General features: G+C 70.2%; 116 protein-coding genes (2 of these 116 only partly in view). 70 read left to right on the top strand and 46 right to left on the bottom strand.

The window, feature by feature from the left end:
* Positions 1-48, bottom strand: the 5' portion of a protein-coding gene (locus tag Q1A98_RS19310; RefSeq protein WP_299576456.1) for an A/G-specific adenine glycosylase. It extends 906 nt beyond the left edge of the window; the window shows 48 of its 954 coding nt (coding positions 1-48); its start codon is at positions 46-48; its stop codon lies beyond the left edge, outside the window.
* Here Q1A98_RS19310 and Q1A98_RS19305 point away from each other — a divergent pair.
* Together Q1A98_RS19305 and Q1A98_RS19300 are read left to right on the top strand one after the other, a co-directional pair.
* Positions 47-700, top strand: a complete 654-nt coding sequence (locus Q1A98_RS19305) for a carbonic anhydrase (protein WP_299576454.1) — start codon at positions 47-49, stop codon at positions 698-700. The genes Q1A98_RS19310 and Q1A98_RS19305 overlap by 2 nt on opposite strands.
* A 96-nt stretch (positions 701-796) precedes the next feature.
* Complete coding sequence (locus tag Q1A98_RS19300) at positions 797-1552, top strand: hypothetical protein (protein WP_299576452.1); 756 nt, start codon at positions 797-799, stop codon at positions 1550-1552.
* A 19-nt stretch (positions 1553-1571) separates the two neighbouring features.
* On the opposite strand, the gene disA is transcribed toward Q1A98_RS19300, so the two are convergent.
* Entirely contained in the window at positions 1572-2654 is a 1083-nt protein-coding gene (gene disA, locus Q1A98_RS19295; RefSeq protein ID WP_299576450.1) for a DNA integrity scanning diadenylate cyclase DisA, read from the bottom strand.
* A 78-nt stretch (positions 2655-2732) separates the two neighbouring features.
* On the opposite strand from disA, the gene Q1A98_RS19290 reads away from it, so the two are divergent.
* A complete protein-coding gene (locus Q1A98_RS19290) occupies positions 2733-3245 on the top strand; it encodes a PaaI family thioesterase (RefSeq protein WP_299576448.1) in 513 nt (170 codons plus the stop codon).
* Positions 3246-3579: 334 nt separating this feature from the next.
* Here Q1A98_RS19290 and radA read toward each other — a convergent pair whose 3' ends face one another.
* Together radA and Q1A98_RS19280 are read right to left on the bottom strand one after the other, a co-directional pair.
* Positions 3580-4959, bottom strand: coding sequence for a DNA repair protein RadA (gene radA / locus Q1A98_RS19285; RefSeq protein ID WP_299576446.1), 1380 nt, complete (start codon positions 4957-4959; stop codon positions 3580-3582).
* A gap of 44 nt (positions 4960-5003) precedes the next feature.
* The gene (locus Q1A98_RS19280; protein ID WP_299576445.1) at positions 5004-5831 is read right to left on the bottom strand and encodes a hypothetical protein; all 828 of its coding nucleotides are present in this window, start codon (positions 5829-5831) and stop codon (positions 5004-5006) included.
* Between the two features lie 291 nt (positions 5832-6122).
* Here Q1A98_RS19280 and Q1A98_RS19275 point away from each other — a divergent pair, with 291 nt between their 5' ends.
* From Q1A98_RS19275 to Q1A98_RS19260, 4 genes are read left to right on the top strand one after another with little or no spacing between them, the layout of a single operon-like run.
* Positions 6123-6611 (top strand): CarD family transcriptional regulator, encoded by a 489-nt coding sequence (locus Q1A98_RS19275; RefSeq protein ID WP_299576443.1) that lies wholly within the window; start codon positions 6123-6125, stop codon positions 6609-6611.
* 15 nt (positions 6612-6626) lie between these two features.
* Positions 6627-7328: a 2-C-methyl-D-erythritol 4-phosphate cytidylyltransferase gene (gene ispD / locus Q1A98_RS19270; protein WP_299576441.1), complete on the top strand. Its 702-nt coding sequence runs from the start codon at positions 6627-6629 to the stop codon at positions 7326-7328.
* 5 nt (positions 7329-7333) lie between these two features.
* Complete coding sequence (gene ispF / locus Q1A98_RS19265; protein ID WP_299576439.1) at positions 7334-7804, top strand: 2-C-methyl-D-erythritol 2,4-cyclodiphosphate synthase; 471 nt, start codon at positions 7334-7336, stop codon at positions 7802-7804.
* Between the two features lie 17 nt (positions 7805-7821).
* On the top strand, positions 7822-9303 hold the full coding sequence (locus Q1A98_RS19260) for an FGGY-family carbohydrate kinase (RefSeq protein ID WP_299576437.1): 1482 nt from the start codon (positions 7822-7824) through the stop codon (positions 9301-9303).
* Positions 9304-9325: 22 nt separating this feature from the next.
* Here Q1A98_RS19260 and Q1A98_RS19255 read toward each other — a convergent pair whose 3' ends face one another.
* Together Q1A98_RS19255 and Q1A98_RS19250 are read right to left on the bottom strand one after the other, a co-directional pair.
* A complete protein-coding gene (locus Q1A98_RS19255; RefSeq protein WP_299576435.1) occupies positions 9326-10090 on the bottom strand; it encodes a glucose 1-dehydrogenase in 765 nt (254 codons plus the stop codon).
* Positions 10087-11070, bottom strand: a complete 984-nt coding sequence (locus Q1A98_RS19250; RefSeq protein ID WP_299576433.1) for a sugar-binding transcriptional regulator — start codon at positions 11068-11070, stop codon at positions 10087-10089. The genes Q1A98_RS19255 and Q1A98_RS19250 overlap by 4 nt, the downstream gene beginning before the upstream one ends.
* Positions 11071-11239: 169 nt before the next feature.
* Between Q1A98_RS19250 and eltD the strand changes: the two genes are divergently transcribed.
* From eltD to rlmB, 10 genes are read left to right on the top strand one after another with little or no spacing between them, the layout of a single operon-like run.
* Positions 11240-12334 (top strand): erythritol/L-threitol dehyrogenase, encoded by a 1095-nt coding sequence (eltD, locus tag Q1A98_RS19245; RefSeq protein ID WP_299576431.1) that lies wholly within the window; start codon positions 11240-11242, stop codon positions 12332-12334.
* Positions 12335-12387: 53 nt separating this feature from the next.
* Positions 12388-13764 (top strand): extracellular solute-binding protein, encoded by a 1377-nt coding sequence (locus Q1A98_RS19240; RefSeq protein WP_299576572.1) that lies wholly within the window; start codon positions 12388-12390, stop codon positions 13762-13764.
* A gap of 14 nt (positions 13765-13778) precedes the next feature.
* Positions 13779-14735, top strand: coding sequence for a carbohydrate ABC transporter permease (locus Q1A98_RS19235; RefSeq protein ID WP_299576429.1), 957 nt, complete (start codon positions 13779-13781; stop codon positions 14733-14735).
* Complete coding sequence (locus Q1A98_RS19230) at positions 14735-15637, top strand: carbohydrate ABC transporter permease (RefSeq protein ID WP_299576427.1); 903 nt, start codon at positions 14735-14737, stop codon at positions 15635-15637. The genes Q1A98_RS19235 and Q1A98_RS19230 overlap by 1 nt, the downstream gene beginning before the upstream one ends.
* Complete coding sequence (locus Q1A98_RS19225; RefSeq protein WP_299576425.1) at positions 15637-16785, top strand: ABC transporter ATP-binding protein; 1149 nt, start codon at positions 15637-15639, stop codon at positions 16783-16785. The genes Q1A98_RS19230 and Q1A98_RS19225 overlap by 1 nt, the downstream gene beginning before the upstream one ends.
* Positions 16782-17936, top strand: a complete 1155-nt coding sequence (locus Q1A98_RS19220; protein ID WP_299576423.1) for an ABC transporter ATP-binding protein — start codon at positions 16782-16784, stop codon at positions 17934-17936. The genes Q1A98_RS19225 and Q1A98_RS19220 overlap by 4 nt, the downstream gene beginning before the upstream one ends.
* Positions 17933-19672: a dihydroxyacetone kinase family protein gene (locus tag Q1A98_RS19215; RefSeq protein WP_299576422.1), complete on the top strand. Its 1740-nt coding sequence runs from the start codon at positions 17933-17935 to the stop codon at positions 19670-19672. The genes Q1A98_RS19220 and Q1A98_RS19215 overlap by 4 nt, the downstream gene beginning before the upstream one ends.
* Complete coding sequence (locus Q1A98_RS19210) at positions 19669-20142, top strand: ribose-5-phosphate isomerase (protein ID WP_299576420.1); 474 nt, start codon at positions 19669-19671, stop codon at positions 20140-20142. The genes Q1A98_RS19215 and Q1A98_RS19210 overlap by 4 nt, the downstream gene beginning before the upstream one ends.
* Before the next feature lie 28 nt (positions 20143-20170).
* Entirely contained in the window at positions 20171-21559 is a 1389-nt protein-coding gene (cysS, locus tag Q1A98_RS19205; protein ID WP_299576418.1) for a cysteine--tRNA ligase, read from the top strand.
* Positions 21559-22527, top strand: coding sequence for a 23S rRNA (guanosine(2251)-2'-O)-methyltransferase RlmB (gene rlmB, locus Q1A98_RS19200; RefSeq protein WP_299576416.1), 969 nt, complete (start codon positions 21559-21561; stop codon positions 22525-22527). Before cysS ends, rlmB begins: the two co-directional genes overlap by 1 nt.
* Before the next feature lie 31 nt (positions 22528-22558).
* Here rlmB and Q1A98_RS19195 read toward each other — a convergent pair whose 3' ends face one another.
* Positions 22559-23434: an oxidoreductase gene (locus Q1A98_RS19195; protein WP_299576414.1), complete on the bottom strand. Its 876-nt coding sequence runs from the start codon at positions 23432-23434 to the stop codon at positions 22559-22561.
* A 61-nt stretch (positions 23435-23495) separates the two neighbouring features.
* On the opposite strand from Q1A98_RS19195, the gene Q1A98_RS19190 reads away from it, so the two are divergent.
* Positions 23496-24089, top strand: coding sequence for a TetR/AcrR family transcriptional regulator (locus Q1A98_RS19190; protein WP_299576412.1), 594 nt, complete (start codon positions 23496-23498; stop codon positions 24087-24089).
* Between the two features lie 26 nt (positions 24090-24115).
* Here Q1A98_RS19190 and Q1A98_RS19185 read toward each other — a convergent pair whose 3' ends face one another.
* Entirely contained in the window at positions 24116-24883 is a 768-nt protein-coding gene (locus tag Q1A98_RS19185) for a 5-oxoprolinase subunit PxpA (protein ID WP_299576410.1), read from the bottom strand.
* 22 nt (positions 24884-24905) lie between these two features.
* On the opposite strand from Q1A98_RS19185, the gene Q1A98_RS19180 reads away from it, so the two are divergent.
* On the top strand, positions 24906-26471 hold the full coding sequence (locus tag Q1A98_RS19180; RefSeq protein ID WP_299576408.1) for a carboxylesterase/lipase family protein: 1566 nt from the start codon (positions 24906-24908) through the stop codon (positions 26469-26471).
* Here the strand turns inward: Q1A98_RS19180 and Q1A98_RS19175 are convergent.
* On the bottom strand, positions 26400-27251 hold the full coding sequence (locus Q1A98_RS19175; RefSeq protein WP_299576406.1) for an alpha/beta hydrolase: 852 nt from the start codon (positions 27249-27251) through the stop codon (positions 26400-26402). The genes Q1A98_RS19180 and Q1A98_RS19175 overlap by 72 nt on opposite strands.
* A gap of 174 nt (positions 27252-27425) precedes the next feature.
* Here Q1A98_RS19175 and Q1A98_RS19170 point away from each other — a divergent pair, with 174 nt between their 5' ends.
* Genes Q1A98_RS19170 through Q1A98_RS19160 form a run of 3 tightly spaced genes read left to right on the top strand, consistent with a single transcriptional unit; the run spans position 27426 to position 29213 of the window.
* Positions 27426-27761, top strand: a complete 336-nt coding sequence (locus Q1A98_RS19170; RefSeq protein ID WP_366943484.1) for a DUF2599 domain-containing protein — start codon at positions 27426-27428, stop codon at positions 27759-27761.
* Between the two features lie 34 nt (positions 27762-27795).
* A complete protein-coding gene (locus Q1A98_RS19165; RefSeq protein WP_299576404.1) occupies positions 27796-28200 on the top strand; it encodes a metalloregulator ArsR/SmtB family transcription factor in 405 nt (134 codons plus the stop codon).
* Positions 28197-29213 carry a cation diffusion facilitator family transporter gene (locus Q1A98_RS19160; RefSeq protein ID WP_299576402.1) on the top strand — a complete coding sequence of 339 codons (1017 nt, stop codon included), beginning with the start codon at positions 28197-28199 and terminating at the stop codon, positions 29211-29213. Before Q1A98_RS19165 ends, Q1A98_RS19160 begins: the two co-directional genes overlap by 4 nt.
* Positions 29214-29349: 136 nt before the next feature.
* On the opposite strand, the gene Q1A98_RS19155 is transcribed toward Q1A98_RS19160, so the two are convergent.
* From Q1A98_RS19155 to Q1A98_RS19135, 5 genes are all read right to left on the bottom strand, one after another.
* On the bottom strand, positions 29350-30243 hold the full coding sequence (locus Q1A98_RS19155) for a metal ABC transporter permease (protein ID WP_299576400.1): 894 nt from the start codon (positions 30241-30243) through the stop codon (positions 29350-29352).
* A complete protein-coding gene (locus Q1A98_RS19150) occupies positions 30240-31037 on the bottom strand; it encodes a metal ABC transporter ATP-binding protein (protein ID WP_299576398.1) in 798 nt (265 codons plus the stop codon). The genes Q1A98_RS19155 and Q1A98_RS19150 overlap by 4 nt, the downstream gene beginning before the upstream one ends.
* Before the next feature lie 17 nt (positions 31038-31054).
* Entirely contained in the window at positions 31055-31990 is a 936-nt protein-coding gene (locus tag Q1A98_RS19145) for a zinc ABC transporter substrate-binding protein (protein WP_299576396.1), read from the bottom strand.
* A 109-nt stretch (positions 31991-32099) separates the two neighbouring features.
* Positions 32100-34295 (bottom strand): bifunctional SulP family inorganic anion transporter/carbonic anhydrase, encoded by a 2196-nt coding sequence (locus Q1A98_RS19140; RefSeq protein WP_299576394.1) that lies wholly within the window; start codon positions 34293-34295, stop codon positions 32100-32102.
* 168 nt (positions 34296-34463) lie between these two features.
* Positions 34464-35438: a pirin family protein gene (locus Q1A98_RS19135; RefSeq protein WP_299576392.1), complete on the bottom strand. Its 975-nt coding sequence runs from the start codon at positions 35436-35438 to the stop codon at positions 34464-34466.
* 283 nt (positions 35439-35721) lie between these two features.
* Between Q1A98_RS19135 and Q1A98_RS19130 the strand changes: the two genes are divergently transcribed.
* Genes Q1A98_RS19130 through Q1A98_RS19115 form a run of 4 tightly spaced genes read left to right on the top strand, consistent with a single transcriptional unit; the run spans position 35722 to position 40311 of the window.
* Positions 35722-36567, top strand: a complete 846-nt coding sequence (locus Q1A98_RS19130; protein WP_299576568.1) for an alpha/beta hydrolase — start codon at positions 35722-35724, stop codon at positions 36565-36567.
* Positions 36564-37922 carry a D-inositol-3-phosphate glycosyltransferase gene (gene mshA, locus Q1A98_RS19125; RefSeq protein WP_299576390.1) on the top strand — a complete coding sequence of 453 codons (1359 nt, stop codon included), beginning with the start codon at positions 36564-36566 and terminating at the stop codon, positions 37920-37922. The genes Q1A98_RS19130 and mshA overlap by 4 nt, the downstream gene beginning before the upstream one ends.
* A 53-nt stretch (positions 37923-37975) precedes the next feature.
* Entirely contained in the window at positions 37976-38641 is a 666-nt protein-coding gene (locus tag Q1A98_RS19120; RefSeq protein WP_299576388.1) for a YbjN domain-containing protein, read from the top strand.
* 53 nt (positions 38642-38694) lie between these two features.
* The gene (locus Q1A98_RS19115) at positions 38695-40311 is read left to right on the top strand and encodes a 4-coumarate--CoA ligase family protein (RefSeq protein ID WP_299576386.1); all 1617 of its coding nucleotides are present in this window, start codon (positions 38695-38697) and stop codon (positions 40309-40311) included.
* 76 nt (positions 40312-40387) lie between these two features.
* Here the strand turns inward: Q1A98_RS19115 and Q1A98_RS19110 are convergent, their stop codons facing one another.
* The gene (locus Q1A98_RS19110; protein WP_299576384.1) at positions 40388-41947 is read right to left on the bottom strand and encodes an MFS transporter; all 1560 of its coding nucleotides are present in this window, start codon (positions 41945-41947) and stop codon (positions 40388-40390) included.
* Between the two features lie 72 nt (positions 41948-42019).
* Here Q1A98_RS19110 and Q1A98_RS19105 point away from each other — a divergent pair, with 72 nt between their 5' ends.
* The 4 genes from Q1A98_RS19105 to Q1A98_RS19090 all read left to right on the top strand — a co-directional run bounded on the left by Q1A98_RS19105 (position 42020) and on the right by Q1A98_RS19090 (position 45421).
* Positions 42020-42763, top strand: a complete 744-nt coding sequence (locus Q1A98_RS19105) for a phosphoglyceromutase (protein ID WP_299576382.1) — start codon at positions 42020-42022, stop codon at positions 42761-42763.
* A 47-nt stretch (positions 42764-42810) separates the two neighbouring features.
* On the top strand, positions 42811-43110 hold the full coding sequence (locus Q1A98_RS19100; protein ID WP_299576380.1) for a GNAT family N-acetyltransferase: 300 nt from the start codon (positions 42811-42813) through the stop codon (positions 43108-43110).
* 164 nt (positions 43111-43274) lie between these two features.
* Positions 43275-44735, top strand: coding sequence for an ATP-binding protein (locus Q1A98_RS19095; protein WP_299576378.1), 1461 nt, complete (start codon positions 43275-43277; stop codon positions 44733-44735).
* On the top strand, positions 44732-45421 hold the full coding sequence (locus tag Q1A98_RS19090; RefSeq protein WP_299576376.1) for a response regulator transcription factor: 690 nt from the start codon (positions 44732-44734) through the stop codon (positions 45419-45421). The genes Q1A98_RS19095 and Q1A98_RS19090 overlap by 4 nt, the downstream gene beginning before the upstream one ends.
* Before the next feature lie 77 nt (positions 45422-45498).
* On the opposite strand, the gene Q1A98_RS19085 is transcribed toward Q1A98_RS19090, so the two are convergent.
* The 3 genes from Q1A98_RS19085 to Q1A98_RS19075 form a co-directional block, all read right to left on the bottom strand.
* Positions 45499-45834 (bottom strand): DUF559 domain-containing protein, encoded by a 336-nt coding sequence (locus Q1A98_RS19085; protein ID WP_299576374.1) that lies wholly within the window; start codon positions 45832-45834, stop codon positions 45499-45501.
* A 96-nt stretch (positions 45835-45930) separates the two neighbouring features.
* Positions 45931-46308, bottom strand: a complete 378-nt coding sequence (locus tag Q1A98_RS19080) for a type IV toxin-antitoxin system AbiEi family antitoxin domain-containing protein (protein ID WP_366943485.1) — start codon at positions 46306-46308, stop codon at positions 45931-45933.
* 120 nt (positions 46309-46428) lie between these two features.
* Positions 46429-47283, bottom strand: coding sequence for a hypothetical protein (locus Q1A98_RS19075; RefSeq protein WP_299576370.1), 855 nt, complete (start codon positions 47281-47283; stop codon positions 46429-46431).
* A 79-nt stretch (positions 47284-47362) separates the two neighbouring features.
* On the opposite strand from Q1A98_RS19075, the gene Q1A98_RS19070 reads away from it, so the two are divergent.
* The 9 genes from Q1A98_RS19070 (at position 47363) to Q1A98_RS19030 (ending at position 55617) form a co-directional block, all read left to right on the top strand.
* On the top strand, positions 47363-48340 hold the full coding sequence (locus Q1A98_RS19070) for a Ppx/GppA phosphatase family protein (protein ID WP_299576368.1): 978 nt from the start codon (positions 47363-47365) through the stop codon (positions 48338-48340).
* Between the two features lie 41 nt (positions 48341-48381).
* The gene (locus Q1A98_RS19065; protein WP_299576366.1) at positions 48382-49869 is read left to right on the top strand and encodes a hypothetical protein; all 1488 of its coding nucleotides are present in this window, start codon (positions 48382-48384) and stop codon (positions 49867-49869) included.
* Between the two features lie 2 nt (positions 49870-49871).
* On the top strand, positions 49872-50768 hold the full coding sequence (locus Q1A98_RS19060; RefSeq protein WP_299576364.1) for a sugar phosphate isomerase/epimerase: 897 nt from the start codon (positions 49872-49874) through the stop codon (positions 50766-50768).
* On the top strand, positions 50765-51601 hold the full coding sequence (locus tag Q1A98_RS19055; RefSeq protein WP_299576362.1) for a thioesterase family protein: 837 nt from the start codon (positions 50765-50767) through the stop codon (positions 51599-51601). The genes Q1A98_RS19060 and Q1A98_RS19055 overlap by 4 nt, the downstream gene beginning before the upstream one ends.
* Positions 51598-52434: a pyrroline-5-carboxylate reductase gene (gene proC / locus Q1A98_RS19050; RefSeq protein WP_299576360.1), complete on the top strand. Its 837-nt coding sequence runs from the start codon at positions 51598-51600 to the stop codon at positions 52432-52434. The genes Q1A98_RS19055 and proC overlap by 4 nt, the downstream gene beginning before the upstream one ends.
* A gap of 196 nt (positions 52435-52630) precedes the next feature.
* A complete protein-coding gene (locus Q1A98_RS19045) occupies positions 52631-52879 on the top strand; it encodes a helix-turn-helix domain-containing protein (RefSeq protein ID WP_299576358.1) in 249 nt (82 codons plus the stop codon).
* 210 nt (positions 52880-53089) lie between these two features.
* Entirely contained in the window at positions 53090-53191 is a 102-nt protein-coding gene (locus tag Q1A98_RS19040; RefSeq protein WP_003402602.1) for an AURKAIP1/COX24 domain-containing protein, read from the top strand.
* A 103-nt stretch (positions 53192-53294) separates the two neighbouring features.
* On the top strand, positions 53295-54344 hold the full coding sequence (locus Q1A98_RS19035) for an NAD-dependent epimerase/dehydratase family protein (RefSeq protein WP_299576356.1): 1050 nt from the start codon (positions 53295-53297) through the stop codon (positions 54342-54344).
* A gap of 115 nt (positions 54345-54459) precedes the next feature.
* A complete protein-coding gene (locus Q1A98_RS19030) occupies positions 54460-55617 on the top strand; it encodes a lysophospholipid acyltransferase family protein (protein WP_299576354.1) in 1158 nt (385 codons plus the stop codon).
* Here the strand turns inward: Q1A98_RS19030 and Q1A98_RS19025 are convergent.
* Together Q1A98_RS19025 and Q1A98_RS19020 are read right to left on the bottom strand one after the other, a co-directional pair.
* Entirely contained in the window at positions 55605-56282 is a 678-nt protein-coding gene (locus Q1A98_RS19025) for a type IV toxin-antitoxin system AbiEi family antitoxin domain-containing protein (protein WP_299576352.1), read from the bottom strand. The genes Q1A98_RS19030 and Q1A98_RS19025 overlap by 13 nt on opposite strands.
* 147 nt (positions 56283-56429) lie before the next feature.
* Positions 56430-57488, bottom strand: coding sequence for an HAD-IB family hydrolase (locus tag Q1A98_RS19020; RefSeq protein WP_366943483.1), 1059 nt, complete (start codon positions 57486-57488; stop codon positions 56430-56432).
* Positions 57489-57581: 93 nt separating this feature from the next.
* Here Q1A98_RS19020 and Q1A98_RS19015 point away from each other — a divergent pair, with 93 nt between their 5' ends.
* From Q1A98_RS19015 to Q1A98_RS18970, 10 genes are all read left to right on the top strand, one after another.
* Positions 57582-57830 (top strand): glutaredoxin family protein, encoded by a 249-nt coding sequence (locus tag Q1A98_RS19015; RefSeq protein ID WP_299576348.1) that lies wholly within the window; start codon positions 57582-57584, stop codon positions 57828-57830.
* Between the two features lie 100 nt (positions 57831-57930).
* On the top strand, positions 57931-58665 hold the full coding sequence (locus Q1A98_RS19010; RefSeq protein ID WP_299576346.1) for a redox-sensing transcriptional repressor Rex: 735 nt from the start codon (positions 57931-57933) through the stop codon (positions 58663-58665).
* Complete coding sequence (locus tag Q1A98_RS19005) at positions 58662-60035, top strand: glutamyl-tRNA reductase (RefSeq protein ID WP_299576344.1); 1374 nt, start codon at positions 58662-58664, stop codon at positions 60033-60035. The genes Q1A98_RS19010 and Q1A98_RS19005 overlap by 4 nt, the downstream gene beginning before the upstream one ends.
* Complete coding sequence (gene hemC, locus Q1A98_RS19000) at positions 60032-60967, top strand: hydroxymethylbilane synthase (protein WP_299576342.1); 936 nt, start codon at positions 60032-60034, stop codon at positions 60965-60967. Before Q1A98_RS19005 ends, hemC begins: the two co-directional genes overlap by 4 nt.
* 45 nt (positions 60968-61012) lie before the next feature.
* The gene (locus tag Q1A98_RS18995; protein WP_299576340.1) at positions 61013-62596 is read left to right on the top strand and encodes a bifunctional uroporphyrinogen-III C-methyltransferase/uroporphyrinogen-III synthase; all 1584 of its coding nucleotides are present in this window, start codon (positions 61013-61015) and stop codon (positions 62594-62596) included.
* A gap of 20 nt (positions 62597-62616) precedes the next feature.
* The gene (hemB, locus tag Q1A98_RS18990) at positions 62617-63600 is read left to right on the top strand and encodes a porphobilinogen synthase (protein WP_299576567.1); all 984 of its coding nucleotides are present in this window, start codon (positions 62617-62619) and stop codon (positions 63598-63600) included.
* Between the two features lie 22 nt (positions 63601-63622).
* Positions 63623-64567 carry a hypothetical protein gene (locus Q1A98_RS18985; RefSeq protein ID WP_299576338.1) on the top strand — a complete coding sequence of 315 codons (945 nt, stop codon included), beginning with the start codon at positions 63623-63625 and terminating at the stop codon, positions 64565-64567.
* Positions 64564-64956 carry a hypothetical protein gene (locus Q1A98_RS18980; RefSeq protein ID WP_299576336.1) on the top strand — a complete coding sequence of 131 codons (393 nt, stop codon included), beginning with the start codon at positions 64564-64566 and terminating at the stop codon, positions 64954-64956. The genes Q1A98_RS18985 and Q1A98_RS18980 overlap by 4 nt, the downstream gene beginning before the upstream one ends.
* Before the next feature lie 58 nt (positions 64957-65014).
* Positions 65015-65545: a DUF3093 domain-containing protein gene (locus Q1A98_RS18975; protein WP_299576565.1), complete on the top strand. Its 531-nt coding sequence runs from the start codon at positions 65015-65017 to the stop codon at positions 65543-65545.
* Entirely contained in the window at positions 65542-65802 is a 261-nt protein-coding gene (locus tag Q1A98_RS18970; RefSeq protein WP_299576334.1) for a hypothetical protein, read from the top strand. The genes Q1A98_RS18975 and Q1A98_RS18970 overlap by 4 nt, the downstream gene beginning before the upstream one ends.
* Here Q1A98_RS18970 and Q1A98_RS18965 read toward each other — a convergent pair.
* Positions 65780-67798, bottom strand: coding sequence for an acyl-CoA dehydrogenase (locus Q1A98_RS18965; RefSeq protein WP_299576333.1), 2019 nt, complete (start codon positions 67796-67798; stop codon positions 65780-65782). The two genes, Q1A98_RS18970 and Q1A98_RS18965, sit on opposite strands and share 23 nt — an antisense overlap.
* Before the next feature lie 290 nt (positions 67799-68088).
* Here Q1A98_RS18965 and Q1A98_RS18960 point away from each other — a divergent pair, with 290 nt between their 5' ends.
* Positions 68089-68535, top strand: coding sequence for an Hsp20/alpha crystallin family protein (locus Q1A98_RS18960; RefSeq protein ID WP_299576331.1), 447 nt, complete (start codon positions 68089-68091; stop codon positions 68533-68535).
* A gap of 85 nt (positions 68536-68620) precedes the next feature.
* On the opposite strand, the gene Q1A98_RS18955 is transcribed toward Q1A98_RS18960, so the two are convergent.
* The 4 genes from Q1A98_RS18955 to Q1A98_RS18940 are packed head-to-tail and all read right to left on the bottom strand — an operon-like array spanning position 68621 to position 74385.
* Entirely contained in the window at positions 68621-70294 is a 1674-nt protein-coding gene (locus Q1A98_RS18955; RefSeq protein ID WP_299576329.1) for an ABC transporter family substrate-binding protein, read from the bottom strand.
* Between the two features lie 20 nt (positions 70295-70314).
* Positions 70315-72384, bottom strand: a complete 2070-nt coding sequence (locus Q1A98_RS18950; RefSeq protein ID WP_299576327.1) for an ABC transporter ATP-binding protein — start codon at positions 72382-72384, stop codon at positions 70315-70317.
* The gene (locus tag Q1A98_RS18945; protein ID WP_299576325.1) at positions 72381-73376 is read right to left on the bottom strand and encodes an ABC transporter permease; all 996 of its coding nucleotides are present in this window, start codon (positions 73374-73376) and stop codon (positions 72381-72383) included. Before Q1A98_RS18945 ends, Q1A98_RS18950 begins: the two co-directional genes overlap by 4 nt.
* A 25-nt stretch (positions 73377-73401) precedes the next feature.
* Positions 73402-74385 (bottom strand): ABC transporter permease, encoded by a 984-nt coding sequence (locus Q1A98_RS18940; protein ID WP_299576323.1) that lies wholly within the window; start codon positions 74383-74385, stop codon positions 73402-73404.
* 224 nt (positions 74386-74609) lie between these two features.
* Between Q1A98_RS18940 and Q1A98_RS18935 the strand changes: the two genes are divergently transcribed.
* Positions 74610-75407, top strand: a complete 798-nt coding sequence (locus Q1A98_RS18935; RefSeq protein WP_299576321.1) for an SDR family oxidoreductase — start codon at positions 74610-74612, stop codon at positions 75405-75407.
* Positions 75408-75411: 4 nt separating this feature from the next.
* Here the strand turns inward: Q1A98_RS18935 and Q1A98_RS18930 are convergent, their stop codons facing one another.
* Positions 75412-76662, bottom strand: coding sequence for an EAL domain-containing protein (locus tag Q1A98_RS18930; protein ID WP_299576319.1), 1251 nt, complete (start codon positions 76660-76662; stop codon positions 75412-75414).
* A 185-nt stretch (positions 76663-76847) separates the two neighbouring features.
* On the opposite strand from Q1A98_RS18930, the gene hemL reads away from it, so the two are divergent.
* The 7 genes from hemL (at position 76848) to Q1A98_RS18895 (ending at position 84180) form a co-directional block, all read left to right on the top strand.
* The gene (gene hemL, locus Q1A98_RS18925) at positions 76848-78167 is read left to right on the top strand and encodes a glutamate-1-semialdehyde 2,1-aminomutase (protein WP_299576317.1); all 1320 of its coding nucleotides are present in this window, start codon (positions 76848-76850) and stop codon (positions 78165-78167) included.
* A gap of 52 nt (positions 78168-78219) precedes the next feature.
* The gene (locus Q1A98_RS18920; protein ID WP_299576315.1) at positions 78220-78849 is read left to right on the top strand and encodes a histidine phosphatase family protein; all 630 of its coding nucleotides are present in this window, start codon (positions 78220-78222) and stop codon (positions 78847-78849) included.
* Positions 78850-78858: 9 nt separating this feature from the next.
* Complete coding sequence (locus Q1A98_RS18915) at positions 78859-79515, top strand: TlpA disulfide reductase family protein (protein ID WP_299576313.1); 657 nt, start codon at positions 78859-78861, stop codon at positions 79513-79515.
* A 2-nt stretch (positions 79516-79517) separates the two neighbouring features.
* Positions 79518-80306: a cytochrome c biogenesis CcdA family protein gene (locus Q1A98_RS18910; protein ID WP_299576563.1), complete on the top strand. Its 789-nt coding sequence runs from the start codon at positions 79518-79520 to the stop codon at positions 80304-80306.
* Positions 80303-82021 carry a cytochrome c biogenesis protein ResB gene (locus Q1A98_RS18905; protein WP_299576311.1) on the top strand — a complete coding sequence of 573 codons (1719 nt, stop codon included), beginning with the start codon at positions 80303-80305 and terminating at the stop codon, positions 82019-82021. The genes Q1A98_RS18910 and Q1A98_RS18905 overlap by 4 nt, the downstream gene beginning before the upstream one ends.
* Complete coding sequence (ccsB, locus tag Q1A98_RS18900; protein ID WP_299576309.1) at positions 82018-83010, top strand: c-type cytochrome biogenesis protein CcsB; 993 nt, start codon at positions 82018-82020, stop codon at positions 83008-83010. The genes Q1A98_RS18905 and ccsB overlap by 4 nt, the downstream gene beginning before the upstream one ends.
* A 147-nt stretch (positions 83011-83157) precedes the next feature.
* Entirely contained in the window at positions 83158-84180 is a 1023-nt protein-coding gene (locus Q1A98_RS18895) for a hypothetical protein (RefSeq protein WP_299576307.1), read from the top strand.
* A gap of 66 nt (positions 84181-84246) precedes the next feature.
* Here the strand turns inward: Q1A98_RS18895 and Q1A98_RS18890 are convergent, their stop codons facing one another.
* The 3 genes from Q1A98_RS18890 to Q1A98_RS18880 all read right to left on the bottom strand — a co-directional run bounded on the left by Q1A98_RS18890 (position 84247) and on the right by Q1A98_RS18880 (position 85526).
* On the bottom strand, positions 84247-84672 hold the full coding sequence (locus Q1A98_RS18890; protein WP_299576305.1) for an XRE family transcriptional regulator: 426 nt from the start codon (positions 84670-84672) through the stop codon (positions 84247-84249).
* Between the two features lie 298 nt (positions 84673-84970).
* Complete coding sequence (locus Q1A98_RS18885) at positions 84971-85186, bottom strand: hypothetical protein (RefSeq protein WP_299576303.1); 216 nt, start codon at positions 85184-85186, stop codon at positions 84971-84973.
* 112 nt (positions 85187-85298) lie between these two features.
* On the bottom strand, positions 85299-85526 hold the full coding sequence (locus Q1A98_RS18880; protein WP_299576301.1) for a BldC family transcriptional regulator: 228 nt from the start codon (positions 85524-85526) through the stop codon (positions 85299-85301).
* 156 nt (positions 85527-85682) lie between these two features.
* Here Q1A98_RS18880 and Q1A98_RS18875 point away from each other — a divergent pair, with 156 nt between their 5' ends.
* The 6 genes from Q1A98_RS18875 (at position 85683) to Q1A98_RS18850 (ending at position 91678) form a co-directional block, all read left to right on the top strand.
* The gene (locus Q1A98_RS18875) at positions 85683-86036 is read left to right on the top strand and encodes a DUF4229 domain-containing protein (protein WP_299576298.1); all 354 of its coding nucleotides are present in this window, start codon (positions 85683-85685) and stop codon (positions 86034-86036) included.
* Entirely contained in the window at positions 86033-87151 is a 1119-nt protein-coding gene (locus Q1A98_RS18870; RefSeq protein WP_299576296.1) for a PLP-dependent cysteine synthase family protein, read from the top strand. The genes Q1A98_RS18875 and Q1A98_RS18870 overlap by 4 nt, the downstream gene beginning before the upstream one ends.
* Positions 87152-87204: 53 nt before the next feature.
* Positions 87205-87837 carry an ABC transporter ATP-binding protein gene (locus tag Q1A98_RS18865; protein WP_299576561.1) on the top strand — a complete coding sequence of 211 codons (633 nt, stop codon included), beginning with the start codon at positions 87205-87207 and terminating at the stop codon, positions 87835-87837.
* The gene (locus Q1A98_RS18860) at positions 87834-90428 is read left to right on the top strand and encodes an FtsX-like permease family protein (protein ID WP_299576294.1); all 2595 of its coding nucleotides are present in this window, start codon (positions 87834-87836) and stop codon (positions 90426-90428) included. The genes Q1A98_RS18865 and Q1A98_RS18860 overlap by 4 nt, the downstream gene beginning before the upstream one ends.
* A gap of 211 nt (positions 90429-90639) precedes the next feature.
* The gene (locus Q1A98_RS18855) at positions 90640-90861 is read left to right on the top strand and encodes a helix-turn-helix domain-containing protein (RefSeq protein ID WP_299576292.1); all 222 of its coding nucleotides are present in this window, start codon (positions 90640-90642) and stop codon (positions 90859-90861) included.
* Between the two features lies 1 nt (position 90862).
* Complete coding sequence (locus Q1A98_RS18850; RefSeq protein ID WP_299576290.1) at positions 90863-91678, top strand: Clp protease N-terminal domain-containing protein; 816 nt, start codon at positions 90863-90865, stop codon at positions 91676-91678.
* 61 nt (positions 91679-91739) lie between these two features.
* On the opposite strand, the gene Q1A98_RS18845 is transcribed toward Q1A98_RS18850, so the two are convergent.
* On the bottom strand, positions 91740-92615 hold the full coding sequence (locus Q1A98_RS18845) for a 1,4-dihydroxy-2-naphthoate polyprenyltransferase (RefSeq protein ID WP_299576288.1): 876 nt from the start codon (positions 92613-92615) through the stop codon (positions 91740-91742).
* A 98-nt stretch (positions 92616-92713) separates the two neighbouring features.
* Between Q1A98_RS18845 and Q1A98_RS18840 the strand changes: the two genes are divergently transcribed.
* A complete protein-coding gene (locus tag Q1A98_RS18840; protein WP_299576286.1) occupies positions 92714-95956 on the top strand; it encodes a BTAD domain-containing putative transcriptional regulator in 3243 nt (1080 codons plus the stop codon).
* Here the strand turns inward: Q1A98_RS18840 and Q1A98_RS18835 are convergent, their stop codons facing one another.
* Complete coding sequence (locus Q1A98_RS18835) at positions 95957-96793, bottom strand: ABC transporter permease (protein WP_299576284.1); 837 nt, start codon at positions 96791-96793, stop codon at positions 95957-95959.
* A complete protein-coding gene (locus Q1A98_RS18830; protein WP_299576281.1) occupies positions 96790-97773 on the bottom strand; it encodes an ATP-binding cassette domain-containing protein in 984 nt (327 codons plus the stop codon). Before Q1A98_RS18830 ends, Q1A98_RS18835 begins: the two co-directional genes overlap by 4 nt.
* Before the next feature lie 549 nt (positions 97774-98322).
* On the opposite strand from Q1A98_RS18830, the gene Q1A98_RS18825 reads away from it, so the two are divergent.
* Positions 98323-99534: an LCP family protein gene (locus Q1A98_RS18825; protein WP_366943482.1), complete on the top strand. Its 1212-nt coding sequence runs from the start codon at positions 98323-98325 to the stop codon at positions 99532-99534.
* A 15-nt stretch (positions 99535-99549) separates the two neighbouring features.
* On the opposite strand, the gene Q1A98_RS18820 is transcribed toward Q1A98_RS18825, so the two are convergent.
* From Q1A98_RS18820 to Q1A98_RS18805, 4 genes are all read right to left on the bottom strand, one after another.
* A complete protein-coding gene (locus Q1A98_RS18820) occupies positions 99550-99813 on the bottom strand; it encodes a LuxR C-terminal-related transcriptional regulator (protein ID WP_299576279.1) in 264 nt (87 codons plus the stop codon).
* A 133-nt stretch (positions 99814-99946) separates the two neighbouring features.
* A complete protein-coding gene (locus Q1A98_RS18815; protein WP_299576277.1) occupies positions 99947-101005 on the bottom strand; it encodes a hypothetical protein in 1059 nt (352 codons plus the stop codon).
* A 4-nt stretch (positions 101006-101009) separates the two neighbouring features.
* On the bottom strand, positions 101010-102245 hold the full coding sequence (locus Q1A98_RS18810; protein WP_299576275.1) for an ATP-binding protein: 1236 nt from the start codon (positions 102243-102245) through the stop codon (positions 101010-101012).
* A 1-nt stretch (position 102246) separates the two neighbouring features.
* Positions 102247-102834 (bottom strand): LuxR C-terminal-related transcriptional regulator, encoded by a 588-nt coding sequence (locus tag Q1A98_RS18805; RefSeq protein ID WP_366943481.1) that lies wholly within the window; start codon positions 102832-102834, stop codon positions 102247-102249.
* A gap of 242 nt (positions 102835-103076) precedes the next feature.
* On the opposite strand from Q1A98_RS18805, the gene Q1A98_RS18800 reads away from it, so the two are divergent.
* Positions 103077-103727 carry a nitroreductase family protein gene (locus Q1A98_RS18800; protein WP_299576271.1) on the top strand — a complete coding sequence of 217 codons (651 nt, stop codon included), beginning with the start codon at positions 103077-103079 and terminating at the stop codon, positions 103725-103727.
* 10 nt (positions 103728-103737) lie between these two features.
* Here the strand turns inward: Q1A98_RS18800 and Q1A98_RS18795 are convergent, their stop codons facing one another.
* The 8 genes from Q1A98_RS18795 to Q1A98_RS18760 form a co-directional block, all read right to left on the bottom strand.
* Complete coding sequence (locus Q1A98_RS18795) at positions 103738-103884, bottom strand: hypothetical protein (RefSeq protein ID WP_299576269.1); 147 nt, start codon at positions 103882-103884, stop codon at positions 103738-103740.
* Positions 103885-103954: 70 nt separating this feature from the next.
* Positions 103955-105085 carry an o-succinylbenzoate--CoA ligase gene (gene menE / locus Q1A98_RS18790; protein WP_299576557.1) on the bottom strand — a complete coding sequence of 377 codons (1131 nt, stop codon included), beginning with the start codon at positions 105083-105085 and terminating at the stop codon, positions 103955-103957.
* Positions 105086-105114: 29 nt separating this feature from the next.
* On the bottom strand, positions 105115-105444 hold the full coding sequence (locus Q1A98_RS18785; protein ID WP_299576268.1) for a DUF3349 domain-containing protein: 330 nt from the start codon (positions 105442-105444) through the stop codon (positions 105115-105117).
* Positions 105445-105559: 115 nt separating this feature from the next.
* A complete protein-coding gene (locus Q1A98_RS18780; RefSeq protein WP_299576266.1) occupies positions 105560-105865 on the bottom strand; it encodes a DUF3349 domain-containing protein in 306 nt (101 codons plus the stop codon).
* Positions 105865-106149 (bottom strand): hypothetical protein, encoded by a 285-nt coding sequence (locus Q1A98_RS18775; protein ID WP_299576264.1) that lies wholly within the window; start codon positions 106147-106149, stop codon positions 105865-105867. Before Q1A98_RS18775 ends, Q1A98_RS18780 begins: the two co-directional genes overlap by 1 nt.
* A gap of 27 nt (positions 106150-106176) precedes the next feature.
* Complete coding sequence (locus Q1A98_RS18770; protein WP_299576262.1) at positions 106177-107412, bottom strand: inorganic phosphate transporter; 1236 nt, start codon at positions 107410-107412, stop codon at positions 106177-106179.
* Between the two features lie 136 nt (positions 107413-107548).
* Complete coding sequence (locus Q1A98_RS18765; protein ID WP_299576260.1) at positions 107549-107941, bottom strand: VOC family protein; 393 nt, start codon at positions 107939-107941, stop codon at positions 107549-107551.
* Positions 107942-107958: 17 nt separating this feature from the next.
* The gene (locus tag Q1A98_RS18760; RefSeq protein ID WP_299576258.1) at positions 107959-108750 is read right to left on the bottom strand and encodes an RsiV family protein; all 792 of its coding nucleotides are present in this window, start codon (positions 108748-108750) and stop codon (positions 107959-107961) included.
* Positions 108751-108901: 151 nt separating this feature from the next.
* Here Q1A98_RS18760 and Q1A98_RS18755 point away from each other — a divergent pair, with 151 nt between their 5' ends.
* Positions 108902-109954 carry an LLM class F420-dependent oxidoreductase gene (locus Q1A98_RS18755; protein ID WP_299576256.1) on the top strand — a complete coding sequence of 351 codons (1053 nt, stop codon included), beginning with the start codon at positions 108902-108904 and terminating at the stop codon, positions 109952-109954.
* A gap of 42 nt (positions 109955-109996) precedes the next feature.
* Here the strand turns inward: Q1A98_RS18755 and Q1A98_RS18750 are convergent, their stop codons facing one another.
* Positions 109997-110314 (bottom strand): Lsr2 family protein, encoded by a 318-nt coding sequence (locus Q1A98_RS18750; RefSeq protein ID WP_299576254.1) that lies wholly within the window; start codon positions 110312-110314, stop codon positions 109997-109999.
* Positions 110315-110553: 239 nt separating this feature from the next.
* Here Q1A98_RS18750 and Q1A98_RS18745 point away from each other — a divergent pair, with 239 nt between their 5' ends.
* A complete protein-coding gene (locus Q1A98_RS18745; protein WP_299576252.1) occupies positions 110554-111648 on the top strand; it encodes a diguanylate cyclase in 1095 nt (364 codons plus the stop codon).
* A 4-nt stretch (positions 111649-111652) separates the two neighbouring features.
* On the opposite strand, the gene opgC is transcribed toward Q1A98_RS18745, so the two are convergent.
* Positions 111653-112744 (bottom strand): OpgC domain-containing protein, encoded by a 1092-nt coding sequence (gene opgC / locus Q1A98_RS18740; RefSeq protein ID WP_299576250.1) that lies wholly within the window; start codon positions 112742-112744, stop codon positions 111653-111655.
* 140 nt (positions 112745-112884) lie between these two features.
* Here opgC and Q1A98_RS18735 point away from each other — a divergent pair, with 140 nt between their 5' ends.
* Positions 112885-113374 carry the 5' portion of a sialate O-acetylesterase gene (locus Q1A98_RS18735; protein WP_299576248.1) on the top strand. 419 nt of this gene lie beyond the right edge of the window, so 490 of the gene's 909 nt are visible here — the first part of the coding sequence; its start codon is at positions 112885-112887; its stop codon lies beyond the right edge, outside the window.

Genomic DNA, 113374 nt, shown 5'->3' with positions numbered 1-113374 from the left:
CAAAGTCACAGGGGCGTCCTGTCCGGTTTTCGGCACAATGTCATGCATGGCAGACATCACCCCCGCACAGGCATGGCGCGATCTGCGCGACGGAAACGACCGGTTCGTCTCGGGCGCACCCGCTCATCCGAGCCAGGGTATCGAGGACCGGACCCGGCTGACGCAGGGCCAGCACCCGAAGGCGATCCTCTTCGGCTGCTCGGACTCCCGCGTCGCCGCGGAGATCATCTTCGACCAGGGCCTCGGTGACCTGTTCGTCGTCCGCACCGCGGGCCAGGCGATCGACTCCGCGGTGCTCGGGTCGATCGACTTCGCCGTCGCGGTGCTCGGCGTGCCCCTCATCGTGGTGCTCGGCCACGACAGCTGCGGCGCGGTCGCCGCGACCATCAAGGCCCTCGACACCAACGAGCTGCCCGGCGGACACATCCGCGACGTCGTCGAGAAGGTCACCCCCAGCATCCTGCTCGGCAAGAGCCAAGGCCTCACCGAGGCAGCGGATTTCGAGGCCAAGCACGTGTCGGAGACCGCCGCTCGCCTGCTCGAGCGGAGCTCGATCGTGTCCGACGGCGTCGAGTCGGGGAAGGTCGGCATCGTCGGCCTCACCTACAGCCTCGCCGAGGGCAAGACGTATCTGCGGCAGGCGATCGGTGCCGTCGACGACGCGCCCGACGACGCCCACGCGATGACCGCGTCGTCCTGATCCAGGCACCGGATCGCCCGTAGTGCTCGTCACTGTGTGACGACACGCCGCCAGAGGTCGGACCGCGGATGCGGTCCGACCTCTAGCGTTCGTGCTGTGTTGGAACCGTCAGGCCCGTTGCCACCGGAGATCTACTGGCGCCGTCGTGCGCTGGCGATCGCCGTCGTGGTGGTCGTGGTCGCGGTGATCATCGGGTTGATCGTGTGGGCGTCCGGCGGTTCGGACTCGCCGCGGAACACCAGCGCGTCGGTCGCCCCGTCGTCACAGGCGTATCCCTCGTTGTCGCCGTACGCCTCCGACAGCGCAGTCCCCGGCAGCGGGACCGCGGGATCCGGCGGTTCGGGCGGTGCGCCCGGTCAGGTCCCGGCGTCGACGAACGCCTCCGGTGTCGTCGTGCCGGGGTCGACCACCCCGTCGGCGAACCCGACCGCGGTCCCCGCGTCGGGCCTGTGCCCCGACCAGAACATCTCGGTGGTGCTCTACACCGACAAGCCGACCTACACCGTCGGTGACAAGCCGGTCTTCACGATCGTCGTCACCAACGCCGGTCTCGCCGACTGCACCCGCGACGTCGGCAAGGACATGCAGAACGTGACCGTGCGGAGTCTCGACGGGACGCGCTACATCTGGTCGGCCACCGACTGCTCGCCGATCGCGACGGTCAACAACCAGACGCTCAAGCCGGCTCAGCAGTTCCGCGACACCATCGTGTGGTCGGGGACCACCAGCACGCCGGGCTGCAAGACGCCACGCGTCGTCGCGCCCGCCGGGTCCTACCAGGCGGTCGGCAACCTGGGCACGAAGGTGAGCGCACCCATCACCTTCAACATGACGGACCCGGCGAGTCGCTAGACCCATCCGACGGTCGGGGTCAGTCGAACCGTTCGATCGTCGTCTCGGCGAGCCGCGACAGGCCCTCGCGGATGTGACGGGCCCAGATCTCGCCGATGCCGTCAACAGCCTGCAGGTCGGCCGCACTGGTCGCCAGCAGCGCCTGCAGGGTGCCGTAGTTGCGCACCAGACGGTCGACGTGAGCCAACTGCAGTCCCGGGATCCGTGACAGCAGTCGATAGCCGCGGGGATTCATCGTCGTGTCCTGCGCGTCGAGCGTCGTCGGGTAACCGAAGGCCCCGGCGAGCAGCGTCGAGTCGAGCAGGTCGGTGTCGTTGAGCGCCTCGATCGCCTCGAGGGCCTGTCGGACCTCCTCTACGGACGCCGGCTCCGGACTCGAGTAGTAGTCGCGCACGACGAGCTCGCGGATGGTGTCGTTGTCGCCCTCGAGTTCCTCGAGTTGAAGGCTCAGCTGACGACCATTGCTGCCGAGTTCGAGGACGTACTGCCGGATCTCGACCGACACCCGTCGCACCATCTCCATGCGCTGCACCGCGGTCATCGCCTCGCGCAGCGAGACGTAGTCCTCGATCTCCGCGCGCGACAGACCGGCACTGACCTCGTCGAGTCGGGTCTTGTACCGCTGCAGCGTGGCGACGGCGAGGTTCGCGCGCGACAGGATCGGGTCCGAACCCTCGACGACGTGGCGGACGCCGTCGACGTACGCCGAGACGATCGACATCGACGCGCTCACCGAGATGACCGGGTGGCCGGTCTGCACCGCTGTCCGTTCGGCGGCGCGGTGGCGGGTGCCGGACTCCTCGGTGGGGATCGACGGGTCGGGGACGAGCTGCACGTTGGCCCGCACGATCTTGCTGCCGTCGGTGGACAGGACGACGGCACCGTCCATCTTCGACAGCTCGCGCAGGCGGGTCGGGGCGAACTCGACGTCGAGGTGGAAGCCGCCGTCGCAGATGCGCTCGACGGCCTCGTCGTACCCGAGGACGATCAGCGCACCGGTCCGGCCGCGCAGGATGCGCTCCAGCCCGTCGCGCAGGCCGGTGCCGGGCGCCACGCGGGCGATCGTCGCCCGCAGCAGGTCGCCGTGCGCCGCGTCCGTCATCGAGATCCCTCTCCCGTCTGCGGCCGTGGCAGGGGCCGCGACCGGGGACAAGCGTAACGACGACTAGATTCGCGCTGCGTGAAGACCACCTTCGTCGTGCCCGACGACCTCGAGCAGGCGCGACGCGCTCCTGCCGCCCCGGCGATCGGGGAGGTCGTGCCGCCCCACAACTGTCGGTGCCACGGCTGCGGCCCGGAGGCCGAGAACGGACTGCATCTGCGCGCTGTTTTCGGTGAGGATCTCACGGCCACAGCCACATTCGTGGTCGAGCCCCGATTCGAGGGCGGTCCCGGGGTGATCCACGGGGGCGTCGTCGCGACGCTGTTCGACGAGATGATGGGCCTGGCGAACGTGCACCTCGGGGTCGTCGCGGTGACCGCCGTCCTCGATGTCGACTACGCGCTGCCCATCCCGGTCGGGACGACACTCCGCCTGGTCGCCCGGGTACTCGGCCGGCAGCGCCGGAAGGTCTACAGCGCCGTCGAGGCGTTCGACGACGCCGCCGGCCCGGACACCGAACCGCTCGCCGCCGGGCACGGCATCTTCGTGGTCGTCGATCCGCGCGCGCACTTCGCCGCCTCGCGTCCCTGACCCGATCGGCCGTGCGGATTGGCGCGGAACTGAGGAAGGCGGGCGCGGTCTGCACGCCCGGGGTGCGTTCGCACGGCCGGGCGCCGTTCGCATGGCCCCTGAGACGTGCGAACGACTCCGGGCCGTGCGAACTCGCCCGTGACGTCACTGATTCGCCACCGCGGGCGCGATTCGCCCGTCGGATCGGCCGGGCGATCCTGTCGTGCGGTGGCGAGGCTGGGATCGCGCGGGCGAGACAGAGGACGGGGCGTCGCAACTGCCCGATGAACGGTTCCGGGTGCCCGGCAGACGGTTCCGGGTGCCCGACAGACGGCGTGGGCCGGATGGGAGCGGGTCAGAACGAGTAGGCGTCGACGGAGGTGACCAGGGCGGCGCGGACGGCTTCGTGGAGGTCGGCGACCTGTGTGATGCGGATGCCCGACGGCAGGTCGTCGGATCCGGCGGGGACGATCGCGTGGCGGAAACCGAGGCGCTTCGCCTCCGCGACCCGACGGCCGATCGCACTGACCCGACGCACCTCACCGGCGAGTCCGACCTCGCCGATCGCGACCGTCGAACGGGGGAGGGCCTTCATCCGGCGGATCGACCCGATGGCGAGTGCGACGGCGAGGTCCGCAGCGGGCTCGGTGATCTTCATGCCGCCGACGGTCGCGACATAGACCTCCACGTCGGACACCTTGACCGCGATGCGTCCCTCGAGCACGGCGAGGATCATCGCCACCCGTGGGGAGTCGAGGCCGCTCACCGCGCGACGGGGCGACGCCATCTGGGTGGGGGTCACCAGCGCCTGCACCTCGGCGACCATCGGTCGTCGACCGTCCATCGTCACGGTGATCGCGGTGCCGGGCACGTCGTCGTCGCGGTGGTGCAGGAAGAGGCCGGTCGGGTCGGGGACCTCGTGGATCCCGTCGCCGCGCTGCTCGAAGCACCCGACCTCGTCGGAGGCGCCGAAGCGGTTCTTGATGCCGCGCACCATGCGCAGCGCCGAATGCTTGTCGCCCTCGAAGGCCAGCACCACGTCGACCATGTGCTCGAGGGTGCGGGGCCCGGCGACAGCCCCCTCCTTGGTGACGTGCCCGACGAGCACGACGGAGATGCCGGTGTTCTTCGCCAGCGAGGTGAGAGCGGTGGTGACGGTGCGGATCTGGGTGACGCCGCCGTTCACGCCGTCGGCACCGCCGGCGATCATCGTCTGCACGGAGTCGACGATCATCAGCGTGGGGGCGACCTGTTCGGCGTGGGCGAGGACAGTGTCGAGATCGGTCTCGGCCGCCAGGAACACCTCGCTGTGCACCGCGCCCGTGCGCTCGGCCCGCAGGCGCACCTGGGCGGCCGACTCCTCGCCCGTCACGTAGAGCGCGCGCCGACCCATCTCGGCCCACCGTTTGACCGTCTCCAGCAGCAGCGTCGACTTGCCGACGCCGGGTTCACCGGCGAGCAGGACCACCGACCCCGGGACGATCCCGGAACCCAGGACGCGGTCGAGTTCGCCGATGCCGGTGGGCATGGCGTCGGCCGCGGTCGCGTCGATCTCGGTGATGCGCTTGGCCGGTGACGCCGGGACCACGGACGTCGCGCCGGGACGACCCGACGACGCCACGGCAGGGGCCTCGTCGACGGTGCCCCACTCGCCGCAGTCGGGGCAGCGACCCACCCACTTGGGTGCGAGGTGCCCGCAGGCGGTGCAGCGATAACTCGGACGGGGCTTGGCCACGGCGTGACCCTATCGGCGGACGCCGACAGTCCCGGGGAGGCCGATCAGCCCGCGGAGCCGCCGGAGCCGGTGTTGGGCAGGTTCGAGCCGAACTGGTTCTCGCCGGAGCCGTTCTCGCTGCCCTCGTTGGCGCGCTCGTTCTGCTCGGCCGCCTCGGCGTTCTCACGGTTCAGGAACTGTGAGTCACGACGAGGGTTCACCGAGCCCGCGTCGACGGGGACGTTGACGGTGACCTTGCCGGCGCGCTGGAACGTGAACTGGAGCGGCACCGTCAGACCGGGACGGACCTTGGTGCCCATGCCCGTGAGGGTGACGGTGATCCGGGTCTCGGTGGGGTCGGCGGAGTTGCCCACCGATCCCGCCTGCGATTCCTCCGACGCGACCTGTGACGAGGGGATCTCGGCCGATGCGGGCGTCGACGCGTCCGCGCCGGAGGTCAGCAGCTGCGACGGCTGTCCGGCGCGCAGCGACTTGGTCGCCGGGAGTGCGGTGCTGCCCGAGATGGTGGCCGAGCCACCGCCGGGGACGGTGATCGACTGCAGCGTGTCGTCCTGGTAGGCGCTGTTGTTGGAGATGAGGAACGCGAGCTCGAACGGACCGCCGTTGACGAAGGCGTCGTCGGCGTTCACCGGCGGGTAGACGACGTGGACGTCACGCAGGGCGAGCTGGCCGACCGTCGCGTTGCCGCCGTTGACCGCGGCTTCCTGGTTCGCGGTCTGCGAGATCTGGCCGCTGCTACAGGCGCCGACACCGAACACCACGGCCGAGCCGATGGCTGCGGCGGCCACCGCGCGCGCGACGCCGCGGGACGAGGTCAGACGGGCCACGACCCGCTGCGGGCGGGCGACCTGGGCGGGGGACTGCTCTGCCACCGGGATTCCTCTTCAGCCTGAAGGACCCGTGCGGGTCACACCGACGATGCACTACGGAGAGTAGTTGCTCCGGGGTGTCACCGGTGCCGCGGGTGCGCAAACACCGCGCGGCCCGGACGCGGTGGGGTGTGCGGGCGGAGCCCTGCGGGCCCGTCGCGGGCGCCCAGATCGCCTCCTCCACAGGGCTCCCCGGCTGTGGATAGCCGCTGGTAGGCCCCTGACCTGCACCGTTGTGTGATGCACGGAACACCCCCGTGCTAGACTGGCCCTATCGAAAGGGGCTAGTGAACTGTGAATTTCAAAGTCGGTGACACCGTCGTATACCCCCACCACGGAGCTGCGAAGGTCGAAGACATCGTGGTCCGCACCATCAAGGGTGAGCAGGTGGAGTACCTCGTCCTCAAGATCGCCGATGGTGACATGACCGTCCAGATCCCGTCCACCAAGCTCGAGTACGTCGGTGTCCGCGACGTCGTGGGCGAGGAGGGGCTCGGGCAGGTCTTCGACGTCCTGCGCGCCCCGCACACCGAGGAGCCCACCAACTGGGCACGCCGCTTCAAGGCCAACCAGGAGAAGCTCATCTCCGGCGACATCATCAAGGTGTCGGAGATCGTGCGTGACCTGTGGCGTCGCGAGCAGGATCGCGGCCTGTCCGCCGGTGAGAAGCGCATGCTGACCCGCGCCCGTCGCGTCCTCGTCGACGAGCTGTCGCTGGCGCAGGGAACCGACGAGGCCAAGGCCTCGGTCATGCTCGACGAGGTCCTCGCCACCGCCTCCTGAGGCGACGGCGACACCATGACGTCCGCCGCCTCGACGGTGGCGTTGATCCCTGCCGCCGGGTCGGGCACCCGACTCGGCGCAGGGATCCCCAAAGCATTCGTCGACCTCGCCGGACGCACGATCCTGCAGCGATCCGTCGACGGCGTCCTCGCCGCCGGCATCGGCCACGTCGTCGTCGCGGTACCGGCCGACCTGGTCGACGCGACACGGTCCGACGTGCCTGACGCTCAGGTCGTCGTCGGAGGATCAGCACGCAGTGACTCCGTCCGGGCCTGCCTCGCCACGGTCATCGGCGGACGCTCTCCCGACCCCGAGGTGGTCCTGGTTCACGACGCCGCTCGTGCCCTCACCCCACCCGCGGTCTTCGCCCGCGTCATCGACGCCATCCGGTCCGGCCACGACGCGGTCATCCCCGCCGTCCCGGTCACGGACACGCTCAAACGTGTCGACGTCGACGGCACAGTCGTCGCCACGGTGGACCGCACGCCGTTGCGGTCGGTGCAGACACCCCAGGGATTCCGGCCCGAGGCGCTGGTGCGGGCCCACGCGTCCTCGGCCGACGCGACCGACGACGCCGGTCTCGTCGAGGCGCTCGGGATGCACGTCCACGTCGTCGCGGGCGACATGATGGCCTTCAAGATCACCACCGACTGGGACCTGCGGTTGGCACGGTTGCTGTGTGAGCAGGGTGCGGCCGCCGCACCGGCGGCACCGTGACCGGGATGCGTGTCGGCATCGGGACCGACGTCCACCCCTTCCAGCCGGGCAAGCCGTGCTGGATGGTGGGCTTGCATTTCCCCGACACCGAGGGCTGCGAGGGCCACTCCGACGGTGACGTGGGCATCCACGCCCTGTGCGACGCGCTGCTCTCGGCGGCCGGACTCGGTGATCTCGGTGCGGTGTTCGGGACCGGTCGGCCCGAGTGGGACGGCGTCGACGGGGCGACCATGCTCACCCACGTCCGCGGTCTCGTCACCGACGCCGGATGGACCGTCGGCAACGCGGCGGTCCAGGTCATCGCGAACCGACCCAAGATCGGGCCCCGCCGTGACGAGGCGCAGAAGCTCCTCTCCGACCTGGTCGGCGGACCGGTGTCGGTCTCGGCGACCACCACCGACGGACTCGGGCTGACCGGCCGCGGTGAGGGTGTCGCCGCGGTCGCGACGGCGTTGCTCCTCGCCCGCGACGGCTGACGCCTACTGTGGACGGCGTGGATCTGTTGCTCGGCATCGACATGGGCACCGGGAGCACGAAAGGCGTCCTCGTCGACCCAGACGGTGTCGTCCTCGCCTCCCGGACGGTGTCCCACCAGATCTCCCTTCCTCGTCCCGGCTGGGCCGAGGTGGATGCGGACGAGCTGTGGTGGTCCGAGATCCGTTCCGTTGCACAGGAACTGACTGCCGAGATTCCCGAGGGGTCCCGCCTCGCGGGAGTGTGCGTGAGCGGCGTCGGACCCTGTCTGGTGCTGTGCGACGCGAACGGCACGCCGCTGCGCCCGGCGATCCTCTATGGCATCGACTCGCGCGCGCACCGCGAGATCGATGCACTGACCGACGAACTCGGCGCCGAGGCGATCGTGGAGCAGGCGGGGACCGCGCTCTCGAGCCAGGCCGTCGGCCCGAAGATCGAATGGGTACGCCGCGAGGAACCGGACGTCTTCGCCGCCGCCCACCGCTGGTACGGGTCGAACAGCTACATCACCGCCCGGCTCACCGGCGAGTACGTGATGGACCACCACACCGCGAGCCAGTGCGATCCGCTCTACCTGACTCGGGAGTTCCGCTGGAACGACGAGTGGGCACAACGGATCTGCGGTCATCTCGAGATGCCACGGCTGGTGTGGCCGCGCGACGTAGTCGGGACGGTCACGGCCGACGCGGCGGACGCGACGGGCATCCCGGCGGGCACGCCGGTGGTCGCCGGGACCGTCGACGCCTACGCCGAGGCCTTCTCCGTCGGGGCGCGCTCGCCCGGCGACCTCATGCTGATGTACGGGTCCACCATGTTCTGCGTCCAGGTCCTGGACGGGTACCACACCGACCCCGCGCTGTGGACCACCGCCGGCGTGGAACCGGGGAGCCTGGCGTTCGCGGCGGGAACGTCCACCGCAGGAAGTCTCACCACCTGGTTGCAGACCGTCACCGGAGGTGCGTCGTTCGACGAGTTGATGACCGAGGCGCTCGAGGTACCACCCGGCAGCGACGGTCTCCTGTTCCTGCCCTACCTGGCGGGTGAGCGCACGCCTGTGTTCGACCCGGATGCGCGCGGCGTCCTCGCGGGCCTGACGCTGCGCCATGGTCGCGGTCATCTCTTCCGCGCTGCCTACGAGGGCATCTCGTTCGGTATCCGCCACATCCTCGAGCGCTTCGACGCGGCCAGTCCCACGGTGCGGACGATCGCCGTCGGCGGGGGGCTGCGCAGCCCGATCTGGGCCCAGACACTGTCCGACATCACCGGCCGCACCCAACTGGTCCCCGCGGAGGGGATCGGCGCGAGCTACGGCGGCGCTCTGCTGGCCGCGATCGGGACCGGGCTGGTGCCGCCGGAGACGGACTGGACGACACTGGAGCGTGAGATCGTGCCGAACCCGGACGTGCGCGAGCTGTACGACGAGCTCTACGCCCAGTGGCGAGACCTGTACCCCGCGACGCGATCCCACGTGCACGCCCTGGGTGACATCGCTGGACGCTGACCTCGGGCGGTGAGCCGGGGTGTCAGCCGGCCGTGTAGCCCCCGTCGATCGGGAGGTCGACGCCGGAGATCATCGACGCCGCGTCGGAGGCGAGCCACACGATGGCGTCCGACACCTCCCGTGGTTCGGCGAAGCGCGCCAACGGGATCCGACCTTTCAGTGGTGCGGCCTTCTGCTCGTCACCCCACACACGCCGGCCCATGTCGGTGAGGACGACTGTGGGACACACCGAGTTCGCGCGGATGCCGTGCGGACCGAGCTCCAGGGCCAGCACCTTGGTCGCCATGACGAGGCCGGCCTTGGTCGCTGAGTAGGCGTAGTGCTCGGCCAGCGGCGTCAGTGCCGCCGCGGACGCGACGGTGACGATCGACCCGCGGATGCCCCGCGCAACCATGTCCCGCCCGACGCCTGCGGCGAGCAGTGCCGGTGCACGCAGGTTCACCGCGACGGTGGCGTCGAAGCCAGCGGCGTCGAGATCGAGCACCGAGGCGGGGTGCGAGACGCCGGCGTTGTTCACCAGGACGTCGAGACCGTCGAACGCGGCGACGGCGTCGGCGACGAGCCGATCGGGACCGTCGGAGGCGGCCAGGTCGGCGGCGCAGCAGGTGATCTCGACGTCGAACTCGTCCCGCAGCGGCGACGCCTGCGCCTCGAGGTCGTCGACGGACCGACCGGAGAGGACCAGTCGCGCACCGGCCTCGGCGAAGGCGCGCGCGATGTCCGCTCCGAGCCCGCGGGTCGCTCCCGTGACGAGCGTGCGTGCGCCGTCGAGACGGATCTCGCTCACGTGGTGACCTCCTGGTGGGGGAGTGCGGCGACGATGGCCCCGGCGGTCGCCGGGTCCGTGACGAGCCGGCGGTAGTACCCGCCGCGCGCGCCGGCGATGATGGACTCGATCTTGTCCGACCCGACCGCGACCGCGATCGTGACCGGGATCTGCTGCAGCACATCGAGATCGATTGCGATGAGGCGGTCGATCCCCTCGAAGTCGACGGGTGCGCCGTCGCGGTCGTAGAAGCGTGAGCAGACGTCACCGACGGCGCGACGCAGCGACGTGGAGTCGGTGGGCACGAACCGGGGGATGTCGGAGCGGCTCAGCGGCGGCGCGCCTACACCCATCAGCGCGCACCGCGCCTGCGGCCACAGATCGAGCACCCGCTGGATGCTCGGGTCCTGCAGCAGCGACGGGTGCAGGTTGGGGCCGGGCAGCGCGGGCGCGAACAGGTAGGTGGCGCGTCCGCCGACGCGGTTGGCGACCCGGCGGGTGATCTCGTTCGTCTGGTACCACTCCTCGGGCTGGTCGTTGCCGCCGACGGTGGGCGCGACCAACACGCCCGGCAGTGGCGTCAGGTCGAACCGCGAGACCTCGTAGACCGTCCGCCCGGACGACACCAGCAACACGTCGCCCGGCGCGAGGCCCGCGGAGGCGAGGGCGCGCGCGACCGCGGGTGCCAGCGTCCCGCCCATCACGTCGACGGTGGACCGGCCCGACGCCGGCGGGAGTGCGGGGGACAGGAAGACCGATTCGAGTCCCAGCACGTCGGCGACACGATGTGCCAGCTCGTCGGCGGGCAGTTCGGACCCCGGGGGGACCACCTCGATGCGGACGATCCCCTGTCGACGAGCCTCCGACAGCAGACGACTCACGGTGGCCCGGCTGGTCCCGAGACGCGCCGCGACCTCGGCCTGCGTCGCGTCCTCCTCGTAGTAGAGGCGCGCGGCGGCGTAGAGCAGCGCCGGGTCGTAGACGCCGTCGGGCAGGGACATGGCGAGCAGTATGACAGCCGCACGACCGCCGTGAGCATGTGTTCACGACACTCGGCGGGATGAACAAATGTTCTGAGCATTTGCTTGCGCGTGGGATGCGTCGTCGTTAATGTGACTGCCACCACAGATCCGGTGACGCATGACGCGGCTCACCGTGCGAGGAGAAGACATGAGCGAGATCCCCGAGAAGATGCAGGCCGTGGTCTGCCACGGGCCGGAGGACTACCGGCTCGAGGAGGTCGTGGTGCCCACGCCCGGCCGCGGCGAGGCGCTCGTCGCCGTCGAGGCTGTCGGGATCTGTGCGAGCGATCTGAAGTGCTACCACGGTGCGGCGAAGTTCTGGGGCGACGAGAGCCGTCCGGCCTGGGCCGAGACCATGGTCATCCCCGGCCACGAGTTCGCCGGTCGCGTCGTCGCGCTCGACGACGAGGCGGCGCGCCGGTGGGGTGTCGCGGTCGGCGACCGCGTGGTTTCCGAGCAGATCGTGCCGTGCTGGGAGTGCCGGTTCTGCCGACGCGGCGAGTACCACATGTGCGCACCGCACGACCTGTACGGCTTCAAGCGCCGCACGCCGGGCGCGATGGCGTCGTACATGGTGTTCCCGGCTGAGGCTCTGGTGCACAAGGTCTCGTCGGACATCGCGCCGCAGCACGCCGCGTTCGCCGAGCCTCTGTCGTGCTCGCTGCACGCCGTCGAGCGCGCGCGGATCCAGTTCGAGGACACCGTCGTGGTGGCCGGGTGCGGGCCGATCGGTCTCGGCATGATCGCCGGCGCGGCGGCGAAGAACCCGATGCGGGTGATCGCGCTCGACATGGCGCCGGAGAAGCTCGATCTCGCGACCCGATGCGGCGCGGACCTGACGATCAACATCGCCGAGGAGGATGCGATCTCGATCGTCCGTGACCTCACCGACGGGTACGGCGCGGACGTCTACCTCGAGGGCACCGGTCACCCGTCGGCCGTCGGTCAGGGTCTGAACATCCTGCGCAAGCTCGGTCGCTACGTGGAGTACGGCGTCTTCGGCAGTGAGGCCTCCGTCGACTGGAGCATCATCAGCGACGACAAGGAGCTCGACGTCCTCGGCGCGCACCTCGGGCCGCACTGCTGGCCCGCCGCCATCGCGATGATCGAGTCCGGTCGCCTCCCGATGGACGAGATCTGCACCCACCAGTTCCCGCTCGCCGAGTTCCAGAAGGGTCTGGACATGGTGGGTTCGGGCTCGGAGTCGGTCAAGGTCTCACTCATCCCCGAGGCGGTCGCCTGATGGCCCCGATCGGACAGGGATCGCCGATGGACCGCCGGTTCTCCCGTCGGGACATGTTGCGCGCCATGGGTATCGCGGGTGCGGCGGCCGCGACGGTCCCGATCCTGGGGGCATGCGGCATCGGCGGACGTGTCGACGAGCCGAACGGCGCGTCCGCGGTGACCGGTGCGTTCGACTGGAAGAGCCAGAAGGGCACGACCCTGTCGATCCTGCAGACGCCGCACCCCTACCAGCTGTCCTACCAGCCACTGCTGGCCGAGTTCACGGAGCTGACCGGCATCGAGGTGAAGGTCGACCTCGTGCCCGAGGCCGACTACTTCACCAAGCTGAACACCGAACTCGCCGGCGGGACCGGCAAGCACGACTGCTTCATGCTCGGCGCCTATTTCATCTGGCAGTACGGTCCGCCCGGATGGCTCGAGGACCTGGGCCCGTGGATCGCCAACAGCTCGGCGACCAACGCCGAGTACGACTTCGACGACATCTTCGAGGGTCTCCGGCAGTCCACCCGCTGGGACTTCGAGCTCGGCAACCCGATCGGATCCGGCGGTCAGTGGGCCATCCCGTGGGGCTTCGAGAACAACGTCGTGGCCTACAACAAGGCCTACTTCGACCGCCGGGGCATCAAGCTCCCCACCACGTTCGACGACTTCATCCAGCTGGCCACCGATCTCACCGACCGGTCGGAGAACCGGTACGGCATCGCCACCCGCGGGTCGAAGTCGTGGGCGACGATCCACCCCGGCTTCATGACCCAGTACACCCGCGAGGGCGCCGTCGACTACCGCGTCGACGGGTCCGACCTCGTCGCCGAGATGAACAGCCCCAAGGCGGTCGACTTCACGAAGAAGTGGATCGAGATGCAGAAGGCGGCCGGTCCGACGTCGTGGACGACCTACGACTACCCGCAGGCCACAGGCGATCTCGGTGACGGGACCGCGATGATGGTCTACGACGCCGACTCCGCGACCTACCCGAAGAACAAGCCGGGTGCGAGCAAGGAGGCCGGGAACCTGGGGTGGTACCCCGGTCCCGCCGGTCCGGACGGCAACTACCGCACCAACCTGTGGACGTGGAGCTGGGCCATGAACGCCCGGTCGACGCGCAAGCCCGCGGCCTGGCTGTTCATGCAGTGGGCCACCGGCAAGGAGTCGATGAACAAGGCAGTCGAGGGTGGCATCTACGCCGATCCCGTGCGGAAGTCCGTGTTCGACACCACCTTCACCCGCATCGCGGCCGACCAGCCCGGTTACCTCGAGACGTTCGAGACGGTGATCGGCTCGTCGAAGATCCAGTTCACGCCGCAGAAGAAGTTCTTCGACACGACCAAGGACTGGGCGGTGGCGCTGCAGGACATCTACGGCGGCGACAACGCGCAGTCGCGGCTGAACAGCCTCGCCAAGACCAACACCTCCAAAGTCAACCTGTAGAGGGCGGCCCACCCATGTCAACGCAGACGTCCACGCCCGCCGAGGCGTCCTCCGCCGCACCGGATCCGGTGCCCGGGCGGAAGCTGCCGGAGGTGCCGTCCTGGCGCCGACGGCTCCGGCCCTATCTGTTGTCGCTGCCGGCGGTCGCGATCGTCATCGGCATCCTGTACCCGTTCGTGGTCGGCGCGTACTACGCGTTCCTCAACTACGCGGCGGTCAACCCGGACCCGGTGTTCGTGTGGTTCGACAACTTCAAGTCCGTCCTCGGCGACGAGATCTTCTGGTCGAGCGTGCGGACGACGGCGATCTTCGCGGTCGGCGCCACGCTGCTCGAGACGCTCCTCGGCGTCGGCCTCGCGCTGCTGCTCAACCGCTCGAGCATCGTCGGCAAGATCTTCGAGAAGGTGCTGATCCTCCCGCTGATGATCGCGCCGGTGATCGCGGGCGTCATCTGGAAACTGATGTTCAACCCGCAGTTCGGCATCCTCAACCACGTGTTCGGCCTGGGTAGCACGTTCGACTGGCTGTCACGGTCGAACGCGCTGTTCTCGGTGATCCTCGTCGACATCTGGATCTTCACGCCGTTCGTCGCGATCCTCGTCCTCGCCGGCATCCGGTCGCTGCCGAAGGAACCGTTCGAGGCGTCCGAGATCGACGGCGCCGGATGGTTCTACATGTTCCGCAAGCTGATGCTGCCGATGATCTGGCCCTACATCCTGGTCGCCGTCATCTTCCGGTTCATGGACAACCTCAAGGTGTTCGACCACATCTACGTCCTCACCGCCGGCGGCCCCGGTGTCGCGACCCGCACCCTGCAGATCGGTGCGTTCGAGGACTCGATCATCAACCTCGACTACTCCCGGGGCAGCACCTACATGCTGCTGCTCTGGATCCTCGTGTTCATCACCGCACGCATCCTCGTCGGCGTGCTGGGCAAGGCGCAGCGTCGTGCTGCGGGAGCGGAGTCCTGATGGCAGGCGTACGCATTCCCCGACCGCATCTCCCGCGCCGGGAGGAGCTGCTCCCCGGGCGCAAGCGGTTCACCGGCGGCTCGGTCGCCGCCGACCTCACCCTGCTGGTGTGGTTCGTGTTCTCCCTCTTCCCGATCGCCTGGATGGTGATCCTGGCGCTGAAGAACTCGGCCGAGCAGACCACCACCTACTTCCAGTTCAGCCCGACGTGGTCGAACTTCGCCACCGTGCTCTCCAGCAAGGGCGAGCGGATGACCAGCGTCGACTTCACCGCCTCGCTGTGGACCAGCGTCCTCAACTGCGGTGGCGCGGTGATCGTCTCGCTGGTCATCGGCATCCCGGCGGCGTACGCCGCAGGGCGGTGGAAGTACCGCGGCAGCGACGACCTGATGTTCCAGATGCTGTCGTTCCGGTTCGCCCCGGAGCTGATGGTGATCGTCCCGCTGTTCGTCATCTACAACCAGGTCGGTCTGTTCGACACCAAGGTCGGCATGATCTGGGTGCTGCAGCTGGTGACGATGCCGCTGGTGGTGTGGATCCTGCGGTCCTACTTCCAGGACCTGCCCGAAGACCTCGAACAGGCCGCCCTGCTCGACGGGTACACCCGCAGCCGCGCGTTCGTGATGGTCGCGCTGCCGATGGTGCGTCCCGGCATCGCCGCGGCGGCCCTGCTGGCGTTCATCTTCGCCTGGAACAACTACGTCTTCCCGCTGATCCTCGCCGACAGCAACGCCGGCACGGTGACCGTCGCGATCACCAAGTTCCTCGGCGGCGGCGGCCAGGCGTACTACAACCTCACCGCCGCGGCGGCGGTGATCGCAGCCCTGCCCCCGCTGGTCCTCGCCCTGACCATCCAGCGGTACCTCGTGCGGGGCCTGTCCTTCGGAGCGGTGAAATCCTGATGGCCACACTGGAACTGAACGGTCTGACGAAGACCTACGGGAAGACCGCCGCGGTGTCCGACATCTCCGTCGACATCGCCGACGGCGAGTTCTTCGTCATCCTGGGGCCCAGCGGTGCCGGGAAGACGACGACGCTCAAGTCGATCGCCGGTCTCGTCGACATCGACGCAGGGTCGGTGCGGATCGGCGGCGTCGACATGACGCAGGTCGAGCCGTACCACCGCAACGTCGCGATGGCCTTCGAGAGCTACGCGCTGTACCCGCAGAAGACGGTCAGCGAGAACCTCGCGTCGCCGTTGAAGTCGGGGCGCACCGGCAAGTACTCCGCCGCCCAACGCACCGAGCGGATCGAGCAGGTCACCAGCACACTCGGCATCAACCATCTGCTGCAACGGTTCCCGCGGGAACTGTCGAACGGACAGCGTCAGCGCGTCGCCCTCGGGCGGGTGCTGGTGCGTCCCGCCGACGTCTACCTGCTCGACGAGCCGCTGAGTCACCTCGACGCCAAACTGCGGGCGGCGATGCGTGCTGAGCTCAAGCAGCTCGGCCAGATGTCGAACACCACCACCGTCTACGTCACGCACGACTACCAGGAGGCGCTGGCCCTCGGCGACCGCATCGCGGTGATGCGCGAGGGAGAACTGGTGCAGATCGGGACGCCGCAGGAGATCTGGCGTCGACCGGCCGACACGTTTGTCGGGCGGGCGCTCGGCCAGCCGGAGATGAACCTCCTCGACGGTGTCGTCGACGCCGGTGACGGCGGGGCAACGTTCCGCCTCGGAGACGGCACTGTCGAGCTGCCGGTGCCCGCCGGGGTCGACGTGTCGCGCGGCGACCGCGTCCGCGTCGGTCTGCGTCCGTGCGACCTGTCCGTCGCGGCCGACGGCACCGCCCCGGGGATCCGGGGTCGGGTGCTCCTCGCCGAACGTCTCGGCCGCAACGTCGAACTCACCGTGTCCGCGGGCGGCGAGCAGATCGTCGTCCTGGTCACCAGCCGGGCCGGCGTCACCGAGGGCTCCGAGGTGACGGTCACCGTCGCCCCCGACGACATCCACCTGTTCGCCGCGACGTCCACCGGATCCGCCGGCGGCGGCGACACCGCGCGTCTCGGCGGCGCGACGGCCCCCAGCCTGGAGGCACACGCATGAGCATCCTGTCTGACTCCCGTCGCAAGCGCGACGACGACGCGTCGACGACCGACGGGGCGCAGAGCCTCACCCTCTCGAACCTGGTGAAGACCTACTCCGCCCGCGGTCGCGAGGAGTTCCGCGCCGTCAAGGGCCTCGACCTCGCCATCGAGCCGGGGGAGCTGATCGCCCTGCTCGGACCGTCCGGATGCGGCAAGACCACCACCCTGCGGATGATCGCCGGGCTCGAGACGGTCACCAGCGGGTCCATCCGCATCGGCGACACCGAGATCTCGGAGATGCCCGCCTCCCGGCGTGGCGTCGGCGTGGGATTCGAGAGTTACGCGCTGTACCCCCCGATGTCGGTGCGCGAGAACCTCCTCTACGGACTGAAGGCACGCAAGGTCCCCGACGCCGCCGCGAAGGTCGACGCCATCGCCGAGCGTCTCGAGATGACCGACATGATGGCCCTGCGTCCCGCAGGCCTGTCGAGCGGACAGAAGCAGCGGGTCGCTCTCGCGCGGGCGCTCGTCCGGAACCCGCCCGTGCTGCTGCTCGACGAGCCGCTCAGTCACCTCGACGCCTCGGCACGCCAACGGGTTCGGCGAGAACTCAAGGTGTTGCAGCGGGAATTCGGCTACACGACGATCGTCGTCACCCACGACCAGGTGGAGGCGCTGTCACTGGCGGACCGCCTCGCCGTGATGGACGGCGGTGTGGTGCAGCAGTTCGGCACTCCCGACGAGGTGTTCGACGACCCCGCCAACCTGTTCGTCGCGCAGTTCGTCGGCGAGCCCGCCATCACCGTCCTGCCCGGTGTCGTCCGGCATCGCGACGGCAGGGTCGTCGTCGAGATCGGCAGCGGCGGCGGGGCACTCGCCACCGCCGCGCAGTCGGTCGCCGACGGCACCGAGGTCACCGTGGGCGTGCGACCGCAGGACGCGACCGTCCGCGCAGCGGACGACGGTCCGGGCATCCCCGCGACCGTCGCCTACTTCGAGCACCTGCTCGAGTTCGGCCTCGCGACCGCGACGGTGCCGGGGCGGGAGGAGGGGATCGTCGTCGCGACCCCACCGGAGCAGACGTGGGCGTCCGAGGACCGTGTCGTCGTCGACGCACCCGCCGAGCGGGTCTACCTGTTCGACAGGAGCTCCGGGGAGCGCCTCCGATGACCCGCCTGCACGACGACCCCGCACGCTTCACCGAGGACATGCTCACCGGTTTCCTCGACGTCCACGCCGATCGGGTGACCGGCGTCCGCGGTGGCGTCGTCCGGGCCACGACCACCCCGCCCGGCAAGGTCGCCGTGGTGGTCGGTGGCGGCTCAGGTCACTACCCGGCGTTCTGCGGGGTCGTCGGCCCCGGCTTCGCCGACGGTGCCGTGGTGGGCAACATCTTCACCTCGCCGTCCGCCGACGACGCGACCTCGGTCGCCCGCGCGGCCCACTCCGACGCGGGCGTCCTGCTGACCACCGGCAATTATGCCGGCGACGTCATGAACTTCGGCCTGGCCGTCACCCAGCTGCGGTCGGAGGGCATCGAGGCGGAGTACGTCGGCGTCACCGACGACGTCGCCAGCGCACCGGTCGGCGAGGAGTCCCGGCGCCGCGGGATCGCAGGCGACTTCACCGTCTTCAAGTGCGCGTCGGCCGCAGCCGAGGAGGGCGCCGACCTCGCCGAGGTCGTCCGCATCGCCCACGCCGCCAACGACGCCACCCGGACCCTCGGTGTCGCCTTCGACGGCTGCACCATGCCCGGCGCGAAAGATCCCCTGTTCACCGTGCCGGCCGGCCAGATGGGCGTCGGTCTGGGGATCCACGGAGAGCCCGGCGTCGCCGACGAGCCGCTGCCCTCCGCGGCCGACCTCGCCCGCACCCTCGTCGAGGGCGTCCTGGCCGAGGAACCCGCCGACCACACCGGTCACATCGCGGTCATCCTCAACGGGCTCGGACGCACCAAATACGAGGAGCTGTTCGTCGTCTGGGGCACCGTCTCGAGCCTGCTGCGCGAGCGCGGCTACACCGTCGTCGACCCCGAGGTCGGTGAACTGGTGACCAGCCTCGACATGGCCGGGTGCTCGCTGACGGTGATGTGGCTCGACGACGACCTCGAGCGACTCTGGACTGCTCCTGCCGACACCCCCGCCTACCGCAAGGGAGCCGCGGTGGCCGCGCGCGGCGAGCGTCGTACCGACGACGACACCGACGCCGCCCAGACCGTCGATCCGTCGCTGCTGTCCGACGACGACGGTCGGGACTCCGCGGCGCGGATCGCCGCGCTGCTGTCGGCGATGGCCGCGATGCTGGCCGACGCGGAGGACGAGCTCGGTCGCATCGACGCGGTCGCCGGCGACGGCGATCACGGTCGCGGGATGGTGAAGGGGTCGTCGGCTGGATCACAGGCGGCCGACGCCGCCGTCGAGGCGGGTGCCGGCCCGGCGTCGACGCTCGCCGCCGCGGGCTCGGCGTGGGCCTCCCGGGCCGGCGGCACCTCCGGGGTCCTCTGGGGCGCGATGCTCACCGCGATCGGTGCCGCCCTCGGTGACACCGGCCGCCCCGACGGGTCCGCGATCGCCGCCGGCGTCCGAGACGGCTACGACGCGCTCGTCGCGCTCGGCGGTGCCGCCCCCGGCGACAAGACGATGCTCGACGCCCTCGCACCCTTCGTCGAGGCGCTCGAGGAGGACGTCGCCGCGGGCACCGCATGGCAGGGGGCCTGGGCGCGTGCCGCCGAGGTCGCGACCACGGCGGCGTCGGACACCGCCGAGATGCGTCCGCGCGTCGGTCGAGCCCGCCCGCTCGCCGCGCGCAGCGTGGGCACCCCCGACGCCGGCGCCACGTCACTGGCCATGTGCGCGCGCACCGTCGCCACCGAGCTGGCCACACACAGCACAGGAGGAACGCGATGAGCGACAAGCTCCGGATAGTCGTCGGCGCCGACGAGGCCGGCCTGGACTACAAGGAGATCCTCAAGCGGGACCTCGAGGCCGACGGACGTGTCGAGGTGGTCACCGACGTCGGGGTGTCCGGCGACAGCGACCACACCGCGTATCCGCACGTCGCGGTGGCCGCGGCGCGGATGGTGGCCGACGGCGAGGCCGACCGGGCGCTGCTCGTCTGCGGCACCGGGCTGGGGATGGCGATCAGCGCCAACAAGGTCGCCGGGATCCGTGCCGTCAGCGCCCACGACAGCTTCTCCGTGGAGCGGTCGGTGCTCTCGAACGACGCGCAGGTGCTGTGCTTCGGTCAGCGCGTCGTCGGCGTCGAACTCGCCCGGCGGCTGGCCAAGGAGTGGCTGGGCTACACGTTCGACCGGTCGAGCCCGTCGGCGGCGAAGGTGGATGCGCTCCGGGGATACGAGTCCGGAGGCGACTGCTGAGGGCGGACCTGCCGTAGGATCGCCGGACGTGACCCTGCGCCTGTACGACTCCGCCGCGCGTGAGCTGCGCGACTTCACCCCGCTCCGCGCGGGTGAGGCGTCGGTGTACCTGTGCGGTGCCACGGTGCAGGGTGTCCCGCACATCGGTCACGTCCGCAGCGGCATCGCCTTCGACATCCTCCGGCGCTGGCTGGCCCACTCCGGTCTCGACGTGCGGTTCGTCCGCAACGTCACCGACATCGACGACAAGATCCTCACCAAGGCCGCCGACGCCGGCCGACCGTGGTGGGAGTGGGCCGCGACGCACGAGCGGGAGTTCGCGTCGGCCTACGACGCGCTCGGTGTGCTGCCGCCGTCGGCCGAGCCGAGGGCGACGGGGTTCATAACCCAGATGGTCACCTACATCGAGCGGTTGATCGACCGCGGGCACGCCTATGCCGCCGACGGCAACGTCTACTTCGACGTCCGCAGCCTCCCGGGCTACGGGGCGCTCTCGGGACATCGCCTCGACGACGTCCACCAGGGCGAGAGCGCGGGCACCGGCAAGCGCGACGACCGTGACTTCACACTGTGGAAGGCCGCGAAACCCGGTGAGCCGTCGTGGCCGACGCCGTGGGGGCCGGGACGTCCCGGATGGCACCTGGAGTGCTCGGCGATGGCGACGTCGCTGCTGGGGGCCGAGTTCGACATCCACTGCGGTGGGATGGACCTGATCTTCCCGCACCACGAGAACGAGATCGCCCAATCACACGGTGCCGGTGACGGTTTCGCACAGTACTGGCTGCACAACGGCTGGGTCACGATGGGCGGCGAGAAGATGAGCAAGTCGCTGGGCAACGTCGTGTCGATCCCCGCGATGATCCAGCGGGTGCGTCCGGTGGAGCTGCGCTACTACCTCGGCAGCGCGCACTACCGGTCGATGCTGGAGTACTCCGACGGTGCGCTCACCGAGGCCGCCGCCGGGTACCGCCGGATCGAGTCGTTCGTCCACCGGGTGCGCTCGCGGTTCGGGGACGTGCAGATCGGTTCGGTGACAGACGGATTCGCGGCCGCCCTCGACGACGACCTCGGGGTGCCCGCCGCTCTCGCGGAGGTCCATGCCGCTGTGCGCCAGGGGAACTCCGCCGCCGAGGCGGGTGACGCGCAGGGTGCCCTCGACGCGGCGTCGGCGGTCCGGGCTATGACCGCGGTGCTCGGCGTCGACCCGCTGGATCCCCGCTGGGAGAGCGCGGGCGACGACTCGCAGGCGATGTCGGCGCTCGACGTCCTCGTCCGCGCGGAACTCGAGCGTCGCACCACGGCGCGCGCCGAGAAGGACTACGCCACCGCTGATGCCGTGCGCGACCGACTCGCTGCGGCAGGTGTCGAGGTGACGGACACCGCCGACGGCCCGCAGTGGAACCTGAAGGGGCAGTGATGGCCGGCAACTCGCAGCGCAAGGGCGCGGTCCGCAAGACCGGGTCGAAGAAGGGGCAGGTCGCGGGGTCCGGCGGCAACCGCCGTCGCGGACTCGAGGGTCGCGGCGCCACCCCCAAGGCCGAGGACCGGCCGTACCACGTCGCGCACAAGCGGGCGAAGGCCGCGGCCAAGTCCGCACCCGCCGGCCGGGGCGGCCGCTCGTCGCCGCGTCGCCGCGACGAGGACGGTCCCGAGTACGTCGTCGGCCGCAACCCCGTCGTCGAGTGCCTGCGTGCGGGCGTCCCCGCCACCGCGCTGTACGTCCAGGTCGGTGGCAACCCCGACGAGCGGGTGTCCGAGGCCGTCGCGATCGCCGGCGACAAGGGCATCGCGATCCTCGAGGCCAGCCGGGCCGAGCTGGATCGGTTCAGCGCCAACGGATTGCACCAGGGTGTCGGGCTGCAGGTGCCGGCCTATGAGTACGCCCACCCCGACGACGTCATGCGTGCCGCCGTCGACAGCGGGACACCGCCGCTGCTCGTCGCGCTCGACAACATCACCGACCCCCGCAACCTGGGTGCCGTGATCCGTTCCGTCGCCGCGTTCGGTGGTCACGGTGTCGTCATCCCGCAGCGGCGCAGCGCGAGCGTGACCGCGGTCGCCTGGCGCACCAGTGCCGGTGCCGCGGCCCGCCTCCCGGTCGCGCAGGCCCCGAACCTCACCCGCACGCTGAAGGACTGGGCTGCCGGCGGTGCGCAGCTCGTCGGCCTCGACGCGGACGGCGACACCACGCTCGACGACTACGACGGCACCGGTCCGACCGTCGTCGTGGTCGGTTCCGAGGGCAAGGGACTCTCGCGGCTGGTGCGCGAGTCGTGCGACTCGATCCTGTCGATCCCGATGGCCGGTGACGTGGAGAGCCTCAACGCCTCCGTCGCGGCCGGCGTCGTCCTCGCCGAGTTCGCACGGCAGCGTCGCACCCGGTAGTCGGCGACGGGTCGCGTGGCCCGGCCGGGAGTCAGAGAGAGAAACGGACGCCGGTGAGCCGCTCGCTCGCCTCCCAGAGCCCGCGAGCGAGCTCGGGGTCCGCGGCTGTCGCCGAGCGTGTGATGACCTGCGCTCCGCCGCGCATGTGGAAAAGGTGTCTCGGCCCGGTGAAGGTGTCGCCGGGGAGATCGGCGAATGCGGCGTGGAGGGTCGGTAGCGCGCCCGCCTCCGGTGGCTGCGCGACCAGACGGACCGCGAGTCGCGCGACCGGGTTGGTGGTCCCGTCGTAGATGCCCGTGGCGACGAAACCCGGATGCGCCGCGAGAGCCCGCACCGACGACCCCGCGTCGTCGAGGCGACGTTGGAGGTCTGCGGTGAACAGCAGGTTCGCCTGCTTCGAGTTGGCGTAGGCCTGGAACCCGTTGTAGGACCGTCGTTCCCAATCGAGGTCGTCGAGGTCGAGGCGGGCCCGACGCTCCGCCATCGAGGACACCGTCACGATGCGCGTCGTGATCCTGGGCAGCAACAGGGTGGTCAGTGCGAACGGCCCGAGATGATTGGTCGCGAACTGCAGCTCGCGACCGTCGGCGGTCCGGTGAAGGTCGGTGGTGCTGATGCCGGCGTTGTTGATCAGCCAGTCGATCGGGCGCGTTCCCCACTCCTGCGTGAAGCGGGTGACGGACGCCGGGGCGGCGAGGTCGAGTGAGACCACTTCCGTGGATCCGTCGAGACGGGATGCGGCCTCCCGGCCTTTGTCGGTGTCGCGCACCGCGAGCACGGTGTGCGCTCCGCGCTGAACGAAGGCCTGCGCGGTGGACCATCCGATACCGGAGTTGGCGCCGGTGATGACCGCGGTCCTCCCGGTCAGGTCGCGAGGCGGCGTCGATGAGGGCTCGGGTGTGGTCATCCCGTCAAAGTAGCCGGTGTCAACATTGTAGTCAACGACTACATCGGGGTAGGTTCGCCACATGGGCTCCGCAGCCGACAAGCCGTTCCACCACGGGAATCTGCGCGCGGTGTTGCTCGACCGGGCGCATGAGGTCATCCGCTCCGGTGGGGTGGACGCGCTGTCACTGCGAGAGCTGGCGCGCGACGCCGGCGTCAGCCACGCGGCGCCCCGTCGACACTTCCGTGATCGCCACGCGCTCGTGAACGCCCTCGCGGAGAGGGGTTTCGAGCTCATGACGCGGAGGATGTCCGACGCCGCGACCGCGCATCCTGATCACCGGGACCGATTCCGCGCTCTGGCCGAGGTGTTCGTCGACTTCGCGGCGACCGAGCCGGCGCTGCTGGATCTCATGTTCACGAAGACGGTCGACCCGCCCCCGTCGTTGACGGAGGCCGTGCGCCGCTTCTACGAGGTGTCGCGACGAGTGGTCCTGGACGGGCACGAGGCCGGGGTCCGGCCGCTCGCCGACCCGGAGCGCACCCAGATGCTGCTCATCGCCACCCTCCAGGGCATCGCGACGCTGGTCGGGACGGGCCGCATCACATCCGAGGAGGCAGGCGTCCTGATCGACGACACGACCACGCTGTTCGTCGGTCCCGCCGACGACCGTTGACGGACAACCGTTGTCGTCTGAGGACCTCAGGTCAGGAACGACCTGAGCGTGACCCCGGCGTCGGTGAGGGCGGCGGCGACGGCGCGGGCGTGATCCACCGCGCCGGGCGTGTCACCGTGCAGGCAGATCGAGTCGACCTCGACCGGGACGATGCTGCCGTCGACCGCGACGACCTCGTTCGCGGTCACCATGCGGACCGTGCGCGCACAGATCTCGGCGGTGTCGGAGAGCAGTGCACCGTCGGTGCCGCGCGGTGCGAGTGACCCGTCGGACCGGTAGCCGCGGTCGGCGAAACCCTCGGCCACGACGCGGATCCCGGCGTCGCGTGCCAGCCGCGCGGCCGCCGACCCGGGGAGGGTGACGAGGGGGAGGGTGACGTCGACCGCGAGCAGGGCGTCGACCACCGCCCGGGCCTGAACCTCGTGGTGGACGATCGTGTTGTACAGCGCACCATGGGGTTTCACGTACTCCACGCGGCCACCCACCGACCGCGCGATGCCGTCGAGCGCGCCGATCTGGTAGATCACGTCGGCGGTGAGGTCATCCGGGGCGGCGTCGACGAAGCGGCGGCCGAATCCGACGCGGTCGGGATAGGACACCTGGGCGCCGATCCGCACGCCGGCGTCGACCGCCGCCGCACAGGTGGTCCGGAGCCCCGCGGGATCGCCGGCGTGGAAGCCGCAGGCGATGTTGGCCGAGGTCACCACCGACAGCAGCGCCTCGTCGTCGCCGAGACGCCACACCCCGTATCCCTCGCCGAGATCGGCGTTCAGATCGGTCCGCGGACTGGCCATCACCACAGGCTAGTGTCGGATCATGGGACACGCTGACACGCTGGTGACCACGGAGAACGGTGTCGTCGACGGCGTCGTGCACGAGGGACTGCACTCCTGGCGGGGGATCCCGTACGCCGCGCCCCCGATGGGCGAACGTCGCTTCCGCGCGCCCGAGCCGCCGGTCGGGTGGCGGGGTGTCCGGCGGTGTGTGAGCTTTCGCAACGCCGCACCGCAGGCCCGTCGGTACACGACGACGGGCATCAACAAGCACCAGCCGGTCAGCGAGGACTGCCTGACCCTGAACGTGATCGCACCGGCGGACCGCAGCGGTCCGCTCCCGGTGATGGTGTTCATCCACGGCGGTGCGTACATCCTGGGCTCGTCGCAGATGTACCGCGGCGACGCGATCGTCCGCGCGACCGGCGTCGTGTACGTCTCGATCAACTACCGCCTCGGTCCGCTGGGCTACCTGGACCTGACGGGGTACTCGTCGGATCGACGGACCTTCGACGGCAATCTGGGCCTGCGCGATCAGGTGGCCGCCCTGCAGTGGGTCCAGCGCAACATCGCCGGATTCGGCGGGGACCCGGACAACGTCACCGTGTTCGGTGAGAGCGCCGGTGGCAACGCCGTGACGACGCTCCTGGCGACGCCCTCGGCGGAGGGGCTCTTCGCCCGCGCTATCGCCCAGAGCTCCGCGCCCGCGCTGACGCTCCCGCAGGAGTGGGCGACGACGTTCGCCGAGACGTTCGTCGACATCCTCGGCGAGACCCACGACGACCCCGTCGCGGCGCTGCACACCGCGACCCCGGGCGAACTCGGCCGCGCGGGGGATCGTCTCGCGCGCAAGGCCGGGAAACTGGTGCCGGGCGCGCAGCCGTTCGGTCCCACGATCGACGGGTCGATCCTGCCGCAGGACCCCATCGACGCCGCCGCGGACGGCCGCACCCATCCGGTGCCGCTCATCATCGGGAGCAACCGCGTCGAGGCGAACCTGTTCGCCAAGATCTTCCCCGTGTTGCCGACGACGCCGGAGGCGGTGGAGCGCTCCCTGGAGGGTGCGCGACCCGAGATCCGCGACGCCATCATCGCGGCCTATCCCGGTTTCCCGGAGCCCGCAGCGTGTCGGAAGATCATGGGCGACATGATCTTCTGGGCGCCATCGGTCGCGATCGCCGACGGCCACAGCCGGACCGCGCCCACGTACGTGTACCGGTACGACTACTCGACTCGCATCCTCGACTGGGCCGGTTTCGGTCCGACACACGCGATGGAGCTCTTCGCCGTGTTCGGTCTGTTCACGTCGCGGTGGGGATCCGTGGTGACCGCGGTCGGCGACAAGAACGCCGCGCGGCGCGTCACCGAGGCCGTCCAGGCCGACTGGGGATCGTTCGCCGCGACGGGTGCCCCGCGCTCGGGGTGGCCGCGCTACGACACCGAGACGCGTGCGGTGCGCATCATCGACGACCCGATGCGCGTCGAGTTCGACCCGAAGGCCGAGCGTCGCGCCGCCTGGGCCGGGTACCGCTCCTACTCAGAGGTCCCACTCGGCGGGGGGATCGCCGGCGAGGAAGGACAGCATCAGGGGGTTGAAGACGTCGGGTGACTCCAGCGGGAGCAGGTGCGTCCCCGGCAGCACCGCCGCCCGTGCGTTGTCGAGCGCGTCGACCACCGCGAGTGTGTGGGCGACGGTGACCTCGTCGCGGTCCCCCTGGACGACCAGGGTCGGGGTGGTCACCTCACCCAGCGTCGCCAGCTCGATCTCCGGTTCGGAGCCGATCATCGCGAGCGTCTTGCGGTGGATCTCGGCGAAGTGCTCGGGACCGTCGGGGCTCACCGCGTCGTACTCGGCGGAGAGGAACCGGATGGTCTCCGACCCCGCGAGCAGGGACTCGGTGATCCCGTCGGCCACCTTGCCGTCGCTGTTGAAGTACTGACCGATCAGCACCATCCGGTCGACGAGATCCGGCCGACGCTGCGCCACCAGCAGGGCGACGACGGCGCCGTCGCTCCACCCGACGAGCCGCGACGCCGAGCCGAGGACGACGTCGAGATAGGCGATCGTGTCGTCGGCCATGCGCGAGTAGTGGAAGGGGCGGCCGTCGTCGGGGGAGTGCGCGTGTCCGGCGCGCTCGGGCGCCAGCACCCGCCACCCCGACTTGAGGAGTTCGGGGATCTGCGCCCCGAACGACGACGCCCCCGCGAACGCCCCGTGCAGCAGCACGACCGGGCTGCCGTCGCCGGAGTCGAAGTGCCAGATCGGGTGCCCCGCGACGTCGACGTAGCAGCCGCCGTCGACGCGGTCACCCGGCCGGACAGCGTGGCGATCGTCCGCGGTGGACGGTGCGCCGGGCTGCGTATGGTCGACGGCAGGCCGAGTGGGCATGGCGAACATGCTGGCAGACGCGAGGGGGGAGGGGCCGAGATCGACATCCGATCGACACCTTCGCCCCGACGGGCATCGGCGCTGGGCGTCGGGGCCGTCCTGCTGCTGGTCGCCGCCTGCGGCTCGCCGACTCCCGACGCGCCCGCATCGTCGTCGCCGTCTGCGCCGCCCGCGGTGATCACCTCGTCGACGGCGCCCGCGGTGCCACCGTTCATCGACCGCGTCGTCTGGGTGACCACGCCGTCGGGCCGCAGCCTGCAGGTCTATCCGACGTCGTCGGGGCGGCGAGCCCAGGGCGACGGTGACGCGGCGGAGGCCTGGCGCGAGGTGCTCGCCGACGACCCGACCGCGGGGACGCCGGGGATGCAGGCGCAGTTCGACTGTCACTGGACCTTCGCCCGTCTCGTCGAGCCGGACAAACCGAGTTGGAACCTGGAGCCGTGGCGGCCCGTCGTCGACTCCCAGCAGATGATCGCTGCCCGCTGCAATCCCGGGGGACCCGAGATCTGAGCGCCGCGGCATCAGACTTCGCTACTATCTGCGTATGCATGCAGATAAGAAGGTCTGCCGCCGCACGCTCGCCGACGACCAGGTCGCGCTCATCGTCGAGGTGTTCCGGATGCTCTCCGACCCGACCCGAGTCCAGGTGCTGTGGGCGCTCGTCGACCGCGAGTGCTCGGTCACCGAGCTCGCGGAGAAGGTCGGGAAGCCGCCCGCGTCCGTGAGCCAACACCTCGCGAAGCTGCGGATGGCGCGGCTGGTGTACACCCGCAAGGAGGGCACCACCGTGCACTACCGCATCGAGAACGACCACGTCCGGCAGATGGTCGTCGACGCGGTGTTCAACGCCGAGCACGCCGGCCCCGGTGTCCCCGGACACCACCGCGCCGACGCGCACGCCGAGGTGCCCGGGGTCGTCGAGCCGATCCGGGACGTGTCGGGCGGATGAACGACCACACGCACGCGCATCCCCATGACCACCACGACCACGACCACCATCACGGTCACGGAGTGTGGCGATTCGTGCCGCATGCGGTGACCCCGCACAGCCACGACGCCGCCGATCGCATCGACGACACGATCGAGGGGAGCGCGCGAGGGATCCGAGCCGTCGGGATCAGCTTCGCGGTGCTGCTCGTCACCGCGCTGGTGCAGCTCGTCGTGACGCTGCTGTCGGGGTCGGTCGCGCTCTTGGCCGACACCATCCACAACTTCTCGGACGCGTTCACCGCGATCCCGCTGGCCCTCGCGTTCCTCGTCGGACGTCGATCGCCGACGCGCCGCTACACCTACGGGTTCGGGCGGGCCGAGGACCTGGCCGGGCTCGTGGTGATCGTGATGATCGCGGCCAGCGCCGTGCTCGCCGGATACGAGGCCATCCGCCGCCTCGTCGATCCGCAGCCACCGACCCACCTGGCGTGGGTCGCGGCGGCCGGCGCGATCGGCTTCGTGGGCAACGAGATCGTCGCGCAGTACCGCATCCGGGTGGGGCGGTCGATCGGCTCGGTCGCCCTCGTCGCCGACGGGCAGCACGCCCGCACCGACGGGTTCACCTCACTCGCGGTGCTCGTCGGAGCCGGCGGTGCCGCGCTGGGCGTGCCGATCGTCGACCCGATCGTGGGGCTCCTGATCACCGTCGCGATCGCGGGGGTGCTGTGGACGACTGGGCGAGATGTGCTGCGTCGGTTGATGGATGCCGTCGACCCCGCGGTCGTCGGGGAGGCGGAACGAGTGGTCGGCGACGTGCCCGGGGTGCTCGGTGTCACCGGTGTCCGGATGCGCTGGATCGGTCACCGCATGCACGCCGAGATCGAGGTCGACGTCGACGAGGCCGCGCCGCTGCGGGACGCGCACGCCACCGCCCACCGCGCCGAACGTGAACTCGTCGACCACATCCCGGGTGTCGCCTCGGCGCTGGTCCACGCCTACCCGGGACACCGCGAGCACGTCGTACGCCGCTGACCGGGCGCTCCACATTCAGGGCGCCACCCCGCGAGACGCTCCACATATTCGAGGACGCTCCGGATGTATCCGGAGCGTCCTCGAATGTGTGGAGCGGGAACCCTGGAACTGGAGCGCGAACCCTGTATGTAGAGCGTCAGGCGACGGGGGCGGCCTGCTCGACGCGCTGTCGGGAGGCGACAGCGGTGCGGGAGAGGCGACGTCGGCCGACGATCCGGCAGACGACGTAGATCGCGAACGAGATCGACGTGACGAGCACCGACGCGGGCAGGTTCGGCGCCAGCGACAGCACCATCCCGCCGAGAGCGGCGACCTCCGCGAACAGCACGGACAGGCCGACGACCACCAGCGGCCGCGACGTGACGCGTGCCGCTGCGGCGGCCGGGGTGATGAGCAGGGACATCACCAGCAGGGCGCCGATGATCTGCACCGCCTGGGCCACGGCCGCACCGAGGATCACCGCGAACACCACCGACAGCAGTCGGGTCGGGACACCGAGGGCCTCGGCGACGTCGGGGTCGGTGCTGGCGAACTGCAAGGGCCGGTAGATCACCGCGAGCACCGCGATCACGACGACCGTCGTGATGAGCACGTCTCGCAGCCCGTCGGACCCGACGGCGACGACCTGCCCGGCCAACAGGGAGAAACCCGTCCCGACCCGCCCGTGCAGGAAAACGAAGAGCAACCCGAGGCCGAGTCCGAACGCGAGGACGACGCCGATCACCGAATCACGTTCGCGAGCACGGTTTCCCAGCAAGCCGAACACGAGGGCCGCGACGACCGCCCCGGCGAGGGCGCCCATGTTCACGCTCACCCCGGCGAGCAGCGCGGCCGCGGCGCCGGTGAACGTGAGCTCGGAGGTGCCGTGCACCGCGAACGACATCTGGCGGCTCACGACGGTCGGCCCGAGCAGGCCGCCGAGCAGCGCGATGAGGCCGAGCGCGCCGAGCCCGTACAGGACGAATTCCTGCTGCAGCAGGAACCAGGTCTCGCCGGTGTCGAAGAACGAGGACCATGTCGCGCCGTTCACGGTTCGACCTCCGCCGGGGGTTCGGTGTGGACGCCGTGGCACGCGGCCTCGTCGGCGCCGACGACCACGATCCGGTCGCGCAGACGGATCACGTCGACCCGGCTGCGGTAGAGCTCGCTGAGTGTCTCCGAGGTCATGACCTCGTCGACCGTCCCGATGCGGAACCGCCCGTCGACGAGGTGCACCACGCGGTCGACGAACGGCAGGATCGGCGTGATCTCGTGCGTCACGAACACCACCGAGGTGGCGGCGGACCGACGGCGGCGGTCGATCAGTTGCGCGACCCGCGCCTGGTTGGCCGGGTCGAGCGAGAGCAGCGGCTCGTCGCAGAGGAGCACCGACGGGTCCGACGCCAGCGCCTGGGCCACGCGCAGTCGCTGCTGCTCGCCGCCGGACAGCATCCCGAGCGACCCGTCGGCGAACGCCCGAGCGTCGACCTGGTCGATCGCCGCGTCCACGGCGGCCTCACGGGAGCGACGGCCACGGATCCCGAGACCCCAGCGTCTGCCGTCCACGCCGAGCCCGACGAGATCGCGTCCCCGGAGCGGCACCCCCTCCGGGATTGGCCGTTGCTGCGGGATGTACCCGACCCGTCCCTCGATGTGAGCGGCTCCCGCGTCGAGGCGGTACTGACCGAGGAGCACCCGCAACAGCGACGTCTTGCCGGATCCGTTGGGCCCCAACACCGCGACGAACTCACCGGGTGCGATGTCGAGATCGAACTCACTCCACAGCGTGCGCGCGCCGAACGCCAGGCGCGCACCACGGATCGAGACGACCGGACGGGACTCCACGGATGCCAGTGTCGCGGTCAGCGGGACACCGCGGAGCTGATCGCGTCGATCTGCTTCGTCTGCCAGGCGACGTAGTCGGTGACGCCCTCGGGGAGTGTCTCGGTCAGCTCGACGACGGGCAGTCCCACGGACTTCGAGCGCTCGAGCAGGCGCTGGGTGGTCGGGTCGGTCGCCTGGGTGTTGTAGAGCAGCGCCCGGACCTCACGCTTGTCGATGAGGCCCTCGGTCGTCGCGACAGCCGACGCGGGCGGATCGTTGCCGGCCTCGACGGCGTCGGTGAACGACGTCGGGGTGGCGTCGACGAGCCCCGCCTCGGAGAGGAGATACGCCGCGAGCGGCTCGGTCTGCGCGACCTTCTGCCCGTTGTGCGCGGCCTTGATCCGGGCCAGCTCGGTCTCGAGCGCCTCGATCTTCGTCGCGAACGCATCGGCGTTGTCGCGGTAGGTCTGCCGATTCGGCGGGTCCTTCTCGGCCATGGCGTCGGCCAGGTCCGACGCGACGTCGCGCACGACGCGGAGGTTGTAGAAGAAGTGCTCGTTCACCTCGCCCTCGCCCGTGGGCGCGCCGGGATCGTCCTTCTTGTAGACGTCGAAGGCGTCGATCACCGGGGAGTCGGGGTTCTTCTGCGCCTTCTCCATGTAGGCGTCGTAGTCGGCACCGTTCTCGACGATCACGTCGGCGCCACTGATGGTCGCGCTGTCTCGCGCGGTCGCCTCGAACTCGTGGGGGTCGCCGTCGGGGGAGGAGTAGATGGACCGGACACCCGCTGCGTCGCCGGCGACGGCCTTCGCCACCGCACCCCAGACGTCGGTCGACGCGACCACGTTCAGCTTGCCCGGCTCCGCCGGCCCCGTGTTCTGGCCGCACGCCGCCCCCGTGAGCACGACGCCGGTGGCCGCAGCCGTCGCCGCGATCACGCGCACCTGTGGTCCTCTGCCGCGCACCCTGATCATCCTGATCTCCTTCTCTCGGTCGGAAATGGTAACCGTTGTCAAGAAGCGGTGCCGAGCGGGGCCCGCGACACCCGACGCACGCGCACCGGCGTCGGGTCCCGCAGGCGTCTCACACCCCGGCGGTCACCCCGGTCGCGGTGACGTCGATGACCCGCGCGGTGGGGATGTCGAAGAACATCCCGACGACGCGGACTCGGCCGTCGGCGATCGCACGACCGACCAGCGGATGGCGTTGCAGTGTCTGCATCTGCACGGCGACGTTGACGATCGCGAGCTGGTCGACCTCGCCGAACCCGGCGTCGGCGGCGCTGCGCGCGGCCGGGTGTCCGCTGCGGAACGCGGCCAGACTCGCCCGGGCGTTCCGCAACCATGCGCCGACCGCACCGGCGGGTTCGTCGTCGGCGAGCAACCCGGTCATCGCGCCGCACGAGGAGTGGCCGCACACGACGATCGAGCTCACACCGAGGTGCTCGACGGCGAACTCCAGTGCCGCCTCCACCGAGGGGTCGGTGTGGGGTTCGGCGGGCACGAGGTTGCCGACGTTGCGGACGGTGAACAGGTCACCGGGACCGCTCGAGGTGATGACGTTCGGCACGAGTCGCGAGTCGGCACACGTCAGGAACAGCGTGTCCGGATCCTGACGGTCGACGAGTCCGGCCATCAGCTCGCGCATGTCGTCGACGTCGTCGCGGTGGTAGCGGTCGACGCCGGTGCGGATGGGACGCAGCGCCGGGCTCTGCCCGTCCGGGGTGAACACCCGGGATCGCCACGGCGTCATGCCGAGCACGCGACGGCGGACCTGATGTCGCCGCGGCGGCGCGGTCGAGGCGTCGGCGATCAGGGCCAGGCCGGTCTCCTCGACGACGACGGTGCCGCCGCCGGCCTCGTGCGCCCACGACCAGTCGCCGATCAGCTCCGACGCGGCGTGGTCGAGGAAGTCCGCGTCGATGGCGATGGTGACGTGCGCACCGGCGGGGACCGCGGTGAGCGCCTTGTTCAGCCGGGGCAGCGACAGGAAGCTGACCGACCCGCGGATGGCGACCTCCCACTGACGGGAACCCGGGGTGCCGAACGGCTGCGAGGTGATGGACGCCCGGACCACACGCCACACGACGATCCCGACGGCCAGCGCCAGCCCGATCCCGACGCCCTCGAGCAGGTTGAGGAACACGACGCTGAGGATGGTCACCAGGTAGACGACGAGGTCGCCGGTACGCAGGGCGGTGCGCATGTGCGCGAGTTTCACCAGCTGCACACCGATCACCACCAGCAGGCCGGCCAGGGCGGCCATCGGGATCTGCTCGACGACGGCCGTGAGCACGACGGCGAACACCAGCACCCACACGCCGTGCAGGATCGCCGATGCGCGGGTGCGTGCACCGGCGTTCACGTTGGCCGTGCTGCGGACGATGACACCGGTGATGGGCAGTCCGCCCGCCATGCCCGCGACGATGTTGCCGGTGCCCTGACCGAGCATCTCCCGGTTGAAGTTCGTCCGCGGACCGGTGTGCATCTTGTCGACCGCGACCGCCGACAGCAGCGACTCGACGCTCGCGATGAGCGCGACGGTGACGATGCCGAGCACCACCGCACCCCAGTTGCCCGACGGCAGCTCGGGGAGGGCGAGTGCGTCGAAGAAGTTGCCGTTCAGCGAGATCCGGTCGACCGAGAGGCCGGCGACGAGGGAGACCGCGGTGGCGGCCACGATCGCCACGAGCGGACCGGGGACCTTGCGGACCGATGCCGGCAGCGACGGCCACGCCAGCATGACGACCACGACGATGCCGCCGACGAGGAGCTCGGGCCATGACACGTCTGCGACGGCGCCCGGGAGGGCGGCGACGTTCTCCCACGCCGAACTCTGGGTGGTCCCGCCGAGCAGCACGTGGATCTGCTGCAGCGCGATGGTGACGCCGATGCCGGCGAGCATCGCGTGGACCACGACCGGTGCGATCGCCAGAGCCGCCGAGGCGACGCGGCTGAGCCCGAACAGGATCTGCAGGACCCCGGCGCCGACGGTGATGAAGGTGGTGACCTTCCAGCCGAAGGTCGCGACGAGTTCGGCGACGACGACGGTGAGGCCCGCGGCCGGACCGCTCACCTGCAGGGGTGCGCCGCCGAGGGCGCCCGCGACGATCCCGCCGACGACGGCGGCGATGAGTCCGGCCATCACGGGGGCGTCGGAGGCGATCGCGATGCCGAGCGAAAGGGGAAGAGCGACAAGGAAGACGACGAGCGAGGACGGCACGTCGTAGCGGAGGACATCGCGGATGGACGCCGGCGAGAGGGCGGCTGGTCGGTGCATGTCCGCAACGTACGGGCGGAATGTTAAAGCGATCTTAAATAAGTTACCAAGAGACAGAAATGACCGACAAGTCTGGAGCGGGCCCGATGCGGACCCCGTCCGGGCTGTGGGACGTCACAGGGCCGGGGTGTGACCCCGGCCCTGTGATGGGCGTTCAGATGGCGTCGGTCACCGCACCGAGCGATGCGGCATGAGGGCGTCGGCGGGGATCACGCCGAAGCGGCCCGCGTTGAAGTCCTCGATCGCGTCGATGACCTCCTGCTTGGTCGTCATGACGAACGGTCCGTAGGCGAACACCGGCTCGCGGATGGGTCGGCCGCCGAGGAGCAGCACCTCCATGGCGGGACGGTTCGAGTCCTGGGTCCCCGCCGCGGAGACGGTGATGCGGTCACCGGGCCCGAGCACCGCGAGCTGACCGCCGGTGATGGGGTGGCCCACGGGTCCGACCGTGCCCTCGCCCGAGAGCACGTAGACCAGCGCGTTGTGGTCGCGCTGCCACGGCACGTTCAACTGCGCGCCCGGCTCGATGGTGGCGTGCGCGAGCGTGATCGGCGTGCGCGTCGACCCGGGGCCCCGGTGGGCACCGACGGACCCCGCGATGATGCGCACCAGCGACCCGCCGTCGGCGGAGGAGATCAGGCGCGCCTGCTCGCCCTCGATCGACTGGTAGGCGGGGGTCGAGAACTTCTCCGAGCGCGGCAGGTTCACCCACAGCTGGATGCCGTGGAAGACGCCACCGCTCTCGACGAGCTCGGCCGGCGGGGTCTCGATGTGCAGGATGCCCGAGCCCGCGGTCATCCACTGCGTCGCGCCGTCGGCGATCAACCCGCCGCCGCCGTGGGAGTCCTGGTGCGCGAACTTGCCGTCGATGATGTACGTGACGGTCTCGAAGCCACGGTGCGGATGCCAGCTGGTGCCCTTGGGCTCGCCCGGCTCGTAGTCGACCTCACCCATCTGGTCCATGTGGATGAAGGGGTCGAGGTCGGCCTTGCTGACGCCGGCGAAGGCGCGGACGACGGGGAAGCCCTCGCCCTCGTGTCCGCGCGGGCCGGTGGTGACGGAGCGGACCGGGCGCTCGGTGTCGGCGGGGCCGGGGGCCTCGACGCGGTCGAGCGTCAACGTGTCTGCGGTGACTGCGGGCATGGTGGTCCTCCTCGCGGCGCGATGTGGCGCGTCGGTGGCGATCGTCTCCGATCGCGTCCCGGTGGGCGGGACATCCCGTGTAACCGGACCGCGGTCCGTATTGTTCCCGCGTGACGTCGGTCGCCACCGTCTGATCCCGCACGCGTCGGGTGCCTACTGTGGAGACATGTCCAGGGTGCAGCCCACGACCGCGGGCGGTCCGGTGTCGACGGCCGACGGGGGTCCGGTGGCGACGAGTGTCAGGTCGGTGACCGGCCTCGACGGCGTCACCGTCGCCTACCGCGTGTGGGGCGACCGCGACACCGCGGCGCCCGCGCTCCTGCTGATCCACGGGTGGGCGCAGAACGGCGGCAGTTGGGGCGCTCATCTGCTGGCCGACCTCGCCACACGTCACCGGGTGATCGCCGTCGACCTGCGCGGTCACGGCGCCTCCGGCATGCCCGCGGTCTTGGACGATCCCGGGCAGGGTTTCTCGGCCGATCTGCTCGTCGGCGACATCGAGGCCGTGCTCGCGACCGAGTGCGGCGACGAGGGTGTCGTGGCGGTCGGGTGGAGCTACGGCGGGCTCGTGATCTGCGACCTCCTCGCCTCCCGCGCCGAGGGCAGATCCGACGGGCCGCCCGTGGTCGGCGTCGGTCTGGTCGGGGCCATCACCTCGCTGGGACGCGGCGAGCGCGGCGGTCGGGTCGGGACCGCGATGCGGACTGCCCTGCCCGATGCGTACTCCGACGATCCGCGCACGGCGATCCGCGCGCTGTCGTCCTTCGGGGACGCGCTGGTGCCGGCCCATCGCGCCGATCTCGGCGCGCAGTCGCAGTTCCTCTTCGGTGCCTCGCTCTCGACCCGTCCCGCCGCCCGCGCGGGTCTGTTCGCCCGTACCGCCTCGCACGACGACCTCCTGCCGACCCTGCGGATGCCGGTCCTGGTGCTGCACGGCACCGACGACGCCGTCGTCGACGTGAGTGCCGCCCGCCACGCGGCGACCCTCCTGCCGGGCGACGTCGACGTCGACCTGTGGGAGGGCGCAGGACACGCACCGTTCGTCGAGAACCCGGCCCGGTTCGCCGGTGCGGTCGACCGACTCGTCGCGCGATCGGTGTCGGTCGCCACCGCGGGAGGTGCGCGATGACGCTGCGCCGCGTCGCCGTCCTGTCGGTGCACACCTCGCCCCTCGCCCAGCCGGGGACAGGAGACGCCGGCGGGATGAACGTCTATGTCTGGCAGACCGCCCGCGAGCTCGCCCGCCGCGGGGTCGAGGTCGAGATCTTCACCCGGGCCACGTCGTCGTCGGACGAACCGGTGGTCCACGCCGCCGACGGGATCACCGTGCGGAATGTCGTGGCCGGACCGTTCGAAGGGCTCGACAAGCGCGATCTCCCGACGCAGCTCTGCGCCTTCGCCGCGGGTGTGCTTCGCGCCGAGGCGCTGCACCCGCCGGGCCATTACGACCTGGTGCACTCGCACTACTGGCTCTCGGGACAGGTGGGATGGCTGGCGCGCGACCGGTGGCGCGTCCCTCTCGTCCACACGGCGCACACCCTGGCCGCGGTGAAGAACGCCTCGCTCGCCGCCGGTGACGAACCCGAGCCGATGCTGCGGCAGGTCGGCGAGCAGCAGGTCGTCGACGAGGCCGACCGTCTCGTCGCGAACACCGACGCCGAAGCGCGCCAACTGATCTCGATCCACCACGCCGACCCCGGTCGGGTCGATGTCGCGACACCCGGTGTCGACCTCGACGTCTACCGCCCCGGGTCGCGTGCTCAGGCCAGAGCCGAGCTGCGTTCGCTCGGTGTCGATCTCGCCGACGACGAGACGATCGTGACCTTCGTCGGCCGCATCCAGCCGCTCAAGGCGCCCGACGTGCTGCTGCGTGCGGTGGCCCCGCTCATCCGCGACGGACGACGGCGCCTGCGACTGCTCGTGGTCGGCGGGCCGTCGGGATCCGGACTGGCGCGGCCGACTGCACTCATCGATCTCGCGCGCGAACTCGGTGTCGCACAGTCGGTCACGTTCCTCCCGCCGCAACCGCCGGGTCGGCTCGCGCAGGTCTACCGTGCGTCGGATCTCGTCGGTGTCCCGAGCTACTCGGAGAGCTTCGGGCTCGTCGCCGTCGAGGCGCAGGCGAGCGGCGTGCCGGTCGTCGCCGCCGACGTCGGTGGGTTGGGCGTCGCCGTCGACGACGGTGTCACCGGGACCCTTGTCGCCGGCCACGACGTCGAGCGCTGGACCGCGGCCGTCGAGGCCACGCTCGCGTCGCCGGATACGTTGACCCGGATGGGGGAGGCCGCCGCCGCGCACGCCCGCCGGTTCTCGTGGTCGGCGACCGCCGATCACCTGCTCGACAGCTACCACCGCGCCGTCACCGACTACGCAGCTGCACAGCGCGGCCTGGACGCTGCCCGCAGTGCCCGATCCGCGGCGCCGGTGGGTGCACCGGCACGTCCGCGCCGGTGGACTCGGCGCCGCGCGGGAATCCGCGCCTGACTCTCGTCGCTGCACATCACGACGTCACTCGACGACCACCAGAGGAGCACGGCATGACCCAGTCGGTCGATCCGCACCTGCACGGCACGCGGCGCCCCCCGCGCATCGTCGAACAGTCCGATGCGATCCAGAAAGCGCTCGACGAGCGCGGGATCGAGTTCGCGCTCAAGCAGACCGGTGGCTCGGACACGGAGCACATCGTCATCGAGCTGCCCGGTGAGCGGAAGCTCAAGACGACCGTGCTGCTCACCGTCGGCAAGCCCGGCGTGCGCCTCGAGGCGTTCGTCTGCCGCCGCCCCGACGAGAACCACGAGGGCGTCTACAAGTTCCTGCTCAAGCGCAACCGCCGTCTCTATGGCGTCGCGTACACGATCGACAACATCGGCGACATCTACCTCGTCGGCCGGATGTCGGCGGAGTCGGTGAGTCCCGGCGAGCTCGACCGCGTGCTCGGGCAGGTGCTCGAGGCCGCCGACGGTGACTTCAACACGCTGTTGGAGATCGGCTTCTACACCTCGATCCGACGCGAGTGGGCGTGGCGGGTGTCGCGCGGGGAGTCGCTGCGGAACCTGCTCGCGTTCGAGCACCTGATCGACAAGGAGAACCTCCCGACCATCGGGCCCGCCGACAGCGCGCCAGAGCAGTCGGTGACCGCTCTGGCACAGGGTGATCCGCCGCCCTCGGGCCGTGCCGTCGACCCGGACGAATCGGACAGCTGAGAGTCGTCGAAGAACGCCCTCGTCACGCCACCGGGCGTTGTTAGGGTTTCGCCATGACCTTCGCGAGTCCGCACCCCGACGTCACGATCCCCGATTCGAGCGTCTACGACTATCTCTTCGGCGGCATCGACGAGGCCGACCTCGACCGGCCGGCCCTCGTCGACACCAAGCCGGAGAAGGCGACGACCACCTACCGCGACCTGATCGCGCGGGTCGACGCGTTCGCCGGGGCGTTGGCCGCCCGCGGCATCGCGGTCGGCGACGTCGTCGGGTTGCTGTCGCCGAACTCGTCGGCGTTCGCGATCGCATTCCACGGGATCCTGCGCTCGGGTGCCACGGCGACGACCATCAACGCGCTGTTCACCCCGAACGACATCGCCAAGCAGCTGACCGACGCCAAGGCGTCGATGCTTGTGACGGTGAACGTGCTCGCCGAGGGGGCCAAGGCCGCCGTCGAACAGCTCGGGTTGTCGAAGGATCGGCTGATCATCCTCGACGGGGAGGGCGAGGCCGCCTCCGGTCATCCGAACGCCGCCGACCTGCTCGGTGCGAACGCGCCGGCGCCGGACGTGTCGTTCGACCCGTCGACCCACATCGCGGTTCTGCCCTACAGCTCGGGGACGACGGCGAACCCCAAGGGCGTCATGCTGACCCACCGCAACCTCGTCGCCAACGTGTGTCAGATCCGGCCGCTGCAGGGCATGCAGCCCGAGGACGTGATCCTCGCGGTGTTGCCGTTCTTCCACATCTACGGCATGACGGTGCTGCTGAACGCGGCGCTTCACGCCCGGGCGAGCCTGGTGATCATGCCGAAGTTCGACCTGCCGGAGTTCCTCGACAACATCGCCACCGAGAAGTGCACCTACGGCTTCATCGCCCCGCCCGTCGCGGTCGCGCTCGCCAAGCACCCCCTCGTCGACGAGTACGACCTGTCGTCGCTGCACACGGTGATGTCGGGTGCGGCGCCGCTCGACGCCGAGCTGGGTCACGCCGTCGAGAAGCGGATCGGCTGCCACATGGTGCAGGGCTACGGCATGAGTGAGCTCAGCCCGGTCAGCCACGTCATCCCGTTCGACGGCGGCAAGGCCATCGCCGGCGGTGAGGCCGAGTTGAGTTCGTCGGGATGGACCGTGCCGAACGCGGAGAGCAAGCTCGTCGACCCGGCGACGGGGGAGGAGATCGGGCTGCCCAGCGAGGGTCTGAGCGAGACCGGCGAGCTGTGGTTCAAGGGCCCCAACGTGATGGCGGGCTACCTGAACAACGACGCCGCCACCGCGGAGACCATCGACGCGGACGGGTTCCTGCACACCGGTGACCTCGCCCAGGTCGACCCGACCGGCTGCGTGTTCATCGTCGACCGGCTCAAGGAACTCATCAAGTACAAGGGCTACCAGGTGCCGCCGGCGGAGCTGGAGGCGTTGCTGCTGAGCCACCCGCAGATCGCCGACGCCGCGGTGATCGGTGTGACCGACGCCGAGTCGGGCGAGGAGGTGCCGAAGGCGTTCGTCGTGAAGCAGCCCGACGCGCAGATCACCGAGGACGAGGTGATGGCCTTCGTCGCCGACAAGGTGGCGCCCTACAAGAAGGTCCGCCAGGTCGAGTTCATCGAGGCCGTGCCCAAGTCGGCCGCGGGCAAGATCCTCCGCAAGGACCTCCGCGCCAAGGCCTGACGCCCCGCACGACGACGAACGCCCGCTCCCGGGAATCCGGGAGCGGGCGTTTCGGCACAGTGGGCGGAAACCGCCGTCAGGCGCGGCCGGCGGGGGCCCGGTGACGACCGGGCTCCGGGGTGCCGTCGGTGCGGAGTTCCCCGTCGAGGATCTCCTCGGCGATCGACTCGTCCGGGCGGTCCTTGTTCTCGGGCAGGTCGACGGGCTGCTCACCCGGCAGGTTCTTCTTCGCGTCGCCGGGGATGAGCAGGATCAGCGCCGCGGCGACCAGCGACGCGATCGCGCCGATGATGAAGACCATCTGGAAGGCCGACCGGTCGGGGACTGCAGTGGTGCCGACGCTCACCGTCGAGCTGGCCAGGATCGTCGCGAGCAACGCCGACGCGATCGAGGTGCCGACCGACCGCATCAACGAGTTCAGGCCGTTCGCCGACGCGGTCTCGCTCAGCGGCACCGCCGACATGATCAGCGACGGCATGGCCGAGTAGGCGATGCCGACGCCCGAGCTCGTCACGATGACCGCCAGCGCGACCTCCCACGGCGACGCGGCGAAGGCGATCGCCAGCGCGTAGCCGGCGCCGATGACCAGGGTGCCGATCATCAGGGTGAACTTCGGCCCGATGGTCACGTTCAGTCGCGCGGAGACCGGCGACAGGAACATCATCATCAGTCCGCCGGGAGCCATCCACAGGCCGGCCTCGATGATGCTCTGGCCCATGCCGTAGTCGAGAACGCGCGGGATGTGCGGCAGCTGCAGCAGCTGCGGCGCCGCGAGGCTGATGCCCATCAGCGCGAAGCCGATCACGATCGACACGGCGTTCGTGATGGCGACGCGCGGGATGATCGAGGTGCGGATGTTGACCATCGGGGAGCTGGTGCGCAGCTCGTAGACGACCCAGACGGCGAACACCACGAGGCCGGCGGCGGTCAGCCCGAGGGTGAGCGCGCTGGTCCATCCCCACGAGCGGCCCTTGCTCAGCGCCAACAGCAGGCAGACGAGCGCGACGGTCAGGCCGAGCGCGCCGATCCCGTCGAACGTGCCTCCCGAGCGGGCGGGGGACTCGCGGATCAGGGTCAGCACCAGAAGGAAGACGACAGCTCCCAGCGCGGCCGACGTCCAGAACAGCACGTGCCAGCTGTAGTTCTGCGAGATCCACGCGGCGATCGGCAGGCCGATCGCGCCGCCCACGCCCAGCGTCGCGCTCATCGTGGCGATCGCGCCCGGGATCCGGGCCGGGGGCAGCTCGTCGCGCAGCAGGCTGATGCCGACGGGGATGACGCCCATCGCCAGCCCCTGCAGGCCGCGTCCGACGATCACCGGGATGAGCGAGTCGAACAGCGCGCTGACGGCCGATCCGGCAACCATCAGGGCGATGCTCGCGAGGATCACCGACCGCTTGCCGAACATGTCGGCGATACGGCCGGCGATCGGCATGACGACCGCGGCGGCCAGCAGCGTCGAGGTGATCACCCAGGACGCGTTGTCGGCGGAGGTGTGCAGGTACGTCGGCAGCAGTCCGACGATCGGGACCACCAGCGTCTGCATGTAGGAGGCGAGGAGCCCGCCGAAGCACAGCACCGCGATGAGGATCGTCGGTGAGGGCGTGCGAGAGGGCTGAAGCCGCAAGGTACTCATTACTTGCATGATGCACGTAATGGCGTAGTGCAAGCAATTCCTGGGAGGGTGACGTATGAAACACTGTCGCGCATGGCAACCGGCACGTTGATCCTGATGCGCCACGGCGAGAGCACGTGGAACGAGTCGAACCAGTTCACCGGCTGGGTCGACGTCGCCCTCACCGACAAGGGTCGCGCCGAGGCGAAGCGCGCCGGCGAGCTCCTCGTCGAGCACGATCTCCTGCCCGACGTGCTGTACACATCGCTGCTGCGCCGCGCGATCCAGACCGCGCAGATCGCGCTCGACGTCGCCGACCGCCACTGGATTCCGGTGACCCGTGACTGGCGCATCAACGAGCGCCACTACGGCGCCCTGCAGGGTCTCGACAAGGCCGCGACCAAGGAGAAGTTCGGCGACGAGCAATTCATGCTGTGGCGTCGCAGCTACGACGTCCCGCCCCCGGCCATCGAGAAAGACGCCGAGTACAGCCAGAGCGACGACCCGCGCTACGCCGACCTCGACGAGGTCCCGCTGACCGAGTGCCTCAAGGACGTCGTCGCGCGGATGATCCCGTATTTCACCGACGTCATCGCAGAGGACCTGCGCGCAGGCAAGACGGTACTGATCGCTGCTCACGGCAACTCGCTGCGGGCGCTGGTGAAGTACCTCGAGGGCATCTCCGACGACGACATCGCGGGCCTCAACATCCCCACGGGCAACCCGCTGCGCTACGACCTCGACGAGAACCTCAAGCCGGTCCGCAAGGGTGAGTACCTGGACCCCGAGGCCGCTGCGAAGGGCGCTGCCGCCGTCGCCGCGCAGGGCTCGAAGTAGCGGGTCAACTCCCTGTCGCGGGTACGCCGGTGGCGCTATCCTCGAGTATGGCCGACGTCACAGTTATTGCACGCGTTGTTCATTCGCTGTCACAGGAGCGATATGAAGCATTCGTCGACGATGAGCTCGTCGGTTTCGTGGATTATCAACCGCGCGACGGTCAGGTCGTGATCACCCACACCGTCGTCTTCGACCGCCACGCGCACCACGGCATCGGCGGCCAACTGGTCCGACACGTGCTCGACGACATCGCGCAGAGCGGTCGCAAGGTGGTGCCCGTCTGCTCCTTCGTGCAGCAGTTCATCGCCGACAACCCGGCGTACGCCGCCATGGTCGCGACAGCCTGACCTGCTCGGCGGGCTGGACCCACCGCAAGGGTGCGGTGGACGAAATCCCGGTGAACAGCGTCCCAACTGGGCACACCCGGCTTGTTACGGATGACCGGCCTCGTCCATCCTGTCGGTGTGTCCGCCCGCCCCACCCGCTCCACCGGTGACCCCGGGGCGACTCCGTGAGCATCGCACTCGCGGTCGTCGTCGTGGTCGCGGTGCTGCTGATCGTGGTGGCCGCCGCCGTCGGGTGGACCCTCGGACGTCGCCGGTCGTCGGCCGAGGCGCGTCGGGCGGCGACGCTGCGCGCGGCGTCGAACCTGGGTCCGGCCGTGACCACCGACGAGGACGCGGAGGAGCAGCGTGTCGACGCGCGTCCCGACGTGCTCCTCGAACACGGCATGGAGACCGTCGACGGTCGGATGTCGAAGGCGGCGCTGCTCGCGATGATCGTGCAGAGCGCGGACACCGGCGTCGCCGTCGTCGACGAGCACCGCGACGTCGTCCTGTTCAACGGACGGGCGACCGCGCTGGGTCTGGTGTCGTCCGGTCTCCTGGACGACGAGGTGTGGCGGACGGCGTCGACCGTGCTGCAGACCGGTGAGGACGCCGACGTCGAACTCGTCCCCACCCCGCCGGTCAACGGGTTCGTCTCCACCGCTCGCGCGATCGTCCCGCCCGTCGCGGTGCGGTGCCTTGTCCGCCTCGTCACGGACGGCACCGAGCGCTACGCCGTCGTCTACGGCACCGACGACTCCGACAACATGCGACTGGAGGCCACCCGCCGCGACTTCGTCGCGAACGTCTCCCACGAGTTGAAGACACCCGTCGGCGCGATCGGGCTGCTCACCGAGGCGCTGCTGGAGTCGGACGACGACCCCGAGGCGGTCCGCCACTTCGGTGAGCGCGTGATCACCGAGTCGGTCCGCATGGGCAACATGGTCAACGAGCTGATCGCGCTGTCGCGGCTGCAGGGCGCGGAGAAGCTGCACGACGTCGACGACGTGTCCGTCGACGAGCTCATCGACGAGGCCGTCCACCGCGCGCAGGTCGGCGCGGAGGCGGCGGGGATCACCCTCGACACCGACCCGCCCAGCGGGCTGGTCGTCCGCGGCGACCACACCCTGCTGCTCACCGCCCTGAACAACCTCATCGCCAACGCGATCGCCTACTCGCCCGCCAACACGCGCGTGTCGGTGAGCCGCCGCGTCATCACCGACCGTCTGCCCGTCCCGACGGTCCCCGGTGCGACCGCCACCCCCACCGACCGGCCGATGGTGGCGATCGCCGTGACCGACCGCGGCATCGGCATCGCGCCGCGTGACCAGCAGCGTGTGTTCGAGCGGTTCTTCCGCGTCGACAAGGCGCGGTCGCGGGCGACCGGCGGCACGGGGCTCGGGCTGGCGATCGTGAAGCACGTCGCGGCCAACCACGACGGCGCCATCACCCTGTGGAGCCGGCCGGGCACCGGGTCCACCTTCACCCTGGCCATCCCGCAGGCCCGGGTCCCCGCCGACGCCGACACCTCGGTGTCGGCGCCCTCGGGTCGCGCAGCCGCGCGTCCCGCCCCCGCACGCACCACCCATCCGCCCCGGACGAACCCGGACCACCGGGTTCTCGAGACGAAGGAAATCAACCGGTGACGCACGTCCTGATCGTCGAAGACGAGGAATCCCTCGCCGACCCACTGGCGTTCCTGCTGCGCAAGGAGGGTTTCGAGACCACCGTCGTCAACGACGGCACCCGCGCGCTCAGCGAGTTCGACCGCGTCGCCCCCGACATCGTCCTGCTCGACCTCATGCTGCCCGGCGCGTCGGGCACAGAGGTGTGCAAGGCCCTGCGGACCAAGTCGAGCGTGCCGGTGATCATGGTGACCGCCCGCGACAGCGAGATCGACAAGGTCGTCGGGCTCGAGCTCGGCGCCGACGACTACGTCACCAAGCCGTACTCGGCGCGCGAGCTGATCGCCCGCATCCGCGCCGTGTTGCGCCGCGGCTCGGACACCGCCGACGAGATCGACGACGACGGCGGGCTCCTCGAGGCCGGCCCGGTGTCGATGGACGTCGACCGGCACACCGTCGCGGTGCGTGGGTCGTCGATCACGTTGCCGCTCAAGGAATTCGACCTCCTCGAGTACCTTCTGCGCAACGCCGGCCGGGTGCTCACCCGCGGCCAGTTGATCGACCGGGTGTGGGGTGCGGACTACGTCGGTGACACCAAGACCCTCGACGTCCATGTCAAGCGCCTGCGGTCGAAGATCGAGGAGGACCCGGGCAACCCCAAGCACCTCGTCACCGTCCGCGGCCTGGGTTACAAGCTCGAGTTCTGACCGAGTTCTGCTGAGATCGGCCCCGAGAGGCGTCGTCGGCGCCATATCGCCGTCGGGAGGCGTTGTCGGGACAGATCTCAGCGGCGAATCCTGTGACGATCTGCCCGAGTCACGGCTCGGATGTCGGCGAGGACCTCATCCCAGTGGTGGATCACGTCGTCGTAGGTGAGGCGGAGCTTCAGCCACCCCGCGACGAGTGCGCGACGATCGCGCTTCCGATCTCGGCGGTAGTTCTCGACTCCCGTGTGGTGTTCGACGCTGTCGCACTCGATGAGCAGTTTCCCGACGCGCAGGTCGACGCGGCCCACACCGGCGATCTTCGGCTGCACCTCGACGTCGTAGCCGAGTGCGCGGAGCCGCAGCCGGACGAGCGTCTCGGTTCCGGACTGGGAACGCCCGTCGCAATGGGTCATCCACTCCCGGGTGCGTGCGATGCACACAGGCATCTCCGATTGGAGCCGTTGGACCGACCACTTGCTCTTCTCCAAGGCCGAGTCGCACACGACGATCTACTCGTCGCGAGAGAGGCACCGTGTCGCGCAGTCCAGGGCGACGGGAACGCAGTCGACCGCCGTCGTGAGTGGCAGGGCGCGTCCCTGTCCCCGGCATCGTCGGCCTCGCGCCACCGATGTCCCGTGCCGCGAGTAACGGACATGGACCTCGGAATGCCCGGGTGGGATCCACAGACCGTGATGCCTCAGGGCGGAGACGCAGGACAGCACGCCGCCTCTGCGAACCGCCTCCATCGTCGCCGCGTCGGCGTCGGGACGCGCATACCAGCCGGAACGCAGACGGATCAGCGTGCCGTCGGCGACCGCTCGTCGGATGGCGGAGTCGTCGCGCCCCATCGCGAGTAGTTGCGTCCGAGACATCACCGGGGAGTGCATGTCCATGAGACGCGGTCGGCGCCGGGACGGTTCCGTCTGCGCGGAGATCTGCACCGAGAGCCCGATCCGACGGTGATGTGCCGTCGGACCAGCTGCTGAGGGCAGATCTCCGCAGGAATCCTAGGAAGGGTTGAGGTCCTCGTACTTGATGTCCGTCTCACGGCGGGTGGTCGCGGCGGCGGTGGCCGGGTGGACGGCGACGATGCCGAGACCCGCACGGCGGCGGCAGATGCGGGCGAGTTCGGAGTAGGCCGCCTCGCCGATGAGTTCGGTGAGCTCGGGCGCGTAGGACTTCCACACCGGGTCGGCCCCGACGTGCGCGTCGGGTGATCCCGAGCAGTACCAGGCGAGGTCGTGGCCGCCCTCGCCCCAGCCGCGACGGTCGTACTCGGTGATCGTCGTCTTGAGGATCTGCGTGCCGTCGGGGCGTTCGACCCAGTCCTGCTCGCGGCGCACCGGCAGCTGCCAGCACACGTCGGGCTTGACGGTGAGCGGCTCGAGGCCCTTCTTCAACGCCATCCCGTGCAGGGCGCAGCCGACGCCTCCGGCGAACCCGGGGCGGTTGAGGAAGATGCAGGCGCCCTTGTACACCCGCGTCTTCAGGGCCGGCTCGTCGTCGAGGTCGCCCTCCTCGAGGTAGCCCCGCTTGCCCAGGGGGTCCTTCCCGGATCCCTTGTCGTGGAACTGCCAGTCCTCCGCGGTGAGCATCGACATGCCGTGCGCGAGGCGCTTGCGGTCGTCGGAGTCGGCGAGATAGGCGCCGTGGTTGCAGCACCCGTCGTCGGGACGGCCCTCGATGATCCCCTGACACGCGGGCGTGCCGAACACGCACGTCCAGTGCGACAACAACCACGTCAGGTCGGCGCTGACGAGGTGTTCGGGGTCGGCGGGATCAAAGAACTCGATCCACTCCCGCGGGAAGTCGAGCGGGACCTCGGGCGTCGGGGTGGCCGACGCGCCGTCACTTGCAGCCACGATTCACAACGCTAGTCGCCGCGGTGGGGTCGGCGTCGGCCTCCCCGACGCCGTCGACGCGAGGCAGTAGGTTGTCCCCGTGCGCTTGGGAGTCCTCGACGTGGGCAGCAACACCGTCCACCTGCTGGTGGTCGATGCGCATCGCGGTGGGCACCCGACGCCGATGAGCTCGACCAAGTCGACGCTGCGCCTGGCCGAACAGATCGGCTCGTCGGGCGAGTTGTCCGCGTCCGGCGCCACCGCCCTCACCGAGGCGGTCGACGAGTTCACCGCCATCGCCCGCACCTCCGGGTGCGAGCAGGTCATGGCGTTCGCCACCTCGGCGGTCCGCGACGCCACCAACTGCGACGCCGTGCTCGACGCCGTCGCCGACACGACCGGCGTACGCGTCCAGGTGCTGTCGGGGACCGACGAGGCGCGTCTGACGTCGCTGGCGGTACGTCGCTGGTATGGCTGGAGCGCCGGCCGGATCCTGGCCCTCGACATCGGTGGCGGCTCGCTGGAGCTGAGCAACGGCGTCGACGAGGACCCCGACGTCGCGGTCTCGCTCCCACTCGGTGCGGGCCGGCTGACCCGTGAGTGGCTGTCGGAGGACCCACCCGGCAAGCGGCGCGTGGCCGTGCTGCGTGACTGGCTCGACGCCGAACTCGCCGAGACCGCCAAGGCCATGTCCGAGGCCGGCAGCCCCGACCTCGCCGTCGGGACGTCGAAGACCTTCCGGTCGCTGGCCCGTCTCACCGGCGCGGCCCCCTCGAGCGCGGGTCCGCGGGTGAAGCGCACTCTGACGAGCAGCGGTCTGCGCCAACTGATCGCGTTCATCTCGCGGATGTCCACCCCCGACCGCGCCGAGCTCGAGGGCGTCAGCGAGGACCGCGCCGGACAGCTCGTCGCCGGCGCCCTGGTGGCGGAGGCGTCGATGCGTGCGATGGGGGTCGATACCCTGGAGATCTGTCCGTGGGCGTTGCGGGAGGGTGTCATCCTGCGTCGGCTGGATGCCGAACCCACCGCGACCGACGCATTGCTCGCGCCCCGCCCGTCGGTGCCGAGCCCGGGCTGACCGCGGCGCCCGCGACCACCCGACGAGAGCAGAGGACACCGATGGCGAGAGACACCGACCCGGACTCGCGGCCGATCTCGGTCGCCGAGCTCCTCGCGCGCCGTGCCGCCGAGACCGACGGCACCGCATCCGAGACGCCCGCCGACGAGTCGCGCCCCGCGGGGCGTCGACGTCGTGGCGGCGAGGGCACCGTGTCGGTGGCGGAGCTGACCGGTGAGATCCCGCGGATCCGCGGCGGGGCGCACTCCGGGTCATTCCCGGCCGTCACCCCCGAGCAGGCCGCCGCGCCGACACCGACCCCGGCGCCGACCACCGGTCGACGCCGCGCCCCCGACGCGCAGGCCCCCTCGCCGACCGTCGACGACGAGCTCACCGAGATCGCCCCGTCGACCGACGATCTCGCCGCGGAGTCGTCGTTCGTCCCCGATGACCCGCATGTCGCCGATGCCGGGGACGCGCCGGCGTTCCCCCGCTCCGACCGCCCCGCCGCACCCGGCCACGACGACCGGTTCCCGCGGTCGGATCCGCCGCGGCCGTCGTGGGGCGGCGCGCAGGCGTGGTCGTCGCCGACACCGTCGCGTCCCGACCAGCCGCCGGCAACCCGCGATCTCAACAGCGCCGACGTACACGCCCGGTTCGCGCGGCCGGAGCCCGAGCAGGCCGACGAGGTCACCGGGATCATCCCGCGGTTCGGCGCCGGTCAGGCGGCCGGACCCGCCGCCGACGACGACTTCGCCCGGCTGTCGCCCGAGGAACGCGACCGCGCGTTCGAGAGCTACCGAAACTTCGACGACGTCGACGTCGAGGAGGCGGCGCCGCGCAAGCGCCGCGGACTGTTCGGCGCGCTGCGTCGCTCCCGCGCCGACGACGACACCCCGCCTCCCGCCGACGAGACCACCGACGACACCGCGCCCGAGTCGTCGATCGCCCACACCGACCTCCTGTCGGGATCGGTCGACGACGGTCGGCTGGAGGTGTCCGACGACACCCCGACCGAGCTGACCGACGTCTCGCGGTCGAGCTGGAGTGCGCAGGCGTGGTCCGACCGCCCCGACGTCGACGACGCACCTCGCGAGGAACCCGCACAGGACGACGACCTGCCCTCGACGACGCGCTTCGCCGCGGACTCCGGCGACGACGCCACCGGTGTCGTCGACCTCGACAAGGCCCAGCGCCACGACAGCGTCCGACCCGCCTGGCGCGGTGCCGACCCCGAGCCGGAGACGGAACCGGCCCCGCAGACCGGCGACGACGCCACAGGTCCGTCGCCGGCGCGCCAGTGGGCGATGCTCGGTTTGCAGGTGGTCGCGGGGCTCGCCGTCGGTGTCGGCCTGTTCCTCGGGTTCACCGAGCTGTGGCGGTGGAACGTCTACTTCGCGCTGGTCCTCGCCGTCGTCGTCATCTTCGGTCTGGTGACGTTCGTGCACGTCGCCCGGCGCAGCTCCGACCTCGTGTCGACGCTCATCGCGCTCGCGGTGGGACTCGTCGTGACCATCGGCCCCCTGGCGCTGCTCGCGTCGGGGAGCTGACGATGGGTGCTCCGGGCACGGGTCGGGTGAGGGGCGACATCCCGATCGGTCTGTCGACGGCGTCGGTCTACCCGCAGAACACCGAGGCAGCGTTCCAGTACGCGAACGAGCTCGGCTTCGACGGCGTCGAGCTGATGGTCTGGGGTGAGGCGGTCAGCCAGGACATCGACCACGTCGCCTACCTGTCGGACCGATACGCCATGCCGGTGCTCAGCGTGCACGCGCCGTGTCTGCTCATCTCGCAGCGCGTGTGGGGCCGTGACCCGATCGCCAAACTCGGCCGGTCGGTCGACGCGGCCGCGCAGCTCGGCGCGGCCACCGTCGTCGTGCACCCGCCGTTCCGGTGGCAGCGCCGCTACGTCAAGGGGTTCGCCGAGACGGTCGCCGAACTCGAGGAGCGCAGCGACGTCGCCGTCGCGGTGGAGAACATGTTCCCCGTCCGCGCCGACCGCGTGTTCGGCAAGTACACCGAGGCCGCCGAGCGGATGGCCCGGCGCGGTGGGCCGGGCGCGGCGGTGTCGGCGTTCGGCACGTCCATCGACCCCACCGACGACGGCTTCGACCACTACACGCTCGACCTGTCGCACACGGCGACCGCCGGCCACGACGCGATCGCCATGTTCGAGCGGATGGGCTCGTCGCTGAACCACCTGCACCTCACCGACGGCATCGGCGCGGCGGTCGACGAACACCTCGTACCCGGCGACGGCAACCAGCCGTGCGCGGAGATCTGCCGACGTCTCGCCGAGAGCGACTTCGACGGCGCCGTGGTGCTGGAGGTGTCGACGGGGTCGGCACGGACCAAGCCCGAGCGCTCGGAGATCCTCGCCCGGTCGCTCGCGTTCGCCCGCGAACACCTCGCGCGCGACACGACGCCGGTGAGGAAGGACCGCTCGTGACCGTCTCGGTCGCCGATCTCGGCGCACTGACACGCATCGACGGCGGCGGACCCGCGGACCCGGTGTGTTTCACCACAGTCGTCGACCCCGTGTTCACGATCGGCCCCAAGGTGCACGGCGGCGCCCTGCAGGTCGTGTCCGCGCACGCCGCCGTCGACGCCGTGGGACGGTCGGAGATGGTGCCCGTCGCGATCTCCAGCGACTACCTCCGTGCGCCCGAGCCCCGCGATGTCGACGTCGTCGCGACGGTGGTGAAACGGGGCCGTCGGGTCTGCGTCGTCGACGTGGTCGTCGCGCAGGACGGCCGTGACGCCGTGCGGTCGGTGGTGACCCTCGCCGCCCCCGACCACGGGACACCGCGCCACTCCGGGGTCCCCGACGAGCTGGCTGCGATGCCGACCGAGCCCGCGGCCGACGCGGTGCCGGTCCGCGGGTCGATCGTCGCCGACATCGTGCATCTCGCCGCGGCGGTCGACATGCACTACGACCGGTCGTCGGTGCCGGTGATGGCGGGGGAGCGCGGCGCCCCGGAGACGCGGTTCTGGGCCCGTCCGGCCGACGGTGAGACCGACGGGTTCTTCGCGATCCTCGCCGGCGACCTGTCGATGCCCGTGGTGATGAACCTCGGCGTCTTCGGCTGGGCGCCCACCCTGCAGATGACCACCTACCTGCGTCGACGGCCCGCGCCGGGCTGGCTCCGGGCGCGGGTGACCACCACCGAGATCGGGCAGGGCTGGTTCGAGGAGGACCATCTCCTCGTCGACGCCACCGGCGCCGTCGTGGCGCAGTCGCGGCAGCTCGCACTCGTCCCCTCCCAGGAAGGACAGGCATGACCACACGGGTCGCCATCATCGGCGGCGGCAAGATCGGCGAGGCGCTGCTCTCCGGACTCGTCCGGTCCGGGCGTCCGACGCGGGACCTCGTCGTCGCGGAGAAGGACCCCGCCCGCGGCACGGAGCTCACCGACGACTACGGCGTGCGGGTCACCGACATCGCCGACGCCGTCGAGGGCGCGGCGATCGTCGTCCTCGCCGTGAAACCCGCCGACGTGGACGGTGTCCTCGAGATCATCTCCGGCGTCGAGGACACCGGCGAGGTCGAACGGCTCACCGTCAGCCTCGTCGCGGGTCTCACCACCCGGCACTACGAGGACGCGCTGCCCGCCGGGGCGCCCGTCGTCCGGGTCATGCCGAACACCCCGATGCTCGTCGGTGAGGCGATGTCCGCGGTCACCGGTGGCAGATACGCGACCGACGACCACGTGTCGACCGTGGCGTCGCTGCTGGAGTCCGTCGGCAAGGTCATCGTGGTCGCCGAGAAGCAGATGGACGCCGTCACCGCGGTGTCCGGCTCGGGTCCCGCGTACGCCTTCCTCATGGCCGAGGCCATGATCGACGCCGGCGTGGGTCTGGGGCTCACCCGCGCGACCGCCACGCTGCTGGCCGCGCAGACCATCCGCGGCGCGGGCGTGTTGCTCACCGACTCGGGACTGTCGCCCGTCGACCTCCGGGCCGCCGTCACCTCGCCGGCGGGCACCACCGCGGAGGCCATCCGCGAACTCGAGGCGCACGGATTCCGTCACGCGTTCTACGAGGCGCTTCGGGCCAACGCGGGCGCCAGCGCGGCCCTGCGGGCGACCGCGCCGAGCGCCGAGAACGACGGCTGATCGCCCTCCGGGCGGGCCGCGACGGCCCCGGCGGCCCAGATATCGGCCAGATGACCGAGAAATCTCGAAAAGGTCACCCACTCACGTCGCAACTTTCCCATGCGCCACGCTAAGGTGCACTGAGCACGTGCGTGTCTGGTGTCCGCGGGAGGGGAAGCCCGCGGCCGCGACGCGTGCCTCGGAGGTCGAAAATTCAATGGCGCCTGCAAACACGCCTGGCGACCGACCCAGCGCCCCTGGCGCGGGGCCGGCCAACAGTGCCGGTTCGGGTACGCAGTTCCTCACCGTGGCGGAGGTCGCGGCCCTCATGCGCGTGTCCAAGATGACGGTCTACCGCCTGGTGCACAACGGTGAGCTGCCCGCCGTGCGCGTCGGCCGGTCCTTCCGGGTCCACGAGAAGGCGGTCCACGATTACCTCGAGAACTCCTACTTCGACGTCGGCTGACAGGCGTCTCCGACGCGGGCGCAGGCGCGCCTCGGGTCGTCCTGGTCGGTACACGGATTTCGTCGTGCCCCGGCCCCCGGAGTAGCCTGGACCATTGTTGCGCTCGCCGGTCCGTGTGCGCCCGTCCTCACCGGGACGGGCCCCGCGTCTGCGCCGTGAGTCCGACGAGCCCGAGTACGTGTCCACCCGTGCGAGAACGTGAGGTGCCCCATGGGGTCAGTCATCAAGAAGCGCCGCAAGCGCATGTCGAAGAAGAAGCACCGCAAGCTTCTCCGCCGCACCCGGGTGCAGCGTCGCAAGCTCGGCAAATGATGTGACCGCCGACCGGGGTGCACCCGGGCGGCACATCGATCGACCATCCTCCGACCCGTCGCACACGCGGCGGGTCGGAGTGCGTTGCGGTTAGTCTGGCGCCATGACCGACGCCCCCGCTCCGCCCTCGGTGGTGCTGGTCACCGGGGCCTCGACGTTCCTCGGCGGATACCTGACCACCCGCCTGGCGCAGAACCCCGCCATCGAGCGGATCATCACCGTCGACTCCCGCGTGCCGAGCAAGGACATGATGCGACGGATGGGTCGCGCCGAGTTCGTCCGCGCCGACATCCGCCGACCCACCATCGGCCGCATCATCGACTCCGCCGGCGTCGACACCGTCGTCCACGCGGCGACATCGGTGATGGACACCGTCGGTCACACGCCGGCGATCAAGGAACTGACCGTCATCGGCGCGATGCAGGTCTGCGCCGCCTGTCAGCGGGCCCCGTCGGTGAAACGGGTGATCGTGCGGTCGTCGGGCATGGTCTACGGCGCGAGCGCCTCCGACCCCGCGCACTTCTCCGAGGAGATCCGCGCCCGCCACGAGCCGACGACGGGCTTCGGGCGCGACCTGCTGGACGTGGAGTCCTACGCCCGCGGGTTGTCGCGGCGCCGACAGGACATCGCGGTGACCATCCTGCGGCCGACGGCCATCCTGGGCCCGCAGATCTCGACGCGGATGAGCAACTACTTCTCGTCGCCGATCATCCCCGTCGTCATCGGCTACCAGCCGCGCCTGCAGTTCCTGCACGAGGAGGACGCGCTCGCCGCGATCGAGCACGCGACGCTGCTCGGCCGACCGGGCACGTTCAACCTCGCCGCCGACGGCGTCGTGACGCTGGCCCAGGCGATCCGTCGGGCCGGTCGGATCGAGCTGCCGGTGCCTGCGAACCTGATGGGCACCGTCGCGGGCGTCTTCCGCAACATGGGCATCAACACCCTGCACGGTGACCAGGCGGACTACCTGACCTACGGCCGCGTCCTGGACACCACGCGCATGCGCGCGGAGCTGGGATTCGCCCCGCGACGCACGAGTCTCGAGACCCTCGACGACTTCATCGCGCGCAAACCGTTGGAGCCGGTGATATCCGCCGGGGCGTGGCACCGCCTCGAGCAGCGCATCGTCGACACCGCGCGGGCACTCGCCTGAACGTCGCATTCCGTGCCGTGTACGGCGGGAGTGGGGGACACCTCCTACACTGGACGCGCACGTGTCGGGGGACAAGGAACAACTGGGGGACGATGGTGTCGGCAGGGGTGTGACGGTGGCAAAGAGCAACAACGCACCGAACTCTCGCACCGCGAAGGTGATCCAGCTGTACGCGTCGCCGCCGACGTCCCCGTCGGACGCCGGGCGCCGTCGGCACCCGTCCCAGCAGCGATCCGGACCGGACCCCACGCGCCGCATGGCGCCGCGACCGGTGCCCGCTCCCGACGACTCCCTCGGCCATCCCAACACCGACGGTTTCGACGACGCGGACGTGCACCCGATCAGCGCGGACGTCGTGCCGCGCATCGACGAGTCGGGTCTGCCCGTTCAGCGCACCGGCAGCCCGCTGTTCAACCTCGGGGGAATCCGTTCAGCCGTCGCGGACACGGTCGTGTCGAGCGCCGGGTACCTGCGCGAGCGACTCACCGGTGACTACGAGATCGACGACTTCGGCTTCGATCGCCACTTCACCGAGAACGTCTTCCTGCCCGCGATGCGGGTCTTCTTCGACAAGTGGTTCCGCGTCGAGGTCACCGGCATCGAGAACCTGCCCACCGAGGGTGGGGCGCTGCTCGTCGCGAACCACGCGGGCACCATTCCCGTCGACGCGCTGATGCTGTCGGTCGCCGTGCACGACCACCACCCGCGCAAGCGCTTCCTCCGGATGCTCGCCGCCGACCTCGCCCTGGAGTCGCCGTTCATCGGCGCCCTGTCGCGGCGCACCGGCTCGACGTTGGCGTGCACCGCCGACGCCGAGCGGCTCCTGCGGTCGGGGGAGCTGACCGCCGTGTGGCCGGAGGGCTTCAAGGGCGTCGGCAAGCTCTACCGCGACCGCTACAAGCTGCAGCGGTTCGGTCGCGGTGGGTTCGTGACGACCGCCCTGCGCACCGCCGTGCCGATCGTGCCGGTCTCGATCGTCGGGTCCGAGGAGATCTACCCGATGCTCAGCGACCTGAAGCCGATCGCCCGGATGATCGGGCTGCCGTACCTGCCGATCACCCCGACGTTCCCGTTGCTCGGCCCCCTCGGCCTGGTCCCGCTGCCCGCCAAGTGGCACATCCACTTCGGCAAGCCCATCGAGACCAACCGCTACGACGAGCAGGCCGCCGACGACCCCATGGTCGTCTTCGACCTCACCGACCACGTCCGCGAAGAGATCCAACAGACCCTCTTCCGCATGCTCAGCCGTCGCGGCTCGGTCTACTTCGGCTGATCGTCCACAACCCGCACACCGGAGTGGTAGCGCTCGCCGTCGGTCTCGATGATCAACCGGTCGCCCACGACCATGTCGACGATCCCGACCCGAGGTATCACCACCTGGGTCCGCACGGGGATGTTCCTGGCGCGCAGACGGAGTCGGACCATCGATTCCGTCCCCGACTGCGCCGAGCCGTCGCACCGGCCGAGCAGTGCGCGGACGGCCACCGGTGTGTCGCGCAGGATCGAGGCGAGGTCGTCGGGCGTGACGTGTTCGCCGTTCACGATCGAGTCGCACACCACGATGAGTCCCTCCGCGTCGAGACAGCGGGCCGCGTGGCGCAGGGCGATCGGGATCTCGTCGACGGGTCCAGTCACCGACTCGGGTCTGCCGTGTCGGGAACAGAAGCGCCCGGTGCGGTCACGGCTCGTTCCCGCCCGAGCGTGGACGTCGTCGGAGCGTCCGGGCACCCAGACCCCGCGGTACCGAAGCGCGGACACACAGCTGAGGACGCCGCCGCGTCTCACCGCCTCGACGACGCGAGCGTCCGCGTCGGACCGGGCGTACCAGCCACGACGGAGCCGGACCAGTATCCCGTCCGCCACCGCCCGTCGCACGTCGGCCTGCGTCTGACCCTGCGCGATCAGCTCATCCCACGTCACGACCCCGGCGTCTCGCATGACGACAGCATCGGGCGAGGGAGGGACGCATTCGAGGGCCAGGGCGGCTCTGTCCACAACCGACACCGATGAGTGCCGACCTGTGCACGACGCACGCGCCCATCCTCGTCGGTGCGGGTGGTGGACGGTGCGCGGGTGTACCGGGATTCAGTCGCGGAAACGACGGGCCGCGGCGACTGCGCCACCGCCGGCGGCGCCGAGGAGGACCGCGGTGGGCAGGCCGATCTTCGCGGCCTTGCGGGCGGTGCGGTAGTCGCGGATCTCCCAGCCGCGGACGCGGGCGACGTCGCGGAGGTCGGCGTCGGGGTTGATCGCGACGGCGGTGCCGCACAGCGAGAGCATCGGGACGTCGTTGTGGGAGTCGGAGTAGGCGGTGCAGCGCTTGAGGTTCAGGCCCTCCCGGATGGCGAGGCTGCGCACGGCGTGCGCCTTGCCCAGGCCGTGGAGGATGTCGCCGACGAGCCGCCCGGTGAACTTCCCGTCGACGCTCTCGGCGACGGTGCCGAGCGCGCCGGTGAGCCCGAGGCGGTCGGCGATGGTCTGCGCCAGTTCGACGGGGGTGGCGGTCACGAGCCACACCTGCTGCCCGGCATCGAGGTGCATCTGCGCGAGAGTCCGTGTGCCGGGCCAGATCTTGTCGGCGATCACCTCGTCGAAGATCTCCTCGCCGAGCCGGACCAGTTCCTCGGTGGACCGACCGGCGATGAAACTGAGTGCCTTCTCCCGACCGGACGCGACGTCGTCGGCGTTCTCCCGACCGCTGATCCGGAACTTCGCCTGGGCCCAGGCGAACTCGGCCATGTCGCGGTAGGAGAAGTAGTCGCGGGCCGCGAGGCCCCGGGCGAAGTGCACGATCGACGCGCCCTGCACGAGCGTGTTGTCGACGTCGAAGAAGGCGGCCGCGGTGAGGTCCGGCGGGACGTCGGTGGGGGTGCCCGGCTCGTCGTCGAGGTGGTCGGCGTCGACGCGACCACGCTCCTGCAGCGTGGCGTAGGCGGCCTGCGCGCTGGCCTCACCGGCGAGCGAGTGCCGCAGCTCGGCGGCCGACTGGCGGAACCGTCCGACGCGTCCCGACTGGGCGGTGCGCACGGCGCGCGAGGAGATCCAGTTGCTGACGGTGCCGCCGGCGTCGCGGTCGTCGTCGGGGGCCGACGGCCCCTGTGTCGACGACCGGTCGCGATCGTTCTCGCCGGGCGTGTCGCTCACCGAATCGCCTCCTGGTGGTGCGGGTCTCCCAGAGTAGTCGTCGGCCCCTGGGGCCCTGATCCGCCGTGCCGCGCCGGTGGGAGGATCGACGGCGTGGTCGTCACCCTGCTCACCCGCGCCGGCTGTTCGGCGTGCGCCCGTGCCCTCGCCGATCTCGAACCCCTGTGTTCCGACCATGCCGTGCAGCTGTCCGTCGTCGACGTCGACGAGGCCGCCGCCGACGATCCGGAACTGCGCGCGGAGTTCGGGGACCGGCTCCCGGTGGTCCTGCTCGACGGTGTCGAGCACAGCTACGGCGACGTCGACGAGGCCCGCCTGCGCGCGGACCTCCGCGCCAGGTGAGAGCCGCTTTGTGAACGTGTTCACAAGCGGTATACCCTCGACTGTCGAATGCTCTCACCCGGCGCGTCGCGCGCACGGGTCGACGCCGGAGGTGACGATGATGCGAGGTCCGCAGTCGTCCCCGGACACCGATCCCACCGGACACATCCCCGCCGCGTCCGTCGCGCGCCTGGCCACCTACCTGCACGTCCTGCGCACTCTCAGCGAGAACGGTGCCGTCGTCACCTCCAGCGGTCAGCTCGCGACCGCCGCCGGCGTGAACCCGGCGATCCTGCGCAAGGACCTGTCGCACGTCGGCGCCAACGGTGTCCGCGGCGTCGGGTACGACGTCGCGCGTCTGACGGCCCGGATCTCGCGGGCACTGCGCACCTCGGACACCCACAACGTCGCGCTCGCCGGGGCCGGCCTCCTCGGTCGCGCGCTGATCGCGCACACCGGTTTCGGCCGCGGGTTCCGTGTGGTTGCGATGTTCGACACTGATCCGGCGGTGGTGGGTACGGGTTTCCGGTCGGAGGCCGTTGACATCACCGTGGCACCGATGTCGGACCTGGCGCGGCAGTGCGCGGAACGTGATGTGGACGTGGCGGTCATCGCCACGCCCGACTCGCTCGCGCAGACGACCTGCGACGCCTTCGTCCGCGCCGGCATCCGCCAGCTCCTCAACGTCAGCACCGTGACGCTGCGCACGCCGCCGAGCGTGCACGTGCGCCCGGTGGACCTGGCTCTGGAACTGCAGGTGCTCTCGTTCAACGCCTCCCGCGACGCGGTCGACCCGTCGTCGTCCGGGGGCCGGATCGATTCCCGCGACGACTGCGGGGAGAAGGTGAGCGTGTGAGCGTCTTCCTGTTCGGCGTGTCCCATCGCAGTGCACCGGTGCCGGTGCTCGAGCGGTTGGCCGTCTCCGACGCCGACCGGCCCAAGCTGGTCGAGCGACTGCTGCGTGTCCCGCAGATCTCCGAGGCGATGGTGGTGTCCACCTGCAACCGCGTCGAGGTCTACGCCGTCGTCGACGCGTTCCACCCCGCCCTGGAGGCGGTCGGTGACGTGCTCGGCGAGCACTCCGGCATGAGCGTCACCGAGATGACCCGCCACGCCTACGTCCGCTACTCCGAGGCCGCCGTCGAGCACCTGTTCACGGTCGCCGCCGGGCTCGACTCGCTCGTCGTCGGCGAGCAGCAGATCCTCGGCCAGATCCGCGCCGCCTACGCCAGCGCCGACGAGCACTCGTCGGCCGGTCGGGTCCTGCACGAACTGGCCCAGCAGGCGCTGCGCGTCGGCAAGCGCGTGCACAGCGAGACCGGGATCGACCGCGCCGGCGCGTCCGTCGTGTCCGTCGCCGTCGACCGCGCCCGCGGCCTGCTCTCCGCCGACGGCGACACCGTCCTGCAGTCGGCCGTCGTCCTCGGCGCCGGCGCGATGGGTGGCCTCGCCGCCGCCCACCTCGCCCGCGAGGGTGTCACCGACCTCGCCGTCGTCAACCGCACCGCCGAGAAGGCGCAGCACCTCGCTGAGTCGGTACAGGCCCACCAGGGTGTGTCTGCCCGGGCGGTCGATCTCGCCGACCTGGCCGACGCCGTCGCCGACGCCGACCTCCTCGTCAGCTGCACCGGCGCCGTCGGCGCGGTGGTGAGCGTGGGCGAGATCCACTCTGCGCTGGCCCGCCGTACCCGGTCGACGCCACTGGTCATCTGCGACCTCGGCCTGCCCCGCAACGTCGACCCCGCCGCGGCACGACTGCCCGGCGTGCACGTCGTCGACATCGAGAGCCTCCGCGGGACGCCCGCCACCCAGGCCGCCGCCGACGACGCCGCGGCCGCCCGCGACATCGTCGCCGGCGAGCTGGCCGAGTACCTCGCCCACCAGCGACAGGCCGAGGTCACCCCGACCGTCACCGCCCTGCGTCAGCGCGCCGCGGAGATGGTCGAGGCCGAGATCCTGCGGCTGGAGACCCGTCTGCCCGGGCTCGACGAGCCGCAGCGCGACGAGGTCGCCAAGGCCGTCCGCCGTGTCGTGGACAAGCTCCTGCATGCGCCGACGGTGCGCGTGAAGCAGCTCGCGTCGACCCCGAACGGCGACCACTACGCCGAGGCGCTACGGGAGCTGTTCGAGCTGACCCCCGGTGCGGCGGAGTCGGTCTCGGCGCCCGAGACCGGCCTGACCGTCGGCGACTCCGGCGACACGCCCGTCGCCCGGGGAGCCCGGTGACCGCTCGGAAGACCATCCGGATCGGCACACGCGGGTCGCTGTTGGCACGCACGCAGTCCGGGGACGTGCGGGACGCGCTGATCGAAGCCGGCCACGACGCGGAGCTGGTCGTCATCACGACCGCCGGTGATCTGTCGGCCGAGCCGGTCGAGAAGATCGGCGTCGGCGTGTTCACGACCGCCATCCGCACCGCCCTGCACAACGACGAGATCGACGTCGCGGTGCACAGCTACAAGGACCTGCCGACCGCGCCGGAGGAGGGCCTCACCATCGCGGCCGTGCCGCTGCGGGCGGACTCTCGGGACGCGCTGGTCGCGGCCGGTGGCCGGGTGCTCGGCGAACTCCCGCCGGGCTCCACCGTCGGCACCTCGGCGCCGCGACGGGTCGCGCAGCTTAACGCACTGGGTCTGGGTTTGGAAATCCGCCCCCTACGAGGCAACCTGGACACTCGGTTGGGCAAAGTCGCCGGCGGCGAACTCGACGCAGTGGTGGTGGCCCGAGCCGGGTTGGTCCGCATCGGTCGCGAAGACGAGGTGACCGAGGCATTCGACCCGGTCGTGCTGCTTCCCGCGCCTGCTCAGGGCGCACTCGCGATCGAGTGCCGCTCCGACGATGCCGAACTGGTGAGCATTCTCGCCGAGCTCGACGACGCCCCATCCCGGGCCACGGTCGACGCGGAACGGTCGGTGCTGGCGGCCCTCGAGGCCGGGTGCACCGCGCCGGTCGGCGCGATCGCGGAGGTGGTGGAGTCGCTCGACGACGACGGGCGCGTCGTCGACGAGCTGTCGCTGCGGGCGGGTGTGGCCGCGCTGGACGGATCCGACGAGATCCGCGCCTCCGTGGTCGGACCGGTCGCACGCGCGGTCGAACTCGGTCGGGAACTCGCCGCAGAACTGCTGGATCGCGGGGCCGCCGAGGTCATGCGCGACTAGCAGCCACCTCGGACGACCCCAGAAGGGGTCAGGAGAGTGCACCGCATGAGCCGCACCAAGAAGGCAAGCCCTGGCCGGATCCTGTTCGTCGGATCGGGCCCCGGGAACCCCGCTCTGCTCACGGTCCGCGCGCGTGACGCGCTCGCCGCCGCGACCACCGTCTTCGTCGACCCTGACGTGCCCACGGGCGTGCTCGAGATGGTCGGCGTCGACGCCCCGGTCACCGAGCCGGCCGACACCGACGCCGACGACACCGCGCGGGTCCGCCCCGCGCTGGGCGACCCCGGCGAGGTCGCCAAGACCCTGGTCGCCGCGGCCAAGGCCGGCGACGACGTCGTGCGCCTCGTCGCGGGCGACCCGCTGACCACCGACTCCGTGCTCACCGAGGTGTCGGCGATCGCGCGCACGTCGGTGCCGTTCGAGGTCATCCCCGGCCTGCCCGCCGCGGCCGCGGTCCCGAGCTACGCCGGCATGCCCCTGGGATCCGGCCACACCGAGGCCGACGTGCGGGGCGAGGTCGACTGGGCCGCCCTGGCCGCCGCCCCCGGGCCGTTGGTGCTGCACGCGACCTCCGCGCACCTCGCCGAGGCCGCGAGTGCGCTGACCGAACACGGTCTGGCCGCGCAGACGCCGGTCGCCGTCACGGTCAACGGCACCACGTGCCAGCAGCGGACCGTCGAGGCCACCCTCGCGACACTCAACGACTCCGCCGCCGGCCTGCAGGGCTCGCTGGTCGTCACCGTCGGCAAGGTGGTGAGCCAGCGCGGCAAGCTGAACTGGTGGGAGTCGCGGGCGCTGTACGGCTGGACCGTGCTGGTGCCGCGCACCAAGGATCAGGCCGGCGAGATGAGCGATCGTCTCGTCACCCACGGCGCCATCCCGATGGAGGTCCCGACCATCGCCGTCGAGCCGCCGCGCAGCCCCGCGCAGATGGAGCGCGCGGTGAAGGGACTGGTCGACGGCCGCTACCAGTGGGTCGTCTTCACCTCCACCAACGCGGTCCGCGCGGTGTGGGACAAGTTCGCCGAGTTCGGTCTCGACGCCCGCGCGTTCAGCGGCGTCAAGATCGCCTGTGTCGGTGACGCCACCGCCGCCAAGGTCCGCACCTTCGGCATCGAGCCCGAGCTGATCCCGTCCGGCGAGCAGTCGTCGCTCGGTCTGCTCGACGACTTCCCGCCCTACGACGACGTCTTCGACCCGGTGAACCGGATCCTGTTGCCGCGCGCCGACATCGCCACCGAGACCCTCTCCGAGGGTCTGCGTGACCGCGGCTGGGAGATCGACGACGTGACCGCCTACCGCACCGTCCGGGCGGCCCCGCCGCCGGCGACGACGCGCGAGATGATCAAGACCGGCGGGTTCGACGCGGTCTGCTTCACCTCGAGCTCGACGGTCCGAAACCTCGTCGGCATCGCCGGCAAGCCCCACGCGCGCACCATCGTCGCGTGCATCGGACCCAAGACCGCCGAGACGGCAACGGAGTTCGGTCTCCGGGTCGACGTGCAGCCGGAGAACGCGTCCGTGCCCGATCTCGTCGACGCACTGGCCGAGCATGCCGCGCGTCTGCGGGCCGAGGGTGCGCTGCCCCCGCCGCGCAAGAAGGCCCGCCGGACCTCGCGGTCGTCCTGATCCCGGTGTCGGGCAGCCTGATCCGACCGGTCGGGGACATTCGTCCCCGACGGCTGCGGACGTCCCCGGCGATGCGTCGGCTGGTGGCGGAGACGTCGGTGGAGCCGCGGCACCTGGTGCTGCCGGTGTTCGTCGCCGACGGCATCGATGCGCCGCAGCCGATCTCGTCGATGCCGGGCGTCGTGCAGCACACGGTGGAGTCGTTGCGCACCGCCGCTGCCGAGGCGGTCGGTGCGGGTGTCGGCGGCATCATGCTCTTCGGCGTCCCGAAGCCTGAGGACAAGGACGGTGTCGGGTCCGGCGCCGACGATCCCGACGGCATCCTCAACCGCGCGTTGCGCACCCTGCGCGACGATCTCGGTGACACCACGGTCCTCATGGCCGACACGTGCCTCGACGAGTTCACCGATCACGGGCACTGCGGCGTCCTCGACGACCACGGTCGCGTCGACAACGACGCCTCCGTGGAGCGGTACGTGTCGATGGCGGTCGCGCAGGCGCAGGCCGGCGCCCACCTGCTCGGTCCGAGCGGGATGATGGACGGCCAGGTCGGTGCCATCCGCGCGGGCCTCGACGGTGCCGGCTTCCTCGACACCGGGATCCTCGCCTACACCGCCAAGTACGCGTCGGCGTTCTACGGACCGTTCCGCGAGGCGGTCGCGAGCACACTCCAGGGTGATCGCCGGACCTACCAGCAGGACACGGCGAACCGCGGCGAGGCGATGCGCGAGTTGGAACTCGACCTCGCCGAGGGCGCCGACATCGTCATGGTGAAGCCGGCGATGAGTTACCTCGACATCGTTCGTGACGTGGCGAACGTCGTCGACGTGCCCGTCGCGGCGTATCAGATCTCGGGGGAGTACGCGATGATCACCGCCGCTGCCGAACGCGGCTGGATCGACCGCGACGCCGCGATCGTCGAGTCGGTCACCTCCATCCGCCGCGCCGGCGCCTCCATCGTCCTGACGTACTGGGCGACGGAACTCGCGACCCGGCTCCTCTGAGCGCACGACTACCCTGGCGCCCATGTCTGACCGGTTGACCCCATCGCCGGACGGGTCGGCTCCGGAACCCGGCACGAAGCCGTCCCTGCCGTCCCCGCTGGCGATCGCCACCGAGCTGTGGCTCGTGGTCGTCGCGGGCCAGGCCGTGGCCTATGCGGGTCAGTACCCGACGGCGTCGGACTCGGTCCGCGAGGCCGCGCGCAACGCCTCGTCGGGGGCGTCGGCCGACGAGATCCGCACGCTGACCTCCACCCCGACGGTGGTCGGCGTCTACGTCGCCGTGGGCGTCCTGTTGTCGGTGTTGTCGCTGCTGGTGGTGTGGCTCGCGCGGACCGGACACAACTGGGCCCGCATGGTCCTCATCTTCTTCAGCGCGTTCATCGTCGTGCAGACCGTCCTCGGGCTGTTCGGCGACTCAGCGTCGTCGTGGACGACGATCCCCGCGGTGCTCAGCGGGGTCGCGGCACTCGGTGCCGCGTGGCTGCTGATGCAGCGCGACGTCGAGACGTACTGCCGCGCGATGGCCGCCTTCCGCAAGGGCGGCGCCGTCGGTGGGCCGTATCAGGGCGGTCCACCCGCAGGGTCGCAGCCGCCCCATCCGCAGAACTCGCAGCCGCCCTATCAGCCACCGCAACAGCCCCACCGACCGCCGTCGCAGTCCGGGTACGACCCATCGGGACGGTACGACCCGAACGCCCACGACCCGAACGCCTACGACCCGCACGCCTACGACCCGCAGCGCCCGCCGCGCTACGCGCCACCACCGCACACAGGGCCCTACGGCGCCCCGCCGCCGCTCTACCCCCCGCACCCCGAGGACCGGCGACCCGACGACCGGGCGCAGCCCCAGCAGTGGGAACCCGCCCGCGGCGAGAACGTCCGGGAACGTCCGCCGCGTCACTCCGACGACGACTCCGTCGACCGCTCGGACACCGGTCGCGACGACCGGGGAGAATCACGGCCGTGATCGAGAAGAAGATGCCCGCGGATCCGTCGACGCCGAAGCAGGCGCTGTGGGCGATGCGCCTGTGGCTCGCGTCCGGGGTGCTGCTGTTGGTCACCGCGGTCTACTCGCTGATCGTCGGGATCGCGGCAGGCAGTGCGTTCCCGATCGGCCTGGCGGTCGTCTGCGTCATCGCCGGCGTCGTCACCATCGTGGTGGGGCGCCGCGCCGGCGCGGGCGATCCGCGGTGGCGGTCGTCGGTGGCGGTGTTGACCCTCGTCGTGACGGTCCTCGGCATGCTGCTCGCGGTCCTGCTGGGCATCCCGTTCGTCCTGCTGTGCGGCCTGGTCGGGCTCGTCGGGTCCATGCTCGCCTACCGGCCCGCGGCCGAGCCCTGGTTCGCGCGTGGCTGACCCGACACCGTCGGAACCGGACGGTGATGACCGGACCCCCGAGGCGGAGCACCCCGAGATCGCCGAGGCGGCAGGGGATCGGACCGCCCCGGCTGAGGATCGCGGCGAGGTGCTGTTCCGCGAGAGTGGCGGCAGCTGGGGCGTGGTCCTCATCGGCCCGCTGCTCATCGCGGCCGTCGTGGCGGTCGAGGCCAGCGGGCCGGGACAGATCCACTGGCCGGTGTTGTCGATCTTCTTCGTCGTCCTGACCGGGTTCTCCGCGCTGCAGGTCTACGCGGCGCGGCAGCACGTGAGCGTCGAGCTGACCGAGACGACCCTGCGTCAGGGTGCGCGCACCATCCCTCTGTCGGACATCAAGACCATCCACCCCGAGAACCTCGGGGGTGAGGCGATGCCGTGGGAGAGCGCTCCTGCTCTCGGTGAGTTGTCGGGGGTTCCGCGGCGGCGCAAGGGGATCGGCCTCACCATGACCTCGGGCTCACTCGCCCAGGCCTGGGCACGCGACCATCAGCGGTTCCGACAGGAACTCACCGAGGCACACCTGGCCATGCAGATGGGGCTCGGCCCGACGAAGAAGGACGACGCGTGACGTCCCGCCGCGTCGTCGCCGGAGTGGGCATCGCGCTGTTCGTCGTGCTGACGACCGCCACGGTTCTGCTGGCGATCACGTCGGTGCAGACCGCCGGATACCCGCCGCTGGAACTCGGAGGTCGGGTGGTCGCCGGGCCCTACGAACTGACCGAGGTACGCGGCGACCGCGTCGGGGCGGCGACGGTGTGCGCGGTGGCTGCCGTCGCCGCCCTGGCGTGGTGTGTCTCGACGATCAGGGCTGCATCGCGACGGTGAGCAGCGCCGGCGGCACGCCGAACGCGTCCACCAGCGTCTGCGCGTGCGGCCGCAGCTGCGCGCAGAGCTCGTTGATGCCCCGGCGGATCGCCTTCGCGCGCTCCACCGACACGTGGCGGTGCATCAGGAACCAGCCGATGTCGGACTCGATGGTCGAGTAGACGTACAGGTCGCAGACCTTCCACAGAAGGTCCTTCGCGGCCTTCGAGTCGCACGAGTCGATGGCGGAGATGAACGCCTCCAGCACCACCCGCTCGATGTGCACCTGACCCACCTTGAGGATGTGGTCCTGCGCGTCGTTGAACACCTCGAACTCGTCCGCGTCGTCCGACAGCGCCCGACGCATGCGGTTCGCCGCGGTGCGCAGCAGGTGGTCCTCACGATTGCGGAACAGACGGATCTGCGTGCCGCGGTTGGTGAGGTCCGACTGTTCGGGGTCCTCGTCGGAGGAGTCGAGCAGGGTCTGCACGACCTGGCGGGCAGCCGACTTCTCCAGGATGACGTCGCGCGCCATGCCGGCGATGAACCGGGCCCAGCCGCGGGTGTCGTAGCCCTGGACCTCCTCGGCGTAGGCCGAGAGGAGTTCCTTGGCGACGAGCTGCGTGAGCACGGTGTTGTCGCCCTCGAACGTGGTGAACACGTCGATGTCGCCACGCATGATCGGCAGCTGGTTCTCCGACAGGTAGCCCGCACCACCGCACGCCTCGCGCGCCACGTTGATGCTGTGCGACGCGTGCCAGGTGGTCGCCGCCTTCAGGCCGGCGGCGGTGCTCTCCAGCTGACGCTGACGCCCCGCCATCGAGTCGTCGCCCTCGGTGCCCTCCGGGTTGGCCGACTGCACCTCGTGCAGTTCCTCGATCATCTCGTTCATCGCGAACTGCAGCGCGTAGGACTTGGCGACGAGCGGCAGCAGCTTGCGCTGGTGCGCGCGGTAGTCGAGAACGGGGATCTCGTCGTCGCCGGACGGGGCGTCGAACTGACGACGCTGCGTGCCGTAGTTGACCGCGATCGCCAGGGCCTTGCGGCCCGCCGCACCGGCGGTCGCACCGACGCTCGCGCGACCACGGATCAGCGTGCCGAGCATGGTGAAGAAGCGACGGTTGTCGCTCTCGATCGGCGACGTGTACGTGCCGTCGGGCTCGACGTCGGCGTACTTGTTCAGCAGGTTCTCGCGCGGGATGCGGACGTGGTCGAACGTGAGGTTGCCGTTGTCGACGCCCGCGAGGCCGCCCTTCGGGCCGTCGTCACCGATCGTGACGCCGGGCAGCGCGTTGCCGTCCTCGTCACGGATCGGCACGACGAAACAGTGCACGCCGCGGCTCTCGGGCTCCTCGCCCGGGCCGGCGGTGACCAGCTGGGCGAACACGGAGGCGATCCGTGCGTGCTTGGCCGCGCCGCCGATGTAGTCCTTCGTGGCCGACGGCGTCGACGAGTGGACGACGAACTCGTCGGCGTCCTTGTCGTAGGTGGCGATGGTCTCGAGCGCCTGGACGTTCGAGCCGTGGCCCTTCTCGGTCATCGCGAAACAGCCGAGGAGATCGAGGTCGATGAGGGGCTTGACGTACTTGTCGTGATGACGCTGGGTGCCCAGGTTCTCGATGGCGCCGCCGAAGAGGCCCCACTGCACACCGGCTTTCACCATGAGCGACAGGTCGGCGTATCCGAGCATCTCGATGGCGGTGACCGATGCGCCGACATCGCCTGTGCCGCCGTGCTCCTCGCGGAAGCCGTACGCGGCGAAGTCGAGCTTCGCGAGCTCCTTCATCTTCTCGAAGGTCGCGTCGCGCGCCTCGTCCATCGTCAGCGTCGGGTCGGGCAGGAGGTCGGCGCGGTCCATGTGCTGACGCGCGTACTCCCGCAGACCGCGCCAGCGGCCGTCGAGGACGTACTTGAGGTTGTCGACGAGCATCTGGCGATCGGACTCGGCGTTGTCGGTCGACGGAGCGACTGCCGCGGAGGCCGCGGACGGGTTCTCGGGTGCTGGTGCGACGGTCATGACCACACGGTAGGCGCGGGCGGCCCGTCGGGGACCGCATCGTTGGTCACAGTTGCCGAGCAAATGCTCGCGGCTCACCACCTGGGATAACAGGGCGATAACGGACGGATCGGCGGTCACCCTGCGGAAGCTCGGAAGGTGCTGTCGCGGTGCAGGACTGGGCCGAAAATTGTCGGCGTCAGGGTCTGGCACTCGGCGGCATCGAGTGCTAAATTCGGTGGTGCATCAGCTACCGGCCCCGTACGGGCGGGGCCGGATGTCACGAACTGGACACAGGAGGTGTTGTGGCGATGCTGCGCTTCGATCCCTTCACGGAACTGGACACCATCACCCGCGGACTGCTCAACGGAGCACAGGCGGGGTCGGCCAGAGTCCCGCGGTTCATGCCGATGGACCTGTGCAAGGTGGACGACCACTACCTGCTCACCGCCGATCTGCCGGGCGTGGACCCGGGCTCGATCGACGTCGACGTGGACAACGGAACGCTGACGCTCTCGGCGCAGCGCACCGCCCGGTCCGACGACTCGGTGCAGTGGCTGACCGGTGAGCGGTTCTTCGGCACGTACCGCCGTCAGCTGAGTCTCGGCGACAACGTCGACGCCGCGGGCATCACCGCGTCGTACGAGAACGGCGTTCTGACGGTGACGATCCCGGTCGCCGAGCGTGCCAAGCCGCGCAAGATCCAGATCGCGCACAGCGACACGCCACGGTCGATCGAGGCGGACTCGACCTCCTGAGACCACCGGTGGCGGTGGTCGTGTGACGCGGTGACCGACGCCCGCGGACCCGTTGGGTCCGCGGGCGTCGTCGTGTCCGGGGTGCCTACTTCTGGTAGCCGATGTCCTGGACTCGGCCGATGTAGAACAGCCCCGCCCCGTAGTTGGCGAGTTTGGCCTTCGTCGCGATGATCGCGGGACCATTGTCGAGGGGGAAGATCCCGTACTGCTGGAACAGTGTCCTCTCGAGCTTGTTGCCGTTGGCGATCTGCGCTGCGGGATCGGCGATCTGGCCGACCGCCTTGATCTGGTCGTCCAGGGTCTTCGTGCCGGTCCCGGACAGGTTCAGCTGCGAGTCCGAGCACCACACCTGGCAGAAGTAGGCGAGTCCGAACGGGTCGCTCGAACTGAAACCCGACACGAAGAAGTCGAACTTCCGGTTGTTGATGATGTCCGAGAAGTCGCTCGACGACTTCTGCTCGATCTGCAGGTCCACACCGACCGACTTCTCCATGGCCTGAAGGGCGCGAGCCAGGTTCACCACGGTCGGGTCGTCACCGGTGACCGGGAATGACAGCGACAGGCGTTGACCGTTCTTGGTGCGGATACCGTCGGAACCCGGGACCCACCCCGCCGACTGCAGTCCCGACTTCGCGGCCTCGGCGTCGAAGTCGATGACGCCCTTCATGTTGTCCTCGTACCCCTTCTGGAACGGGTAGAGCAGGAATGACCCCGGAGCCTGCTCGCTGTATCCGAGCCCCTGGAACAGCACGTCTGCGACCACCTTCCGGTCGATCGCCTTCATCACGGCGCCACGGACCTGCGGATCGCTGAGGATCGGTGCCTTCGCGTTCAAGGTGACGAGATCCTGGGATGGCTGCGCGGACTTGCGGATCGAGATGCCGCTCATGCCCTGCACCTGGGCCAGACGGTCCTTCGTGGCCACGCTGACTGCGTCGATCTGGTTGTTCTTGAACGCGTTGATCGATGCCTGGCTGTCCATCTGGAGGAAAATGCGACGCTGCAGCTTTCCGGTGTCACCCCACCAGCGTGGATTGCGCTCGAACGTGACTGTCCCGGCTGTCTTGTCGAACGATGCGAGGCGGTAGGGGCCGGCGCCCAGCTCGGGGTGCGGAGAATTGATGTATCCGGTGTTGTAAAAGGTCGGGTTCGCGGCCTTCGGGTGCAACAGGATGTTGAACAACCCGTCGGGCCAGGCGTACGTGCCCCGGAAGGTCACGATGGCCTGCTTCGAGCTCGAACCTGCTCGTACGGAGGAGATCTGGGAGTAGCCGTCGGTGGACGACGGGTTGAAGGCCGTGTCGGTCCCGTTGTTGGCCTTCCAGGTCGACTCGAACGACGTCCAGTCGATCGGGGTGCCGTCGTTGTAGGTCGCCTTGGGGTTGATCGTGTAGGTGACGACGGTGTTACCGCCCTCGGTCGCCTTCGCGTATCCGGTCAGGTAGTCGGGATCGGGTGACGCTGTCCCGTCCGGTGCGAAGGTGAAGAGGTTCGGGTTGTACCAGCGCCACAGGTTCAGTGTGTAGAGCGTGCCGTCCGCCTGCCAGGTGTTCCACTGTGGTGACACCTCGGGTAGCGCCGTCGTCATCGTCCCACCGTCGGCGATGGCGTCCCGCGGTTGCTGGTTCAGCTGCGGAGTCGCCTCCGACAACGACGTGTTCGTGTCCGAGGACGACGACTGCTGCGAACCGCCGCAGCCGCCGAGTACGAGGACCGCCGCCGCGGTCATCGCCCCGACCGCGAGGAGTGGACGTCGCATGGTTTTCCTTTCGGGTTGTGTCACCGAGACACCGTCGGGTGACGGCCGGCGAAGTGGCAGGCGTGCTGATGGGCGCCGGAGTCGTCGAGCGACCGCAGGCCGGGAACGACTGTGATGCAGGTGTTCTGGTCGGCCAGGGACAGCCTCGGCCGCAGCGGGCAACGGGTGTGGAACGAACATCCCTTGGGGCGCGAACTGGGGCTCGGCAGCTCGCCGGTCAGAACGATCCGCTCTCGGGTGCGTTCCACCTGCGGATCGGGGATCGGGATTGCCGAGAGCAGCGCGCGGGTGTAGGGGTGTTGCGGGTCGCCGAACACGGCTGTCGCGGGACCGATCTCGACGAAACGCCCGAGGTACATCACGGCCACGCGATCCGCGAGATGGCGGACGACCGACAGGTCGTGGGCCACGAACAGGTAGGCCACCCCGATCTCGCGCTTCAGGTGATTCAGCAGGTTGATCACCGACGCCTGTATGGAAACGTCGAGAGCGGACACCGGCTCGTCGAGCACCACGAGTGCGGGGTTCACCGCCAGCGCGCGAGCGATGCCGATCCGTTGGCGCTGACCACCGGAGAACGCGGCGGGGAAGCGCGAGGCGTGCGCGGGGTCCAGTCCGACGAGTCGCATCAGCTCACGGACGCGACCATCGATCTCGCGTCGCGGGGTCCCATAGGCGGTGAGCGGTTCGGCGACGATGTCGCGCACGGTCATCCGTGGGTTGAGCGACCCCATCGGGTCCTGAAAGACGATCTGCACCGCCTTCCGTGCGGTACGAAGGCGTCGCCGGGACAATGTCGAGAAGTCCACGCCGCCGATCTCGACGGAACCGGTGGTGCCAGGCTCGGCCCGGAGGATCTCGAGGAGTGTGGTGGTCTTGCCTGAGCCCGACTCGCCGACGATCGCCATCGTCTCCCCTTGGTGGACGTCGAAGTCGAGCCCGTCGACCGCGTACACCGACCCGTCCTGTCGACGAAGGATTCCGCGCAGGAGCGGGAACTCCTTCGTCAGACCGCGGACTCGCAGGACCACCTCGTCTCCGGTCGGTACGGGGGCGTCAACGTCGTCGTCGGTGGCGGCGAAGATCGGATGTCCGTCGATGTCGCCGCTACCGCTGATCTCCTCGGCGCGATGGCAGGCGGCGTCGTGGTCGGGTCCGACCGCCGCGAGCGCGGGTTCCGACGCCGTGCAGGCCGTCGTCGCAGCCGGGCATCGCGGGGCGAACGGGCAGGCCTTCGCGACGTCGATGAGGACGGGAGGTTGACCGGGGATCGGCACCAGCGGGCCCGCCTGGTCGCTGTCCACTCGGGGGATCGACGCGAGCAGCCCTGCCGTGTAGGGCATCCGGGGGTGTCGATAGAGGTCGTCGGCCCGGGCGCGCTCGACCACCCGTCCCGCGTACATGACCGCGACGTCGTCGGCTGCGCCGGCCACGAGACCGAGGTCGTGCGTGATGAGCAGCAGCGCCGCCCCGGTCTCCCGGCGAATCGTCGCCAGCAGATCCATCACCTGGGCTTGAATGGTGACATCGAGCGCCGTGGTGGGTTCGTCGGCGATGATCAGCGCCGGGTCGTTGGCGATGGCGATGGCGATCACGACCCGCTGTCGCATACCGCCGGACAGTTCGTGCGGGAACGCCTTGGCGCGGCGACGTGCGTCGGGAATGCCCACGAGATCGAGCAGTTCGACCGCCCGGTCCGCAGCCTGGGATCGACCGATGTCGCCGTGGGCGCGCAGCGCCTCCACGATTTGATCGCCCACCGTGTAGACCGGGGTCAGCGCCGTCAGCGGGTCCTGGAAGATCATCGAGATCTGCGCGCCACGCAGCCCTGACATGGCACGGTCGTCCAGGTCGCCGATCTCCCTGCCCTGGAGGCGAATCGAGCCTGATCGTTCGGCGGTGTCCGGGAGTAGGCCCATGATGGCAAGGGATGTCACGGACTTGCCGGAGCCGGATTCCCCCACCACCGCTGTGCAGCGGCCGGCAGCGATGGTGAGGTCCACCCCGCGGACGGCGTCGAGGACACCGGACTCGGTGGGGAACGACACCCGTAGGTCCGTGATCTCGAGGACGGGGAGATTCGTGCTCACCGGGCACCGCCCCTGCGGAACCAACGACGCTTGCCCGCCGCGGCCGCCTGTGGGTCGAACGCATCACGCAGGCCGTCGCCGATCAGCGACAGGGAGAGTGTCAGCAGAGTGAGAACCGCTGCGGGGTACCAGAACAGCCACGGTGACGACGTGATGGTCGACTGACCGTCCGAGATGAGCGAGCCGAGCGTCACATCGGGGATCTTCACCCCGAACCCGAGGAACGACAGGCTCGTCTCGGTGAGGACGACGGTGACGACGCCGAGGACAGTCGAGACGATGATCAGCGACGACATGTTCGGGATGATGTGGCGGATCGAGATGCGGAATGCGCCGAGGCCGAGAAACTTCCCCGCGCGGACGTAGTCCATCTGGCTGACCGACTGGGCCAGCGACCACGTGATGCGCGCCTGGAACGGCCATCCGAAGACGATGAGCACCACGATCAGCGCCTTCCAGTCACCTCCGTACCGGTTGGCCACGAGGGCGACGATAAGCAGCGACGGCACGACGAGGAGGAAGTGGATCGACTGCAGTGTGACCCGTTCCAGCCACCCGCCGACGTAGGCAGCGACGGTCCCGACGATCGTCGCGATGATCGTCGTGCCGAACGCGACGGCGAAGGCGATCACGAGCGATCGCTGCAGACCGTGCACCAGCGCCGCGTAGAGATCGACACCCGCGTCGTTGGTCCCGAGGATGTGATCACCCCCCGGTGCCACACCGAGGGCGGCGAAATCCGTTGCACGATAGTCGTACGAGGTCAACAGCGATCCGAACGCCGCGAACACGATCAGCGCCAGGAGGATCACCAGCCCCGCGACGGATGTCGTGTTCCGGAAGAAGCGGCGGGATATGACGCGGCCTCTGCGGGCATCCGGCGAGGCGGCGTCGACGGTGGCGGCTCCCTCGGCGCCCACCGGGCTGCCGAGCGGCGCAGCATTCGCGAGCGTCCCGCTCGACGTCGGGGATGTGTTGTCAGGCAGTGTCATGCGATCGCGCCCATCGTGATGGTCATCAGCTCAACCGGATCCTGGGGTCGAGGTAGACGAGGAGGAAGTCGGACAAGATGGCGCCGACCGCCGTCAATGCGGCACCGAATGCGGCGGTCGCGACAACGCCGTACACGTCGTTCTTGGCGATGGTGTCGACGAAGTACTTGCCCATCCCGTTCCAGGCAAAGATCGATTCGGTCAGGACCGCGCCGGTGAATGCCGCGGGGACCGCAAAGGCCACGCTGGTCGCGACGGGGATGAGCGATGTCCGGAGCGCATGTCGGCGCACTGCCACCCCGCGACGCAGGCCCTTCGCGCGGGCGAGGCGCAGGTAATCACTCCCGAGCGTGTCGAGCAACAGACTCCGCTGCAGAATCTGTGTCCCCGCGTAGCCGGTGATGATCAGGACCAGTGACGGCAGGACGAGGTGCTGGGCCTTGTCCACCACCGCCGGCCAGAATCCGCTGACGTCGACACTCGACGAACCGGTGACGAAGAAGATCGTCGATCCGGAGGACTGGTTGATCGTGATGGCCAGGACGACCAGGGCGAGCGCGACGACGGGTACCGGTACGACCAGGGCGAACGACGAGACGACCTGAAGGAGGCGGTCGCTCACCCGGTACTGCCGAACCGCCGCGTAGACACCCAGTGCCACGCCGATGATCGTCATGAGGATGGTCGCGCCGATCACCAGCTGGAAGCTGGTCCACGCACGAAAGGCGATCTGGCCGTTGACCGAGTCACCGACGGGGGATCGGCCCCAGTCCCAGTGCAGGACGATGCCCGACACCCAGTGCCACCACCGCTCGAAGATCGAGACCTTGTCGTTGAGGTTGTAGCGGTCGAGGGTCGCGTCGACGACGGACTCTGGGAGTGGTGGTCGCCGCGAGAGATAGTTCGCCCGTGGCTGGAGCAGCAGGCTCGCCAGGAAGAAGACCAGGTTGGTCGCGACCACGATCAACACGAGCCATCCGAATGCCTTCCGCAGCAGGAAGCCGATCAACGTCTGTGGGGCCCTTCTGATCCGCGCTCACGCACGAGGCGCGTGTGCTCAGCTGGGCTAACTATGCACGACGTGATGTTTCTTCGGTGTTTCCATGCAGTTTTCCCTCGTCACAAGTCCTGAAGACGGCGACGGGGGTGGCCGGGCGTCGCTCAGGCCAGCGGGCGAAAGGTGCCGCCGACGGCGCCGGAGCGGGCGGCGTCGACGTGCGGTAGGACGGACTCATGGATCTGCAGTTGACGGGCAAGCGCGCGATCGTGACCGGTGGTAGCCGGGGTATCGGGCGGGCTGTCGCCCGATCCCTCGCCGCCGAGGGCGCCGACGTGGTGATCGCGGCGCGCGGGCAGGAGGCGCTGGAGGCCGCCGCGGCGGACATCGCCCGCGAGACCGGCGCGCGGGTGTTCGCGGTCACCGTCGACACCGGCGACCAGGCGTCGGTCGACCACCTCGTCGAACGGACGGTCGCCGAGTTCGGTGGTGTCGACATCCTGGTGAACTCCGCCGCCACACCGTGGAGTGCGGGCCGTCCCACCGACTTCGCCGGCACCTCCGACGACGTGGTGCGCCAGGAGGTCGAGATCAAGGTCCTCGGCTACCTGCGGACCGCACGCGCCGTCGCGCCGCACCTCACCGCCCAGGGGTGGGGACGCATCATCAACATCAGCGGACTCGGTGCGCGCCAGGCGAAGTCGATCGCGCAGACCATCCGCAACGTGAGTGTGTCAGCGCTGACCAAGAACCTCGCGGACGAACTCGGGCCGCAGGGTGTCACGGTCACCGTGGTGCACCCGGGCACCACCCGCACCGAACGTCTCGTCGAGCGGCTCGAGAAGCGTTCCGCCGCCGAGGGAGTCGCGGTCGCCGACCTCGAGAAGGAACTCGCGACGAACTCGATCCGCCGGATCGTCGACGCCTCCGAGGTCGCCGACGTCGTGACGTTCCTCGCCTCGCCGCGCGGCGGCGCGATCACCGGTGACGCGATCGCCGTGGGCGGCGGCATCCCCGGCCCGGTCTACTACTGAGAGATCAGCTCACACCGACCGCGACGCGGCGCGGCGCCAGCCTGCGCAGGATGCACTCGGCCACCACGCGGACAGAAGCCCGGTCGTGGCTGAGACACCACGCGTATCTGCGGTCCTCCAGAGGGCCGCCGTCGCCGAGGTCCTTCGCCACCACGACGCTCGTGTGATGGTCGGTCATGAAGACCATCGCGAACTCGCCGTCGAACGCGTGCGTCGGATCGGCGGGACCCCGCACCCCGGGGATGGTGAAATCCCCGGCCCCGATCACCCCGACGAGCGTGTGCTTCTCCGCGAACGCGGCATAGCGGTGGCCGAACCGCCGGGCGAACACGTCGGCGTGCTGGGCGGAGACCAACAGCATCCCCGCCGACGCGAGCGGTTCTCCCAGCGCGCACATCTCCTCGAACACCCGCGCGATGGTCGCCCACGACGCGACATGGCGTGGCATGCGATCGAGGATGTCCGACGGTCGGTCGATCGAGGACGGCAGATCCTCGAAGAGCCGGACGGGATTCGTGGGGAGTGTGGCGAGGGGGTCGGCGGGCGAAGGTTCGGGCGCGCCGAAGAGGTAGCCCTGGCCGAGGGTCGCCGAGGCCAACGCGGCCAGATGGGCGTCGTCGTCGGTCTCGATGCCCTCGGCGACGACCCTCGCGCCGGTGGAGACGGCGTAGTCGGCGACGAACGACGTGGTCTCGCCGTGCCCCGGCGATCCGGGACGGGTGACCACGCTGCGATCGAGTTTCACGACGTCGGGCAGGGCGATCGGCAACAGCACGAGCGACTCGGGGTTGACGCCGACGTCGTCGAGCGCGATACCGACGCCGTACTCACGCGCGGACTCGATCGCGGTGATCACCGCACTGGGATCGGCCAGCAACTCCCGCTCGGTGAACTCGACGACGATCTGCAGTTCGGACGACGCGATCTCGCGGAACCGCTCGAACGGGAAGCGCCACCGGGGCAGCGGTCGCAGAGCGGTGGGCTCCACGTTGACGAACAGGGTCAGCGGGCGACGGATCCCGGCCGCGAGGCCGCCTTCCACGGCGGCCCGGCGGCACATCCAGTCGAGGTCGGTGAGGGTGCCGTTCGCCTCGGCGGCGGCGAACACCTCGTCCGGTCGCGCGTCCGGGACATCGGGCCAGCGTGCGAGCGCCTCGTATCCGACGACCGACCGGTCGGCGAGGGAGACGATCGGCTGGAAGTGGGGGACGATCCAGGAAGTCAGAGCCCGTTCCGCACTCGGCGTCGGCTGCATGTCACCTCCCCTGACCACGCGATCGACATCGCCACCCCGACATCCTGGACAAAACGGTGACGATTCTCACGAGGTGGTTCGAGGTATGCAACCATCCGGATGGGTCCTCGCTCCGAGGGGGCCGGAAACCGCAGGTCGAGGCGGTGTGGCCCCGTTCACCGCCCGGCGTTTGGAACACTGGGGTCGTGACTGTAGCGACGACCCGATCGGCCGAACTCTTCCACCGGGCGACCCAGGCGATCCCCGGCGGGGTGAACTCGCCGGTCCGCGCGTTCTCGGCGGTCGGCGGTACCCCCCGGTTCATCAGCTCGGCCCGGGGCTGCCGCATGACCGATGCCGACGGCGCCACCTACGTCGACCTCATCAGCTCGTGGGGTCCGATGATCCTGGGGCACGCGCACCCGCAGGTGGTGGAGGCGGTGACCCGCGCCGCCGCGACGGGCCTGTCGTTCGGCGCCCCGACCGAGGCCGAGATCGCACTGGCCGAGGAGATCATCGGCCGTGTCGCACCTGTCGAGCGTGTGCGCCTGGTGAACTCCGGCACCGAGGCGACGATGTCGGCGGTGCGTCTGGCCCGCGGGTTCACCGGGCGGACGAAGATCGTGAAGTTCTCCGGCTGCTACCACGGCCATGTCGACGCACTCCTCGCCGACGCCGGCTCCGGTGTGGCCACGCTGGGACTGCCGACGACGCCGGGCGTCACCGGCGCACAGGCCGCCGACACGCTGGTGCTGCCCTACAACGACCTCGCGGCCGTCGAGGAGGCGTTCGCCGCGTACCCCGGTGAGATCGCCTGCGTCATCACCGAGGCCGCGGCCGGGAACATGGGCGCCGTCGCGCCGGTGGAAGGGTTCAACCAGGGCCTGCGCGACATGACCGCCCGTGACGGCGCGCTGCTCATCATGGACGAGGTGATGACGGGCTTCCGTGTGAGCGCGTCGGGGTGGTTCGGCCTCGACGGCGTCGCCGGCGACCTCTACACCTACGGCAAGGTGATGAGCGGAGGCCTGCCCGCGGCGGCGTTCGGCGGCCGGGCCGACATCATGGACCACCTCGCGCCGACCGGGCCCGTCTACCAGGCGGGCACGCTGTCGGGGAATCCCGTCGCGGTGGCCGCGGGGCTGACGACGCTGCGCCTGGCCGACGCCGACGTCTACGCCGCCCTGGACGCGAACGCGTCCCGGCTGGGCGCACTGATCACCGACGCGTTGACCGCCGAGGGCGTCGCCCACCGGGTGCAGTTCGCCGGGTCGATGCTCAGTGTGTTCTTCACTACGGACGTCGACACGGTGGTCGTCGACTACGCCGGGGTGAAGGCCACGCAGACCTGGCGGTTCGCGCCGTTCTTCCACGCCCTGCTCGAGCGCGGGGTGTACCCGCCGCCGAGCGCGTTCGAGGCGTGGTTTGTGTCCGCGGCGCTGGACGAGGATGCTTTCGGTGTCCTGGCCGACGCCCTTCCCGCGGCCGCTCGTGCCGCGGGAGCTGCCGCGGAGCCGCAGGCGTGAGCGCATCGAGCGGCACCGAGGTCCAGGGCGCGACACCCGAGGAGCTCCACTGATGCAGCGCACCATCGTGCACATGATGCGGCACGGCGAGGTCCACAACCCGGAGGGCATCCTCTACGGGCGGCTGCCGAACTTCCACCTCTCGCGGACCGGTGCCGCCCAGGCGCAGCGTGTCGCCGACGAGCTCGCCGACCACGACATCACCGCCGTGTTCGCCTCGCCGCTGCAGCGCGCGCAGGAGACGGCCACCCCGATCGCGAGGGCCCACGGGCTCGAGATCATCACCGACGACGGCCTCATCGAGGCCGAGAACGTCTTCGAGGGCCTCAAGGTGTCCGTCGGAGACGGCGCGCTGCGTCGTCCGCGGCACTGGATGAAGCTGCGTGACCCGTTCACCCCGTCGTGGGGCGAGCCCTACATCCAGCTGGCCCACCGCATGCTCGCCGTCGCCGGCAAGGCCCGGGAGACCGCGCGCGGTCACGAGGCGGTCTGCGTCAGCCACCAGCTACCCGTCTACATCCTGCGACGGTTCCTCGAGGGCCAGCGCCTCTGGCACGACCCGCGGCGCCGTCAGTGCTCGCTGGCGTCGGTGACCAGCCTCCTCTACGACGGCGACGCCCTCGTCGACATCGTCTACTCCGAGCCCGCCGGCGCATCCGACCCGCTCGCCACGGGGGCGTGAGCGGCTGCCGTGTCGAAGGTCTCGCGTTCCAGGCTGGTCGCCATCCCGCTGGTGGTCGTCGCGCTCGTCGTGGCGCTCGCCGCGTGCGGCACCGGTAAGGACGCCGTCACGCAGGGCGACACGTTCGAGTTCGTCTCGCCCGGCGGCAAGACGACGATCTTCTACGACCCACCGTCGAGCCGGAAGCGCGTCCGCGACCTGTCGGGCGAGAACGTCGTCACCGGCGCACCACTCGGGCTGAGCGACTTCGACGGCAAGGTCGTCGTCATCAACGTGTGGGGCCAGTGGTGCGCCCCGTGTCGCGCCGAGGTCGGTGACCTCGAGCAGGTCTACGAGCAGACCGCGCCGCTCGGAGTGGAGTTCCTCGGCATCAACTTCCGCGACAACCGTCAGGAAGCCCAGGACTACATCCGCAACAACGACGTGACGTACCCGTCGATCTACGACTACCCCGGCCGCACGCTGGTGCGTCTGACCACGCCGACCTCGGTGGTCCCGACGACCGTCGTGCTCGACCGCAACCACCGCGCCGCCGCGGTGTTCCTGCGCACGGTCAGCGTGGAGGACCTCGACCCGCTGGTGCGTCGCCTCGCCGCCGAGCCGTACACCCCGCCGCCGACGCCGTCGGGCACGGGCACGTCGGTGGTGCGCGGGGGGTCGTCGTGATCCTGGCGTCGGTGGGCAGCACGTTCGCCTCGACCGCCTCGTCCGGCCCCATCCTGCTGGCGCTCGTCGCCTGCGCGGCGGCCGGACTCATCTCCTTCGCCTCGCCGTGCGTGGTGCCGCTGGTCCCGGGCTACCTGTCGTATCTCGCCGGGCTGGTCGGTGCCGAGGCGCCGCCGGTACGGGCCGGCGACAAGCCCACGACGGGGCGGGGTCGGGTCGCGGGCGCGGCGCTTCTGTTCGTCCTCGGCTTCACCGTCGTGTTCGTGCTCGCGACCGCCACCGTCTTCGGGCTGACGTCGTCGGTGCTGGTGAATCGTGAACTGCTGCAACGCATCGGCGGTGTGGTGACCATCGTGATGGGCCTGGTGTTCATCGGTCTGGTCCCGATGCTGCAGCGTGAGGCGCGCTTCCATCCGCGTCTGGTGTCCAACCTCGTCGGCGCACCGTTGCTCGGTGCGGTGTTCGCGCTGGGCTGGACACCGTGCCTCGGGCCGACGCTGGCGGCCGTGGTCGCCACCGCCTCGGGCACCGAGGGATCGACGGCCGCCCGCGGCGTCGTTCTGATCGTCGCCTACTGCCTCGGGCTGGGGCTGCCCTTCGTCCTGCTGGCCTTCGGCTCGGCCTCCGCGCTGCGCGCCGTCGGCTGGATGCGCCGGCACGCCCGCACCATCCAGGTCGTCGGGGGAGTCCTCCTCATCCTCGTCGGCGTCGCCCTCGTCACCGGACTCTGGGACAGCTTCGTCACCTGGGTCCGCGACGCCTTCATCACCGACACGGAACTGCCGATATGACCGACACCCAGACCCGGCCCGCCGCGTCGTCACCCGCCCCCGAACAGCGGCCGTCGTTCGCGCGACGACGACTCCTCTGGCCGGCACGCAACCTGTGGCGGTCGCTGACGTCGATGCGCACCGCACTGGCGTTGCTGTTCCTGCTCGCGCTCGCCGCCGTGCCCGGTGCGTTGCTGCCGCAGCGTGAGCTGAACGCGCAGAAGACGCAGGCCTACATCGACTCCCACGGCTTCGCCGGCCGACTGCTGGACAAGCTGCAGTTCTTCGAGGTGTTCTCCTCGGTCTGGTTCACCGCGATCTACGTGCTGCTGTTCATCTCGCTGGTGGGCTGCCTGACGCCGCGGATGATCGAGCACGCGAAGTCGCTGCGGGCCCAGCCCGTCGCCACCCCGCGCAACCTCACCCGGATGCCGCGGCACGAGACCCGCGAGGTGGCCGGCGATCCCGAGCAGGTCGCCGCCCGCATCAGCGGCAACCTGAAGGGCTGGCGTCGCACCACGACGGTGCGTGACGACGGCGTCGTCGAGGTCTCGGCCGAGAAGGGCTACCTGCGGGAGTTCGGCAACCTCGTCTTCCACTTCGCGCTGTTGGCGCTGCTGGTCGCCATCGCCGCGGGCAAGCTGTGGGGCTACGAGGGCACTCGCATCCTCGTCGCCGACGGGCAGCAGGGGCTGTGCAACACCTCGACCGCCGTCTACGACTCGTTCCGCGGCGGCAACCTCGTCGACGGCACCGACCTCACGCCGTTCTGCATCACCATCGACAACTTCTCGGCGAAGTACCTGCAGACCGGCCAGCCCGACATGTACTCGGCGAAGCTGAACTACCAGACCGGCTCCGACCTCGACACCGGCCGCCAGGAGTCGGCGACGGTGAAGGTCAACGACCCGCTGCGCATCGCCGGGGACCGCATCTACCTTCTCGGTCACGGTTACGCGCCGACGTTCACGGTGCGCTTCACCAACGGTGAGACCCGCACGCAGACGGTGCCGTTCACACCGAACGAGACGGCCACGCTGCTGTCGTCGGGTGCGGCGCGTTTCGACACCCCCGCCGGGCTCTACCCGAACCCCGACGACCGTCGGAAGAACCAGATCGCGCTCGAGGGGATCTTCGCCCCGACCGCCGCCTACAGCGGTGCGAACAACACGCTGCTGTCGTCGGCGTTCCCCGCAGCGCGGGACCCGGCCGTCGCCATCCGCATCTACGAGGGCGACACCGGCCTCGACACCGGCCGACCGCAGAACGTCTACTCGCTCGACCAGAACCTCATCAACCAGGGTCGGCTGCGTCAGCAGGTCACCACCGGCGGTTCACGACTCGGGACCAACCTCACCGTGGGTCAGTCGACGCGTCTGCCGGACGGGACGACGGTCAGCTTCGACGGGTACAAGCAGTGGGCGTCGATGCAGGTCAGTCACGATCCCGCACAGCAATACGTGCTGATCGCGGCCATCGCGATGCTCGCCGGCCTGCTGGTGTCGCTGCTGGTCAAGCGTCGTCGCGTGTGGGCCCGGGTATCCCCGGCGCCGGCGGACTCGGCCACAGCCGGTCAACGACTTACAGTAGTAGAGATGGCCGGTCTGGCCCGCACGGATCAGGCAGGCTGGGGCGAGGGTTTCTCCGACCTCGTCGACAAGGTCACGGCCTCCCAGGACGCGACCGACGAGGCCGTCGTGTCACCGACGACGCCGGCCCAGAAGACCGAGAGGTGAACCAGGTGCAGATCGACGAGAACCTGTCGCGGTACTCCGACCTCCTGTTCGGCACCACGCTGACGGTGTACGTGCTGGCGATGATCATGTTCCTCGCGGCGCTCGCGTCGTCGAAGGGTCGTGCCGCCACACCCGCGGTCGCCGAGAAGGAGCTGGCGAAGGCCGGGGTGGGGGCCGGCTCGGCGTACACCCCGGTGCGCACGCCCGGTCGCGTCGTCGAGAAGGAGCGTCAGCCCTGGGGCGACCGGTTGGCCAGGATGGCGTTCCCGGTCGTCATCGTCGGTGCGCTCGCCCACATCGGCTCGATCGTGTTCCGCGGGCTCGCGACCGATCGCATGCCGTGGGGCAACATGTACGAGTTCATCAGCCTGTCGTGCGCCGCGGGCGTGATCGCCGGCATCGTCGTGCTGCGCCGCCCTGAGCACCGGCCGCTGCTGTCGTTCGTGCTGGTGCCGGTCTCCCTGCTGATGTTCATCGCCGGCCGCTGGCTCTACACGCAGGCCGCGCCCGTGGTCCCGGCCCTGAAGTCGTACTGGCTGGCGATCCACGTCTCGATCGTCTCCGTCGGGTCCGGGGTGTTCCTCGTGTCCGGCGTGGCGAGCGCGCTGTACCTGATCAAGCTGCGCTGGCCCGACGCCGGCACCGGCCTCGGTGGCCGCATCCTCGACCGTCTGCCCACCGCGGAGGCGCTGGATCGCGTGGCCTACAAGACCGTCGTGTTCGCGTTCCCGCTGTTCGGCCTCGGCGTCATCTGCGGCGCGATCTGGGCCGAGTCGGCCTGGGGCCGCTTCTGGGGCTGGGACCCCAAGGAGACGGTGTCGTTCATCGCCTGGATCATCTACGCGGCGTACCTGCACGCGCGTGCCACCGCGGGTTGGCGGAACACCAACGCGGCGTGGATCAACATCGCGGGTTTCGTGGCGATGCTGTTCAACCTCTTCATCATCAACCTCGTCGTGTCGGGGCTGCACTCCTACGCCGGACTCTGACCTCGTCCAGGGCAGGAGGGCCGCGCCCGATCGCGACGGAAATGGGTTCAGGACGCCTCGACGCAGAGCTCTGACCGGAGCAATGTCATAGCGCCCCTCTAGCGTGACGTTCGTCCGAGAACGTCGAGCGTCGACTGGGGTGAAGGTATGCAAATCTGGTGGGAAAAGTTTCGGCCGACAAGACCCCCGCGACTCGGTTTCGACTATCTCATCCCGGCGCTACCCCCTTTCGCGGCAGCCGCGTTCCTCAAGCACATGGATTCGGGCGCAGCCGCGCAGGATTTCGACAGGCTCATCCCGGAAAGCACGCTGCTCTCGATCTGGCTAACGGTCACATTCTTCGCTGCAGGGCAAAGTTTTTCCGCCGCAACCACCCCCGAAGCGGGTCTCTCTGAAGTGCTTCGGGGCGATGTGAGTAGAAAATATGTGACCGCGTATGTAGCGCGGCGTCTTATTCCCTACGTCAGTGTGTCGATGGGTGCGTTCTATGCAATGAACGCACACGACAAGGCCGACATCGCCGTGAAATCCCTGATGGTCGTGGCCGCGTACATTCTCCTGTGCTGGTTCGACTTCAGATTCGTGCAATCTCCGACGATGGACATCGCTGCATTCGGTCAAACGGTGCTCGACCGGTACAAGAATGCAACCGGGATCAGAAAGCAATTCACGAAGCTCACCGGCACAGTTGTCCCTGTTCCTTGCGGCGTCAGAATGCGAATCGCAGCCTGGTGTTTGCATATGGCGCTCCCGCTTGTGCTGCTCACCGCAACAGCGATCGCGCACACGGTCGCGCCTGGGCCGGTGTCCTACGTCCTGCGAGTGACCACTTTTGGGGTTCTGTTCGTGACGCCATTTCAGTTGGTTGTCGTTTACCGCGTCACCTTCGTGGTCGCAGGAATCGCCCGCGCCAATCACGGCGCGATCGCCGCGATGTGGGCGCTCATCTCGCTCGTTTATGCCATGACTCTGTGGGCCGCATCCGGCAACGTCCTTTTGACGGTCGGCGCGCTCGCAGTGGGCACAGGCGTCACCGTCGCGCTTGCTCTTCACAACAGGTCTGCATCACGACGCTGCGAAGTGGGTAGGTTGTCGCTACTTGCGATGTATTGGCACCTGGCGCAATCACGTGCTGTCGACCATCTGCCGATGACTCGTACGGACGGTTGATATTTCCAAGGATCGTGGCGGTGCCGGGCGCTGGGCGCGCCCGGCCCGATCACGACGGGGTCGGTGTCAGGACGCCTCGGCCTGCTTCTTGACGACCTTGAGCAGTTCGATGACGGTGTCGATCGTCGACGCGGACAGGTCGCCGTGCCGGAACGCGGCGATGTGCGCGCCGGTCTCGGCGGCCATCGCGACGTACTCGCGCTGCTGCTCGACCCGCTTGAGGTCTTCCTCGGGATCGGTGAGGAAGTAGGTCACGCTGATCTCGAACGCCCGTGAGATGGCCTCGACGGTCCGGAACGAGGGCGTCTTGGCCTTCCCGGTGCGCAACTGCGAGATGTAGGCATCCGACAGGGTGTACCCCAGCCGGTTCGCCTTCAGGGCGATCTTCTTGCCCGTGTAGGGGATGCCGTTCTCGTCGCGGACCGTGTCGAACAGCTCGTTGAGGCTGTCGGCGAACGGCTTCGTGACCCGGACGTCGTCTGCGATGGACATGTGAGTGCTCTCCCGAATCCAGTCCGGACCGAGCATCGGCCGGGATCCCCACGACCCCGGTCACCACGCCGCCGCTCCGGACTGGTTGTTGTCGCATCCGAGACGGAGCACGTCCCGCATGTTTGACGAACTCTACCGCCCGTCGAGCTTTTTGCGGAGTGTGATCAACCACTGATGTAACGGTTCGGGATCCGCATCCGCGCCGTTCGCCAGCACAACAAAACAGCTGGTCAGACGAATGCCCGATTCGGACGCCGCGTCCTCGGACACGGGGAGCGGGAACCCTGCGACCGGAGCGTCAGGAGGCGGTGGGCGCCTGGGGGTCGTCGCCCTGATCGGCGTCGTGGCCACCGGTGCGACGACGCTCCTTGCCGAGGTCCCAGAGGAAGTCGGCGTCGTCGTCGGGGCCGATGGGACCGCGCCGTGTGGACGGCATGTCCTGCTCCGGTTTGAAGGCGCGCCACACCAGATAAGCGACCCCGACTGCCACCACGAACGCGATCACAAAGACCACCGAACACCTCCACTACCCGTTGCTCCAGGGTACGCGAGTCGGTGCGCCGACCGTCGGACGCGAGACGGACCCCGACCGTGGTGGTCGAGGTCCGTCCGGCAGGTGTGGATGGTCAGTCGGTGCGCCGGTTCAGCAGGGCGACGACGTCGGCCTCGCGGAAGCGACGGTGGCCGCCCGGGGTGCGGATGGCGCCCAGGAGGCCCGAGCTGGCCCAGCGGGCGACGGTCTTGGGGTTCACGTTGAACATCGCGGCGACCTGACCCGGGGTCAGCGTGTGCTGGCTGGCCAGCCGCGGGGTGATCATCGACGGGGTCCCAGAGATCGGGTGAGCTGCGGTCATGATGCCTCCAGATGCAGGGGTCGAACGATGGGTTCACGTCCGGACTCCGTCATGGTTACACCCGAAATGCCAGGTGTTCGAACCGTCAGGGGCTGGTAAACCAACAGTAAAAATCGGACATCGCGGGCGCCGAAGGCCGCGTCGTAGGCTTGCGGGGTGAGCGAGACCCCTGATCAGACCCCGTCCCCCGACCGGCCGCAGGACGCTCCCCGCCCGGGTGCGGGTGGGCGCCTCGCCTCCGCGCTGGCCGTCTACACCGTCGTGCGGCTCGCCCTCGTCGTGGTGATCGCCGCGATCATCTACGGGATCGGCAAGCTCGCCGGCGCCGACGTCCCGATCCTGGTGGCAGCCATCTTCGCGGTGATCATCGCGCTGCCGCTGGGGATGGTGGCGTTCAAGTCGCTGCGCCTACGGGTCAACGCCGCCATCGCCGAGGTCGACGAGGACCGTCGGCTCAAGCGGGAGGCGCTGCAGTCGCGCCTGCGGGGTGAGTCGGGCTCACGCCCGTGACGTCCGTCGGGGTCGGGACGTGGACCGACCACCGCACCGACCGGTCCTGGACGCAGAACGCGATCCGCCTCATCGAGGCCGACGCGACCCGCAGCGCCGACACCCACCTGCTGCGGTTCCCGTTGCCGGCGTGGGCCGAGGCGTCGGGCGGCGTGGACCTCTACCTCAAGGACGAGAGCACCCACATCACCGGCTCGCTGAAGCACCGGCTGGCGCGGTCGCTGTTCCTCTACGCGCTGTGCAACGGCTGGATCCGCCCGGGTGCGCCGGTGGTCGAGGCGTCGTCGGGCTCGACGGCGGTCTCGGAGGCGTACTTCGCCGCACTCGTCGGCGTCCCGTTCGTGGCGGTGATGCCGCGCACCACTTCGCCGGCCAAGATCGCGCTCATCGAGCGACAGGGCGGGCAGTGTCACTTCGTCGACGCCGCATCCGAGGTCTACACCGCCGCAGCCGATCTCGCCCTCCGTACGGGCGGGCACTTCATCGACCAGTTCACGATGGCCGAGCGCGCCACCGACTGGCGGGGCAACAACAACATCGCCGAGTCGATCTTCGGGCAGCTCGCCGACGAGCGGCACCCGGTGCCGACGTGGATCGTCGTCGGCGCCGGGACCGGGGGCACCTCGGCCACCATCGGCCGCTACATCCGCTACCGCCGGCACCCCACGTGGTTGGCCGTCGTCGACCCCGAGAACTCCGTGTTCGCACCGGCATATGCGACCGGTGACCCGACCGTCTCGTCGCCGGTGGGGTCGCGGATCGAGGGGATCGGCCGCCCCCGTGTCGAACCGTCGTTCGTGTCCCAGGTGATCGACGCGATGGTCACCGTCCCCGACGCAGCGTCGGTCGCGACCGCCCGCCTCGTCAGCGAGGTGCTCGGCCGTCGCGTCGGCGGATCCACCGGCACCAACATGTGGGGCGTGTTCGGTCTCGTCGCGCAGATGGTCGCGGCGGGCCGCGCGGGCAGCGTCGTCACACTTCTCTGCGACGCGGGAGACCGCTACGCCGACACCTACTTCGACGACGCCTGGGTCGCCGCGCAGGGCATGTCGCTCGACCGGCCACGGCAGATCCTCGACGCCTTCTGGCACGACGGTTCCTGGCCGGCGTCGTGAGCGAACCGGGGGGAGTGGCGATCGAGGCGACCGACCTCGTCCGCGAATACCGCATGGGCGATCAGACGGTCCGCGCGCTCGACGGGTTGACGCTGCGGCTCGACGCCGGTCAGTTCGTCTCGGTGGTCGGGCCGTCGGGGGCGGGCAAGTCCACGCTGCTGCACGTGATGGGTGCGCTCGACGTCCCCGACTCGGGCCGGATCCAGGTGGACGGCAGCGACATCACCGCCATGGACGACGACGAGCTGTCGACGTTCCGGCGCCGACGCGTCGGGTTCGTCTTCCAGTTCTTCAACCTCGTGCCGACGCTGTCGGCGTGGGAGAACGTCGCCCTGCCCCGCCTGCTCGACGGGACACCGTTGCGGCGCAGTCGATCCGACGCGGAGGCTCTGCTCGACCGCGTCGGCCTCGGCCATCGTGCGTCGCATCGACCCGGCGAGCTGTCGGGCGGACAGATGCAGCGGGTCGCCATCGCGCGGTCGCTCATCATGGGTCCGCGGATCGTCCTCGCCGACGAGCCCACCGGCAACCTCGACTCGCAGACCGGCGCGGCCATCCTCGACCTGCTCGGTGAGGTCGCCCGCGACGGTGCGGGCCGGCTCGTCGTGATGGTCACCCACGACGCCGCCGCGGCGACCGTCGCCGACCGGACCCTGATCGTCCGCGACGGGCGCATCGAGTCGTGACCATCCGCACCCGGGCGACGACGCAGACGCCCGTGCCGACCTCGCCGATCGGTCGAGTCGCCGCCGCGCTCGGTCGGCTGCGGGTGCTCAACCTCCGGGAGACGCGGACGCACCGGCTGCGGCTGATCACCTCGCTGCTGGTCATCGCGGTGTCGTCGTTGCTGCTGGTGGCCGTGCTGAGCACCTACGGCTCCATCACGGAATCGGTGTCGCGGCTGTCGGCGACCATCGCCGGCGACGCCGACCTCGACGTCGGCGCGATCGGGGACGCGGGCATCGACGCGTCGCTGGTCGGCGAGATCCGCCGCGGCGTGCCGCAGGCGCAGACCGTCGCACCGATCGTGCGGTCGTCGGCGACGCTCGGGACCGGCGACGAGCGTGTCTCCGTCCTCGGCGCCGACACATCGGCGCTCGGACTCGGCGGTGCGTTGCGATCGGTGCTCACCTCTGACGGGGGCGGGTCGGCCCAGCAGTTCGACCCGTCGACCTCGGTGGCCGTGGGCCCGGGCCTCGGGCTGTCGCAGGGACAGCGGATCCGGGTCGGCGGTGTCGAGGTGACCGTCGCGACCGTCGTGCGATCCGCTGCCGCCCGGCCGATCGCGAACGGACGGTTCGTCGCGGCGTTCCTGCCCCTGGCGCAACGCATCACCGGCGAGACCGGCCGCGTCGACTCGATCCTCGTCGCCGCCCGCCCCGGGGTGTCCACCGACGACCTGCGGTCGCGCGTCGAGGCGGTCGTGGAGGGACGCGCCGTCGTCAACGACCCCGACTACCGCGCCGCGCAGGTCGCCACGGCGAGCGCCGTCACCCGCGACTCGACGCTGCTGGTCGCGCTGATCTCGGTCGTCATCGCGGCGTTCCTGGTGTTCAACACCATGACGATGGCGGTCGCGTCACGCCGACCGGTCCTCGCGATGGTGCGCGCGATCGGTGGCCGACGCGGGCCGCTGGTCCGCGACCTCATCGCCGAGGCCGGCGTGATCGGGGCCGTCGGCGGTCTCATCGGTGTGCCGCTGGGGATGCTCGCCGGGCGGTGGATCATCGGGCGCCTGCCGTCGGCCAACATCGACCGCGTCGGCGCCACCGTCACCTACTCGCTGTCCTGGTACGCGCCCGTCGTCGCGATCGTGGCGTGCGTCCTCGCCTGCGCCGCAGCCAGTCTGCTCGCCGCGCGATCGGTGCTGCGGCTGTCGCCGGTGGAGGCGATGTCGCCCGCGCAGGCCGACGAGCGGTCGAGGGGATCGCTGCGGCTCGAGGTGGTCGCCGGCGCCGCCGGCCTGGCCCTCATCGGGATCGGGTGGCTCATCGCGTACACGGTCACCGGCCGGGCCGTGTTCTCCGCCGCGGTGCTCTCGAGCATCGGCGGTCTGCTCGTGTTCTTCGGCCTCACACGGCCGATCGTGGCGGCGATCGTCGGGCTGGTGCGGCGGTTCGGCGGTCCGGGTCAGCTCGCGGCCGTCACCGCCGAACGCACCCCGCGTCGCGTGTGGACCACCGCCATGACCGTCGCGGTCGCGGTGTCGGTCGGCATCGGCACGTCGGGGGCGATGAACGACCTGATCGGGTCGGTGTCCGGCGCGCTCGACGGCATCGGCGACCCGGACCTGTACGTCTCCACCCAGCCCGTCAGCGACATCCCCGCCGGTCCCGTCCTCGATCCCGCTGTGCGGGAGGCGGTCTCGACCGTCCCGGGAGTCTCGCGGGTCGTCGGGGGACAGTGGGCCTACATCAATCTCGGTGCCGCACGGGTCGTCGTGCAGGGTCTGACCCGGGGGGTGCAGTCGCCGTTCGTGAAGCGGGCCGCGCCCGACGTCGTCCAGCGGACCATCGCGGGCGACGGCATCGTCCTGTCGAAGGTGCTCTCGGCGACGGTGAAGAAGGGCGTCGGCGACGAGGTCCGGCTCGCCACCCCCGTCGGCTACCGGACGCTGCGGGTGCTGCAGGTCGTCGACTACCCGGCCATCGAGTCCGGCACCGCGGCCATGTCGTTCGATCTGATCCAGGAGTGGTTCCAGCGTCAGGGCGACACGTTCCTGCAGGTGACCGTCGCGCCCGGCGCGGATCCGTCGACAGTGCGCGCAGCGGTGACCCGCGCCGCGCAGGATGCGACGGCAGGCACACCCGGGGCGGTGCGGCCGTATGTGTACTCCGGCCCGGAGACCCTCGACGCGACTCGCGCCTCCGTCGAGCAGTCGGGGCAGTTCACCATCGCCATCCAGTGGATCGTCGCGATGGTCGCGGCCATCGCGCTGCTGAACACCCTGCTGCTGTCGGTGATCGAACGGCGGCGGGAGATCGGCGTGCTCCGCGCGATGGGGGCGTCGCGCCGGTTCGCGTCGCGGATGGTCGTGGCGGAGGCCGCCGGGATCGCGGGCGTCGGCGCGGTGCTCGGTGTCGCGAGCGGCGAGCTGCTCCACGCCATCAGCGACCAGGTGCTCGGCGTGACCACCGCGGTGTCCATCAGCTACCAGCCGCAGCTGTTCACCGTCGTCTACGTCGCGGCGGCGTTCCTGCTGTGCGTCGTCGGTGCCGTGGTCCCGGCCCTGCGCGCCGGCCGTCTCACCATCGTCGACGCCATCGCCGACGAGTAGATCCACGGCACACCCGCCACCCCTCACCCCTCACCCCCACCCGTCGAGTGGGCGGCTGGAGGCGTCGAGTGGGCGGCGGGAGGCGTCGAGTGGGCGGAGGTGCCCAGTCGATCTCGCCGCGCGCCCACTCGACGTCTCCGCGCGCCCACTCGACGAGGTGGTCGTCAAGAAACATTGACAACGGCTGGACTGTCAACATAACCTGACAGCCATGCACGGCGACAACGACGACATCACCACCGCAGCCGCCAGTACGGACCCCGCTCAGGGGCTCGCCGCGGTCCGGGCTCTCCGGACGCTCGCCGACCGCCTCGAGGAGGTCCAGGTCGGCAACGCGCGGGAGCAGGGATGGAGTTGGCAGGCGATCGCCGAGGTCCTCGGGATCAGCCGCCAGGCCGTGCATCAGAAGCACTCGACCCCGAAGGGACACTGACATGTTCGACCACATGAACCGCGAGAACAGGCACATCCTGTCCTTCGCCATGGAAGAGGCCGCCGACCTCGGGCACGCCCAACTCGGCACCGATCACCTGATCCTGGGCATGCTCTGCAACGCCCGCAGCGACGTGTACGCGCTGCTCACCGAGCAGGAATTCACCCTGGCCGCCGCCCGTGACACCGTCCGCGAGATCCACGGCGACGACGACGGCGCCGCGACGGCCTCTGCCGAGTCCGACGCCGAACAGGTCGACGAGGACCGCGAGGCGCTGAAGTCCGTCGGCATCGACCTCGACAAGGTCGCCGACGCCATCAAGCGCGCCTTCGGCACCGACATCACCGACGGCTGGTCCCAGCGCGGACCGGAGCGTCGCGGTCGGGGCGGGCCGCATCGCCGTCATGATCACCACGGCCGCGACCACCACGGCCACGACCGCGATCACCGTCGCGGACGTGGCGGACCGTGGGACGGCCCCGACTGCGGCCCGGGCGGACGACGCGGCCCCGGCGCCTGGGGCGACGACGAGGCGTGGGAGGCCGGCCCGTGGCAACAGGGCCGGGGACGACGCGGCCCGCGTGGTCGCGGCGGCCCCTGGGGCCGACCGCGGTTCTCCGCCTCGGCCCGCGCCGCGCTCGGTGAGGCCGTGCGGATCTGTCGCGAGTCCGCGACCGACGACGAGCGCGGTGGCCGGCTGCGCGCCGAGCACGTCCTGCTCGGCATCCTGGCCGTCGGCGACGAGCAGTCACGTCGACTGATCGAGTCCGTCACCACCGTCGACCGCCTCCGCGAGGCGCTCACCGCCGCCGTCTGATCCGGCCCGGTCCGATCACGCAGTGTGTGGTCCCTGCACCCGCCCTCGGCGGGTGCAGGGGCTACACGCTCGCGGCGACGAGGCCGGCGAACGTCCCCACCGACCACGCCACCATCGCGAGTCCGGTCTGGGCGAGGGCGGGGATCAACGCCATGCCCTGCGCCCCCGATCGCACGGGTGCGTTCGCACGGACCGCCAGCGGGACCGCGACGAGTCCGAGCAGCGCCCACGGCGTCGCGGCGACGAGGACCAGTGTCGCGACCGTCGGGACCGCGAGGAGGGCCAGATGGGCAGTGCGCGTGCGGGTGTCACCGAGCCGCACGGCGAGCGTCGTCTTCCCGGTGACCGAATCGCTGGGGATGTCGCGCAGGTTGTTGGCCACCAGCACCGCACTGGAGTAGCAGCCGACGGCGACCGCGGCGACGACGCCCACCCAGTCGATGCGCTCGGCCTGGACGAACTCGGTGCCGAGGACCGCGACGAGCCCGAAGAACACGAACACCGCGACCTCGCCGAATCCCGCGTAGCCGTACGGCTTCGAGCCGCCGGTGTAGAACCACGCGCCGGCGATGCAGACCGCGCCGACGACGATCAGCCACCACGCCGACTCCCATGCGAGCACCACGCCCGCGACCGCCGCGATCCCGAACGCCGCGAACGCCGCCCGCTTCACCGCCGACGGCGCCGCCGCGCCGGATCCGACGAGACGCATCGGGCCGACGCGGTCGTCGTCGGTGCCTCGGATGCCGTCGGAGTAGTCGTTGGCGTAGTTCACGCCGACGATCAGCGACACGGACACGACGAGCGCCAGCAGCGCCTTCCACCACACCGCGCCGTCGAGCCACGCCGCGGCACCCGTCCCGGCGACCACCGGCGCGATCGCATTGGGGAACGTGCGGGGCCGCGCCCCCTCGACCCACTCCTTCGGACTTGCCATGGCGCGATTGTCCCACCCCCCGGCTTACCCTCGATGAACGGATCGACCATGACCGACCGCCGATCCGCTGATCCCGACCCGCCGACGACGAGGACCTCATGACGATCGTGACCATCGGACTCCTCGGTCCGGTCGCGGTCGACACCGGAGACGGGATGCAGACCGTCCCGGGTGCCCGGGCACGTCGGTTGCTCGCAGCCCTCGCCGTCGAGCCCGGTGCCCTGCGGTCGTCCCGAGCGCTCATCGAGACCGTCTGGGACGACGCCCCGCCGCAGTCACCGCAGGCCGCGCTGCACACCCAGGTCTCCCGCCTGCGACAGGCACTTCCCGACGGCGCCCTGCTCGCCGAACCCTCCGGGTACCGACTGCTCGCCGACGCCGTCACGACCGATCTCGCCCGCGCCGACGACCTGCTCGACGCCGGGACCCCGGCCGCGCTCGACGAGGCGATCGGCATGTGGCGGGGCACGCCCGGCGACGACCTCGCCGGACCCCTCGCCGACGCTGTTCGCTCCCGCGCCGACGACCTGCGTCGTCGCATCGACTTCCGGCGCGCGCAGGTCGCCCTCGACGACAGTGACGCCGACACGGCGCGTCGACTCGCCGCGGCGCTGTGCGCGGCCGACCCCCTCGACGAGCCCGCGCACCTGCTGCACATGCAGGCGCTCGCGGCTGCGGGGCGCACGGGCGACGCTCTGGCCGTCTTCGCGCGGATCCGCCGCGCACTGTCGGCGGAACTCGGCGCCGACCCGGGTGCCGAACTCGACGAGCTCCACCGCATCCTGCTCCGGTCGAGCGGGCCCGTCCCCACGGCGGCGCCGGCACCGCCGCCCCTCCGACAGGCCCGTGCCGTCGGCCTGCGCGCCGAGCCCAACCCGCTCCTCGGCCGCGACGACGAGATGGACGACATCGTCACCGCTCTCGGATCCAGTCGCGTGGTCACGGTGACGGGGCCGGGCGGCGCCGGGAAAACCCGTGTGGCGCAGGCGGTCGCGCGAACCGTGCACTCGGCCGGCCGGGACGTCTTCGTCGTCGAACTCGCCTCGGTGCGGTCGGACGAGGACGTCGTCGCCGCCATCGCGGGCGGCGTCGGGGTGGGTGAGAACGACGTCGTCGCCACCAACCGTGGGCGCCTGCCCGTCGGCGATCTCGCGACGCGTGTGGCCGACGCCCTCGGCGGTCGGTCGGTGCTGCTCGTCCTCGACAACTGCGAACAGATCGTCGACGGCGCGGCGCGTGCCGTCGCCGACCTCATCGCCGCGGCCGCCGACGTGACGGTCCTCGCGACGTCCCGCTCGCCGCTCATGATCGCCGGTGAGGTGACACATCGCCTGCGGCCGTTGGCGATCGAGGAGACCACCGCGACGTCGTCACCCGCCGTCGACCTGTTCGTCGCGCGTGCCACCGCCGTCCGTCCCGACGTCACCATCGACCGTGCGCGCATCGCCGACCTGTGTGCGCGCCTCGACGGTCTGCCGCTGGCCATCGAACTGGCGGCGGCGCGGGCACGCAGCATGTCCGTCGCCGACATCGCCGACCTGCTCACGCGACGTCTCACCACCGGTCGGCTCGCGGTGTTCCGGACCGGCGATCGCACGGCGCCACAGCGTCACCGGACGTTGGAGGCGGTCATCGGGTGGAGCTGGGATCTGCTCGACGACGACGCCCGATCCCTGATGCGGACGATGTGCCGCTTCCCGTCGGGCTTCACCGCCGACGCCGCGCACGCTGTGATGGGCGACGTCACCGGCGCCGACTCCGTGCTGGTCGACGACGCACTCGAAGCGCTGGTCGCGCAGTCACTGGTCGGGGTGGACGAGGCCGACGGGCAGACGCGCTACCGGATGCTGGAGATGGTCCGCGAGTTCGGTGACGAGCGGCTGTCCGAGACCGGCGACGCACTCCGCGTCGATGCGGCGATGGTGCGGTGGGCAGAGCGGTTCGCCGGGGACACCCGCGAGCTGTTCGACTCCGGTGACAACCGCTGTGCCGCGGCGGGGGTCACCGCGGAGAGCGGCAACCTCGTGTGGATCCTGCGACGCTGCGTCGACGACGACCCGGACGCCCGACCCGACGGTGCCGTCGACGGCCTGCTCGCGATCTTCCCGGTTCTCGCGGCGAGCTGGGTGGCCCGCGGACTCCACGCGGAGGTGCGGGCTTTCGCCCCGCGCGTGGTCGCGAACCCCCCGCCGCCCGGGCTCGACGACGAAGCGACCCGTGAGAAGTGGCTCGCCGCACTGCTCATGGCGACCGGTCACCTGCTGATGATCCGCCCGGACCTGCGGGCCGTGGCCCGCGGGATGACCGCGCTGCGCGCCGCCCACCGACCGTCCGAGACCCTTACGCGCCCAGCCGATTTCGCGGCCGCCCTGATGCTCAGCCGTCGGCGCTATGCGGGCCTGCGACTCATCACGCGGGGTGTGCGCGCCGACGACCCCGAGGTACGAACGATCGCGTTGTCGCTGCGATCGAACGTCGCGGAGAACCTCGCCGATCTGGATCGGGCCCTGCAGGACTCGCTCGCCGCGCAGGCCCTCGCCGCGTCCCGGGGCAACAGCTGGATACTCGCGATGGGGTCGACCGAGATCGCCGGGATCCACGGTCAGTCGGGCCGATACGCCGAGGCGGCCACGGTCTATCGCGCGTCCGTCGCCGGACTCGAGGATCTCGGTGCCCTCGACGAGTCCCGGCAGGTCCGCTGCTACCTCGTCGCGACGCTCGCCGGACTGGGCCGGATCGACGAGGCCGCCGCCGAGTTCGACACCGTGTCCGGAGGGTGGAAGCCCGGCGACCCGATCCCCACGGGATCCCCGGAGACGGTCGGACTGATGCTCGTCGTCGCGGCCGAACTCGCCTGGCAGCGGGGGGAGCCGGAGACGGCGGCCGAGCTCGGCCTGGCCGTCGCGCGGTTCGTCGTGGGCGAGCACCTGCTGAGCTCGGACCCGTCGTACCTGCTGACGCTCAGCGCGGCGATCGCGTTGGCTGCGACGTGTGGACGCCCCGCGGAGGCGCTGGTCTTCGCGGGGGCGTTGGCGGGGATGGTCGGCGGCCACCATCCCGGTGGCGTCGCGGACCTGCCGCAGTACGGCGCCGCCGCGATCGCGGTCGGCGCGGCACGATGCGCACGGCAGGCCGGGGACCCCGTCGGACGACGCCTGCTGGCCCACGGCATCCGCATCGGTGGGCGACGGGATCACCCTGTGCTGCTGCGTATCGTCGACGATCCCGCGACGGCCGCCGGAGTGGACGCGTCGACGTGGGACGCGACCCTGGCCGACGCGACGAGGATGCCCCGCCGGGACACCGGGCGGGACATCCTCGCGCTGTTGCAGGAGAGGTGATCAGGCGTTGCGCATGTAGGCCCGCACGGTCAGCGGGGCGAAGATCGCGGTGATCACCGCGGCCCCGACCAGCGACCACAGGACGTGGATCCCGACGTGGCCGGTGTTGGTCAGCTCCCGCACCGCGGACACCAGATGCGACACGGGGTTGACCTTGACGAAGGCCTGCAGCCAGCCCGGCATGGTCTCGACGTTCACGAACGCGTTCGAGAGGAACGTCAGCGGGAACAGCAGCATCAGCGAGAAGCCCTGCACCGCAGAGGCGCTCTTCACCAGCATGCCCATCAGCGCCCAGATCCACGACACCGCGAAGCTGCACACCAGCACGAGGAGCGTGGCACCGAGCAGACCGAGGACCTCGGGGCGCCACCCGATCGCGACGCCGACGACGAACGTGATGATCGTGGCGATGAGGTAGCGCAGGACGTCGGCGAGCAGCGCACCGGCCAGCGGGCTCACCCGCGCGATCGGGAGCGCCCGGAAGCGGTCGAAGACACCCTTGTTCATGTCCTCCCGGAGCTGGGTGCCGGTGACGACCGACGTCGTGATCACCGTCTGCACGAGGATGCCGGGGATGATGACCGGCAGGTACGCCGAGACGCTGCCGGCGAGCGCGCCGCCGAAGATGTAGGTGAACATCAGCGTGAAGATGACGGGCTGCAACACGACGTCGAACAGCTGCTCGGGGTTGTGGCGGATCTTGAGCATCCCGCGGTAGCCCATGGTGAACGACTGCGCGACGGTGGCCGCGAGGCCGACGGTGCGCGGTGGGTCGGACACCCGCGCGGCGAGGGAGGTCTGGTCGGGCGTGGCGGGGGACAGGGTGGCGGTGCTCATGCTGCGGTCTCCTCGGTGGTGTCGGGTGCGGGGTTGCCGGTGATGGTCATGAAGACCTCGTCGAGGCTGGGTTTGGCGACGGCGAGTTCGCTGACGGCGATCTGCGCCTCGACGAGTGCCGTCATCACGGCGCCGACGCGGTCGGGCTGGGGCAGTGGCGCAGTCACGCGGCCGGCCTCGGGCGAGAGCAACGCCGGTTCGCCGAGGACACGTTCGACGAGGGCCGTCACCGCGGGCGCGTCGTCGCGGTCGGTGGGGCGCACGATCAGCGAGTTGGCGCCGACGGAGTCCTTCAGCTCGTCGGCGGTGCCGTCGGCGATCTTGCGGCCCCGGTCGATGACGGCGATGCGGTCGGCGAGTTGATCGGCCTCGTCGAGGTACTGCGTCGTCAGCAGCACGGTTGATCCCTGCGCGACGAGACGGCGGATGGTGTCCCACATCTGCGCGCGGGTGCGAGGGTCCAGACCGGTGGTCGGCTCGTCGAGGAACAGCAGCGGTGGGGTCGAGATGAGGCTGGCCGCCAGGTCGAGGCGTCGCCGCATGCCGCCGGAGAACTCGGAGAGGGGTCGGGTGGCGGCCTCCTCGAGGCCGAACTCCTCGAGCAGCTCCGTCGCCTTCATGCGCGCCTGGGTGCGGCCGAGGCCGAGGAGGCGGGCGAACACGATGAGGTTCTCGCGGGCCGTCAGCGTCTCGTCGACCGACGCGTACTGACCGGTGACGCCGATCAGCGAGCGGACGGCGACGGGCTCGGCGACCACGTCGTGGCCGAAGATGCGCGCCGAACCGCCGTCGGGGCGCAGCAGCGTCGCGAGCATGCGGACCGTGGTGGTCTTGCCGGCACCGTTGGGTCCGAGGACGCCGTAGACGGAACCTGTGGGGACGAGGAGGTCGACGCCGTCGACCGCGCGGGTGGATCCGAACGTCTTGACGAGGTCGCGGGCGTCGATCGCCGGGGCCTGCGTCGCTGTGGGCTTGGTCATGGGGACGACTCTGCGCCGCGCCCCTGTCGTGACGCTGTCGTCGTCTGTCGTCGTCTGTTGTCGGGTGTCGCGGCCCGCCGTCCCGCCCGTCCGTTGGGCTCTAGGAACCGTTCGTTGGGCAGCAGGAACCGTCTGTTGGGCGGCAGGAACAACCTGGTGGGCAGTCGGGACGGGGCCGGTGCTCCAACTGCCCAACGAACGGCTCCGGCCGCCCAACGAACGGTTCCGAGCGCCCAACGAACGGCTCCCAGCGCCCAACAGACGGGTGAAAAGCGCTGTACGCGGGGGTTTTCCGTTTCGCCCGTGTCGTGAGGCCGCTCTCAGAGCGTTCTCAGCGACATCTGCCTATGGTGACCGGCGATGCCGCCGTCCCCGCCCCCACCTCGCCGACCCACCGCCGGCGAGTTGGTGCGTGCCCGGCAGGCGCGCGATGGCGGTGTCCCCGACCTGACCGAGGGATATTCGTCTGCCCGCTCCATGCGGAGCTCCCGCACGAGTCCGACGGATCCCACGCCGCATCGCCGACGCACGCGCAGGCATCGCTCGCCGTTGACCATCCCGCGGGGTGTGGTCGCGGTGATGTCGTGTGCGGTCCTCGTCGCGTGCGGGGTCGGCTGGGCCGGGGCGCGTCAGGTGAGCGGGGGCTTCCACACCTCGAATGCCCTCGCCGACGCGCCGAAGTCTCGCGACGGGGCCGAGAACATCCTGCTGATGGGCCTCGACACCCGCAACGACCGTGACGGAAACCCGCTGCCGGCGGACGTCCTGGCGCAGCTGCACGCCGGCGACGGCTCGGAGGGCGGCTACAACACGAACACGCTGATCATCATCCACGTCCCGGCCGACGGGAAGCAGATCACGGCGTTCTCCATCCCCCGCGACGACTACGTCACCATGGTCAACCCCGACGGCAGCACCGGCATCGACGGCACCGAGAAGGCGAAGATCAAAGAGGCGTACGGCCGGGCGAAGGCGCAGGAGGAGGACCGGCTGAGCGCGCAGGGCGTCACCGACCCGGTGCAGCTGGAGACGCAGGGACGCGACGCCGGCCGCGCGGAGACCGTGGCGACGGTCCGCGCGCTCACGGGGGTACCCATCGACCGCTTCGCCGAGGTCAGCCTCGTCGGCTTCTACGACATCGCCAAGGCGCTCGGCGGGGTCACCGTCTGCCTCAACCACAGCGTCTCCGACAGCTACTCGGGCGCACACTTCGCCGCGGGCGTCCACAAACTCAACGGCGCGCAGGCACTGGCGTTCGTCCGTCAGCGACACGGCCTCGACAACGGCGACCTCGACCGCACCCACCGGCAGCAGGCGTTCCTGCTCTCGGTGGAGCACGAGCTGCAGTCCTCCGGCGTCTTCTCCGACCTCGGCAAGCTCAGTGCGCTCGTCGACGTCGCCCAGAAGGACGTCGTGTTGTCGTCGGGGTGGAACGTCGTCGACGACGCCCACCAGCTCGGCGACATCGCCGGGCAGTCGGTGACCTTCACGACGCTGCCGGTGCTGCGGTACGACACGGTCGACGAGCAGGACGTGAACATCGTCGACCCCGATGCGATCAAACGGGAGGTGCAGACCGCTTTCGGTATGGCGCCGCCCCCGGTCTCCACCCCCTCGTCGACGACGAGCGTGGCGGACCAGGCCGCTGCGGTGCCGACGAGTCAGGCGTCGTCGGACACCGGCGACGGCGACACCGACAGCACCCCGGACCAGGGAAAGCCGGTCACCACGACCGCGTCCGGGGTCCCCTGCGTCAACTGACGCCGACGGCCGGGATCAGATCTGGTCGAGGTCGACGATGCCGTCCTGCAGCGCGCGGGCGAGCAGTGCGGCCTTCGTCGACGCGGGACGACCGACCGCCTCGTACTTGGTGCGGATCCGCGCGATGTGGGTGTTCACCGTCGACTCGGCGATGAAGAGCTTCTGCCCGACCTCCTCCTTGGAGTCGGCGAGCACCCAGGCCCGCAGGACCTCACGCTCTCGCATGCTCAGGCCGGGATCGGGCAGGTCGACACTCGGGGGTTCGAGCACGGCGGTCATCGTTCTCCTTCGGGGCCCGCCGGTAGCTCGTCTCGCCCGGCGTCGATCGAAGACTAAACCGCGGATCGGACAATCTTCCAGACGCCGAACCCGGTGACCCCCGTTCGGGGATCACTCTTAGCCACAGCAACATTCAGGCAGATGAAGCAGTTGCGCGATGCATCTGACGGCCGGTCTCGTCGAGGTCCAGACGCGCGACGCCGGCGTCGTCGCGGACGATGACAGACGCGACCGCCGCCCGGCCCGGCGGCAGCAGACGGACGCGGACGTCGCCGCCACGGGTCGACTCGAGGGCGCCGACGACGGCGTCGGTCACCCGCGACCGCGCCACCTCGTCGAGACCGTCCGCGCCGCCCGAGTCGTCGAGGAGGACCACCTCCACACCCCGCGCACGGGCCGAGCGGGCCGCGTCGGCGATCGCGGGCAGGTCCAGTCCCGGTGCTCGGAGCCGATCCCGCAGCTGGGCCTCCAGCAGTCGACACGCCAGCCGGTCGGCGTCGTCGAGATCGTCGCCGGCCGCGATGCGGTCCAGCAGCGGCCGGGCCAGTCGGTCCAGTTCGCGCAGTTGGGCATCCCGTTCGAGGCTCGTCGCCTCGGCGGCGGCGAGTTCGGCGCTGCGCCGCCGCCCGGCGTCGCGGAGGTCGAACACGAGCTTCGCACCGGGGCGCAGGGTCAGGCTGAACACGGTCGCCATCGCGAGCGGCCCGAGATCGATGAGGACGTTGCCGATGTTGTCGAGCGGCCCCTCGCCGAGGAGCGTGAACCGCACGACGTAGACGGCGACCATCAGCGCCATCCCGCACCAGGCGCTGCCGGTCCGACCGCGCACGCACATGAACGCGAGCACCATGGTGCCGATCCCGTGCGACCATCCCGACACCGGCGACGGCAGGTCCCGTCCGCACCCGGCGAGGATGATCGCGCACGAGACGCCCGGCGCCGACGCCATCGCGCCGGCGGCCAGTCGGGGCAACGGGTCACCGGGGACGGCCAACAGGGCGACCGTCGCGCTGCCGGTGATCAGGAGCCCGACGACCATCGCCGACGTGGCGAGGGGTGTCGGTGGGGTGACGTACAGCAGCGCGAACGCCATGCACGCGAGGTAGACGCCGACCACCCATCGTGCTGCGGGCGTGTGCATCCCGATCAGCGCGCGGGCGTCGCGGGGTGTCTCGTCGTCGATCAACAGCATCGGGTCATCGCCGCCACGTGATCGTGACCCGGGTGCCGCGGCCGGGTGTGGAGTCGACGACGGCATCGCCACCGTCGATCTGACGCATTCGCCCGACGATGCTCACCGCGATGCCCAACCGGTGCGGGGCGACGTCGCGCGGCGTGAACCCGCGCCCATCGTCGACGACGGTGATGTCGATCGAGTCAGCCGTCAGACGTGCACCGACCCCGCGCGTCGTCGCCCGGGCGTGTCGGAGGCTGTTGCGCACGGCCTCTCCGGTCGCCGCGGTGATGGTCTGCACGGCGACGGCGGGGTAAGCGACGTCAGCGGTCTCGGAGGCGATCCGGATGTCGGCGTGCACCCCGTCGTCGAGGTCGGTGAGCGCCGCGCGGAGTCGTCGCGCGGCCGTTGCCGCGGACACGGTCTCGTCGGGCGTGGACGGCACCGCGATCTCGGCGAGGTCGTCGAGGGTACGGCGGGCCAGCGCTCGCACGTCGTCGGTCGCGCCCATGCGAGATGCGCCGAGCAGCGTCGCCATGACGCCATCGTGGGTGAGCGCGTCGAAACGGGCCCTCTCGGCGGTGCGGGCCTGTGCTGCAGCTGTTTCCGCCGCGACCCGGTACGTCGCTGCGCGGGTCTGGTCGAGCACTCGTGCGGTGCGGACACCGATCACCGTGGCGCACACATACGGCATCGAGTACGCGAATGCGAAGGCGAGGTCGGGCAGAGGCGCCACTCGCACGCCGACCTCCTTCACGGGCGTGTTGCACACGACCACGGCCGTGGCGACGACGGCGAGGTACACCAGCGGGCGGATGCCGGGCTGCAGCCCGAGCGCGACCGCCACGAGGCCCATGAACGTCGCGTACCAGAGCCCGGACGCGATGCTGGTGTGCACGCCGGTCCACCCGACCGGGGTGAGCAGCACCGCGACGAGGAACGCGACGGCCGCGATCTGGGTCGTCCACCGGATCCACCGCTGCGACCCGACGATGCCCGCCACCCCGATCGCCAACCCGCTGCCGAACACGGCGATCGGGGCACTGATCGCCCACCACGAGCGCATGAAGGCGAAGGACGCGCCGATGCTCGGGATGCTGATGACCAGATAGGCGAGGTAGCCGGCGCCGACGAAGATGGCGAACTGGCGGGTGATCCGTCGCTCCGCGTCCCCGGCCGTTCCCCGCACCGGCGACGGTGGATCGGTGATCTGGTCTGCGGCGGGGCGAGCGTCGTCGACCGGTGCGGCGGCGACCACGTCAGGAGGCGGAGTCGCGGCGGGGCATCGGCAGGAAGCCGTCCTCGACGGCCCGCTTGTAGAGATCGGTCTTCGTCTTCGCCGGTCGCCCCGCGTTCGAGTACTTGAGCCGGATGCGGTCGAGGTACATGTTGACGGTGTCGACGGCGAGGAAGGTCAGCTCGGCGACGCGGGCGGCGGACTCGCCGGACGCGTACAGCTCCAACACCTCTCGCTGCCGGGGTGAGAGGTCGACGACGAAGGATTCGTCGGAGTCGATGGCGGCCGCCCAGTCCATCGTCGGGACGGGTTCGCCGCGTGCGGCGGTCCGGATGGCCTCGAGGACCACCGCCGCCGGGCTGGACTTCCGGACCACCCCGAGGACGTCGGCCGACGCCGCGGACCGCACCAGGAAGGGGTCCTCGGCGGAGGTGTAGACCAGCGTGTCGATGCCGTGGGCGTGCAGTGCCTCGACGTTCGCGCGCGGTGAGCTGCCGTCGGGCAGACGCAGATCGAGCACGGCGAGAGTCACGCCGTGGGTGGTGGCGAGCAGATCGTCGACGGTGGGTGCGCCGCCGGCGAACTCGAGGTCGTCGGCCGTGCTCAGCATGTGTTCCACGCCGAGGATGGAGATCTCGTGGTCATCGATGACTCCGATGCGAGGGGGTCGGTCCGCCGACTCTGCCACTGATGGGGGTCCCGTCTCGTCCGCTGTTCTGACGACAGCTCCACGTCATCGTGACCGACTGCGGGCGACTCGGCCCGAGAAGATGGCCGACACGACCAGTTTTGTAGTCCGAACAGAGGATCGACCCGGACGCCTGTGCGAAGCCCATCGGTCACGATGGACCCATGACGACACTCGACCTCACCCCGGACGACCTGCTGACGACGACCCGCACCGTACGCAAGCGACTGGATCTCGACCGTCCGGTCGAGATGGACGTCATCCGCGAGTGCCTCGAGATCGCGCTACAGGCGCCGTCGGGGTCGAACCGACAGGGATGGCAGTGGGTGGTCGTCACCGACGCCGAGCAGCGGCGACGCGTCGGCGACATCTACCGCGAGGAGACGCAGCGCTATCTCGACTCGGCGTACGCCGCGGACAAGCTCTTCGCCGATGACGCCGACCGCTCGCAGGTGCAGCAGCGCGTCGGGTCGAGCGTCCGGCACCTCGGCGAGACGATGGGTCAGGTTCCGGTGCTGCTCGTGCCGTGCATCAAGGCCGGCAAGGAACTGCCCGCCGGCAACCAGGCGGGACTGTGGGGGTCACTCCTGCCGGCGGTGTGGAGCTACGCGCTCGCCGCGCGCGCCCGTGGGCTCGGGACCGCGTGGACCACGCTGCACCTCGACCGCCGCGAGCGCGACGTCGCCGAGATCCTCGGCATCCCGGAGGGCTACCACCAGGGCGCGCTCATCCCGACGGCCTACTACACCGGCGAGACGTTCAAGCCCGCCCCGCGCGCACCACTGGACGAGGTCCTGCACGTCGACCGCTGGTGACGGACCCCGCTCACTCCTCCGCGTGCTGCGGGGGCGCGCTGTAGCCCTGGGCGTTCTCGTCGGGTGTCGCGGGGGAGGCGTCCTCCTCGAGCCCGTCGGGCGGCGCGGTGTAGCCGGTCGCGTTCTCCTCGGGTGTGGCGGGATCGCTGTCGGGCACGGTTCCTCCTGGCGTCGACGGGTTCGGCGTCGATGCGACGCCGACTACCCCGTCGTGGGCAACCGAAACGTCAGCGCAGTCCATCCCGCAGGGCGGCGCGGTCGACCTTTCCGGGGCCGCGCAGCGGCAGGGCGTCGACGACGACCACCTCGCGGGGGACGGCGACGCGGTCGAGACGTTCGCGCACGACAGACTGCACCGAATCAGCCCGGACGACGGCGTCTTTCGCGGCGACGACCACGGCGACGACCTTCTCGCCGAGACGCTCGTCGGGCAGGCCGATCACCGCGCACTCGGCGACGGTCGGGTCGGCGAGGACGGCCGCCTCGACGACCTGAGGGACGACGGTCAGGCCGCCGGTGGTGATGGCCTCGTCGGCCCGCCCGACGATGGACAAGACCCCGTCGTCGACGCGGCCGAGGTCGTCGGTGAGGAATTCTCCCGCGCGCGCGAAGGCTGGATGCGCGGGCCGGTTGCGGTAGCCGAGGGCGACCATCGGCCCCGACAGCGCGACACGTCCGACGCCGTCGACCGGCGCGTCGAGCCGGATGTGTACCCCCGACAACGGGATCCCGTCGTAGACGCAGCCGCCGCCGGTCTCGCTCATCCCGTAGGTCCGCACGATGGGCAGCCCCGCGTCGACGGCGCGCGCCTGCAGCGGCGCGGGGGTCGCGGCGCCGCCGACGAGGATGGCGTCGACCTCGCGCAGCGCGGCGACGGCCCGGGCGTCGTCGAGCACCTTCACCAACTGGGTCGGGACGAGCGAGGTGTAGCGCCGCGGACCCTCCATCCGGTTTAGCGCCGCGACGAGATCCGCCGGGTCGAAACCGCCACCGACGTCGATCACCGCCGGCGTGAAACCCGCACGCAGACAGCGCAGGAGCACCTGGAGACCGGCGATGTGGTGGGCGGGTAGCGCCAGCAGCCATCCACCGGGCCCGCCGAGTCGTTCCTCGGTCGCCGCAGCAGACGTGGCGAGGGTCCCTGCGGTGTGCATGGCGCCCTTCGGGACCCCGGTGCTGCCGGATGTCGCGACGACGAGCGCGACGGCGTCGTCGATGGGTTCGCCGGCGGCGAGAGCGGTGGAGAGTCGTTCGGTCTCGCGCGTGTCGTCGGCGGGCACGGGTAGCGCGGCGACGGCGCCGTCGATCACGGCGCGCAGTCGGTCGGTCGCGTCGAGGACCGCCGGGCCCGATCGCAGCGGGAGGGGCTCCAGCAGACGGACAGCGCTCAGCTCGGGTCCGCCTTCGGCGTCTCGATGTCGCAGGTCCAGCCGGCGCCCTCGAGCACCGCTCGGACGCGGTCGATGTCGGCGTCGGCGGGCATCTCGTCGGTCATCTTGGTGATGAGCACGCCGACGTCGACGCGGGTGATGGGTTCGAAATCCGGGTTGGTCGACGCCTCGGTGGCCAGATGGTCGGCGATCTGACCGACCTCTTCGTCGGTGAGCTGTCGGCGCAGCAGCGCGACGAGCGGGATGTAGTCACCGGCCGGCACGCCGTGCGGGTAGCCCGCGCGCAACCAACCGACGATGGAGCGGAGCAGGTGGGAACGGTCCACGACGCCCTCCTCGGTCAGGGAGCGGCGGCGCTGTCTTCTCAGCGCCCGGAAACGGTTGACGGGTAGGAATCGCCAGGATAGTCCTGTCGCCGCTGGTGGTGACGGGTGCGGGCCGCTATTCGGCCGGTTGGGCGAGCGGCCAGCCGACGGAGGCGAGCCGCGAGGCGACCTGGTTGATCTCCTCCGGGTTCGGCTCGGTCTCGATGACCGCGTGGATCGCGCCGCGGATCTGCTCCTCGGTGACGGGGTCGTCGGTGCCGTGCTCCTTGAAGACGGTGAGGATCGCGCGGGTCACCTGCTCCTCGTCGAGCGAGCGCTTCAGGAGCGCGAGCAGCGGGAAGTAGTCCTTGGGCGGGACACCCTCGGGGTAGCCCTGACGGAGCCAGCCCAGGACGGCGTCGAACGTCTTCGCGTCGGCCATCACTTCACCGGCGCGAACGGGAAGAGGTTCACCCCGAAGTGATAGTTGATCGTCGTGCGGGTGATCCACAGGATGCCCAGCAGGATCACGACGCCGATCAGGCCGAACAGGGCGATGCCCACCGCCTTCAGCGCCGGGTTCCCTGAGGTGGTGGTGCCGTCGGCCGCGGTGTCACCGGAGCCGACCGCGAACAGTCGCAGGCCGACGGCGAACAGTGCGGGGAGCCCGGCGCCGAGCACCAGGCCGATGACGAGCACCTTGAAGATGGCCTCGAATTCGTGCATGTCGTCCCCGTTCGGGTTGTCGGTGGGTCAGCGCGAGCCGGCGGTGGCCGCGGGACGGGCTTCGACCTCGGCCGGGATGACCGAGTTCGACGCGTCGTCCCACTCGGCGTTGACGTTGGTGTGGTCGACCTTCTGCTGCTGCGCACGCCAGTACATGAAGCCCGACAGCGCGGCGAGGATCAGGAAGATGACGATCGCCCCGGCGGCACCGCCGACGGCGTTCGCGATGTAGAACGTCGCGGCACCGACCAGCCCGGCGAGCGGCAGGGTGGTCACCCACGCGACGACCATGCGGCCGGCGACGCCCCAGCGGACGGCCGCGCCGGGCTTGCCGACTCCGGAACCGAGGATCGACCCGGTGGCGACGTGCGTGGTCGAGAGGGCCATGCCCGCGGCGCTCGAGGTGAGGATGATCGCGGCCGACGACGCCTCGGCGGCCATGCCCTGCGGCGCCTTGATCTCGACGAGCCCCTTGCCCAGCGTGCGGATGATGCGCCACCCACCGAGGTAGGTGCCGAGCGCGATGGCAACGGCGCAGGACAGGACGATCCAGACCGGCAGGCCCTCGCTCACCGACCCCGCGGAGAGATGGCCGGTCGCGATGAGCGCGAGCGCGATGACACCCATCGTCTTCTGCGCGTCACCGGTGCCGTGGGCCAGCGAGACCAGCGACGCGGTGGCGATCTGGCCGGCGCGGAAGCCGCCCTCCTTGCGGGACTCGGCGATCGACGCGGTGATCTTGTAGATCAGCCAGGTGCCTGCGGCGGCGACGACGAGGGCGATGACCGGTGCCAGCAGCGCGGGGATGACGATCTTGTTCACGATCCCGTCCCAGTTGACGCCCCCGGTGCCGATCGCCGCGATGCCCGACCCGATGAGGCCACCGAAGAGCGCGTGCGAGGAGCTCGACGGCAGTCCGAACAGCCAGGTGAAGAGGTTCCACAGGATGCCGCCGATGAGGCCGGCGAAGATGATCACCAGTGCCTTCTGGGCGTCGAGTCCGCTGACCAGGTCTCCGGCGTCCGCGCCCTTGGTCTGCTGGATCTTCAGGACGTCCTTGGTGATGGTCGCCGCGACCTGCACCGAGAGGAACGCCCCCACCAGGTTGAGGACTGCGGCCAGACCGACGGCGACCTTCGGCTTGAGAGCGCCGGTGGCGATGGAGGTGGCCATCGCGTTGCCGGTGTCGTGGAAACCGTTGGTGAAGTCGAAACCGAGGGCGGTGATCACCAGCAGCACCAGGATCAGCATCTCTGCGCTCATGCCCGAAATCTTCCGCCGCGCATCGGTGGAAGTCCAAACCGGACAGAGCGATTACCTGTTGCTGAGCTGCGGGTTTGTAGTTCCTACAGTCGGCGTTTGCCAATTGTTCATCTTCACGTGGCAGGTGTGCCTCGTACTACCGGTCGTCGTTGCGGGTGTCGCGCCGCAGCGGGTGGTCCGACGGCACCTCGACGACGATGAGCGTGCGCCCGTCGGGATCGTGGATCTGCATCTCGCGCAGGCCCCACGGCTCGGTCCGTGCCTCCCGGTCGATGGTCACGCCGGCGTCGCGGAGCGACCGTTGCGCCGCCTCGATGTCGCGCACCTGCAGCCACAACGAGGTCGACGAGGCGTCGGCGCCGTCGGTGGTGAGGTGCGCGGCCACCTCGATCAGCGTCGATCCCGCGAAGAACACGGTGCCGCCGGGGTATTCACGAGCGATCGCCAGGCCGAGTGCGTCGCGGTAGAACGCCGTCGTCGCCGCGGCGTCGTGCGGGCGGAGCAACACCCGGGCGCTGAGGATCTCCATGGTGTCGTCTTACCCGATCAGCTGCTCAGGACGTCCTGCATCCCGGGAGCGAGGACGTCGGACAGGTCCGACCAGGGAATCGTGATGTCGATGAGGCCGTCGGCGTAGGCGCCGACCTGGTAGTCGCCGAAGTGGATCACCATCCCCTGCGGCGAGGCGGTCCAGTTGGCGAAGTTCTTCTCCGTCGGGGTGATGCCGCTGCGCTCGTAGCGGTCGCCGACAACGGTGGTCGGCAGGATGCGTGCCGCCTCCTGCGAGAGTCTCCGCAATCCCGTGTCGAGGTCGCCGAACGCGTCGGAGAGCGTGATCGGCGTCGCGGTGTCCGTGTCGATGGTGACCGTCGCCAGCAGCGAGTCGCCGTGGGCCCCCGGTGGGTTGGCCGTCCAGTAGCTGATCAGCTCGGCGCTGACGACCCGGCTGCCGATGTGGAACGGGCCGTTGCGGTAGCCGTCCCGGAGCGTGAACGACAGCCCCGAGTAGTCCGCGTCGATCTGGTCCTGCAGCGCCGCGCGCATCGACTGGTTGAACTCGGCGGTCACGGACTGCTTCCCGCCGGCGAGTTGCGGGATGGTGACGTCGTACGACGAGCGATCGGTGCGGCCGGTCACCCGGGTGCTGCTGGCCGTGTAGGCCGCCGCGGCTGCGCTCGAGGACGTTGTCGTCGGTGCCGACGACGGTGAGCGCGTGACGGTCACGACCGTCGTGGGTGTGGTCGGGGTGGTGTCGCCGGCGCCGCCCGACGAGCACGCCGTCAGAGCCGAGGACGTCGACACCACGAGCACGACCGATGCGATCACTGCACGTCTCATGCCTCAGGCATAGCCGCCGCGGGCGTGGGCGACAAGCACACGGCAGGTCCTCGTCGTCCATAAGATGAGTTATGGTGATCCGGGTCTCGGTGCCTCTCAGGGCGTCGGGCATCATCGTCGACAACGTGGTCGGGACGAAGGGCGGTTGCGCGTGAAGATCGGTATGGCCATCAACTACGCGGGTGACTTCACGGAGACGATCGACAACCTGCTCGAGTTCGAGGCTGCGGGTCTGGACCGTGTGACCGTCCCGGAGGCGTACAGCTTCGACGCGGTCAGTCAGCTCGGTTACATCGCGGCGAAGACGACGACGCTGGAGTTGGCGACGGGCATCCTGCCGATGTTCTCTCGGACCCCGACCAACATCGCGATGACCGCCGCGGGTCTGGACTACATCTCCGGTGGGCGTGCGGTGCTCGGCATCGGCGCGTCGGGACCGCAGGTCATCGAGGGTTTCCACGGTGTGAAGTACGACGCCCCGCTGGGCCGCGCGCGGGAGTACGCCGACATCTGCCGGATGGTCTGGCGCCGTGACCGTGTCGAGTACAAGGGCAAGTACTACACGCTGCCGCTGACCGCCGAGGACGGCGGCACGGGGCTGGGCAAGGCGCTCAAGCTGATCAACCACCCTGTGCGTGACCGCATCCCGATGGCGCTGGCCGCGATCGGTCCGAAGAACGTGGCGTTGGCGGCGGAGAAGTTCGAGGAGTGGCAGCCGATCTTCTTCCACCCCGATCACGTCGATGTCGCCTTCGGTGAGTCGCTGCAGAAGGGCAAGGCCAAGCGTGAGGCGGAGCTGGGTGAGCTGAACATCTCGGTGACCACCGCGCTGCTCATCACCGACGACGCAGAGAAGGCGGCGGCCGCCCGTGAACTGGTCGCCCAGCAGGTGGCGCTGTATGTCGGTGGGATGGGTGCGCGCGGGAAGAACTTCTACAACGATCTCGCGGTGCGCTACGGCTACGTCGACGAGGCGAAGACCATCCAGGATCTCTACCTCGACGGCAAGAAGGACGAGGCCGCGCAGGCGGTTCCGGACGACCTGGTCCGTCAGATCTCGCTGATCGGGTCGCGTGACGAGGTGACCGACCGTGTCGCGGCGTTCCGGGACGGTGGGGTGACGATGGCACTGGCCACGCCGATGGCGGGCAACCACGCCGACGACGTCGCGCAGGTCTGCGCCCTCAAGGAGATCGTGAGCTGATCGGTCGGCGGGTGTGAGCTCGCCCCGTTCACCGCGTCGGGGTCAGTGCGCCTCGTTGTACGCGTCGACGATGACCTTCGGCACGCGGCCGCGCTCGCTGATGTCCCAGCCGTTCTCGACGGCCCACGCGCGGATGGCCGCGACGGGTGTCGCCGCGCGCGCCGCGTCGGATCGTCGGGTGATCCGCTTGCGCGAGACCTTCACGTATTTCTGCAACAGGGACCGCAGTTCTTCTGCGCTCTCCTGAGACGTCTCGAGTTGGTACTCGGACCCGTCGATGCCGAACCGGATGGTCTCCGGGTCCGACAGGACTTTCCCGCTCAAATCGTCGACGACCTCGACAACCGTGATCCGCGCCATTGGTGAATGATAACGCTCATGTGAGGTTTGCGACACCAAATTTTTGTGACGAACCACAATATCCGACTGTCGGGAGACCGCGAAGTCGACCATTGCCGCGGTCCGTTTTCGGACGATGCACCGTCCGTGCGGTCCGCCTGTCACCTCCAGTTGCCCCCAGTCCCACGCGAACCTCGCATTCTGGCGCGCGTCTGTACAGTCACAACAACTGTTGTTCCGAGGTGGCCCGGGGGTGAGTGATGGCTGACAACGTCACGCACCTCCTCCGACGGTGGTGGACGCGCGAGTTCGACCGCGGCTGGGCGGTGCAGCACATGCAGTCCAGCGGGCTGCTGCGGTCACAGCAGATCGTCGTCGGGATCGGGTGTCTGCTCTTCGGACTGTCGGCCGGGCTGTCGCTGCCCGCGGTCAACCCATGGGTGTACGACAGCGTGGCCGCGTACGTGGTGCTGATCGCCATCGCGGCGAGTTCCTGTGTGCTGGCGGCCATCTGGTGGACCGAGCCGTGGCCGCCGCTGGCTGCGTCAGCCGTCTTCATCGGCTACGCCGACGTCGCGGTCGTCACCGTGATGGCCATGTATCGCACGGTCTACTGGTCGATGCCGGGGCTGATGCTGCTGACGGCGGTGAGCGTCTACACCGTGATGCACCACGGCGCGCGGGCGGTGATGGCGCAGACGGTGGCGACCCTCGGTGCGACCGTCGCGTTGGCGTCGTGGGTCGGGATCCAGGGCGGCACCCCCGTGGTCAACATCGTCATCCGTTCTCTCACGATCGTCCCGGTGACCGTCTGCATCCCGCTTCTGTTGGTGCCGTTGGTGGCCACCCTCCGACACGATGCGAACGGGTCGTTTCGCGACGACATGACCGATCTGCACAATCGCCGCGGCATGCAGATCCACGCCGGCGAATTGATCGACCACGGTGTCGCTTTCTCGTTGTTGCTGATCGACATCGACCGTTTCAAGGACATCAACGACGAATTCGGGCACGCAGCCGGCGACAACGCACTCGTCGTCGTCGCCTCGGTCATGCGTCGTATCGCGCCGTCGCACGCCGTCGTCTCGCGGATCGGCGGCGACGAGTTCGCGATCGTGCTGGACGGCGATCACCCGATGGCGACCCGGACGGCCGAGGCGCTGCACCACGCGATCGCAGCCGAGGGTGCCACCGGGTCCGTCCCCCGGATGACCGTGAGCATCGGGATCGCGACGGTCCCGCCCGACATCTCCGGCGACGCGCTCTTCGTCGATCTCGACCAGGTGCTCCTGCGTGCCGACCGCGCCATGTATGCCGCGAAGCACGACGGGGGAGCGCGAACGGTCCAGGCCTGACCTGTCAGCCTGTCGGGGTCCGGTCGCGGGAGGGGATGACCCGCTGGACCGTCGAGGTGCGCGCCCGCGTCAGGTGGGTGCCGAGTGTCCCCCGGATCCGGGCGACGGGCCACATAGCGACCACCGCGGCGACCGCAACGATCTGCGCGACGAGCGTCGTCTGGTCGGTGCCGATGGCGTACGGGATCGCGATACCCAATGCGCACAGGGTGATGAAGCAGGCGAGGCTGCGCGAGCCGATCGTCGCCACCGGTGCGACGAGCCGTGGTCGGGTCCGCTCGAGCCGTCGCGCGAGGTGGTAGAGCAGCGTGATGACCGCCCACGCCAGCACGATCCGTCCCGGGGCGCAGTAGGTCTTGCCGAACAGCGGATCGACGACGCCGATCAGCAGGGCAATTGCATGGACCGCGAACAGGACGACGAAGGTCACCGTCGCGACGACCCGGGCCCGTCGCGACTGCAGCACCGGCGCCACCCGCTGCCAGTGCCATCCGACGAGCAGCCCGCTGCAGTAGAGGGCCTGCCACGACGCCCACGCGAAGTAGGTCTGCGGGTGCGGTTGGTCGGGCAGGCGGCCCCAGTCGGTGACCAGGCTCAGCACGTACAGCGCGGCGGACGACGCGACGACCACGTGCCACCACCCGCGGGCGAGCAGCGGTACCCACAGCATCGTGAGTGCCATGAGGATGACGTAGAGCGACAGGATGTCGATGTTCTCGGGGTTGATCTGCAGTGTCAGCAGCCATCCCGCGATACGTGACGCCGAGAACGCCTCGAGATCCGGCAGCGAGTCGCGCGGTGCGAGGAGTCCCGCGACCACCGCCGTCCCCGCCAGCGAGACATGCGCGACGTACAGCAGGAGAAGTCGCCGTCCGACGCGGCGCTCGGCCTCGGCGACCGACAGGCGCGCGCGACGGGAACTCACCATCCCGAGCACCACACCTGCCAGCAGCACGAATCCCGACGCGCCGTCCACCCCGGGCACGATGTGCACCAGCATCCACAGGGGCGAGCCGATACACAGGTGACCGATCACCATGCTGGCGATACAGAGTCCACGCACCACGTCGAGTGCTGTTTCCCTCTGGTTCGCCATCGCGTGACCGTAACGTGACGTCAACGATCCGGCATCTCGGGCGCGTGTGCCGGCGTGGATCCCACTCACCTGCGGACTGTCGCGGGACAGGTGATGATGAACTCCGGCCGCGACCGTCGGCCCCGAAGCCTGGAGGGTGCATGCCGTCGCCGTTCGACCCCGAGTTGCGTTCCTACGACGAGGACCGTGCGATCCACGGCAGCTTCCCCTGGCATCTGCAGGCGCTGATGGCCGCGAAGACCGTCGTGAAGAAGGCCATCGCGACCGGGACGCCCGCGCCCCCTGTCGACAAGCCCTATCGCGTGGTCGCGGTGCTGGGGCAGTCGAACGCCAGTGGGGCCGGGAACGAGGAGCCCGGTGTCGCGCCGCCGCCTATCCACCCGCTGGTTCACCAGTGGCCCGGGTGCGGGCGCTATCGCGGACGGAAGATCCTGCTCGCCGAGGATCCGCTGCTGCACGAGGTGCCCGGTGCCGGTGTGGGTTTCGCGACGACGTTCGGGTCGTTGCTCGCCGAGGCGACTGGCGACCCCGTCCTGCTGGTGCCGTGCGCCCGTGGCGACACGTCGTTCTACCCGAAGAACGGCTACTCGTGGGATCGCGACAACCACGACGTGCGCGTCAACCTCTACG

Origin of the sequence: uncultured Williamsia sp. (assembly GCF_947494875.1) — a bacterium.
Classification (GTDB): Bacteria; Actinomycetota; Actinomycetes; order Mycobacteriales; family Mycobacteriaceae; genus Williamsia_A.
Note: the sequence above shows the minus strand (reverse complement) of the source record. Positions and strands in the feature narration are given on the sequence as shown.

Coding starts and splice junctions, on each gene's coding strand:
- Q1A98_RS19305 (WP_299576454.1), top strand. CDS start 47: ATGGCAGACATCACCCCCGCACAGGCATGGCGCGATCTGCGCGACGGA.
- disA (WP_299576450.1), bottom strand. CDS start 2,654: ATGACGGACGCGGCGCACGGCGACCTGCTGCGGGCGACGATCGCCCGC.
- ispD (WP_299576441.1), top strand. CDS start 6,627: ATGACGTCCGCCGCCTCGACGGTGGCGTTGATCCCTGCCGCCGGGTCG.
- ispF (WP_299576439.1), top strand. CDS start 7,334: ATGCGTGTCGGCATCGGGACCGACGTCCACCCCTTCCAGCCGGGCAAG.
- Q1A98_RS19250 (WP_299576433.1), bottom strand. CDS start 11,070: ATGTCCCTGCCCGACGGCGTCTACGACCCGGCGCTGCTCTACGCCGCC.
- eltD (WP_299576431.1), top strand. CDS start 11,240: ATGAGCGAGATCCCCGAGAAGATGCAGGCCGTGGTCTGCCACGGGCCG.
- Q1A98_RS19240 (WP_299576572.1), top strand. CDS start 12,388: ATGTTGCGCGCCATGGGTATCGCGGGTGCGGCGGCCGCGACGGTCCCG.
- Q1A98_RS19235 (WP_299576429.1), top strand. CDS start 13,779: ATGTCAACGCAGACGTCCACGCCCGCCGAGGCGTCCTCCGCCGCACCG.
- Q1A98_RS19230 (WP_299576427.1), top strand. CDS start 14,735: ATGGCAGGCGTACGCATTCCCCGACCGCATCTCCCGCGCCGGGAGGAG.
- Q1A98_RS19225 (WP_299576425.1), top strand. CDS start 15,637: ATGGCCACACTGGAACTGAACGGTCTGACGAAGACCTACGGGAAGACC.
- Q1A98_RS19220 (WP_299576423.1), top strand. CDS start 16,782: ATGAGCATCCTGTCTGACTCCCGTCGCAAGCGCGACGACGACGCGTCG.
- Q1A98_RS19215 (WP_299576422.1), top strand. CDS start 17,933: ATGACCCGCCTGCACGACGACCCCGCACGCTTCACCGAGGACATGCTC.
- Q1A98_RS19210 (WP_299576420.1), top strand. CDS start 19,669: ATGAGCGACAAGCTCCGGATAGTCGTCGGCGCCGACGAGGCCGGCCTG.
- rlmB (WP_299576416.1), top strand. CDS start 21,559: ATGGCCGGCAACTCGCAGCGCAAGGGCGCGGTCCGCAAGACCGGGTCG.
- Q1A98_RS19195 (WP_299576414.1), bottom strand. CDS start 23,434: ATGACCACACCCGAGCCCTCATCGACGCCGCCTCGCGACCTGACCGGG.
- Q1A98_RS19190 (WP_299576412.1), top strand. CDS start 23,496: ATGGGCTCCGCAGCCGACAAGCCGTTCCACCACGGGAATCTGCGCGCG.
- Q1A98_RS19185 (WP_299576410.1), bottom strand. CDS start 24,883: ATGGCCAGTCCGCGGACCGATCTGAACGCCGATCTCGGCGAGGGATAC.
- Q1A98_RS19180 (WP_299576408.1), top strand. CDS start 24,906: ATGGGACACGCTGACACGCTGGTGACCACGGAGAACGGTGTCGTCGAC.
- Q1A98_RS19175 (WP_299576406.1), bottom strand. CDS start 27,251: ATGCCCACTCGGCCTGCCGTCGACCATACGCAGCCCGGCGCACCGTCC.
- Q1A98_RS19165 (WP_299576404.1), top strand. CDS start 27,796: ATGCATGCAGATAAGAAGGTCTGCCGCCGCACGCTCGCCGACGACCAG.
- Q1A98_RS19160 (WP_299576402.1), top strand. CDS start 28,197: ATGAACGACCACACGCACGCGCATCCCCATGACCACCACGACCACGAC.
- Q1A98_RS19145 (WP_299576396.1), bottom strand. CDS start 31,990: ATGATCAGGGTGCGCGGCAGAGGACCACAGGTGCGCGTGATCGCGGCG.
- Q1A98_RS19140 (WP_299576394.1), bottom strand. CDS start 34,295: ATGCACCGACCAGCCGCCCTCTCGCCGGCGTCCATCCGCGATGTCCTC.
- Q1A98_RS19135 (WP_299576392.1), bottom strand. CDS start 35,438: ATGCCCGCAGTCACCGCAGACACGTTGACGCTCGACCGCGTCGAGGCC.
- mshA (WP_299576390.1), top strand. CDS start 36,564: ATGACGCTGCGCCGCGTCGCCGTCCTGTCGGTGCACACCTCGCCCCTC.
- Q1A98_RS19120 (WP_299576388.1), top strand. CDS start 37,976: ATGACCCAGTCGGTCGATCCGCACCTGCACGGCACGCGGCGCCCCCCG.
- Q1A98_RS19115 (WP_299576386.1), top strand. CDS start 38,695: ATGACCTTCGCGAGTCCGCACCCCGACGTCACGATCCCCGATTCGAGC.
- Q1A98_RS19110 (WP_299576384.1), bottom strand. CDS start 41,947: ATGAGTACCTTGCGGCTTCAGCCCTCTCGCACGCCCTCACCGACGATC.
- Q1A98_RS19105 (WP_299576382.1), top strand. CDS start 42,020: ATGGCAACCGGCACGTTGATCCTGATGCGCCACGGCGAGAGCACGTGG.
- Q1A98_RS19100 (WP_299576380.1), top strand. CDS start 42,811: ATGGCCGACGTCACAGTTATTGCACGCGTTGTTCATTCGCTGTCACAG.
- Q1A98_RS19085 (WP_299576374.1), bottom strand. CDS start 45,834: ATGACCCATTGCGACGGGCGTTCCCAGTCCGGAACCGAGACGCTCGTC.
- Q1A98_RS19080 (WP_366943485.1), bottom strand. CDS start 46,308: ATGCACTCCCCGGTGATGTCTCGGACGCAACTACTCGCGATGGGGCGC.
- Q1A98_RS19065 (WP_299576366.1), top strand. CDS start 48,382: ATGGCGAGAGACACCGACCCGGACTCGCGGCCGATCTCGGTCGCCGAG.
- Q1A98_RS19060 (WP_299576364.1), top strand. CDS start 49,872: ATGGGTGCTCCGGGCACGGGTCGGGTGAGGGGCGACATCCCGATCGGT.
- proC (WP_299576360.1), top strand. CDS start 51,598: ATGACCACACGGGTCGCCATCATCGGCGGCGGCAAGATCGGCGAGGCG.
- Q1A98_RS19045 (WP_299576358.1), top strand. CDS start 52,631: ATGGCGCCTGCAAACACGCCTGGCGACCGACCCAGCGCCCCTGGCGCG.
- Q1A98_RS19040 (WP_003402602.1), top strand. CDS start 53,090: ATGGGGTCAGTCATCAAGAAGCGCCGCAAGCGCATGTCGAAGAAGAAG.
- Q1A98_RS19035 (WP_299576356.1), top strand. CDS start 53,295: ATGACCGACGCCCCCGCTCCGCCCTCGGTGGTGCTGGTCACCGGGGCC.
- Q1A98_RS19025 (WP_299576352.1), bottom strand. CDS start 56,282: ATGCGAGACGCCGGGGTCGTGACGTGGGATGAGCTGATCGCGCAGGGT.
- Q1A98_RS19010 (WP_299576346.1), top strand. CDS start 57,931: ATGCGAGGTCCGCAGTCGTCCCCGGACACCGATCCCACCGGACACATC.
- Q1A98_RS18995 (WP_299576340.1), top strand. CDS start 61,013: ATGAGCCGCACCAAGAAGGCAAGCCCTGGCCGGATCCTGTTCGTCGGA.
- Q1A98_RS18985 (WP_299576338.1), top strand. CDS start 63,623: ATGTCTGACCGGTTGACCCCATCGCCGGACGGGTCGGCTCCGGAACCC.
- Q1A98_RS18965 (WP_299576333.1), bottom strand. CDS start 67,798: ATGACCGTCGCACCAGCACCCGAGAACCCGTCCGCGGCCTCCGCGGCA.
- Q1A98_RS18960 (WP_299576331.1), top strand. CDS start 68,089: ATGCTGCGCTTCGATCCCTTCACGGAACTGGACACCATCACCCGCGGA.
- Q1A98_RS18955 (WP_299576329.1), bottom strand. CDS start 70,294: ATGCGACGTCCACTCCTCGCGGTCGGGGCGATGACCGCGGCGGCGGTC.
- Q1A98_RS18945 (WP_299576325.1), bottom strand. CDS start 73,376: ATGACACTGCCTGACAACACATCCCCGACGTCGAGCGGGACGCTCGCG.
- Q1A98_RS18935 (WP_299576321.1), top strand. CDS start 74,610: ATGGATCTGCAGTTGACGGGCAAGCGCGCGATCGTGACCGGTGGTAGC.
- Q1A98_RS18930 (WP_299576319.1), bottom strand. CDS start 76,662: ATGCAGCCGACGCCGAGTGCGGAACGGGCTCTGACTTCCTGGATCGTC.
- Q1A98_RS18920 (WP_299576315.1), top strand. CDS start 78,220: ATGCAGCGCACCATCGTGCACATGATGCGGCACGGCGAGGTCCACAAC.
- Q1A98_RS18905 (WP_299576311.1), top strand. CDS start 80,303: ATGACCGACACCCAGACCCGGCCCGCCGCGTCGTCACCCGCCCCCGAA.
- Q1A98_RS18895 (WP_299576307.1), top strand. CDS start 83,158: ATGCAAATCTGGTGGGAAAAGTTTCGGCCGACAAGACCCCCGCGACTC.
- Q1A98_RS18890 (WP_299576305.1), bottom strand. CDS start 84,672: ATGTCCATCGCAGACGACGTCCGGGTCACGAAGCCGTTCGCCGACAGC.
- Q1A98_RS18880 (WP_299576301.1), bottom strand. CDS start 85,526: ATGACCGCAGCTCACCCGATCTCTGGGACCCCGTCGATGATCACCCCG.
- Q1A98_RS18865 (WP_299576561.1), top strand. CDS start 87,205: ATGGGCGATCAGACGGTCCGCGCGCTCGACGGGTTGACGCTGCGGCTC.
- Q1A98_RS18855 (WP_299576292.1), top strand. CDS start 90,640: ATGCACGGCGACAACGACGACATCACCACCGCAGCCGCCAGTACGGAC.
- Q1A98_RS18850 (WP_299576290.1), top strand. CDS start 90,863: ATGTTCGACCACATGAACCGCGAGAACAGGCACATCCTGTCCTTCGCC.
- Q1A98_RS18845 (WP_299576288.1), bottom strand. CDS start 92,615: ATGGCAAGTCCGAAGGAGTGGGTCGAGGGGGCGCGGCCCCGCACGTTC.
- Q1A98_RS18840 (WP_299576286.1), top strand. CDS start 92,714: ATGACGATCGTGACCATCGGACTCCTCGGTCCGGTCGCGGTCGACACC.
- Q1A98_RS18835 (WP_299576284.1), bottom strand. CDS start 96,793: ATGAGCACCGCCACCCTGTCCCCCGCCACGCCCGACCAGACCTCCCTC.
- Q1A98_RS18830 (WP_299576281.1), bottom strand. CDS start 97,773: ATGACCAAGCCCACAGCGACGCAGGCCCCGGCGATCGACGCCCGCGAC.
- Q1A98_RS18820 (WP_299576279.1), bottom strand. CDS start 99,813: ATGACCGCCGTGCTCGAACCCCCGAGTGTCGACCTGCCCGATCCCGGC.
- Q1A98_RS18815 (WP_299576277.1), bottom strand. CDS start 101,005: ATGCTGTTGATCGACGACGAGACACCCCGCGACGCCCGCGCGCTGATC.
- Q1A98_RS18805 (WP_366943481.1), bottom strand. CDS start 102,834: ATGCTGAGCACGGCCGACGACCTCGAGTTCGCCGGCGGCGCACCCACC.
- Q1A98_RS18800 (WP_299576271.1), top strand. CDS start 103,077: ATGACGACACTCGACCTCACCCCGGACGACCTGCTGACGACGACCCGC.
- Q1A98_RS18780 (WP_299576266.1), bottom strand. CDS start 105,865: ATGGCCGACGCGAAGACGTTCGACGCCGTCCTGGGCTGGCTCCGTCAG.
- Q1A98_RS18775 (WP_299576264.1), bottom strand. CDS start 106,149: ATGCACGAATTCGAGGCCATCTTCAAGGTGCTCGTCATCGGCCTGGTG.
- Q1A98_RS18770 (WP_299576262.1), bottom strand. CDS start 107,412: ATGAGCGCAGAGATGCTGATCCTGGTGCTGCTGGTGATCACCGCCCTC.
- Q1A98_RS18765 (WP_299576260.1), bottom strand. CDS start 107,941: ATGGAGATCCTCAGCGCCCGGGTGTTGCTCCGCCCGCACGACGCCGCG.
- Q1A98_RS18760 (WP_299576258.1), bottom strand. CDS start 108,750: ATGAGACGTGCAGTGATCGCATCGGTCGTGCTCGTGGTGTCGACGTCC.
- Q1A98_RS18750 (WP_299576254.1), bottom strand. CDS start 110,314: ATGGCGCGGATCACGGTTGTCGAGGTCGTCGACGATTTGAGCGGGAAA.
- Q1A98_RS18745 (WP_299576252.1), top strand. CDS start 110,554: ATGGCTGACAACGTCACGCACCTCCTCCGACGGTGGTGGACGCGCGAG.
- opgC (WP_299576250.1), bottom strand. CDS start 112,744: ATGGCGAACCAGAGGGAAACAGCACTCGACGTGGTGCGTGGACTCTGT.